Origin of the sequence: Klebsiella sp. A-Nf5 (assembly GCF_002810545.1) — a bacterium.
Lineage (GTDB): Bacteria > Pseudomonadota > Gammaproteobacteria > Enterobacterales > Enterobacteriaceae > Klebsiella > Klebsiella variicola.
Genome location: NZ_PIOG01000027.1, coordinates 56,930 through 169,868 on the forward strand (window position 1 = coordinate 56,930; position 112,939 = coordinate 169,868).

Consider the following 112,939-nt stretch of genomic DNA (forward strand, 5'->3'; position numbering starts at 1 on the left):
CCCGTACCCTGTTTAACGTGCTGGGGCCGCTGATTAACCCGGCGCATCCGCCGCTGGCGCTGATTGGCGTCTACAGCCCGGAACTGGTGCTGCCGATCGCCGAGACCCTGCGCGTGCTGGGCTATCAGCGCGCGGCGGTGGTGCACAGCGGTGGGATGGATGAAGTCTCGCTGCATGCGCCCACAGTGGTGGCCGAACTGCATAACGGGGAAATTAAAAGCTATCAGCTGACCGCTGACGACTTCGGCCTGACGCCTTACCATCAGGCGCAGCTGGCGGGCGGCACGCCGGAAGAAAATCGTGACATTCTGACGCGCTTGCTACAAGGTAAAGGTGAAGCCGCTCACGAAGCCGCCGTCGCCGCCAACGTCGCCATGTTGATGCGTTTACACGGGCATGAAGATCTGAAAGCTAACGCTCAGCAGGTACTGGATGTGCTGCACAGCGGCGCGGCCTATGACAGAGTGACCGCCTTAGCGGCAAGAGGGTAAAGAATGCAGACCGTTTTAGCAAAAATCGTTGCCGACAAAGCGATTTGGGTAGAAGCCCGCAAACAACAACAACCGTTAGCCAGTTTTCAGAGTGAAGTGGTCCCGACGCAGCGCAATTTCTATGACGCGCTGGCCGGCACCCGCACCGCGTTTATTCTCGAGTGCAAAAAGGCCTCGCCGTCGAAGGGGTTGATTCGCGAAGATTTCGATCCGGCGGCGATCGCCAGCATCTACAAACACTACGCCTCGGCGATCTCAGTGCTGTGTGATGAGAAATATTTCCAGGGCAGTTTCGATTTTCTGCCGATCGTCAGCAAGGTCGCGCCGCAGCCGATCCTGTGTAAGGACTTCACCATCGACCCTTACCAGATCTACCTGGCGCGCTACTATCAGGCCGATGCCTGCCTGCTGATGCTCTCGGTGCTCGACGATGAGCAGTACCGCCAGCTCTCCGCGGTGGCGCACAGCCTGAATATGGGCGTGCTGACCGAAGTCAGCAATGAAGAGGAGCTGGAGCGCGCCATCGCCCTGAAGGCGAAGGTGGTGGGCATTAACAACCGCAACCTGCGCGATATGTCGATTGACCTTAACCGCACCCGTCAGCTGGCGGCGCGTCTCGGCCCGGATGTCACGGTGATCAGCGAATCCGGCATCCATACCTATGCTGAAGTGCGCGAGCTGAGCCACTTCGCCAACGGCTTCCTGATCGGCTCCGCCCTGATGGAGCAGGCGGATCTGGAAGCGGCGGTTAAACGCGTGCTGCTCGGCGAGAACAAAGTGTGCGGCCTGACGCGCCCGCAGGATGCCCAGGTGGCCTGGGAGTCTGGCGCCATCTACGGTGGCCTGATTTTCGTCCCGACCTCGCCGCGGGCGGTGAATGACGCGCAGGCCAAAGCGGTGATCGCCGCTGCGCCGCTGCAGTACGTCGGCGTCTTCCGCAATGCGCCGCTGGACGAGGTGGTCGCCCGCGCGCAGGCTCTGGGGCTGGCCGCCGTGCAGCTGCACGGTGATGAGGACCAGGCCTATATCGACGCGCTGCGCGACGCCCTCGCGGACAACGTCCGCATCTGGAAAGCGCTGAGCGTTGGCGAAACCCTCCCGGCCCGTACGCTCCGCCATGTTGACAAGTACCTGTTCGACAACGGCCAGGGCGGCAGCGGCCAGCGCTTTGACTGGAGCCTGCTGCAGGGCCAGGATCTGCGCAACGTCATGCTGGCGGGTGGCCTGGGTGCCGATAACTGTGTGGAAGCGGCCAAAAGCGGCTGTGCCGGACTCGATTTCAATTCAGGCGTAGAGTCGCAACCCGGGATTAAAGACGCCAGCAAACTGGCCTCCGTATTCCAGACGCTGCGCGCATATTAAGGAGCAATAATGAGCACTTTACTGAACCCCTACTTCGGCGAATTCGGCGGCATGTATGTGCCGCAGATCCTGATGCCCGCCCTGCGCCAGCTGGAAGAAGCCTTTGTCAGCGCGCAGAAGGACCCGGCCTTTCAGGCGGAATTCACTGACCTGCTGAAAAACTACGCCGGACGTCCGACGGCCCTGACCAAATGCCGGAATCTGACCGAAGGTACTCGCACCACCCTGTACCTGAAACGCGAAGATCTGCTGCACGGCGGCGCGCACAAAACCAACCAGGTGCTGGGCCAGGCCCTGCTGGCCAAACGGATGGGCAAAACCGAAATTATCGCCGAGACCGGCGCCGGTCAGCACGGGGTCGCCTCAGCGCTGGCCAGCGCCCTGCTCGGTCTGAAATGCCGTATCTACATGGGCGCCAAGGACGTCGAGCGCCAGTCGCCGAACGTCTTCCGTATGCGCCTGATGGGCGCCGAGGTGATCCCGGTGCACAGCGGCTCCGCCACGCTGAAAGATGCCTGTAATGAGGCGCTGCGCGACTGGTCTGGTAGCTACGAGAATGCGCACTATATGCTGGGCACCGCCGCCGGTCCGCATCCATTCCCAACCATTGTACGTGAATTCCAGCGCATGATTGGTGAAGAGACCAAAGCGCAGATCCTCGAAAAAGAAGGACGCCTGCCAGACGCGGTGATCGCCTGCGTCGGCGGCGGATCAAACGCCATCGGAATGTTTGCCGACTTTATTGATGAAACCAACGTCGGCCTGATCGGCGTGGAACCGGCCGGGCACGGTATCGAAAGCGGCGAGCACGGCGCGCCGCTGAAGCATGGCCGCGTGGGGATCTACTTCGGTATGAAGTCGCCGATGATGCAGACCGCCGACGGCCAGATCGAAGAGTCTTACTCCATTTCCGCCGGGCTGGACTTCCCGTCCGTTGGGCCGCAGCACGCGTTTCTGAACAGCACCGGTCGCGCTGACTATGTGTCGATCACCGACGACGAAGCGCTGGACGCGTTTAAAGCGCTCTCGCGCCACGAAGGGATCATCCCGGCGCTGGAGTCCTCTCACGCTCTGGCCCACGCGCTGAAGATGATGCGCGAAAATCCGGAAAAAGAGCAGTTGCTGGTGGTTAACCTCTCCGGTCGCGGCGACAAAGACATTTTCACCGTACATGACATCCTGAAAGCGCGAGGGGAAATCTGATGGAACGCTATGAGACGCTGTTTGCCCAACTGAAAAATCGCCAGGAAGGCGCCTTCGTTCCCTTTGTCACCCTTGGCGATCCGGGACCGGAGCAGTCGCTCAAAATTATCGATGCGCTGATCGAAGGCGGCGCCGATGCCCTTGAGCTGGGGATCCCTTTCTCCGACCCGCTGGCGGACGGCCCGACCATCCAGGGCGCGGCCCTGCGCGCCTTCGCCGCCGGGGTGACCCCGGCGCAGTGCTTTGAGATGCTGGCGGCGATCCGCCAGAAGCATCCGACGATCCCAATCGGCCTGCTGATGTATGCCAACCTCGTCTTCAGCCCGGGCATCGATGCGTTCTATGCCCAGTGCGAACGCGTCGGCGTCGACTCGGTGCTGGTGGCCGACGTGCCGGTGGAAGAGTCCGCCCCGTTCCGCCAGGCGGCGATGCGCCATAACATCGCGCCGATTTTCATCTGCCCGCCCAATGCGGATGACGATTTACTGCGCCAGATTGCTTCTTATGGCCGCGGCTACACCTATCTGCTGTCGCGCGCCGGAGTGACGGGTGCGGAAAATCGCGCCGCACTGCCGCTGCACCACCTGGTGGAGAAGCTGGCGGAATATCACGCCGCGCCGCCGCTGCAGGGCTTTGGCATCTCCGCGCCGGAGCAGGTGAGCGCCGCCATTGACGCCGGGGCCGCCGGGGCTATCTCCGGTTCCGCCATCGTCAAAATCATCGAACGCCACCTCGTGGAGCCGCAGATCATGCTCGACGAACTGAAAGCCTTCGTCCAGAGCCTGAAGGCGGCGACCAAAACCGCCTGACCGTTAGCCGCCTGGTATTGCGCCAGGCGGCGATTTCCTCGCGTTACCTTCCCCTCCATGTCATCTTGCACGCCAACACATCAGACGGAATGATGATCGACACCTTGGCGCCAGGCGATGCGCTTTAACGTGGAAATGGATGGCGGGCGGATGCCGAAGATTTGAACTATGTTGAAAGGGAAAAATATCGCTCTCCCTGGCACAGGAGAGCGATACAGTCAGGCAATCAATATTGCCCGAATATCATTGACGTTGGTTAACGTCGGGCCGGTGATCAGCAAATCATTAAGCGCGTGAAAATAACAATAACTATCATGGCCATCCAGATATTGCACGGCGTTAAGACCGCTCAGCTTGCCGCGCGCAAGCGTATCCGGGAAGACGATCGCGCCTGCGGCATCTTCTGTGCCATCAATACCATCGCTGTCTCCCGCCATGGCCCAGATACCGTGTTCCCCCTGGAGCGCACAGGCCAGACTGAGTAAAAACTCGGTATTGCGGCCCCCTTTTCCAGGCTGAGTGTTGTTTACTGTCACCGTGGTTTCGCCACCTGACAACAGTACAGCAGGCCCTGAAATCGGGTGACCATACTGCTTCGCCGATTTCGCCATACCGGCCATGACCACCGCCACTTCCCTGCTTTCACCTTCTATCGCATCCCCCAAAATAAGGGGGGTGAGCCCATGTTGTCGTGCGGCCAGCCCCGCCGCCGCTAACGCCATCGCCGGCGTGGCGATAAGCCTGACCTCGCCTGTCGCGGCGTTTTCCATCGGGCCGGCCGGCTGGTTTAGCCGTTCGCTAACGGGCTTCGGGATCGCAATGCCATACCGCTGCAGTACCCGGAGCGCATCACGTGGTGCGCTGTTATCGGCAACGGTGGGGCCAGACGCTACGTCCGTCGGATTATCGCCAGGCACATCGCTGATAATCAGTGATACGATGCGCGCCGGTTGCGCCATGGTCGCCAGCTTTCCGCCTTTCACCGCTGAGAGATGACGACGTACCAGATTCATCTCTTTGATGCTGGCCCCGCTATGGAGCAGGGCCCGGGTGATGGTCTGCTTATCTGCCAGCGTTAACCCCGGGGCGGGCAGCGCCATCAGCGCCGACCCTCCCCCTGAAATCAATGCCAGCACCAGATCATCGGCAGTTAAACCGCGCAGCGTCTCCACAATCAGCATTGCGGCAACCTCGCTCATGGCATCCGATACGGGATGAGCCGCCTCAATAATGCGGATGCGGCCCGCAGGAACCGCGTAACCGTAACGCGTCACCACCACGCCCGACACCGCCACATCCGGCCAGGCCGCATCTACGGCAGCCGCCATTGCCGCGGACGCTTTACCCGCACCGATCACCACACAACGGCCGCGAGGTTTTTCCGGCAGGTTAGCCAGGGTCACCGGCCCGGCACGGGCACTGTTGACCGCATGTTGAAAGATATCCTGCAGGATCTCTGCAGCCTGTTCGTTATTCATGGTTATGCGGTCTCGGCAATGTCAGCTTTAGCGTCAATGTAGTGCACCACGGCGCGTGTCACCTCCGCGGTATTGGCTGAGCCACCGACATCTGGCGTCAGAATGCCTTTTTCACACACATACTCAATGCCTTCCATAATCAGCGCAGCGGCATGGCGTTCGCCCAGATGTTCAAGCATCTGTACCGCGGTCCAGAAAGTGGCAATGGGGTTCGCAATTCCTTTGCCGGTGATATCGAATGCGGAACCATGAATCGGTTCGAACATGGAAGGGAAGCGGCGTTCAGGATCAATATTCGCGGTCGGCGCTACGCCCAGGCTACCCGCCAGCGCGCCAGCCAGATCGGAAAGGATATCGGCGTGCAGATTGGTGGCAACGATGGTATCCAGGGTCTGGGGATGCAACGTCATACGGTGCGTCATGGCATCGACCAACATTTTGTCCCACTGCACATCCGGGAATTCCTGCGCCACTTCGGCGGCAATCTCATCCCACATCACCATACCATGGCGCTGGGCGTTGGATTTGGTCACCACGGTCAGCAGTTTACGTGGCCGGGACTGCGCCAGTCTGAAGGCATAGCGCATAATGCGCGTTACCCCAACACGGGTAAAGATTGCCACTTCGGTACCGACTTCTTCAGGTAAACCACGGTGCGCACGGCCGCCGTTACCAGAATATTCACCTTCGGAGTTTTCACGCACGATGACCCAGTCAAGATCGCCCGGCCCGCGGTTGCGCAGCGGTGAAGTGACGCCCGGCAGAATTTTGGTGGGTCGCACATTGGCGTACTGGTCAAAGCCCTGGCAAATAGGCAGGCGCAGGCCCCAGAGTGTGATGTGGTCAGGGACATCCGGCGCGCCCACCGCACCGAAGTAAATCGCATCGAATGCTTTCAGCATGTTCAGTCCTTCTTCCGGCATCATCACGCCATGTTTTTTGTAATAGTCTGACCCCCAGTCAAAGGTCTCTACATCAAATTTCAGTTGCGGATCGTGGCGCGTCAGCGCGTGCAAGACTTCAATACCTGCCGAAATGACTTCCGGTCCGATACCGTCCGCAGGGATAGCAGCAATTTTGTAGTGACGCATCGTTATTTCTCCAGTTAATGAGTATGAGGATGTGGAAGCTCTGCTGTCGGCGATTTGTTCGCTCTGGCAGAGAGAATCACGACCACGAGGGCCGAGAGCGCCAGCAATCCGGCGACAAAGTACAGGCCCCAGCTGTAGCTACCGGTTTGCTCGCGGATCACGCCAATCATCATCGGCCCGACGAAACCGCCGAGGTTGCCGATGGAGTTGATAGCGGCAATGCCAGCGGCCGCAGCCGGGCCGCTGAGGAACAGGGTTGGCATGCTCCACAGCGGGGGTTTTGATGCGCTAATCCCCACGGTGACCAGCGTTAAGGCGACCATTACGGTAAACAATGTGCTGACGTTACCGGCGTATATCAGCCCGCCAGCCGCCAGCAGGCAGGCGCCAATCACGTGCCAGCTCCGCTCTTTGGTTCGATCGGAATGACGCGCCCAGAGGATCATGGCGATGACGCCGATCACCGCCGGAAAAGCGTTCAGGAAACCAATCTCCAGCGAGGAAGCACCGAAACTGCGAATGATTTGCGGGGACCAGATGCCAAGCGTATACAGCCCGGCGGAGGTACCGAAATAGACCAGGGCCAGCGCCAGGACGCGTATATCCGCCAGTCCCCGCCATGCGCTGGAATGGCTCTGTTTTGCCGCCCGCGCCAGCTCCTCAGCGTGCAGGGTGTTTTCCAGCCAGGCACGCTCTTGTTCTGTCAGCCATTTGGCTTTGGCCGGGCGATCCGTCAAAAAGAACAAAACCACAACACCGAGCACCAGCGCCGGCAAAGCTTCCAGGACAAACATCCACTGCCAGCCGGCATAGCCGAGGAAGCCATGCATCTCCAGCAGTGCGGCCGAAACCGGCGATCCCAGTGCTGTAGACAGGGGAGCTGCGGCCATAAAGATGGCAGTGACCTGCGCACGCCTGGCGGCAGGAAACCAGTAGCTGAGATAGAGAATGATCCCCGGGAAGAAACCGGCTTCCGCCACACCGAGCAGAAAACGCAGAATGTAGAAGCTCGTCGTGCCCTGCACAAAAGCCATGCAGCCAGAGACGAATCCCCAGGTGATCATGACGCGGGCGATCCAGATACGGGCGCCCACTTTATGGAGAATTAAGTTTGACGGCACCTCAAACAGAAAGTAACCCAGGAAGAAAATGCCAGCGCCCAGCCCAAAAACGGTGGGTGAAAACCCCAGGTCCTGGTTCATGGTCAGAGCGGCAAAGCCAATATTGACGCGGTCAAGGAAGGCGATGAAGTACAGCAGCATGATGAAAGGAATAATGCGCAGGGTAACCTTGCGCATCACCTTCTTTTCGAGGTCGTTATTCATGACGGGATGCTCCATAGTGATGTAGGGTTGTTATCGTTTTGTAATAATCCCAGTATGAAGTTTTGAATCGCTTTATCATCGGCGCAGCTTTATATAAATAATTTGTATAATCAGGTTTTGGTGAAAAAATGGATATAAATCAGCTACGTTGCTTTGTGGTATTAGGTGATGAGCTTCACTTTGGCCGGGCTGCCCGTAAACTCGAAATGATGCCTGCGTCACTGAGTCGCTTCATCAAACTGCTGGAAGATGATTTGGGGATAAGGCTACTGAATCGATCGACCCGCAATGTGTCGCTAACGCCTGAAGGTGCCGCCTTTTTAAATGAGGCCAAAACGGTCATTGCTGATTTCGATGCGCTACGGCAGCGATTCCGTAAAAATAGCCTGTTACAGAAAAGAACTTTGCGGATCGGGGCTATCGACAGCGCAGCCAAAGGATTACTTCCTGAATTGCTGAATCTTTTTGTCAGACGTTTTCCTGAGGCAGATATTCATCTTACGGAAGATAAATCTCACAAGCTGATTCCCCGACTTATTTCAGGATGGCTGGATGTAGTCTTTGTACGCCCGCCTGAACATATTGATGCCACGCTGACAGCGCGTTTTATCGCTAATGAAACCTGCGTGCTCGCCGTGCCCGCTCATCACCGGCTGGTCAGTTATGACGAAGTCAGTATCGATGATTTCCGACACGAGCCGGTTATCTTGCCGGAAAGACGCACCCGGCGTCACAGCCATGACCTGACAATGAATATTTTCAAAGAGGGAGGCAGCATGCCTGTCATCGCGCAGTATGCTGAAGAGAAGCAGACTATCCTGAGTTTTGTTGCCGCTGGACTCGGCATTGCTCTGGTGCCAGCGTCCTATAAAGACATGAATGCGGACGGCGTGAAATACCTTGCGCTCACGCCCAAAAAACATATCGAAGGCCTTCCCCTCAGCGCGATGTGGCATCAGGGAAATAACAATATCTATGTACGATCCCTGCTGGAGATACTTTCCGACAACATCGACGAGCTGACCCGTGATTTGTGACGGAGAAAGAAGATTGTTGCGCCAGGCGGCAACACGCGAGAATTTAGCCTGGTTGCAGCAAACTGTCGGCGTATTTGCGCGTTAAGCGAAACAGCGCCTGCACTTCCTCTTCCGGCCACTGCGCCAGCACCTGATTCATTAACCGCCGCCGCGCTACCGCAATACTGTCGATCATCTGTTGTCCGCTGGCGCTAAGCGTCACTTCGCTGATCCGTCGGTCATGACGGTTAGGTTGCTTACAGGCGAGCCCCTGGGCTTCCAGTTTTTTCACCTGGCGGCTGACGGTGGTGTAATCGCGCCCTAAATGATCCGCCAGCTCAACAACCCCCACCGGGCCATGGCGCCCTACCGCCACCAGCAGCGGAAACAGCATCTGTTCCAGCTGGACGCCGGCCGTCTGGAGGATCTGCTCGTCGCGCAGCGGCTGGTTCATCACGCTGATGATATCCAGTAGCGCGCCGTGAAAGTCGGTAATGTCGTAGTCATTATGTGCATCTTGCATATATTAATTTTCCGCGTATAGTGCTGCAAAACAATATGTGTATTTTACACATAATTCCCGACAGGAGAGAATTTATGAAAGCAGCCGTGGTTTTTGACCTCGCAGAAGGCCCGGTTTGGGCCGATTTTATCGAGCCGCAGCCCGCTGCCGGCCAGACGCTCATTGACGTCCGCGCCGCCGCGATGAGCCATGTGGTTAAGGCCCGGGCATCCGGACGTCATTATAGCTTCGACGGCAATCTGCCTTTTGTACCCGGTATCGATGGCGTCGGCACCACACCTCAGGGCCAGCGCGTCTACTTCGCCTTCCCCACCGCTCCCTTCGGCAGTATGGCGCAGCGGGCGCCGGTTGCCCTGCAGAATTGCCTGCCGCTGCCGGATGCGCTCGATGATGTTAACGCGGCGGCGATGGCCAATCCCGGCATGTCCGCGTGGGCGTCTCTGGTGACTCGCGCCCAGCTCCAGGCCGGTGAAACGGTGCTGATTAACGGCGCCACCGGCAGCGCCGGTCAGCTGGCGGTGCAGATTGCCCGCTATCTGGGGGCAAAAAAAATCATTGCGACCGGGCGTAATGCGCAGGCGCTGGCGGCGCTGGACGCCGATGAGTGTATTCAGTTAACCGCTGATGATAAAACCTTGAGCGGGCAATTTTCAGCGGCCAGCGCCGCGCAGATTGACGTGGTCATCGATTACCTGTGGGGACGCAGAGCGGAATTGTTATTGCCGGCCCTGGCGAAATATACCCCAGCCGGCAGACCGGTACGCTATGTGCAGGTGGGGTCCCTGGCTGGCGCCGATATCGCGTTAAATGGCGCAGTTCTGCGATCCGCCCCGCTCCTGCTGATGGGCAGCGGTATCGGTAGCCTGTCGATGCCGCAGCTGCTGGCGGCGACGGGTGAAATGCTGCAGGCGGCGGTGCCGGGTAAATTGACCATCGCCACCACCCCGCGGCCGCTGCAGGAGATCGCGGCGGCCTGGCCGCGGGACGACAGTCAGAAGCGTACGGTTTTCACCCTCGGATAAAAAATCGCTTCCGCACAAAAGATGGGGTTGATATCTTAAATGAGAAATATTATCTTTCTCATTACTGAATAGTTGAGTAAATAACTCAGGTATTCAGTACGACATTGCTCACATTGCTTCCAGTATTTTTGCCCGCACTTGTGCGGGCTTTTTTTATCCGCGACACACTTCTCGCACCAGTTGCTGCCGCCAGCGGTGGCCCGGCACCTGCTCCAGATGACATACGGCCCGGCATCGTTCTCCGTCACGCGGCGGGAGAACGCTCGCTGGTCGTCCCCCCAATAACGCGGTCGCGGAACAGTGCCAGCAGAGGGATCGGTGGTCCCCTATTTTTCATTACACCAATTTCCAGAACGGCGTTCTGCTCGCGCAGAAGGAGGGCATCTTTTATGCCAAAAACCACGAAGCGCCAGGTTAGCCCTGGCGCCTGTCACCTCGCGGCGCGGCTGGCCAGCGGCCTCTTCCTGCCGCTCTTTTGCTTCAATACCGCCATTTTCGTTCAAAATTTATGAACTATGTAAATTGCGATGAAGAAATATGTTTAAACGTCAACATTTCTATGTAAATATTAAGGCGAATGATAACTATTCTTTTTATCATTTATAGAATCACACCGGGTCAGCGCAAGCCAGACGACGAATAACGTCGCTTTTGCGCGGTGTGGTATGTGCTCATAACAAAAAATAAGCCTGCATTTATCATGGAAAAAAACGCTTCTCTGCCGTTTGGCAGTTTCAACTCATTGGCATTGTTTACGGGTCTGTGTCTGGGGGCCTCACCGGCAACGGGCATCGCAGCGGAAAAATCAGTCAAAAATAGTGAAGAGACGCTGGTGGTGGAAGCCACTCCGCCTTCACTCTACTCTCCCGGCGCCTCCGCCGATCCCAAGTTCAATAAACCGCTGGTCGATACCACCCGCACCATCACCGTGATCCCGGAACAGGTGATTAAAGACCAGGGCGTCACCAACCTGACTGACGCCCTCAAAAACGTCCCCGGCGTCGGGGCGTTTTATGCCGGTGAGAATGGCAGCTCATCTACCGGGGATGCCATCTACATGCGCGGCGTGGATACCTCTAACAGCATCTATGTGGACGGCATTCGCGACATCGGCAGCGTGACGCGCGATACCTTCAATACCCAGCAGGTGGAAGTCATCAAAGGACCCGCCGGCACGGACTATGGCCGCAGCGCGCCCTCCGGCTCGATCAATATGATCAGCAAGCAGCCGCGCCTTGACTCCGGGATCGACGGTTCGGCCAGCATCGGCAGCGCCTGGTCGCGTCGGGGAACTCTCGACCTGAACCAGGCGTTTAGCGACAACGCCGCGTTCCGTCTGAACCTGATGGGGGAAAAAACCCATGACGCCGGTCGGGACAGCATTGAAAACGAACGCTATGGCATCGCGCCGTCGCTGGCCTTCGGCCTCGATACCCCAACTCGTCTGTATCTGAACTATCTGCACGTCCGGCAGAACAACACCCCGGATGGCGGGATCCCCACCGTCGGCCTGCCGGGCTATTCGGCGCCTTCGCCGAAGTATGCCGCGCTCAACTCCGCCGGTAAGGTCGATACCAGCAATTTTTATGGCACCGACTCCGATTATGATAAATCCACCACCGACAGCGGCACTCTGCGCTTCGAGCACGATCTGACGGACAATACCACCGTGCGCAATACCACCCGCTGGTCGCGGGTGAAACAGGAGTATCTCCTGACCGCGGTGATGGGCGGCGCGAGCAATATCACCGCCCCCGATATCAATGACGTCAACACCTGGAGCTGGTCGCGTCTGGTTAATACCAAAGATGTCAGCAACCGCATTCTGACCAACCAGACCAATATCACCTCGACCTTCAATACCGGCTCGATAGGCCATGACGTCAGCGCCGGCGTGGAGTTTACCCGGGAAAACCAGACCAACTATGGCGTGAACGCCATGACCGCGCCGGCGGTGAATCTCTACCATCCGGTGAGCAACCTGTCGATTGGCGGGCTGGACAGAAACGGCGCGAACGCCAACGGCCAGACCGATACCTTCGGGATTTATGCCTTCGATACGCTGGCGCTGACCGAGCGGATTGAGGTCAACGGCGGGCTGCGTCTCGACAATTACCATACCAAATATGACAGCGCCACCGCCTGCGGCGGCAGCGGACGCGGGGCTATCGCCTGCCCGCCCGGCCAGTCGACGGGCAGCCCGGTCACCACCGTGGATACCGCCAAATCCGGCAATCTGGTTAACTGGAAAGCCGGGGCGCTGTACCGCTTAACCGAGCAGGGAAATGTCTACGTCAACTACGCCATCTCACAGCAGCCGCCGGGGGGCAGCAGTTTCGCCCTGGCCGCCAGCGGCAGCGGCAACAGCGCCAACCGAACCGACTTTAAGCCGCAGAAGGCGAAATCCAGCGAGCTGGGCACCAAGTGGCAAATCTTCGACAAACGTCTGTTGCTCAGCGCGGCGTTATTCCGCACCGATATTGAAAACGAAGTGGCCGCCAACGATGACGGGACCTGGTCGCAGTACGGCAAAAAGCGCGTGGAGGGATATGAGCTTTCTGTAACCGGAAACCTGACCCCGGACTGGACGATCATCGCCGGCTACACTCAGCAGCATGCGACGGTGACGGAGGGGCAGAATGTGGCGCAGGATGGTTCTTCCGCGCTGGCCTACACCCCGAAACATGCCTTTACGCTGTGGACGCAGTATCAGGCCACCAGCGATCTGTCCGTCGGCGGCGGTGCGCGCTATGTCGGAAGCCTGCGCCGGGGCAGCGATGGTGCAGTCGGTACCCCGGATCACACCGAGGGCTATTGGGTTGCCGATGCCAAACTGGGCTATCGGGTCAACAGCAACCTCGATCTGCAGCTCAATATGTACAACCTGTTTGATACCGATTACGTGGCCTCCATCAACAAGAGCGGCTATCGCTATCATCCGGGCGAACCCCGGACCTTTATGCTGACGGCGAACGTCCACTTCTGAGTCTGTGCGTGGGGCCGTTGCGCCCCACCTTTTAGAGAGAACACCGCGATGATGTATCACATTCCTGACGTGCTTTCGGCAGACCAGGTGGCGGAATTTACCCGTCAGCTGGCGCAGGCCGACTGGGTCGACGGGCGGGTTACGGTGGGCAGCCAGGGGGCGGCCGTCAAACAGAACCAGCAGATCGATACCCGAACGCCGCTGTATGCCCGCCTGCAGGCCACTGTGCTCGACATGCTGCACGGCCATCCGCAGTTTTTTTCCGCCGCGCTGCCGCGGACGATTTCCGCACCGTTGTTTAACCGCTATGGGCCAGGAGAGACCTACGGTTTTCATGTCGATGGCGCCGTTCGCCAGAACGGCGAGGCGGGCTGGATGCGTACTGACCTGTCAGCGACGCTGTTTCTTTGCGATCCGGAGAGCTATGAGGGCGGTGAACTGGTGATTGAAGACACCTATGGCCAGCACCGGGTGAAGCTCCCGGCCGGGCATCTGGTGCTCTATCCCGCCAGCAGCCTGCACTGCGTCACCCCGGTGACCCGCGGCGTACGTCAGGCCTCTTTCCTGTGGATCCAGTCGATGGTCCGCGACGATAAGCAGCGCGCGATGCTTTACGACCTGGACCGCACCATCCAGTCTCTGAAGGCCCGCTTTGGCGACGGAGAAGAGGTCCTCTCCCTGCTCAACATGTATCACAACCTGCTGCGCCAGTGGACGGAAGTGTGATCCGCTATCGATGGCGAAGGCTTGCGGCAGACAGATGTGACGTGACAATGAACTGGCCATCCGTTGGCCAGTTTTCAGCAGGATTTAAAACCGATAACCCGCAGAGAACATAAACACCCACGGATCCAGACGGGTGCTGACTTTCTGGTCCACACCGCCGGCTTTGAATTTCACATCGGTGTCGATATCCATGTACCACACCGACATATTCAGCAGCCAGTCACGGTTAATCAGATAATCGAGGCCAACCTGCCCCGCCGCGCCCCAGGAGTCCTTCAGGCTCAGATCGGAAAGCCTGGCCGCCTTGCCGGTATCGTTAAAGTCTTCATTAAAGAAGGTGGTGTAGTTAATACCAGCCCCCACATACGGGCGCACCTTGCTTTGTGCATCGCCAAAGTACCACTGCGCCATCAGGGTGGGTGGCAACTGATGGACGGTGGCGATAGTCCCGGTTGGCCCGGTACCGACCTTATGGCGGAACGGCGTTGCCGCCAGCAGTTCCACGCCGATGTTATCGGTCGCCATATAGGTAAAGGTTAAACCCAGCTGGGTGTTGTTACTGACGTTGAAACTGCCAAGGCTGCCTAACACATTGTCAGAGCCCTCCGTCGGTCGGACGGTGGCGGTCCCGGCACGAATGAAAAATTCACCCGCCTCATGCGCCCAGACGCTGCCGGTGGAAAGCGTGCTTAGAATTAATGCCGCCGCTGCTAACTTCTTCATATCCACTTCCTCATTATGGTTTTTCAGCGCGGCCAAATATACCTATAACGAGTTACGTTTGATCTGTTTTAGATCACACTAAAACCTTAGATTTAACATTTATTGATCCAGATTAATTTTTGATACCGATCGCAATACCCTGAATCCTTCTCACATCAATTTTCACTTTTCGCGAAAAAAAATATTTCTGCCCCTCTTGCCGCCGCTGAAGCGGCTGGATAAGTTAACTGCCGACAATCTGTGTTGATGCGTTTTTTTCAGGTGTAATTATGAGTGAAATCAACCCGTGCATGACGTGCGGTGCCTGTTGTGCGTATTTTCGTGTCTCTTTCTACTGGGCGGAAGCCGACGATGCGGGTGGCCTGGTGCCTTCCGCGCTGACCGAGCCGCTGACCCCTTTCCTGCGCTGCATGAGCGGCACCAACCAGCGACAGAGCCGCTGCGCGGCGCTGTCAGGCGACATCGGTGACGCCGTCCACTGCACTATTTATGAAAACCGTCCCTCCCCGTGCCGTGAATTCACCATGTCCGGTGAGAATGGTGAGGAAAATGACGCCTGCAACCGGGCGCGGGCGCGCTATGGCCTACCGCCATTGATTCCTCTTTACAAAGATATACCTGCCCTGAATGGTGCAGAGAGTGCTACGACGGAACGATTTGCGGTACAATCGCCGGCTAGTTAACACCTGCAACACTCAAGGAGAATGCATGTCTATCACGGCGAAGTCCGTCTACCGTGACACCGGGAATTTTTTTCGTAATCAGTTCATTACCATTTTGCTGATTGCGCTGTTGTGCGCGTTTATTACGGTAGTACTTGGCCATGCCTTTTCACCCAGTGACGAGCAGCTGTCGATACTCAGCGAAGGCGACAACCTCGCCGGTAGCGCCGGCCTGTTCGAACTGGTGCAGAACATGACGCCGGAGCAACAGCAGATCCTGCTGCGCGCCTCGGCGGCATCTACCTTCTCGGGTCTGGTGGGCAATGCGATCCTCGCCGGCGGCATTCTGCTGCTGATCCAGCTGGTCTCTGCCGGTCATCGCGTTAGCGCCCTGCGCGCCATCGGCGCCTCAGCCCCGGTGCTGCCGAAGCTGCTGCTGTTGATCCTCTTCACGACCTTCCTGGTGCAGATGGGGATGATGCTGGTACTGGTACCCGGCGTGCTACTGGCCATCGTACTGGCCTTTGCGCCGATCATGCTGGTGCAGGACAAAATGGGTATCCTCAGCGCCATGCGCAGCAGCATGCGCCTGGCGTGGGCCAATCTGCGGCTGGTGGCGCCAGCTATCATTGGCTGGCTGGTGGCGAAAACTCTGCTGTTACTGTTCGCTTCCAGCTTTGCTGTCCTGACGCCAAACGTCGGCGCGGTGGTCATCAATACCATCAGCAACCTGATATCCGCCCTGTTGCTGATCTATTTATTCCGCGTGTATATGCTTATCCGCAACTAATCTTAACCAGGATCGGGGTCTTCCCCGATCCGTCCTGAAAGACGGGATCGATGTATGAAGCAGTTTCTGGATTTTTTACCGCTGGTGGTCTTCTTTGCCTTCTATAAGCTTTACGATATCTACGCCGCCACCACCGCGCTGATCGTCGCGACCGCTATCGTGCTGATCTACAGCTGGGTACGCTACCGTAAAGTCGAAAAAATGGCGCTGATCACCTTTGTGCTGGTGGCCGTCTTCGGCGGATTAACCCTCTTCTTCCACAATGATGAGTTTATTAAATGGAAGGTGACGGTGATTTATGCCCTGTTCGCCGGGGCACTGCTGTTCAGCCAGTGGGTGATGAAAAAGCCGTTGATCCAGCGCATGCTGGGCAAAGAGCTGGCCCTGCCTCAGCAGGTCTGGTCGCGGCTTAACCTGGCCTGGGCAGTGTTCTTTATCCTTTGCGGGCTGGCCAATATCTATATCGCCTTCTGGCTGCCGCAGAATATCTGGGTGAACTTCAAGGTCTTTGGCTTAACCGCCCTCACACTGGTCTTTACCCTGCTGAGCGGGATCTACATCTACCGCCATATGCCGCAGGACGACCACCACTAACCCCTCCGCCGGCGCGCCATCGCGCGCCGCGCTCGCCCCCTATAATCTCACTGCGCTGGCAAACATTCCCTGCAACCACACAACCTCAGCGCATACGCTGACAGCTTCCCGGCCACACTGTGCAGACTCTCTTCACGATTTCTCTCAACTGCATAAAAAGTTGCGGTAATTGTGAGGATTTTATGGAGATTCATCTCGTTACATTGTAATGATAATGGTTATCATTAATATTCTCGATCTCATTTTGCATTGCTTTGAAAAGGATATTTACATGAGATCGCCGCAATATTCTGTCCCCACGACCCTGGCGCTGGTCATATCCAGTCTCCTCGCCCCTAACGCCTTTGCTGAAGAATCAGAACAAGATACCGAAACGATGATTGTGCGCAGTACGGCGGAAGAGGTGCTTAAGCAACAGCCCGGGGTGTCGATTATCACGGCAGATGATATTGCTAAGCAGCCACCGGTCAACGATCTCTCAGACATCATCCGTAAAATGCCCGGGGTGAACTTGACCGGCAACAGCGCCAGCGGCAGTCGGGGCAACAACCGCCAGATTGATATCCGCGGCATGGGGCCGGAGAACACGCTGATCCTGATAGATGGGGTACCAGTCACGTCACGTAACGCGGTTCGCTATAGCTGGCGCGGTGAACGCGATACCCGGGGCGACAGCAACTGGGTACCTGCAGAGATGGTCGAACGGATTGAAGTTCTCCGCGGTCCGGCAGCCGCGCGCTATGGTTCCGGCGCGGCGGGCGGAGTGGTCAATATCATTACCAAACGCCCGACCAACAACTGGCACGGTTCGCTGTCTTTCTTTACCAACCAGCCGGAAAACAACAAGGAAGGCACGACCAATCGCGCTAACTTCAATCTCAGCGGCCCACTCGCCGGCGAGGCGCTGACGATGCGCCTGTATGGCAATATCAATAAAACGGAACCCGACGCCTGGGATATTAACCATGCGCAAAACGGCTCTTACGCTGCGGGGCGCGAAGGGGTACGCAATAAAGATATTAACGCCTTGCTGTCATGGAAAATGACCCCGCAACAGATCCTCGATTTCAGCTACGCCTATAGCCGTCAGGGGAATATCTATGCTGGTGATACCCAGTACAGCAACGGCAATCTTAGCCCGAACGGGCTGGTGGACTCCCTGTACGGCCACGAAACTAATCGCCTCTATCGCCAGTCCTGGGGACTGACCTACAACGGTCTATGGGATTGGGGCCAGTCCAAAGCCGGTGTTTACTACGAGAAAACCAACAATACCCGCCTGCAGGAAGGCTCCACCGGCCGCGTCGAGGGCATGATCAACAGTGAGGATTATGCCACCAGCCGTCTGGAATCCTGGCGTACTACCTCGGAATTCAATGTGCCTTTCTTCTGGCTGGCGGACCAGACGCTGACGCTGGGAATGGAATGGAACCATGACCAGCTCGACGACCCGGCATCAATGCAGGCCACTAACAGCAACGGCGAGACTATCCCTGGGACCTCGGGCGACCCTACGCAACGTAGTACCAAAAACAGCGCCACCCTCACCGGTATCTATCTGGAAGATAATATCGAAGCCGTGCCTGGCACCAACCTGATCCCCGGCATCCGCTTCGATTATCATAATCAGTTTGGCAGCAACTGGAGCCCAAGCCTCAATCTGTCTCAGGCGCTGAGCGATATGTTCACGCTGAAGGCCGGTATCGCGCGCGTGTTTAAAGCGCCTAACCTCTATCAATCCAGTGAAGGCTATTTGCTCTCCACCCGCGGCAACGGTTGTCCGAACACTATCGCTGAAGGCAGCTGCTATCTGCTGGGCAACCCTGACCTCGATCCGGAGATCAGTATTAACAAAGAGATCGGTATCGAATTCAACCTGAATGGTTACGCTGCCGGGGTCACCTGGTTCCGCAACGATTACAAAAACAAAATCGTCTCCGGAACCGAGGTGCTGGGCTATACCTCCAGCGGCAATAATATTCTGCAGTGGCAGAACGGCGGCAAAGCCGTGGTCGAGGGGCTGGAAGGAAATCTGCTGATCCCGGTGCTGAGAGATGTCCTAAGCTGGCGGACCAATGCCACCTGGATGCTCAAATCAGAAAGTAAAGAGACAGGCAATCCGCTGTCGGTTATCCCGAAATATACCGTTAACACGATGCTCGACTGGCAGGTAAACGATGCCCTGTCTGCGAATGTGAACTGGACGCTTTATGGCCGTCAGAAGCCGCGTCAGTATGCGGAAATTCGCAACGAAACCGGGACCCTTGCCACCACCGAGATAGGTGCCTATTCCATCGTGGGGATCGGTACCCAGTATCAGCTAAACCGGGATATTCGCCTGAACGCCGGAATAAGTAATCTGTTTGATAAGCAACTGTATCGCGAAAACGCCGGCGCCTCGACCTACAATGAGCCTGGCCGCGCGTATTACGCCGGCGTTACCCTCTCCTTCTGAAGTGCCGCGCCCGCCTCAGCGGGCGCTTTCCCCTATTCTCACCGCCCCGTTTTCATAGTAGCATCCCGCTGATCGTCTTTGACCACAACAGAGTAGAGCATGACAACTACAGATCTTGCCCCGAAGGGCGAAATGGTTTTACGCACCCTGGCAATGCCGGCGGATACCAATGCCAACGGGGATATTTTTGGCGGCTGGCTGATGTCGCAGATGGATATCGGGGGCGCCATCATGGCCAAAGAGATCGCTCAGGGTCGCGTGGTGACCGTGCGCGTGGATGGGATGACCTTTTTACGCCCGGTGGCCGTCGGCGACGTGGTGTGCTGCTACGCCCGCTGTGTGAAGCGCGGCAACACCTCGGTGACGATTAACATCGAAGTGTGGGTGAAAAAAGTCTCTTCTGAACCGATTGGCCAGCGCTATAAGGCGACGGAAGCGCTGTTTATCTACGTTGCCGTCGATAATCAGGGTAAACCGCGGGCTCTGCCGGCAGAATAAGATGGCGCCCGGCTAACCGGGCACCTGGCTTACAGAAAGCCCAGCAGCGAGAAGAAGAAGTAACCGATAATAATCACGATCACCGGCAGCACATACAGCGGGAAATATTGCACAAGGATGGTATGGCGCGGTACCACGATCCGCTCAGCGAGCTGCTCACGGGATAACCCTTCTGCGCCTTTGGCCTGCTCGAGGATCAGCTGATCCTCAATCCCCTCGCGAAGAAATTTCGCCTGCCTTGCCATCCGCGCGCCGGAGGCCTGCAGCGCCATGCCGACAAACACCAGAATGAAGATGATCCAGAAGCCGATGTTCAGGCTGTGGTGGAAATCCGGCAGCGGCGAGTTGTACCAGAAAAAGTTCAGGAACGGCGTGTTAAAGCGCATCATCTCAATCATGACATGCGCAAAATCCATCATTACCGCGTCAATGCCGGGTTTCTTTTCACTGTGCTCATACATAAATTTGAGCACAGAAATCAGCGTCGACAGCACGGCGGGAATAAAGATGATCCATCCCAAAATGCGTTTGATAACCGCTATGCGTCCAGCTTGTTGGTACGTCATGAGTTCCCCTTGTTAAAGACGCGTTGGTGATTCGCCTGCCGCCTGTTGCGTGGCGCAGGCGCTCCTCGCTTACCCGAATGTGTCGGGTATAAGTCTATCTTCCACGGCGAATTTCGCCCAATAACGCGCGGTATGATATACCATGAATGCCGATTCGTTTATCTGATTACGCAACAGGAGAAGGACATATGTCAGCGAAGCGCCGCATTGAGGCCGCGATTTTTGATATGGACGGGTTGCTGATTGACTCTGAGCCGCTCTGGGATCAGGCGGAGGTCGAGGTCATGGAAAGCCTGGGAGTGGATACCCGCCGCCGCGATGAACTGCCCGACCTGCTTGGTCTGCGAATCGACCTGGTGGTGGATCTGTGGTACGCGCAGCAGCCGTGGCACGGCGTCGATCGCGCAGAAGCCACCGCGCGCATTATCCGTCGCGCCATCGAGCTGGTGGAAGCCTCACGCCCGCTGCTACCGGGCGTACGCGAGGCAGTGGCCCTGAGTAAAGCTCAGGGCTTAAAGGTAGGGCTGGCCTCGGCCTCGCCGCTGGTGATGCTGGAGAAAGTGCTCAACATGTTCGAACTGCGCGACCAGTTTGATGCGCTCGCCTCCGCGGAACATCTGCCCTGGAGCAAACCGCACCCGCAGGTATACCTCAACTGCGCCGCTGCCCTGGGAGTCGACCCGCAGCGCTGCGTCGCGCTGGAGGATTCGGTCAACGGCATGATCGCCAGCAAAGCCGCGCGCATGCGCGCTATCGTGGTACCGGAAGCGGAGAACAGCCGCGACCCGCGCTTCGTGCTGGCGGACGTCAAGCTCCCGTCACTGCAGGCCCTGACCGCCGAAGCCCTGCTCGGGTAAGGCAGCTGGCGGGTGACGCGATCGCTGTCACGCCGCCGGCAATCAAATCAAAACATCGTTTCATTTTAATTGTAATTTTGTTTTCCTGCCTCTATGCTGGTCACAGGTGGCGTCATCGTACGCCTGAAGATCAGCTGACAGAGGTGAATATGGTACTGAACGCCTTCGACCTGACGGGTAAGGTCGCCATCGTGACCGGTTGCGATACCGGACTGGGACAGGGAATGACGCTGGGCCTGGCGCAGGCCGGGTGCGATATCGTCGGCATCAACCGTAAAATTCCCCATGACACGGCGGCACAGGTTCAGGCGCTGGGTCGCCGCTTTCATGCCATTCAGGCGGATCTCAGCCTTCAGGATGAGATGAGCGCGCTGGTCGACCAGGCGGTCGCGGCGATGGGTCGGGTCGATATTCTGGTCAATAACGCCGGGATTATCCGCCGCCATGATGCCCTGACCTTCACGGAAAGTGACTGGGATGCGGTGATCGATCTGAATCTCAAAGCGGTTTTCTTTCTCAGCCAGGCGGTCGCCAGGCAGTTCATTCGCCAGGGCGATGGCGGCAAAATCATTAACATCGCCTCGATGCTCTCGTTTCAGGGCGGGATCCGCGTCCCCTCCTACACCGCCTCGAAAAGCGGCGTGCTGGGTTTGACCCGCCTGCTGGCCAACGAATGGGCCGGCCAGCGCATCAACGTCAACGCCATTGCGCCAGGATATATGGCCACCAATAACACCCAGGCGCTGCGCGAAGATGAAGAACGTAACCAGGCGATCCTCGAGCGCATTCCCGCCGGCCGCTGGGGAGAACCCAAAGACCTGCAGGGGCCGGTGGTGTTTCTCGCCTCGGCCGCCGCCGACTATATTAACGGCTATACGCTGGCCGTCGATGGCGGATGGCTGGCACGCTGAGAATTTGTGACAAAGAGTTACACCGTCACCTCTTCCGTACACTGTATAAAAACCCTATACTGTATGAATCGACAGTTTAGGGTGTGTTATCATGACGGCGGAAGGCCATCTCTTCTTTTCAATCGCCTGCGCAGTATTTGCCAAAAACGCAGAGTTAACGCCAGTGCTGGCGCAGGGCGACTGGTGGCATATTGTGCCCTCTGCGGTATTGACCTGCCTGCTGCCGGATATCGATCACCCTAAGTCGTTTCTCGGCCAGCGGCTGAGCTGGATCTCAAAGCCCGTGGCGCGGGCCTTTGGCCACCGCGGCTTTACCCATAGCCTGCTGGCCGTCTTTGGCGCGCTGACGCTGTTCTATCTGAAAGTGCCTGACAGCTGGATTGTCCCGGCGGACGCCCTCCAGGGCCTGGTGCTGGGCTATCTCAGCCACATCCTCGCCGATATGCTCACCCCCGCCGGGGTGCCGCTGCTGTGGCCCTGCCGCTGGCGCTTCCGGTTGCCGATCCTCGCGCCGCGCAAAGGTAACCAGCTCGAACGCGCCTTGTGTATGGCGTTGTTCGTCTATGCCGTCTGGATGCCGCAGACGCTGGCGGACAACAGCGCGATACGCTGGTCTTCCGGGGTGATCAACTCCCTGCAAATCACCTTCAACCGCTTTATTAGTCACCAGAGTGGGCGATAAACCGCCGGAAAACGCCATTTGGTTATAACCCATTCCATTTGAATATAAGTCCTTGATAACGCCTTCTGCTAACCTTGCCGTCATAAGAGCTGGTTATCCACCAGCCCAGGTTATAAAAATATCAGGAGAACGGGGATGAACTTTCCATTAATAGCGAACGTAGTCGTGTTCGCCGTATTACTGTTTGCGCTGGGGCAAACTCGCCATAAACAGTGGAGCCTGGCCAGGAAAGTGCTGGTTGGTCTGGCCATTGGTGTGGTCTTTGGTCTCGCGCTGCAGCTGATCTACGGGTCTGACAGCCAAGTGCTGAAGGATTCCATCCAGTGGTTCAATATCGTCGGTAATGGCTATGTCCAGCTGCTGCAAATGATTGTGATGCCGTTGGTCTTCGCCTCGATCCTGAGCGCGGTGGCCCGGCTGCATAATGCCTCTCAGTTGGGTAAAATAAGCTTCCTGAGCATCGGCACCCTGCTGTTCACCACGCTTATCGCCGCGCTGGTTGGCGTGCTGGTGACCAATATGTTCGGCCTCACCGCCGAGGGGCTGGTCCAGGGCAGCGCAGAAACCGCCCGTCTGAACGCCATCCAGAGCAACTATGTGGGGAAAGTGGCCGATCTTAGCGTACCGCAGCTGATCCTTTCCTTTGTGCCGAAGAACCCGTTTGCTGACCTGACCGGGGCTAACCCGACCTCCATCATCAGCATCGTCATTTTCTCAGCGTTCCTCGGCGTCGCGGCGCTTAAGCTGCTGAAAGAGGATGTGGAAAAAGGCCAGCGCGTGCTGACGGCCATCGATACCCTGCAGGGCTGGGTGATGAAGCTGGTTCGTCTGGTGATGCAGCTGACTCCTTACGGCGTACTGGCCCTGATGACCAAAGTGGTTGCCGGGTCGAATCTGCAGGACATCATCAAACTTGGTGGCTTCGTGGTGGCTTCGTACGTTGCGCTGGGCATTATGTTTGTCGTCCACGGCCTGCTGCTGGCGATTAACGGCGTCAGCCCGCTGAAGTACTTCCGTAAAGTCTGGCCGGTGATCACCTTCGCCTTCACCAGCCGCTCCAGCGCCGCGTCGATTCCGCTGAACGTGGAAGCCCAGACCCGACGCCTGGGCGTGCCGGAGTCAATTGCCAGCTTCTCCGCCTCCTTTGGCGCCACCATCGGCCAGAACGGCTGCGCCGGTATCTACCCGGCCATGCTGGCGGTCATGGTCGCGCCGACCGTGGGCATCAACCCACTGGATCCGATGTGGATTGCCACCCTCGTGGGCATCGTCACCGTCAGCTCGGCGGGCGTCGCCGGGGTGGGCGGCGGCGCCACCTTCGCCGCGCTGATCGTCCTGCCGGCGATGGGCCTGCCGGTGACCCTGGTAGCGCTGCTGATCTCCGTCGAACCGCTGATCGATATGGGGCGTACCGCACTGAACGTTAACGGCTCAATGACCGCCGGGACCCTGACCAGCCAGTGGCTGCGCCAGACCGACAAGTCGATTTTCGATAGCGAAGAAGAGGCCGAACTGGCGCACCGCTAAACGGCAAGCACAAAAAAAACCGCTGATAGCTCAGCGGTTTTTTTATTTCTGCAGCAGATTCAGGCTTCAATCTCACCTTCCTGACGCACCTGGTTAGCCCAGCGCTGGGCCGACTCCGGCACGCTGAACGCCGGTGAGCGGCGAAAATGCTCCCCCATCAGCAGAAAGGCGACATACTTCCCGCGCAAAATCCAGACATCGCGAAAATGGTCCATTTTCACGGCATGTTCCGGGGGCGCAGGCTCCACGCGCGGCACGTAGCTAATGACAGGGCGATTTTGTTGGCGCAATGATTTCATAACAAATGGATTCACTAAACAGAGCGGGAAACAGAAACCTCTATCATAGCCGATTGTGGACCCGTTCGTCGCCCCCCTGCCGCCGATGCGCATTTTAGGATAACTCCATGCCCCTGCGCCGGGCGCTGGCAGCGTAATGTTCTATAGTTAGAAGGGTTTTGGTTTATCAACGACCACTTTTAGCAATGAAAGCAGGAGACGAGTAATGTCTGATAAGCACCCAAACCCTCACCACCAACAGGCACCGGTCCACGACAGCGAGGAAGCGAAACCGGGTCTCGACTCGCTGGCGCCGGATGACCAGGAGTGGCGACCCACGCCGAAACCCACCGCCCCAGGCGCCGAACCGACCGCCCCCGGCAGCCTGAAAGCACCGGAAACCCACAGCAGCAAACTTGACGCCCTTGAGCCGCAGCGTAAAGGCGGAGAAGACTTTCCGCTGACCACCAACCAGGGCGTACGTATTGCCGATGATCAGAATTCGCTACGCGCCGGCGCCCGCGGCCCAACGCTGCTGGAAGATTTCATTCTGCGGGAGAAAATCACCCACTTTGACCATGAGCGTATTCCGGAGCGTATCGTTCATGCCCGCGGCTCTGCCGCCCACGGTTACTTTCAGCCTTACAAAAGCCTGGCGGCGTTGACCAAAGCCGATTTTCTCTCGGCAGCCGATAAGATCACTCCGGTCTTTGTGCGCTTTTCCACCGTGCAGGGTGGCGCAGGATCGGCGGATACCGTCCGCGATATTCGTGGTTTCGCCACCAAGTTTTACACTGACGAAGGGATTTTCGACCTGGTCGGCAACAATACCCCGGTCTTTTTTATCCAGGACGCGCTGAAATTTCCCGATTTTGTCCACGCCGTGAAGCCTGAGCCCCACTGGGCCATCCCACAAGGACAAAGCGCTCACGACACCTTCTGGGATTATGTCTCCCTGCAACCGGAAACACTGCACAATGTGATGTGGGCGATGTCCGACCGAGGGATCCCGCGCAGCTATCGCACCATGGAAGGCTTTGGTATTCACACCTTCCGCCTGATCAACGCCGAAGGCAAAGCCACCTTCGTTCGCTTCCACTGGAAACCGGTGGCCGGCAAGGCGTCGCTGGTGTGGGATGAAGCGCAGAAGCTCACCGGCCGCGACCCTGATTTTCATCGCCGCGACCTGTGGGAGGCCATCGAAGCCGGGGACTACCCGGAATTTGAGCTTGGCCTGCAGCTCATCCCCGAGGAGAACGAGTTTGATTTTGACTTCGATCTGCTCGATCCCACCAAGCTGATCCCCGAGGCGCTGGTGCCGGTCTTACGGGTTGGCAAGATGGTCCTCAACCGCAATCCGGACAACTTCTTTGCCGAAAACGAACAGGCGGCCTTTCATCCCGGGCATATCGTACCGGGGATTGATTTCAGCAATGATCCGCTGCTGCAGGGGCGCCTCTTCTCTTACACCGATACGCAAATTAGCCGCCTGGGTGGGCCGAACTTCCATGAAATCCCCATCAACCGTCCAACCTGCCCGTATCACAATTTCCAGCGCGACGGGATGCACCGGATGGACATTGACACCAATCCGGCCAACTACGAGCCCAACTCCATTAACGACAACTGGCCGCGCGAGACGCCGCCAGCGGCCAAACGCGGCGGCTTTGAGTCCCTCGCCGAGCGCGTCGACGGCGAAAAAATCCGCCAGCGCAGCCCTTCGTTCGGCGAATATTACGCCCAGCCGCGTCTGTTCTGGCTGAGCCAGACGCCGATTGAGCAGCAGCATATTATCGATGGTTTCAGCTTCGAACTCAGCAAAGTGGTCCGCACCTGGATCCGCGAGCGGGTGGTCGATCACCTGGCCCATATTGATACTAAACTGGCGGAAGCGGTCGGGGCGAACTTAGGTATCGAACTGAGCGACGATCAGCGCAACATTACCCTGCCCTCCCCGGTCAATGGCGTGGAGAAAGACCCCAGCCTCAGCCTCTACGCCGACGCCGAAGGGGATGTGAAAGGCCGTGTAGTGGCCGTCCTGCTCAACGAATGCACCTCGGCGCAGGATCTGGTCCATCTCCTGCAGGCGCTGCAGGCCCAGGGCGTGCACAGCAAGCTGCTCTACTCGCGGATGGGCGAAGTCATCGCCGACGACGGATCTCCCGTGCCGATCGCCGGCACCTTCGCCGGTTCCCCATCGCTGACGGTGGATGCTGTGGTGGTGCCTGGCGGCGACCTCAGCGCCCTGAGCCAGAGCGGCGACGCGCGCTATTACCTGCTGGAAGCCTATAAGCATCTGAAGCCGATCCTGCTGGCAGGGGATGCGCGACAGCTGACGTCCGTTCTGCAGGTCCCAGCCCAGGGTGAAGAGGGGGTCATCGTCACCGATGCTCTCGACACGCCAGCGGCGGACACACTGCTCGCCCTGATGACGGCGCATCGCGTATGGTCGAGAAGTCCAAAAATCGCCTCTATTCCGGCGTAGTAAAAAGCCCGGCACACGGTGCCGGGCTTGATTCACTTTCCCTTTCCACCCTCGGGCTTAGACGTCGCGGTAGGTTCCCAGGCGATAACCCCGATCAACCACCGCCGCTTTCAACGAGGCTGACGTCAGCACATCAAGCTCACCCAGCCGCGGGTAGCAGTAGGCGCTGCCCATAATGGTCTGATCGACAAAAGCCGGATGACACATCACCTCCAGGGAGCGCTCCTCGCGGGCCATTGAGGCATCCAGCGTCTGCAGAAACAGTTCCTCAGAGACGGCTTCGCCGTAAAACTCGCTGCTGAAGCCTGCGCTGCTGCGCGCCGCCTGTTGATCGAGCCCACTCTGCGCCGCCACCTGGCGGTCAATACGTAACGCGATACCCTTCTCGCGGGCAAAGGCCGCCACGATGGGATAGATTTGGGCGATCATATGCACATGGTGGTGGCTGTCGAGATGCGTCGGCTCATGACCAAAGAGATCGACAAAACGACGGTACTGACACGCCAGCTCGTGGGCGATCTCCTCCAGCGGCAGACTACCTTCTTCTGCCTGCTGCCAGATCCATTTGCCCAGCCGGCCATCGCGGGTTAATCCCAGCATGGCCGACAGCGGCTCGCCCAACGTCAGCACAAAGTGCATGCCGACCGCCAGCTCCGGGGTACTGCGGCTCAGCTGGGCGGCGTGGTCAATGGCCGCGCCGTTGACCAGCGCCGTGGTCGATGTCACCACGCCGTTGCGGCAGGCCTCGATAATGCCGTAGTTCTGCCCTTTACTGAGGCCGAAGTCGTCGGCATTGACGATCAATACGCGTTCCATTGGCCGCTCCTGTTAAGATTTCAGTTTTTCGATAGTCGCCGCAAAGTTCGGCAGCCATTTTTCATGGGCCAGAATCATCTCCCGCGCCAGCTGCTCGGCGTCACGATCGGAATGGATCAGCGGGCTTAAGTTCAGCGCCAGCAGCACATCATTCAGCTCGCCGCTGATCGCCGCCTGGCTGGCCGCCACTTCGAACCCCTTGATGGTGTAGATAAGCCCCAGTACCTTCTCATCGAAATGGGTGATGCGCGGCGTCGGCTTCGCGCCGTCGCGACCTAAGGTGCAGCTCATCTCGACCGCCCAGTCCGCCGGGATATTATCGACATGGCCATGATGCGGGATATTCACATAGTGCTCAGTCTGCTTGTCGTTATAGATAGCGTTGATCACTTCGCAAGCGGCATCGGAGTAATAGGCGCCGCCGCGCTGCTCCAGCTCCTTCGGCTTGACCTTGAGATCCGGATTTTTATACAGCTCAAACAGCTGTTTCTCCACCTTCTGCACCACCTGAGCGCGCGCGCCGCCCTTATAGTACTCGCCCATCTCAATCGCCAGCATCTCTTTTGGCTTAAAGTAGTAGAGCAGATAGGAGCACGGGATCAGGCGCAGGGAGCGGATCAGCCCCTCGCTAAACGGCAGGTCGAAGATATTTTTCACCGAGTTCGCGGTCAGGCGGCCAGAGGCCACGCCGTCCAGCAGTTCATCGAAGCGCGAGACGCCGTTAACCAGCACGTCGCGGACGAACACCAGATGATTCAGACCGAACAAGTCGATATTCAGCTCATCGCTCGGGCTCAGCTGCAGCACGTCGGTGATGAACATCTTCATGCCGATAGGAATGTTGCACACGCCGATAAAGCGTTTGAAACTGGTGTGGCGATAGACTGCCTCGGTGACCATGCCCGCCGGGTTGGTGAAGTTGATGATCCACGCGTCCGGGCAAATCTCCTGCACATCTTTCACAATATCGAAAATCACCGGGATGGTGCGCAGCCCTTTAAACAGCCCGCCCGCCCCGTTGGTCTCCTGGCCCAGGTAGCCGTGGCTCAGCGGAATACGCTCATCTTTTTCACGTGCCTTCAGCTGGCCCACGCGCAGCTGGGTGGTGACAAAATCCGCGCCCTGCAGCGCCGCACGACGATCCAGCGTTTTATAGACCTTCATCGGCACGCCGGCTTTTTCCACCATCCGCTCGCACAGCGCATGGATAATATCAAGCTTCTCCTGGCCCTCTTCCACGTCCACCAGCCACAGTTCAGTGACCGGCAGTTCATGGTAACGTTTCAGAAAGCCTTCCAGTAATTCCGGGGTATAGCTGCTGCCGCCGCCAATAGTGACTACTTTTAATTTCTGGCTCATCTTTTTCTCCCTTGGGCGCTACGCCTGGACGCAGGCCGCTCTCCGCAACAATGCGGACAGTTAACTTGAATGATTTACGGTATAAACCGGGCGGCTAAAACCGCGCGGGTTTAATTAATACTGGTCAAATGTTTGCGATAACTGCTCGGCGTAAACGACGTCAGTTTTTTAAAGGTTTTAATAAACAGGCTCGGGCTACTGTAGCCTGATTCATACGCAATATCCGTCACCGAATAGTTGGTAATTTCCAGCTGCTTTTTAGCAAAGTTGATACGGATATCGTTAATTATCTGCATCGGCGTTTTACCATAATAGCGTTGGGTTGCCCGGGTTAAATATTCCTGCGTTTTCCCCGAAAGCTGAACCATATTCTCGAGCGCGCCCTCACCGAACTTCAGTTTATCGTGCATAGCCTCAACGGTATTTTTTAACCATTGCGGAATAACATCGGCAACCGGCTCTTCGCGATAGTGGCGTAAACGGTTAATGACATAAAAGGAAACCAGCTCGATAAATTCGTCAAATTCCGTTTCGCGAAAATTGAGTGAGGCGATGACCGACTCAACGTAGCCGAGAAAAGCGCTCTGCACGGCGTAAACCTGTGACGCCACCAGGCCAAACGGCAGCAGCGGCAGATAATGTTTCTCAAAGAAGCGTCTGCTGATGCCGACGTTAAGGATGCGCGTCGCCCCAAATTCGTAAAAGCTCTGGTGGTGCGAACCCATCGGGATAAAGACGAAATCCCCGCGCTCCAGCAGCACCCGTTTGCCATTGATCTCCTGGTAATAGCGCCCGGTTAATACCACGGTAAATTCGTAGTAATCATGCTGGTGAAGCCCGCTCACGCTTTCCGTTTTGTTATAGATGACCACATGAAAGTTCTTCCCGTTGAACAGCTGTTGTTCTCTGGCGGTACTGATCTCGGTGGTCATCATCCTGGGCTGCCTCATCGTCGCGATGGCCTATTGTACCTTCTCGTGCAGCTCAATCAATTCGGCGACCAGCTCGCGGGCCAGCATCGAGGTCATCAGATGGTCCTGAGCATGGACCAGCACCAGGCTGACCTTCATTTTGCCTTCGCCCTCGTCGCTTTCGATAAGCTGGGTCTGCACACGATGCGCCTCGCTCAGCGCCTGACGCGACTGCTCCATCATCGCTTTCGCCGCGGCAAAATCGCCCTGCTTCGCCTGCTTCAGGGCGGCATAGGCCAGGCTGCGGGCCTGTCCGGAGTTGATAATCAACCCCATCACCACCTCTTCGAGGTCATTTTCCGGGGTTTCTACCGCGTCGATGTTGTCCAGATCAAACATAATATTTCCCTCATTTATCAGGCGGTACGGGACATTGCCCGTACCGCGCGGTATCAGAATTTCAGTGCGTTAGCGATGTCTTCTTCGCTCTCTTCCTGCTCGATGACGGTCTGCGCTTTATTCGACAGCACCACAAACGGCAGGTAGACCAGAGTCGCGACGCCAAGGTTGAACAGAGCCACCAGCAGGGCGGCCACGCTGCCGTTACTGTTAAAGAACGCTCCCAGACCGGTCGGCATGGTCCACGGCGCCAGGTTGGTCACCGGAGGGATAATCCCCAGGCTATAAGCCGCCAGCGTAATGGCTGCCAGAATCGGCTGGACCAGCACGAAGGGGATAAACATCACCGGGTTCATGATGATCGGCAGACCAAACAGAATCGGTTCGTTAATCTGGAAGATGCCTGACGGCAACGCCAGCTTCGCAACCTGACGATGGTCAGCGCGGCGGGAAGCGATAAAGATGGCGATAATCAGACCCAACGTTGCCCCGGAGCCACCCAGCAGGATGTAGGAGTCGAGCATCGGCTTGGCCCAGAAGTGGAACTGTTTGCCTGCTTCGATAGCCGCATCAACAGAGCCGTACTGGTTATACAGCGCGATGTTTTCCAGCGCCCACGGGGTCATGATGCCGTTATCCAGCGCCGTCAGCGCCAGGGAACCGTGCACGCCGAAGAACCACAGCAGGGAGTTAAAGATTACGTATGCCCAGCCGACTACGCTGCCCATCGCCGCCAGCGGCGTGGAGATAGAGTCCATGATGATCTGGTGGAAGTTGCTGCCGTAGCTCGACAGGGCCCACGAGATAATGCCGAAGATGGAGAGGATTAAAAAGCCCGGGATCAGCGCGGAGAAAGAGCGCGATACTGACCCTGGCACGCTGTCCGGCAGTCTGATCACCCAGTTACGACGGATCACGAAGGTGAACAGTTCCGCGACGACCAGACCGATAATCATCCCGGAGATGATGTTCTGCCCGCCCAGCCAGTTGGCGCCCACCGCATAGGCTTCACCCACACTATACGGGGTCACGGTCATGAAGGCCGCCACCGCCAGCAGGCCCGCGGCCATCGGGTCGACTTTGCGTTCTTCTGCCAGCGCGGAGCCGATAAAGAACGGCGCCATCAGCGACATAATGCCGAGGGTACCGTTATAGACGTTCCCGCCGATAGCCTTAAAGCCGTTTAAGGTTTCAATGGTGGAGGCATCAAGCCGAATGCCCATAGAATAAAAGAAAGAGCCTTCGCCGAAGCTCAGAAATACGTTGTTAATTAATACAAACATGGCCCCGGCGAGGGTCAACGGCATTAACTTAATAAATCCGTTTTTAATCGCATTAATATGCGGCTGCTTTCCTATTTTCACTGCAAAAGGAAGGAGTACCTTTTCAAGCGAGTCGATCACTTTACTCATAGTCAATACCCTTAAAAGCCGCAATAAACTATTACGGCGATGATGTATGAAATTACTCTTTGACGGGAAAATAAACTCTTTATTTTTTGACGTCCGGCAACAGAGTGCCGCCAGGCGTCAAAATACATCGAGTTTTAAAAGTTAAAATTATTGTGCTGCAGCTTTCTTAATGGCCGCGACGGCGGCTTTCAATACACCTAAACCATCCACCTTGCCATACAGAAGAGAATCGATGACTTCTACCGGTTTATTCGGCAGCAGGCGCTGAATTTCCGGTAACATATACGCAATTTGTGGCCCTAATAATACCACGTCGGCTTCCGGTCCCTTTTCACCCGCGAGGGTTTCAGGATAAGCTTCAATAATGACCGGGACTTCGTATTTTTCCGCCTGCGCCCGCATTTTGGAGACCAGCAGTGATGTAGACATGCCTGCCGAGCAGAAGAGATAAATGTGTTTCTTTTCCATGAACGCTTCCTCAATGTGTGAGACCAGGGCCTTCAGTAACCGCTGAGAGCCGGTAAGACTGGTAACATCCGGTTAATTCTGTTTATGGGTTGAGTATACGGCAAGCTGAGCCGCCAGGATAATTCGCTGTTGAACAGAATTGTCTCTCATTGACCTCTGGTTTTGACTACCCTCACATTTTCACCCAAATAATTCGCGCAATTAAATAAGCATCAGTACTCGCAAAAAAGCCCGACCAGTGGTCGGGCTTACGTAGGGCTCAGTAAACAGTAGGAAGCTTACTTGGCGTTGCGCGGGTCAGTATCATACTCGGCGCAGGTCTGGTAGCCGGAGTTAATCACATGGCCGGTGTCGTCGAGGGCCACAAAGTAGGTCTCTACTTTACCATCCCGTTGACCGAGGATGTAGGTCTGGCAGGTGCCGCGGGCATGAACCATGGTCACTTCCGTTGAAGGTTTGCCAGCGATCTGCATCACCTGCTGACGCGACATCCCTTTCTTCACATCTTTCACCACCGGCTGGGTAAACTGGTCTTTGGTACGATCGTAAGCGGTACAGCCCGCCAGTAAGGTTAACGCGACGGTGACGCCCAGTATTCCTGCTAAGCTTTTGTTCATTTTGGTTCCTCTTTTCTACTGTGTAACGATAAGCCTGGAATAAATAGTGTTATTTTTCAAGCCGAACAGCGAAATCATGTCTGATTGTGTTATTGCGTAAACAGGATTGACGCGCCGCTGCCGACCGGCGGTTTCTCCCGCGCAGTGGCATCTATAATGAAATCCTATGTCATTGATTGCCTTCTTTTCCGGCAGTCAAAACCCCGGTCCTTGTCGTTTCAGCGGCAAAGAGGTAGCTTTAAGCCAACAGCTTGCCAAACAGATTCACTTTCGGAGGGCGCGATGACGCTACAACAAGAGATTATTCAGGCGCTGGGCGCAAAGCCGCAGATTGATGTCGCCGGCGAGATCCGCCGCAGTGTCGATTTCCTGAAGTCCTACCTGCAGACCTACCCGTTTATTAAATCGCTGGTGCTGGGTATCAGCGGCGGCCAGGACTCCACCCTGACGGGGAAACTGTGCCAGATGGCGATTAATGAACTGCGTGCCGAAACGGGCGACAGCAGCCTGCAGTTTATTGCCGTTCGGTTGCCCTATGGCGTGCAGGCGGATGAGCAGGACTGCCAGGACGCCATCGCCTTTATCCAGCCTGACCGGGTGCTGACGGTGAATATCAAAGCCTCGGTACTGGCCAGTGAACAGGCGCTCCGCGAAGCGGGGATCGAACTGAGCGACTTTGTTCGCGGTAACGAAAAAGCCCGTGAGCGGATGAAGGCCCAGTACAGCATCGCCGGAATGACCAAAGGGGTGGTGGTCGGCACCGACCATGCGGCGGAAGCGATTACCGGCTTCTTCACCAAATATGGCGACGGCGGCACCGACATCAACCCAATTTTCCGCCTGAACAAACGTCAGGGCAAACAGCTGCTGGCCCATCTCGGCTGCCCGGAACATCTGTATAAGAAGCTGCCGACCGCCGACCTGGAAGACGATCGCCCCTCCCTGCCAGATGAAGTGGCGCTGGGTGTCACCTACGAGAACATCGACGATTATCTGGAAGGCAAAACGCTGGACCCCAGTATCGCTAAAACGATCGAAGGCTGGTATCTGAAAACCGAACACAAGCGTCGGCCACCGATCACCGTCTTTGACGATTTCTGGAAAAAATAGTCCCTCCCCGCCCCGGCCCGCGCCGGGGTTATTTTTTGCGCTTTTCGCCGCAAAAACCGCCTGCTATACTGGATAGATAGACAGTATCAGGAGTTATTGTGGCCAGAAAGCAATCTGCCCCGCGTCTGGAGTTTGAAGCGGCGGCGATCTATGAATATCCCGAACATCTTCGCCCGTGGCTGGAGGCACTGCCAAAGCTGCCGGGTGTCTATCAGTTTCACGGCGACAGCGACACAATGCCGCTCTATATCGGTAAGAGCGTCAACCTCCGCAGCCGCGTGTTATCCCACCTGCGCACGCCCGAAGAGGCCGCGATGCTGCGTCAGTCGCGGCGTATCACCTGGCAGCGCACCGCAGGCGAGCTGGGAGCGCTGCTGCTGGAGGCGCGGCTGATTAAAGAGCAGCAGCCGCTGTTTAACAAGCGGCTACGGCGTAACAAGCAGCTCTGCGCCTGGCTACTTGCAGACGACCGGCCGCAGATTGTCTATGCCCGCGAGGTTGATTTCTCGCACCAGCAGCATCTCTATGGCCTGTTCGCCAACCGGCGGGCGGCGCTGCAGATGCTGCAGAGCCTTGCCGACGAACAGCGCCTCTGTTATGGCCTGCTTGGTCTGGAACCGCTCAGCCGCGGCCGCGCCTGCTTTCGCTCCGCGCTGGGCCGCTGCGCCGGCGCCTGCTGTGGAAAGGAGAGCGTGGAGGCGCACAGCGAGCGCCTGCTGGCGCAGATGAGTAAACTGCAGCTGGTGTGCTGGCCGTGGGCGGGGCCAGTGGCGCTGGAGGAGCGCGGCCCGGATATGACGCAGTATCACGTCATTCATAACTGGCTGTGGCTGGGGGCCGTCGACTCGCTCGACCAGGCCGCGGAGTTGACCCGTCTGCCCGCCGGATTCGACCAGGATGGTTACAAGATCCTCTGTAAGCCTTTGCTCAGCGGTCACTATCCGCTGCACCCGCTTGGCTGAGAAACCACCAATAAAAAAACCGCCGGCCCTGCCCAACGCCTGATGGCATTATTGGGCAAGACCGGCGGTCTTGATTCAGTTCGCTAAATTATTCAGCAGGTGCAGGCATTTTACCTGCCGGCGCGTTGCGTTCTGTCAGATGCTTCTCAAAATTAGCATTGAACTGTTTTTTCTGCTCTGGAGTCAGAATGTTGTAGATCTTGTTCTGCGTTTCCAGGCGAGACAGCGCCATCGCTTTATGCTGCGCTTCCATCTTATCGATCTGCGCTTCCGCTTTCGCCTTATCGAAGGTGTCGCTGGCGATCAGCTCGTGCATCGCGCGGCGTTCGTCGAGGGACGGACGCTTCATGTTCTCACGCTGGCTCTTCATGATGTCGCGGATCTGTTGTTTCTGCGCATCGGTCAGGTTCAGGCCTTTAAACATCATGTCATGCTGACCCGGGCCGCCTTTATGATGCATCATCATCGGCTTGCTATCGCTCGGCGCGGTGGTGGTGTCGGCGGCGTGTGCCAGGTTAGCCGCGCCCAGAGCCAGAGTAGAGGCAACAAACAGTGCAGTGAGTTTCTTCATCATTCAATCCTTACTTTACGTTATTCTTACGGCGCGTTGCCGTGTTGACGAGATTAACTTTACGACGTTAATCGTCAATTAGTCAGAGCAAGAGTAAAACAATGAAAGTGTAAAAAACAGTTTCTCGCCAATTATGGAGAAAATAAGGAATTCTGACGAAGAATTGCAATAAAAAATAAATAACTTACTGTTTTGCAGAGAAATTATGGAGAGTATAAAGGAGGGAAGATTAAAAACAAAGCATTTTACCAGGAATAATCTGCAAATTGACACTGGGGCACGAAAAAAATAAGATGGCGAAAAAAGACGCGCGAAATAAAGCAGGCCGCCCGGCGGACGGCTTGCCCTCAGGATAATTTCTCCAGCATCAGGCCAGCGCGCAGCCCCTTCGCCACCGTCGGATTGGGAAACAGGACATACTCCGGCTCAGGCCCCACCACATACCGCGTCTCGCCCTCCTCCGCCAGCAGCGTGCCGGGTTCGAAGGGGGTGAAGTTCAGCGTCTGATCCCCCATATGCAAGCGGAAATCATCGCTATGGCGAGTGATCTGCTGTACCACCCGGTAGCGCAGCGGCGCCGGAGCATCGGCAATGGCCAGATCCCCCACCAGCAGCCGGGAAAGCGCTCCTTCGGCGGCGGCAAACTGCGTCAGATCGTTTTCACCCAACGGCAGCGCTTTGCCCAGCTCAAGGGTGCAGGCCAGCGCCGCGAACCGCTCGCAGCTGAAGTGGGTGAAAGTCCCGCCTGGCTGGCGGTGAAACACCAGCGCCTCCAGCCCGGCGCCGCCCAGCCAGTGAAGAAAATCCTCCTCCCACGGCGTATCGCGGGCCGGGAGCACGCCGAAGCGCGGATGTAGCGACCCGCGGATCGCGGTATGCAGATCGAGGTGCCAGCGCGGACCATCGTGGTCGCGATAGAAGCGGGCCACCGCCTGCTCCAGCCGCTGCGCCCGCTGCGTCTCCTCACTGAGCGGAAACTGCCGCCAGCGCTCGCCAAACATCCGGTTCATATCGCTGTGCAGATAGCGCTTATTCGCCCGCAGCGCCGGTGGGTTGCCAACGATCACCAGCAACCGCCAGCGCAGCGGGAGTGCCTCCCGGACCAGTCGCTGCACCAGGTGGTCGACTATCTCCACCGGTGCCGTTTCGTTGCCATGAATGGCGCAGGAGAGTACCAGCCCGCGCTCGCAGCGCGCATGCGGCGTCAGCTCGAGGAGCCCCTCTCCCAACCAGTGCCAGCGAAAGTGCGCCGTCTCGCCGTGAAAATGGTGGGGCAAACGCCCCGCCAGGGTTAATGCCAGAAAGTGTTCCACCGCCCCCCCTTATTGCTGAAATGGATAAACCGAACCGAGGTGTAGGATCTGGGTCAACCGATCCAGCGCGTCACGCCCTTCCCGCAGCAGTTGCGGGTCGGCGAGGTCGGCCTGGGTGAGACGATCGCGATAGTAGCGATCCACCCAGTCATTGAGGGTGGCGAACAGCGTATCGTTCATCAGGACGTGCGGATTGACCGCCTGATACTCCTCGGCCGTCAACACCACCCGCAGGCGCAGGCACGCCGGACCGCCGCCGTTGGCCATACTCTCGCGCAGATCGAACACCTGTAGCGCGGTGATGGGGTTGTCCCCGGCCAGCAGCGCATTGAGGTATTCCCAGACGCCGGCATGCTCCTGCGCTTCGTGGGGCAGGATCAGCGCCATGCTGCCATCCGCCCGGCTCAGCAGCTGGCTGTTGAACAGATAGGTGGCAACCGCCTCTGCCACCGTGACCCGACTGGCGGGGACCACCAGCGGCGTAAAACCCGGCACCCGCTGCGCCAGCTGCTGGAGAAGCGCGGTCTGGTCGGCAAAGGCCTGCTCATGGCAGAACAGGACCTGACGATTGCTCACCGCGATGACATCATTATGAAAAACCCCCGTGTCGATCGCCGCCGGATGCTGGCGGGCAAACATCAGCTGACGGGGATTGACCTGATTGAGGCGCGCCACCGCCTGGCTGGCCTCGAGGGTTTGCCGTGCCGGATAGCGACACGGCGCCTCCTCGCTCCCCCGGCTGCGGCCATAGACAAAGAGCTGGACGCCGGGGGCGCCATACTCGCCACCGAGACGATTATGGTTCGCCGCCCCTTCGTCGCCAAACCAGGCCGAGGCGGGCAGCGCCGGGTGGATGGCAAATCGCGTGCGGTCCGGGAAAATCGCCTGCAACAGCGCCTCTGTGGTCGGTGCTTCGCTGGCGCGGTGGAATTTATCCTGCAGATTCGCCACCGTCAGGTGCACCAGGCCATCCAGCGAATCGGCGGAGGGACAGACCGTCGCCGCGTTCGCCACCCACATTGCCGAGGCCGAACTCACCGCCGACAGCAGATCCGGATCCTGCTGCGCCGCCCGGGCTACCACCTGCTCATCGCTGCCGCTAAAGCCCAGCTGGCGCAGGAGCGGCACGTTGGGTCGCTCCTGCGGCGGGATCACCGCCTGCGGGTAGCCGGCGTCGGCGAGGGCTTTCATTTTTTTCAGCCCTTGCTTTGCCGCCAGCTGCGGGTTCGACACCCGGTGGCGGTGCCGGGTGGAAGCCTCGTTGCCAAAGGAGAGCCCGGCGTAGTGATGGGTCAGCCCGGGCAGACCGTCAAAGTTAACTTCGCGGGCGGTCATGACGCCTCCCCGGCCAGAAAGTCGAGCCCCGGGTTCAGGCTGGTGGGCAGCGTCAGGGTCGGCGATTCAAGGCTGGCCATCGGCCAGGCACAATAATCGGCAGCGTACCAGGCCCCCGGACGATGGTTACCGGACGCCCCGGTGCCGCCGAACGGCGCGGTACTCGCCGCCCCGGTCAGCGGTTTGTTCCAGTTAACTATCCCCGCCCGCGCTTCGAGCAGCAGTCGATCAAACGTCTCCCGTTCCGGAGAGATTAACCCGCAGGAGAGCCCGAAGCGGGTGGCGTTGGCCAGGGCAATCGCCTCCTCGAACGTGTCGTAGCGCCAGACGCCAAGCAGCGGGCCAAACACCTCTTCATCTTCGACATTGGCCACGTCGCTCATGTCGACAATACCCGGCGTCAACAGCGACGTTCCTGCCTGCAGCAAACGTGGCTCCAGCAGTGTAGCCGCGCCAGCAGCGACCCGCTGCAGCCAGGCCTGATGCACTTTCTGCGCGGCCTGCGCCGAGATAAGCCCGCCGAGGAACGGCTGCGGCTCGGCGTCCCACGCCGCCGGGATCAGCCGCTGGCTCACCGTCACCAGCCGGGAGAGGAAGGCATCGCCCGCCTCGCCGCGCCGGACCAGCAGACGGCGGGCGCAGGTACAGCGCTGGCCCGCGGTAATAAAGGCGGACTGGATGGTCAGATGCACCGCGGCATCCACGTCCCGCGGATCGTCAACGATCAGCGGATTATTGCCGCCCATCTCCAGCGCGAGGATCTTCTGCGGCTGCCCGGCCAGCTGGCGATGCAGATGAAAGCCGGTGGTTGAGCTGCCGGTAAACAGCAGCCCGTCGATATCCGCCTGACCGCTGAGCGCCTCGCCGGTTTCCCGACCGCCCTGCACCAGGTTGAGCACCCCGGCGGGCAGGCCAGCCTGCTCCCATAGTTTCACCACCGCTTCGCCGCTGCGCGGGGTGAGTTCGCTGGGTTTAAAGACCACGGTATTGCCCGCCAGCAGCGCCGGCACGATGTGCCCGTTAGGCAGATGGCCGGGAAAGTTATAGGGGCCAAACACCGCCAGCACGCCGTGCGGCCGGTGACGCAGCGTGGCGGCGCCGTCGGGCAGATCGCTGTGCTGTTCGCCGGTGCGGACGTGGTAGGCCTTCACCGAGATCGCCACCTTGTTGATCATCGCCGTCACTTCCCCGGCCGCCTCCCAGCGCGGCTTTCCGGTCTCGGCGCCGATCATCGCCGTCAGCTCAGCCTTACTGGCCTCCAGCAGGGCGGCAAACTTTTCAACGATCGCCTGACGGTCGGCAAACGGCAGCCGCGCCCAGGCCGGGAACGCCTGGCGGGCAGCCGCCACCGCCTCAGCAACCTGCCCGGCATCCGCCGCTTCGCCCTGCCACACAACCTTCAGGTTAACCGGATCCTGTTTACTGAAACCTGGCCCACGACCGGGCCGCCACTCGCCATTAATCCACAGACTCATGCGGTTTTCTCCTCAGGGATCAGGCGCACCATGCGCACCTGGTCGCCGGCATGACACTTCAGCATATCCAGTTCGCGGGCGCTGAGGGTCAGGGTGTCGCCATCCGGGTCGGCATGCACCAGCAGAGCGCGGAACTGGTGATACTGTTCATTCGCCACCAGGCACAGCGGCCAGTCACCGGGTGGGGTTTCACCGGCCTCGGTGGTCACCAGACGGCTTTTGCGGATCGCCCGCACCCGGTCGATGTCGCACTCCAGAGTCGGGCCGCCGTCGAAAATATCGATGTAGTTCAGGTAGCGGAACCCCTCTTTCTCCAGCACCGTCCGGGCCGGGGCGGTCTGCGGATGAACCTTGCCGATCACCGCCTGCGCCTCAGGGGAAAGGAAATCGATATACAGCGGATGCTTGGGCATCAGGGCGGCAATGAAAGCCTTCTGTCCGGTGCCGCACAGGTAGTCGGCGCGGGAAAACTCCATGGCGAAAAAGCGTTTGCCCAGGCTCTCCCAGAACGGCGAGTAGCCCTGCTCGTCAATCACCCCGCGCATCTCGGCGACCACCTTCTCATTGAAGCGCTCGCGAAAGGCGGCCATAAATAAGAAGCGCGATTTCGACAGCAGATAGCCATTGCCCTCTTTGCGCCACTGCGGGTCGAGGAACAGGGTACACAGCTCACTGCTGCCGGTATGGTCGTTGCTGAGAAACAGCGTCGGCAACGCCTGATAGACGTTGAGCTCCTTCGAGGCATGGACCTGGGTGCCGACCCGGTAGTTATACCAGGGATCGTTGAGCCCCACCGCCACCTCGATCGCGCAGATGCCCACCACCGCGCCGCTTTCGCTCTCCTCCAGCACAAAGACATAGCCCTGCTCGCTTTTCGGTAGCTCGCCGCGCCAGGTCTGCTGCGAGCGGGCGATCCGCGCCGCGAGGGTCGCTTCATCCACCGGCAGCGAGGTCAGCCCGCCGCCGGTCTCCGCTGCCAGCTTCAGCAGCCCGGGCAAATCGCCCGGCTCCACCGGTCGAATAACCATCATGATGAGACTCCTGCCACGAAACGCGCGCAGGCCCGCTCGACGCGATCCAGCCCGCTATTCACCTCTTCTTCACTGACGTTCAGCGCCGGCGCAAAACGCACCACATTAGCGCCGGCGATCAGGATCATCACCCCCTCTTCCGCCGCCAGGTTGCTGAGCGTTTTCGCCTTCCCGGCCCAGGCGTCGTTCAGTACGCAGCCGAGCAGCAGTCCCAGGCCGCGGATCTCCTTGAACAGACCATAGCGGGCGTTGATCGCCTGCAGACGCTCGCAAAACCACTGGTGGCGCTGTCTGACGCCGGAGAGGACTTCCGGGGTGTTGACGATCGACAGCAGCTCGCCGGCCACCGCCCCGGCAAGCGGGTTGCCGCCGTAGGTGGTGCCGTGGGTACCGACGGTCATCACGCTGGCGCAGGCCTCTGTCGCCAGCAGCGCGCCGATAGGGAAACCGCCGCCCAGCGCTTTGGCGGTGGTCAGCACATCGGGCGTCACGCCGTAGTGCATATAGGCATACAGCTCGCCGGTGCGCCCGACCCCGGTCTGCACTTCATCGAAAATCAGCAGGGCGTTGTGCTGGTCGCAAAGCTGGCGCAGGCCGCGTAAAAACTCGCCGCTGGCCGGCACCACGCCCCCTTCGCCCTGCACCGGCTCGACGATCACCGCGCAGGTTTGGTCATTGATTAAGGCCTTTGCCGACTCGAGATCGTTAAACACCGCATGCTGGATCTGCGGCGGCAGCGGGGCAAAATCCCGGGAGTAGGCCGGCTGACCGCCCGCCGAGACGGTGAACAGTGTCCGCCCGTGGAAAGCGTTCTGAAAGGCGACGATGCCGCTTTTCTCACTGCCAAAGCGATCGTGGGCATATTTACGCGCCAGCTTGAGCGCCGCCTCATTGGCCTCAGCGCCGGAGTTACAGAAGAAGACCCGGTCGGCGAAGGTGGCATCGATAAGCATTTTGGCCAGACGCAGGATCGGCTCATTGGTGTAGCCGTTGCCGGTATGCCAGAATTTGCTGGCCTGGTCAGTCAGGGCTTGCACCAGACGCGGATGGGCGTGCCCCAGCGCGTTCACGGCGATGCCGCCGGCAAAATCGATATACTCTTTGCCCTGCTGATCCCACAGCCGCGACCCGGCGCCCCGCACCGGAATAAACGCCGCTGGCGCGTAGACCGGCATCATCCATTCATCAAAGTGGTTACGCGTAATTGACTGAGACATATCGACCTCTTCCGGTAAATTAAAAGTAGCAATAATGTTAATAAATATGAGTTATTACGCTGTAAATGTAGATTGCACGGTTCGTGCCAGCCAGCGATAAAAATGCATAAACCGGTTGAGATAACGCAGAATCAAGGAGTTACAGCCGAACGCTATTCACATAAAATGCATATTTAGTGAATAAGTATCCGATAAAGGGGGATAAACAGTGATTAAAGAAGATAAGTTATGCAACGGTAAGATATAATTCTGTAATTGTGATCCTCTGCGAAATTTATCGTAGCTATTTGCCCTTTTTTGGCGCGGCATGCCCGTAAAAGGGGCAACCACGGCACGCTCATGCGCAGCGATTGGCAGAATGACGCATCCGGTGGCAGCCAGCCTGGCGAATTTCTGCTACCATCCATGCACTATTCACCTTGCACAGTGGCAGCGACTATGAAATTCGTCTCTTTTAATATCAACGGCCTGCGCGCCCGCCCACACCAACTGGCCGCCATCGTCGAAAAACACCAGCCGGACGTGATTGGCCTGCAGGAAACCAAAGTTCACGACGATATGTTCCCTCTCGAAGAGGTCGCCAAACTCGGCTATAACGTCTTTTATCATGGACAAAAAGGCCATTATGGCGTCGCGCTACTGACCAAAGAGACGCCGATTGCCGTCCGCCGCGGCTTTCCCGGCGATGGCGAAGAGGCTCAGCGCCGCATCATCATGGCGGAGATCCCGTCGCCTTTCGGCAACGTCACGGTGATTAACGGTTATTTCCCGCAGGGTGAGAGCCGCGATCATGAAACCAAATTCCCGGCCAAAGCGGCGTTCTATCAGAATCTGCAGAACTATCTGGAGACCGAACTCAACAAAGAGAATCCAGTGCTGATCATGGGCGATATGAACATCAGTCCCACCGATCTCGATATCGGTATCGGTGAAGAGAACCGCAAACGCTGGCTGCGCACCGGCAAATGTTCCTTCCTGCCGGAAGAGCGGGAATGGATGGATCGCCTGCTGGGCTGGGGCCTGGTGGATACCTGGCGTCAGGCTAACCCGGACAATCAGGAGCACTTCTCGTGGTTTGATTATCGCTCCAAAGGCTTCGATGATAACCGCGGGCTGCGCATCGACCTGCTGCTGGCCAGCCAGCCTCTGGCGCAGCACTGCGTGGAGACCGGGATCGATTATGAGATCCGTGGGATGGAAAAACCGTCCGACCACGCGCCGGTGTGGGCCACCTTCCGGTCATAATTCACGCCTTTCTCTCGCCTCCCGCTGTGCGGGGGGCAGAATTTCCTGAGCAAAATCAACAAAGCGACGGTAAACCATTGTGACCGTCGTCTGAACAGGATACTGTCGCGCGCACTTTTTGATGTCCACCGCGTCCAGGCTGTACAGGAGAACCCCTCATGCAAAAGAAGCCATCATCCGGCCATTGGTAAAGGGCTGGGACTTCTCGCGCTGGTGGCCACGCTGGCCGTGATCAGCCATCGCGTCGGTCTCCACGATCTGCTGACTCACCTGCATCTGCTTCAGGACACCCTGCGCCATCATGGCGCCTGGGGATATCTGGTCTATGTTGCGCTATTTATCATTGCCACCCTGTGTCTCATCCCCGGCAGCCTGCTGGTGATCGCCGGCGGGATGCTCTTCGGCCCGCTGACAGGTTCCCTGCTCTCGCTTGCCGCCGCCACCCTCGCCTCTTCGCTGTCGTTTTTAATCGCCCGCTGGCTTGGGCGCGATCTGCTGCAGCGCTATGTGGGCCATACCGCCGTCTTTCAGGCGATTGAGCGCGGTATCGCCCGCAGCGGCTGCGATTTCCTGATCCTCACCCGCCTGGTGCCGCTCTTTCCCTACAACATTCAGAATTACGCCTACGGACTGACGGCGATCCCTTTCTGGCCCTTTACCCTGATCTCCGCCGTGACTACCCTGCCGGGCCTGGTCATCTATTCGGTAATGGCCAGCGAGCTGGCCCGCGAGGGCGTAACTCTCGCCTTCGCGCTCAAACTGAGCCTCGCCGGCGGGCTGCTGTTTGCCCTGGTGCAGATGGGCAAACGGTTTGCCCGCGCCCGCCGTGTGGCAACGCCCTGCGAGGAGGTTCGCCATGACCCAACCTGATCGCCGTCACCTGCGCCGCTCCCGGCTGGCCCTTGCGGTGGTGGCCGTCGCCGGGCTGGCCGCCTGGTGGTGGTTACCCGGCGGGCGTGCCTTTCTGCAGCAGAGTCTGACGGCGTTAGCGTCGCTGGATCCGCAGCATGTCAGAGGGTTTATCGCCTCCTGGGGGCCGCAGGCCGCGCTGGTCTCATTTGCGCTGATGATCCTCCAGGCGATCGTCGCTCCGCTGCCGGCTTTCCTGATTACCCTGGCGAACGCCGCCCTGTTCGGCGCCTTCTGGGGCGGTGCGCTGTCGTGGTTCAGCGCCATGGTCGGGGCCGGGCTCTGCTTCTGCATCGCCAGAGCGCTGGGGCGCGAAGTGGTGGAAAAACTCACCGGCCGCGCGGTGCTGCGCAGCGTCGACGGCTATTTCACTCGCTTTGGCCCGCAGACGATCCTGGTCTGCCGCCTGCTGCCGTTTGTCCCGTTTGACCCGGTCAGCTATGCCGCCGGACTAACCTCGCTGCGCTTCTGGCCCTTTATGCTGGCCACCGGCGTGGGCCAGCTGCCGGCGACTATCGTCTATTCCTGGGCCGGGAGTCTGCTCACCGGGGGCACCTTCTGGCTGGCCACCGGGCTTTCGCTGCTTTTTGCCCTGGCGGTGGTCATCTCTATCGCCAAAAATATTTACCGTGAACGTCATAAGAGATCGTCGCCATGAGCTTACCCCCGCTGGATTCTGTCCCCCTGATCCTTCGTCCGCAGGCCTGGCTGCACCGCCGGCATTACGGCCAGGTGCTGAGCCCCATTCGCTGGTGGGGACGGATCCCGTGGCTGTTTTACCTGGTTTCGCTGTTCGTGGGCTACATTGAACGCCGCCGCTCGCCGCTGGATCCAGTTCTGCGATCGCTGGTCAGCGCCCGCATCGCCCAGCTGTGCCACTGCGAATTCTGTATCGATATCACCAGCATGACACTCGCTGCGCGGAGCGGGAGCCAGGACAAGCTGCTGGCGGTCGCCGACTGGCACAGCAGTACGCTGTTCAACGACAAAGAGCGTCTGGCGCTGGCCTATGCCGAAGCCGCCACCCAGACGCCCCCGGCAGTGGATGATGCCCTGCGCAGCGCGATGGCGGCGCATTTTGACGCCCGGGCGCTCACCGAGCTGACCGCCCTGATTGGCCTGCAAAATTTATCGGCGCGGTTCAATGCCGCGATGGCGATCCCGGCCCAGGGGTTGTGTCAGATGCCCACCTCTTCCTCGCAGAATAAGGAGTAACGATGCGCCGTTTGCGTGATTACAGCCTCTGTCTGTGCCTGCTGCTACTCTGGCCGCTGGCGGTTAATGCCGACGACAGCTGGCGACAGATCCAGACGGATGCCCGCGGGCAGACCGTCTGGTTTAACGCCTGGGGCGGGGACCCGGCCGTCAACCGCTATCTGGCGTGGGTCAGCGAGGAGGTCAAACGCCACTACGCGATCGACCTGCGTATTGTCCCCATCGCCGACGCCGCCGACGCAGTGAAACGTATCCAGAGCGAGGCGCAGGCTGGCCGTCAGCGGGGCGGATCAATAGATTTGCTGTGGATCAACGGCGAAAACTTTCGCACGCTTAAGCAGGCCAACCTGCTGCTTACCGGCTGGGCAGGAATGCTGCCCAACTGGCGCTACGTCGATCTGCAAAAACCGGTCCGGGAAGATTTTTCTGTCGCCACCGACGGTGCCGAGTCGCCGTGGGGCAGCGCCCAGCTGACGTTTATCGCCCGCCGCGGGCAAACCCCGCAGCCGCCCACCAGCCCGCAGGCGCTGCTGGCCTTCGCCAGAGCCCATCCCGGCAGCGTGACCTACCCGCGGCCGCCGGACTTCACTGGCACCGCCCTGCTGGAGCAACTTCTGATCGCCCTCACCGACCAACCGGCCGCCCTGCGCCAGCCGCCGCAGGCGGCGACCTTCGCGACGGTCACGGCCCCGCTGTGGCGTTATCTCGATGAGCTACACCCGGCCCTGTGGCGGGCGGGCAAGGATTTCCCGGCGTCGCCGGCCCGGATGGATGCCATGCTCAACAATGGCACCCTCCGCTTATCGCTCACGTTTAACCCGCTGCACGCCCGGCAGAAAGCCGCCAGCGGCGAATTACCGACGGACAGCTACAGTTTCGGCTTTACCGCGGGGACCCTCGGCAACGTCCATTTCGTCACCATTCCGGCTAACGCCCGCGCCGTTGCTGACGCCAAAGTGGTGGCCAATTTCCTGCTCTCGCCTGAAGCACAGCTGCGCAAGGCCGATGCCGCCGTCTGGGGCGATCCGAGCGTACTGGACCCGCAGCGTCTGCCTGACGGCCAGCGCCAGGCGCTGGCAGCAGCCCTGCCGCAGGATCTGCCGCCGGTGCTCGCCGAGCCGCATGCGGCGTGGGTTGACGCGCTGGAGCAGGAATGGCTGCGTCGCTACGGTACCCACTGATCCTGCTGGCCTGGGGGGCGATGGCGGCGATCTATCTGCCGTTGCTCCCCGCCGCCGGGGAACTGGTGGGCGCTGCGCGCTCCCCGGCCCACTGGCGGGCGCTGTTCGCCGACCCGCAACTGAGCCAGGCGCTGGCCGCCACGCTCGTTTCGACGCTGCTTTCCGTCGGCGGCGCGCTGCTGATCGCCCTGACCGTCGTCGCGGCCCTCTGGCCCTCGGCCCGCTGGCGTCGACTGGCTTCCCGTCTGCCGCTGCTGCTGGCGGTGCCCCATCTTGCCCTGGCGACGGCGGCGCTGCTGCTGTTCGCCGAAGGGGGCTGGATCTGGCAGTGGCTGCCGCTTCTGACGCCGCCGGTTGACCGGTATGGCATCGGACTTGGCCTGACGATGGCCCTGAAAGAGAGTGGCTTTGTGCTGTGGGTGATCTATGGCCTGCTGGGGGAGAAACGCCTCGCCGACCAGGCGACCGCGATGAAGAGCCTCGGCTACGGCCGCTGGCAGTGTCTGCGCTGGCTGGTGCTGCCCGCGCTGCTGCCCGCCCTCGGCATGGTGCTGCTGGCCACCACCGCCTGGAGTCTGTCGGCGGTCGATGTCGCCCTGGTGCTGGGGCCCGGCAATCCGCCCACTCTCGCCGTGCTGGCGTGGCAGTGGTTAAGCCAGGGCGATGACCTGCAGCAGGCCAAAGGGGCGCTGGCCAGCCTGCTGCTGATGGCGATTCTTGGCGGACTGGCGCTGGTGGCATGGGGAGGGTGGCGGATACAGCGCCAGTACCAGCCCGATCTGCGCGGTGTGCGTCATCCTCATCCGCATGCGCTGCCCGGCCGCCTGCTGGCGGCGCTGCTGCCGCTGAGCGGTCTGCTGGGCGCGCTATTGCTGGCGGGGCTGGCGCGCTCAGCGCCACCGCAGATGGATGCCCTCGGCAACAGCCTTGGCCTGGCGCTGGCGGCCTGCGCCCTCGGCGCGGCTGTCTGCCTGCTGTGGCTGGCCTGTGGTCCGGCACGAGGGGATGGCTGGGTCTGGCTACCGCTGGTCCTCCCGGCCCTGCCGCTGGCCGCTGGCCAGTACCGGCTGGCGCTGTATGCCTGGCTAGACGGCGAATGGTGGACCGTCCTGTGGGGCCATCTGCTGTGGGTGGTGCCATGGATGCTGTTTATTTTGCGCCCGGCCTGGCGCCAGCGCGATCCGCGGATGGCGGTAATCGCCCGCACGCTCGGCTGGGGGCCCACGCGTATTTTCTGGCTGCTGACCCTGCCCTCGCTGACCCGCCCGCTGCTGACCGCGCTGGCGGTGGGCTTTTCCGTGAGCATCGCGCAGTATCTGCCGACGCTATGGCTGGGGGCAGGCCGTATCCCGACGCTCACCAGTCAGGCGGTGGCGCTCAGCAGCGGCGGCGAGGTGCAGACGCTCGCCGCCCAGGCGCTGTGGCAATTACTGCTGCCGGCGGTATGCTTTACCCTGACGGCCCTTCTCGCCTGGCTGGCGGGCCGCTATCGACGAGGACTTCGCTAGTGCTAACCGTAAACCATCTGACCCTGAGCGTGAAACGTCAGCCGCTGCTGCGGGAGGTCGCCTTTTCGGTGGCGCCTGGAGAAGTGCTGACGCTGATGGGCCCCTCCGGTAGCGGAAAATCGACGCTGTTTGCCTGGATGATTGGCGCCCTGGCCGGCGACTTCCGCGCCGAGGGCGAGCTGTGGCTCAATGGACGTCGCTGCGATACGCTGCCGACGGAGCATCGACGCATCGGCATCCTGTTTCAGGACCCGTTACTGTTCGACCATTTCAGCGTCGGGCAAAATTTACAGCTGGCGCTGCCGGAGAGTGTGCGCGGCGAGGCGCGAAAAGCCGCAGTGGAGCAAGCGCTCAGCCGCGCCGGGCTGCATGGCTTCGCCCCACGCGACCCGGCCACGCTCTCCGGCGGGCAGCGGGCGCGGGTGAGCCTGCTGCGCGCCCTGCTGGCGCGCCCCGAGGCGCTGCTGCTCGATGAACCCTTCAGCCGTCTGGATGCCACCCTGCGCGCCGCGTTCCGCCGCTGGGTTTTTGAGGAACTGGCCCGCCAGGCCATTCCGGCGATCCTGGTGACCCACGATCGCGAGGACGGTCCGCCGGCGGGACGCTGCCTGGCGATGGAGACCTGGCAATGAAGAGCAATAGCGTGCAAACCTGCGTTACCGCAAAGAAATCAGCGCCTGGCGAGCGGAGAATACGCCCTCCACTTTTTACCGTCGGGCATTTCGATGAAACGTGTTTCTCAATTGACCGCACTCGCCCTGCTTATGGGGCTTGCTGCTTCCACCACCTGCGCCGCTGAAACCATGCCAGCGCTCACTCTCTCCCACCTGCAACAGCAGCACGGCGTGGCCATCGATACCCGGCTGAGCGCTTATTACAACGGCTGGCCGCAGCGCGCCAACGGCCCCGAAGGTCATGAGCCGCAGGCCCTGAATCTTTCCGCCCGCTGGCTCGGCGCCATGAGCGACGATCAGCTCCGCGCCTGGGCTAAGCAGCACCAGATCCAGCCGGATACCCCCGTCGCGCTGTACGGCAACCCGGAAGATAATGCCAGCGTCGCGGCGCGGCTGAAACAAGCGGGCTTCACCCGGCTCAGCACCCTGAGCGATGCGCTGAGCCAGACCGACCGCCTGCAAAAGCTGCCGCACTTTGAACAGCTGGTCTACCCCCAGTGGCTGCACGACCTGCAGCAGGGAAAACGCGTAGCCGCCGCCCCGACCGGCGACTGGAAAGTGTTCGAAGCCGCGTGGGGAGCGCCGAAACTCTATCTGCTGAGCCATATCCCTGGCGCGGGCTATATCGATACCAATGAGGTGGAAAGCGAACCGCTGTGGAATAAAGTGTCCGACGCACAGCTGAAAGCGATGCTGGCGAAGCACGGCATCCGGCATGACACCACGGTGATCCTCTACGGTCGCGACGTCTACGCCGCAGCGCGGGTGGCGCAGATCATGCTGTACGCCGGGGTCAAAGACGTGCGCCTGCTTGACGGCGGCTGGCAGACCTGGTCCGACGCCGGGCTGCCGGTCGAGCGCGGCATGCCGCCGGCGCAGCAGCCGGCGCAGGACTTCGGCGCGCCGATCCCCGGCCAGCCGCAGCTGATGCTGGATACCGAACAAGCCCGCGGGCTGCTGCATCGTCAGGACGCCTCGCTGGTCAGCGTCCGCTCGTGGCCGGAGTTTATCGGCACCACCAGCGGCTACAGCTATATCAAGCCGAAGGGTGACATCGCTGGCGCCCGCTGGGGCCACGCCGGGAGCGACTCCACGCACATGGAGGATTTCCATAACCCGGACGGCACCATGCGCAGCGCCGACGATATCGCTGCCCTGTGGCGCCAGTGGAACATTCTGCCGAGCCAGCAAGTGGCATTCTATTGCGGGACCGGCTGGCGGGCCTCGGAAAGCTTTATGTATGCCCGCGCCATGGGCTGGCCGCACATCGCGGTGTACGACGGCGGCTGGTACGAATGGAGCAGCAACCCGCACAATCCGGTCGCCCACGGAGAACGTGGCCCGGAAAGCAGTCAGTAACTCGTCCCGCCTCAGCGCGTCGCCCTTTGTCGGCGACGCGCGATACCCCGTTTACGCTGTGGTCGTTACCCGCTTTAAGGTCTGGTAGCCACTGCAGATACGCGTCGCCGTCGTCAGCCAGCACAGCGCGCCAAACAGCCACGCCAGCCAGGCGAAATGCGCCGGAAACAGGCAGCCGAGGACAAACAACAGGATGGTCTCCGTCCCCTCCGTCAGGCCTCCAAGATAGTACAGCGATTTATGGGCGTAGCCGGGATTGGCGATCTGATGCCTGGCCGCCAGCGCGGCAAAGGCGAGAAAGCTGCTGCCGGTGCCGATAAAGGCAAACAGCAGCCAGGCCCCCGCCAGGGCATTGTTCAGCGGATCTGCCAGAATAAAGCCGAACGGCACCAGGGCGTAGAAGAGAAAATCCAGTGCGATATCGAGAAAGCCCCCCGCGTCCGTGAGCCCGCGCCGCCGCGCCAGAGCGCCGTCCAGACCATCCAGCAGGCGGTTGAGGAGAATAGCGACCAGCGCCGCGCTATACCACCCCAGCGCCAGAAAGGGCAGCGCCAGCACACCGATGGCAAAACCGAGCAGCGTCAGCCCGTCCGGTGAAATACCCGGGCGGTCAAGCGCGCCGGCGACAGCGTTAAGCAGGGGTTTGAGGCGCGGATGCAGGTGGCTATCAAGCACGGAGGTCTCCAGCAGGGTTGGCGGTTGTCAGTCAAGGTCTGTGGCGGTGATAATAGGCCAGATTCGTCCTATTAACGTTGATGCTTATGCTAAAAATGATTGATGTTGTCGCGGCCATTATTGAACAGGATGGCAAGATTTTGCTGGCGCAGCGTCCGCCCCACGCCGACCAGCCGGGAATGTGGGAGTTCGCTGGCGGCAAAGTGGAGCCTGGTGAAAGCCAGCCACAGGCGCTGGCCCGCGAGCTACAGGAGGAGATGGGCATCATCGCCCACCCGGCATGCTATATCGCCAGTCATCAGCGTGAAGTCTCCGGCCGCCAGATCCATCTGCACGCCTGGTGGGTACCGCACTTTCAGGGCATACCGCTGGCCCACTATCATAGTCAGCTGCGCTGGTGCCTTCCCACAGAAGCGCTGGCCCTCGATCTCGCCCCGGCCGATATCCCTCTACTGCACGCCTTTATTGCCCAGCGTCCCTCCCTTTCCGTCCGCTGATCCGCCCGCCGCCTCGTCATCGCTTTTAGTTATGACTGGCGGCCAATTATAAATTTTGTTGTCCGCTTAATTTTTCCTTGCTTGCCTAAGGATTAGCGGTGTTATAGTCGGAAAATCGGTTTTTTCAAGGACCGAATCATAATAAATACATGCAACCACAACCATAAGGGGACCTTATATCTATGGATCAGACGTGCACTCTGGAAGGCTTTCTCACCCGCGTTCAACAGCGCGATCCTCATCAAACCGAATTTGCTCAAGCCGTCCGGGAGGTGATGACCACCCTGTGGCCTTTCCTTGAGGAAAATCCGCGCTATCGTCAGCTTGCTTTGCTGGAACGTCTGGTGGAACCGGAGCGCGTGATCCAGTTCCGCGTAGTGTGGGTTGATGACCGCAATCAGGTCCAGGTCAACCGCGCGTGGCGCGTGCAGTTCAACTCGGCCATCGGCCCGTATAAAGGCGGGATGCGTTTCCACCCGTCGGTTAACCTGTCGATTCTCAAATTCCTTGGCTTCGAGCAGACCTTCAAAAACGCCCTGACCACCCTGCCGATGGGCGGCGGGAAAGGCGGTAGCGATTTCGATCCTAAAGGCAAGAGCGATGGCGAAGTGATGCGCTTCTGCCAGGCGCTGATGACCGAGCTCTATCGCCATCTTGGCCCGGATACCGACGTACCGGCGGGCGATATCGGCGTCGGCGGCCGCGAAGTCGGCTTTATGGCCGGGATGATGCGCAAGCTCTCCAACAACAGCGCCTGCGTCTTCACCGGTAAAGGCCTCTCCTTTGGCGGCAGCCTGATCCGTCCGGAAGCCACCGGTTACGGTCTGATCTACTTCACCGAAGCGATGCTCAAACGTCACGGCCTCGGCTTCGAAGGCGCTCGCGTGGCGGTTTCCGGCTCCGGCAACGTCGCGCAATACGCCATTGAGAAAGCGATGGAGCTTGGCGCGCGGGTGGTCACGGCCTCCGACTCCAACGGCACCGTCGTTGACGAAGCGGGCTTCACCAAAGAAAAACTGGCCCGCCTGATCGACATTAAAGAGCGTGCCCATGGCCGCGTGGCCGACTACGCCCGCGAATTTGGCCTCACCTATCTTGAAGGCCAGCAGCCGTGGTCAGTGCCGGTGGATATCGCCCTCCCTTGCGCGACCCAGAATGAACTGGACGTCGATGCCGCCCGCCAGCTGATTGCCAATGGCGTCAAGGCCGTGGCGGAAGGCGCCAACATGCCGACCACCATCGCCGCAACCGACCTGTTCCTGGAAGCTGGCGTGCTGTTTGCCCCGGGCAAAGCGGCCAACGCCGGCGGCGTGGCGACTTCCGGTCTGGAGATGGCGCAGAACGCCGCGCGCATGGGCTGGAAAGCGGAAAAAGTGGATGCCCGTCTGCATCACATCATGCTGGATATCCACCACGCTTGCGTGCAGTACGGCGGCGAAGCGAAGCAGACCAACTACGTGCGCGGCGCGAATATCGCCGGTTTCGTGAAAGTCGCGGATGCCATGCTGGCCCAGGGCTTGATTTAACCTCCCCTGACTCCATCCCGGCGGCTGCCCGCCGGGATGCGTCTCACGACGTCATCGTGATCACCACTTTCCCCAGATGCTGACCACTGTCCAGACAGGCATGGGCCTCGGCAACCTCCTGTTTCTCCGCCGCCGTCCGGCCGCGCATGGTTGAGCCGGTGACGCCGGCGGCTTTCACCGCAATGAGCACCTCATTCTCCCCAATAGCAGGGATTTCTCCTTCGCGGATCTGCAATACCTCCGGGCCGCCCGGTTGGCTAATAGCGATATATTTCACGGGTCCTCCTTATCGCCGGTGAGAGAAATGAGCAATGATATCGGGAAGCGCGAAGGCGCATTCAGGGGGGAAAGTCGTCAAGCCCTGCCCGGCTGTTTAGTGTAGACCATTGACCTGGCTGGCGGAGAAGCGGTGGCCGCGGGGATTCACATCCTCGCGACCACCGGCGGGTTACTGCGGCGGCGGCGCAGCATCGTCTGCTGCTTTTTTCCCTTTCGGCTTGCCTTTACCTTTAGTGAACGATTTTTTCGCCCCGGCTGGCGCGGCCAGGCCGCGGAACTGACGCACTGGCGTGCTCCGCGCCTGATCGATCAGCTGGAACAGCGTCCCCACCAGCGGCTGCATAAAGTCCTGATAGCGGCACTGCTTTTCGCTGATCTGCGTCAGGACCGATTCCCAGTGGGCGGTCATATCCGGGCGCGCGGCCATCTCCGGCAGGGAGTGAATCAGCGCCCGGCCAGCATCCGATGAGTGGATATAACGCCCCTTTTTGGTCAGGAAACCGCGCTTAAACAGTAGCTCGATAATCCCGGCGCGGGTCGCTTCTGTGCCGAGACCGTCGGTGGCGCGGAGGATCTTCTTCAGATCTTTATCCTGTACGAAACGGGCAATCCCGGTCATCGCCGACAGCAGCGTGGCATCGGTAAAGTGGCGCGGCGGCTGCGTCTGACGCTCCACCACTTCGCCCTTCTCGCACTGCAGTTCATCGTCTTTGGCCACCACCGGCAGCGGCGTGCCGTCGTTCTCTTCATCGCGCTCTTTGCTGCCCAGCAGCGTCCGCCAGCCAGCCTCTGCCAGAAAACGCGCCTTGGCGACAAACTTACCGTTGGCGATCTCGAGGTCAATCTGGCATTTGCGGAACACCGCGTCCGGGCAGAACTGCATCAGATACTGCCGGGCGATCAGGTGGTAAACCTTCGCTTCGTTATCGGTGAGCTTGACCTGGCTGCTGCGGGCGGTCGGGATAATCGCATGGTGCGCATCGACCTTTTTATCATCCCAGCAGCGGTTGCGGATCTCCGGATCCATCACTGGCTGCGGCAGCAGGTCCGCCGCATGGACAGCAATCGCATTCAGCACCGCATGGCGGCCGGCGAAGTGCTCTTCCGGCAGGTAGCGGCTGTCCGAACGCGGGTAGGTAATGAGCTTATGGGTTTCGTACAGCTTCTGGCAGATATCCAGCACGTTCTGCGCGCTGAAGCCGAAACGTTTGGCCGCCTCAATCTGCAGCGCCGACAGCGAGAACGGCAGCGGTGCGGGTTCGGAATCGCGCTTATCGTTATAGGCGGTCACCAGCGCCGGCTGGCCTTCGATACGTTTAACCACGTGCTCGGCCAGCGGACGATGCAGCAGACGCCCTTCTTCATCCTGGTAAGGTTCGCAGGCTTCGCTCGGCACCCAGGTGGCGACAAAGCGCTCTTCCTGCGGCGTGACGATATGCGCCTTCACGTCGAAGAAATCTTTGGCGACGAAGTTTTCAATCTCTTCATCGCGGCGTACCACCAGGCCAAGTACCGGGGTCTGCACCCGCCCTACGGAGAGCACCCCCTGATAGCCGGCGTTACGCCCCAGCAGGGTGTAGGCCCGGGTCATATTGATGCCGTACAGCCAGTCGGCGCGCGCCCGCGCCAGCGCCGACACGCAGAGCGGCACGAACTCGCTGTTGGCGCGCAGGCGGTTGATCGCCCGCTCCACCGCCTGCGGATTGAGATCGTTAATCAGACAGCGCTGCACCTGCTGACGCTTCTCCGGCGCCAGCTGCAGGTAATCGAGCACTTCGTCTACCAGCAACTGCCCTTCTCTGTCCGGGTCGCCGGCATGGATAACTTGCTCGGCGTCGCCGAGCAAGCGCTTGATCACATTGAGCTGTTTGGTGACCGAGGGTTTGGGCTGTAGCTGCCATTTCTCCGGCACAATCGGCAGGTCGGTGAGATTCCAGCGGGCATAGCGGCTGTCATAGACGTCCGGCTGCGCCTGTTCCAGCAGGTGGCCGATACACCAGGTGACCACCTGCCCGTTGCCGCACTCAATATAGCCATCGCCTTTGCGGTGCGGTTTAGGCAACACATCGGCGATCGCCCGACCGAGACTCGGTTTTTCTGCAATAAACAACCGCATCGAATCAACGGATCTCGATCATGGGTCGTCCGCCACGGGCGGTGACCAGCTCGCCGATGGCGGCCAGCTTAATGCCGAACTCCGCCGCGGCCGCCTGTACTTCCGCCTCCGCTTCCGGGGTTACCGCCAGCAGCAGGCCGCCAGAGGTCTGCGGATCGCACAGCAGGTCACGCCACTCCGCCGGCATCTCACCCATCAGATGGCCGTAGCTGGCAAAGTTGCGCCCGGTGCCGCCCGGCACTGCACCGGCGGCGATATAGGCTTCCACCCCCGGCAGTTTCGGGATATCGGCATAGCGCAGCTGCGCCTGCACGCCGGCCCCGCGGCACACCTCGCTGAGATGGCCAAGCAGACCAAAGCCGGTAACGTCGGTCATCGCCTTCACCCCGTCGATGGCGGCAAACGCAGCGCCGGCGAGGTTCATCTGGCACATGGTCTCCGTCGCCAGTCCCTGATGCTCTGGCTTGAGCAGCGATTTTTTCTCCGCAGTGGTCAGTACGCCAATGCCCAGCGGTTTAGTGAGATACAGTTTGCAGCCCGCCTGCGCGGTGCTGTTTTTCTTGATGCGCTCGGTGGGCACCACGCCGGTGACCGCCAGACCGAAGATCGGTTCCGGAGCGTCAATGGAGTGGCCACCCGCCAGTGCGATCCCGGCCTGCTGGCAGGCAAAGCGCCCGCCTTCCACCACTTCACGGGCAATTTCCGGCGCCAGGGTGTTGATCGGCCAGCCGAGAATAGCAATCGCCATAATCGGTTTCCCACCCATGGCGAAAATATCACTGATGGCGTTGGTGGCAGCGATGCGGCCAAAGTCGAACGGATTATCGACAATCGGCATAAAGAAATCGGTGGTGCTGACGATTGACGTGCCGTTACCAAGATCATAGACGGCAGCATCATCGCTGGTTTCGTTGCCGACAAGCAGGTTCGGGTCGACAAACTTCGCCTGCTCGCTATGCAGGATGGTTTCCAGCACCTTCGGGGAAATTTTACAACCACAACCGGCTCCGTGGCTGTATTGCGTTAAACGAATGGCTTGCTCGCTCATGGACATCTCCTGTCATTGCAATCCCGCTATGTTAGCGCCCAAACGTCAGGGTGGTAAGTACGACAGTCTGAAATCGCGTATGGTTGCTCATTAAGCAGACAAAAAGCCGTTTTTGCGAGATGCGACAATTTTTTCCCGACCATTTTCACTTTTACTTAAAGATGACAGAAATGTGACAACACAGCGCTGTCTTCTCTGGACTGATTATGACGTAAGGAAATTCTAATGAAAAAGCGTGTTCTTGCCCTTTGCCTGGCCAGTTTCTTCTCCGTTAGCGCCTTTGCTCTGGTTCCCCCCGGGAACGATGTCACCACCAAGCCCGATCTCTACTATCTGACCAACGCCCAGGCCATCGACAGCCTGGCGCTGTTGCCGCCGCCACCGGCGGTGGGCAGTATCGCGTTCTTAAACGATCAGGCGATGTATGAGCAGGGGCGTCTGCTGCGCAATACCGAGCGCGGGAAGCTGGCGGCAGAGGATGCCAACCTCAGCGCGGGCGGCGTGGCTAACGCCTTCTCCAGCGCCTTTGGCTCCCCAATCACCGAGAAAGACGCGCCTCAGCTCCACAAACTGCTGACCAATATGATTGAAGACGCCGGCGATCTGGCGACCCGCGGGGCGAAAGAGAAATACATGCGCATTCGTCCGTTTGCGTTCTATGGCGTCTCCACCTGCAACACCACCGAGCAGGACAAGCTGTCGAAAAACGGCTCTTACCCGTCCGGGCATACCTCTATCGGCTGGGCCACCGCCCTGGTGCTGGCGGAGATCAACCCGCAACGGCAAAACGAAATTTTGAAGCGCGGCTATGAGCTCGGCGAGAGCCGGGTGATCTGCGGCTATCACTGGCAGAGCGATGTCGATGCGGCGCGCATCGTCGGCTCCGCAGTGGTCGCTACGCTGCACACCAACCCGGCCTTCCAGCAGCAGTTGCAGAAAGCCAAAGACGAATTCGCCAAAACGCAGAAGTAACGTCATCGCCGTTGAACTCCCGGAGGCGGCGCCTGGCGCGCCTTGTCCGGGCTACAAAAACCGCGATTGATTCGAATGGTAGGGGTTGTAGGCCGGGTCAGGCGCAAGCCGCCACCCGGCATAGATGCGGCTCCAAGCCTGATGCCATCGCCCGGCGGCGCTGCGCTTGCGCGGGCCTACAGACAGTCAGAGCCGGATGCGTTGACCGGGTAAGGCGCCAGCCGCCACCCGGCATCACAAGCACCGACTCAGAAGCGCGTCACAAACGGCGCGGTATCCGGCAGGGCAATGGTGGTTGAGGCTTTTAGCTGCGGCGTCCCCAGATAGAGGAAGCCGACAATTTTATCCTGCTCGCGGCACGCGAAGCCGGCCCGCACCACCGGGCTCTCGGTCAATGCTCCGCTGCGCCAGATGCCATTGAATCCCTGGGCCAGGGCCGCCATCTGCATCGCCATCACCGCACAGCCAGCGGACATCTCCTGCTCCCAGCGCGGCACCTTCGGGTGGTCTTCACAGCGCGCGACTACGGTAATGATCAGCGGCGCGCGGAACGGCGCATTGCGGGCTTTCTCTATTCCCTTCTCATCCTGGCCGGCCTCTGTGGCCCCTTTTTCCAGCAGCTGGCTGAAGCGCTCGCGGCCGTCATCGGCGATAATAAAAAAGCGCCACGGCTGCAGGGTGCCATGATCCGGGGCGCGCAGCCCGGCGCGCAGAATGTTTTCCAGCTGTTCGCCAGCCGGGGCAGGTTCCGCCAGGCGAGAAGCGCTCCGGCGATTAAGCAGTAGATCGAGAGCATCCATCTGTATAACTCCTGTGATGTCATTTTTCATAAAATTAACATGCACAAGGATTTTGTTACAGCGTGGTCGGTGATTCCTGCTGACAACCGACGGCTCACTCTTTAGGATAGCCAGACGCGGCGGCCCCTGCGGCCTGCCCTTTTTAGATAACGTTAGGGAGAAGACATGCGAACCCTTTGGCGACTGATTGCCAGCTTTTTTAAATGGACGTGGCGGATACTCAACTTTATTCGCAAACTGGCTCTGAATGCGATCTTCCTGGTGCTGGTGCTGGTGTGTATCGGTATCTGGAGCCAGTTCAGCACCACTACCAGCGAACATGCCGCGCGCGGCGCGCTGTTGCTGGATATTACCGGCGTGGTGGTGGATAAACCTTCCGCCAGCAGCAAGCTCGGCGTAATTGGCCGCCAGCTGTTTGGCGCCAGCTCGGACCGTCTGCAGGAGAACTCTCTGTTCGATATCGTGCAGACCATTCGCCAGGCGAAAGATGACCGCAATATCACCGGTATTGTGCTGGATCTGAAAAACTTCGTTGGCGGCGATCAGCCGTCCATGCAGTACATCGGTAAAGCGCTGCGTGAGTTCCGCGACAGCGGCAAACCGGTCTATGCCGTCGGCAGCAGCTACAGCCAGGGCCAGTACTACCTGGCGAGCTTTGCCAACAAAATCTGGCTCTCACCGCAGGGCGAGGTTGACCTTCACGGCTTCGCCACCAATGGGCTGTACTACAAGTCGCTGCTGGATAAGCTGAAAGTCTCCACCCATGTCTTCCGCGTCGGCACCTATAAATCCGCCGTCGAGCCTTTCATTCGCGATGACATGTCCCCTGCCGCCCGCGAAGCGGACAGCCGCTGGATTGGCGAACTGTGGCAGAACTACCTCAACACCATTGCCGCGAACCGCCAGATCACCGCCCAGCAGCTCTTCCCGGGCGCCCAGGGCATTATCGATGGCCTGCGTAAAGTGGGTGGCGATACGGCGAAATATGCGCTGGACAATAAGCTGGTCGATGAGCTGGCGACCTCCACGGAAGTGGAAAAGGCGCTGACCAAACAGTTTGGCTGGAGCAAAACGGATAACAATTACCGGGCGATCAGCTATTACGACTACAACGTGAAGACACCGTCTGACGAAGGTTCCGCCATTGCGGTGATCTTTGCCAACGGCGCCATCATGGACGGCGAGGAGACCCCGGGAAACGTTGGTGGCGACACCACCGCTGCGCAAATTCGCGATGCGCGCCTCGACCCGAAAATTAAGGCCATCGTGCTGCGCGTTAACAGTCCGGGCGGCAGCGTGACCGCCTCAGAAATTATCCGTGAAGAGCTGGCGGCAGCCAAAGCCGCCGGTAAACCGGTAGTGGTCTCGATGGGCGGCATGGCGGCGTCTGGCGGCTACTGGATCTCCACCCCAGCGGATTACATCGTCGCGAACCCGAGCACCCTCACCGGCTCCATCGGCATCTTTGGCGTGATCAACACCGTGGAAAATACCCTCGGGTCGATTGGCGTCCACACCGACGGCGTCGCCACATCGCCGCTGGCGGATGTCTCCAGCACCAAAGCGCTGCCGCCGGAAGTGCAGCAGCTGATGCAGTTGAGCATTGAGAATGGCTATCAGCGCTTTATCACCCTGGTGGCTAACGCCCGTAAGAGCACGCCGGAGAAAATCGACCAGATTGCCCAGGGCCACGTCTGGACCGGGGAAGATGCCAAAGCCAACGGCCTGGTCGACAGCCTCGGCGACTTCGACGATGCGGTGGCTAAAGCCGCCGAGCTGGCGAAGCTGAAAACCTGGCACCTCAACTACTATCAGGAAGAGCCGACCTTCTTCTCGATGGTGCTGGATAGCCTGACCGGCTCGGTACGCGCCTCGCTGCCGGCGGCCATTCAGGCCTGGCTGCCTGCGCCGGTCGCCGCGGCGGCCGAGACGGTGAAAGCGGAGAGCGACAAGCTGGCGGCGTTTAACGACCCGCAGAACCGCTATGCCTTCTGCCTGACCTGCGCCAACATCCGTTAATACGCAGCGGCTGCCCCGTCTCCCGGGGCAGCCTTTTTCCCGCACCTGCCAGCGCCGCCACAAAGCGAGCGGCCAACACTGTATTTTTTCCTGCGTCTCTTTATACTGCGCCTGTCTACGACCAACCTAAGCGATGCTATGCAAAAAAAATCGATTTACGTTGCCTACACCGGTGGGACCATCGGTATGCAGCGCTCTGAACACGGCTATGTACCCGTTTCCGGCCATCTGCAGCGTCAGCTGGCGCTGATGCCTGAGTTCCATCGTCCGGAGATGCCGGACTTCACGATCCATGAATACCATCCGCTGATGGATTCATCCGATATGACCCCTGAGGACTGGCAGCACATCGCCGACGATATCCGCAGCCATTACGATGAGTATGATGGCTTTGTGATCCTCCATGGTACCGACACCATGGCGTTTACCGCTTCGGCGCTGTCGTTCATGCTGGAAAACCTTGGCAAGCCGGTCATTGTGACAGGGTCACAAATCCCGCTGGCCGAGCTGCGTTCTGATGGTCAGATTAACCTGCTCAACGCCCTCTACGTCGCCGCCAACTATCCGATTAACGAAGTGGCGCTGTTCTTCAACAATCGACTGTTTCGCGGCAACCGCACCACTAAAGCCCATGCCGACGGCTTCGACGCTTTCGCCTCGCCAAACCTCGCGCCGCTGCTGGAAGCCGGGATCCATATTCGCCGTCTCGGTACCCCGCCGGCGCCGCAGGGCAGCGGGGAGCTTATCGTGCACCCCATCACCCCGCAGCCGATTGGCGTGGTGACGATTTACCCCGGCATCTCCGCCGACGTGGTGCGCAATTTCCTGCGCCAGCCGGTGAAAGCGCTGATCCTCCGCTCCTATGGCGTCGGCAATGCCCCACAGAATGGCGAGTTTATTCAGGTGCTGGCGGAAGCCAGCCAGCGCGGTATTGTGGTGGTCAATCTGACGCAGTGCATGTCCGGGAAAGTGAACATGGGCGGCTATGCTACCGGCAACGCCCTCGCCCAGGCGGGGGTCATCAGTGGTTTCGATATGACGGTGGAAGCGACGCTGACCAAGCTACACTATCTGCTTAGCCAGCAGCTGGATGTTGACGCCATTCGCGCGGCGATGCAGCAAAATCTGCGTGGCGAACTCACCCCCGACGAGGCTTAAGGAGGACGTATGGCACATCGAGCGCTGTTACTGGTTGATTTGCAAAACGACTTTTGCGCCGGCGGCGCGCTGGCGGTTCCTGAAGGCGACAGTACCGTCGAGGTGGCTAATGCGCTTATCGACTGGAGCCTGGCGCGCGGCGAGCCCATCGTCGCCAGCCAGGACTGGCACCCGGCGGATCACGGCAGCTTCGCCAGCCAGCACCAGGTGGAACCCTACACCCAGGGCGAACTCGACGGCCTGGCGCAGACCTTCTGGCCGGATCACTGCGTACAGCACAGCGAAGGCACGGCGCTGCATCCGCTGCTCAAACAGCAGGCGATCAACGCCGTGTTCCATAAGGGGCAAAACCGGGCCATTGACAGCTACAGCGCTTTTTTTGACAACGGTCACCGGCAGAAAACTGAACTGGACGGCTGGCTGCGCGGCCAGGGCATCGTGGAACTGACCGTGCTCGGCCTCGCCACCGATTACTGCGTCAAATTCACCGTGCTGGATGCCCTCGCGCTGGGCTATACGGTCAATGTCATCATCGACGGCTGTCGCGGCGTTAATCTGCAGCCGCAGGACAGCAGCCAGGCGTTTATGGAGATGGCCGCCGCGGGCGCCACGCTGTATACCCTCGATGACTGGCGGGAATCTCAGGCCTGATCCTCTCTCCCGGCGCCCTCGCGCCGGGTCTTCTTCTGCCGCCTCGCTATCGTCCATAAATTGAACTCTCTCGCAGTTTCAACAGGTTATTGCTGGTAGTCTGGCAAGGCTGTTTTTTCGCCACGCCATTTCCGTGGCGTGGTTATTTTTTATGTCAAAGAGGAACCACTATGAAACGTTTGCCCTTGCTGGCAGCCTTGCCCTTGCTTTGCGCTTCTGCGCTCTCTGCCCAACCCCTGATGTCCGTCGGCTATTTTAACGGCGGCGGCGACGTCACTGCCGGGCCGGGCGGCGATATCGATAAGCTGGACGTCCGGCAGATCACCCATCTCAACTACTCGTTTGGTCTTATCTATAACGATGAAAAAGACGAGACCAATGCGGCCCTGAAGGATCCTGCTCATCTGCACGAGATCTGGCTGTCGCCGAAGGTGCAGGAGGATCTGCAAAAGCTCCCGGCCCTGCGTAAACAGAACCCGGACCTCAAGGTCCTGCTGTCGGTCGGCGGCTGGGGGGCGCGCGGATTCTCCGGCGCGGCGGCAAGCAAAGAAACCCGGAAGGTGTTTATTCAGTCTGCGCAGGAAATAGTTGAAAAATATGGTCTGGATGGGATTGACCTCGACTGGGAGTTTCCGGTCAACGGCGCCTGGGGGCTGGTTGCCAGTCAACCGGCCGATCGCGATAACTTTACCGCGCTGTTAAAAGAGCTGCGCGCAGCGTTTGGTACGAAGAAACTGGTGACTATTGCCGTGGGGGCTAACGCAGAAAGCCCGAAAAGCTGGGTGGACGTTAAAGCGATTGCGCCATCGCTCGACTACATCAACCTGATGACCTACGACATGGCCTACGGCACGCAGTACTTCAACTCGAACCTGTATGACTCCCGCCACTGGCCGACGGTCGCCGCGGCTGATAAATACAGCGCCGATTTTGTGGTCAACAATTACCTGGCCGCCGGGCTTAAACCCAGCCAGATGAACCTCGGGATTGGTTTTTATGGCCGGGTACCGAAACGGGCTGTCGAGCCGGGGATTGACTGGACGAAAGCGGATGCGCAAAACAATCCGGTCACCCAACCCTATTTTGGGCCACAACAGATCGCGCTGTTTGCCTCGCTGGGCTATGACCTGAGCAAAGACACCTACGTGAAATACAACGATATCGTGAGCAAACTGCTCAACGATCCGCAGAAGCGTTTTACCGAGCACTGGGACGATGAAGCGAAGGTTCCGTGGCTGTCAGTGCAGTCGGCGGAGGGCAAGCCGCTGTTCGCCCTGTCGTATGAGAACCCGCGCTCGGTGGCCATTAAGGCGGACTATATCAAGGCGAAGGGCCTGGCCGGGGCCATGTTCTGGGAATATGGCGCCGATGACCAGAATCAGCTGGCCCGTCAGCTGGCGGAATCGCTGGGGATCAAACACTAACCGCGACGGTTCCACCCCATCCCCCCCTCGGGCTGCGTGACGCAGGCAACATCGCCTGCAATGCAGGTATATCGCGCCGCCCGGGATAGGTTATGATGCCTGTTATCCGCTGCGCCACGCGCTGGCGCAGCTTAACCGTTTGACAGGAGGCAGGGGGCCATGGCCTATATCCCCAAAAATTACGCGCGTCTGGAAGTGGGTTACCGCGAAAAGGCGCTCAAGCTTTTTCCCTGGGTGTGCGGACGCTGCTCGCGGGAGTTTGTCTATTCAAATCTACGCGAACTGACGGTGCACCACATCGATCACGACCACTCCAATAACCCGGAAGATGGTAGCAACTGGGAGATGTTGTGCCTGTACTGTCACGATCACGAACATTCCAAGTACACCGAAGCCGATCAGTATGGCTCCACGGTGGTGGCGGGCGAAGATGCGCAAAAGAGCGTCGGCGAGGCTACCTACAATCCGTTTGCCGATCTGAAAGCGATGATGAACAAAAAGTAAGCAGACCGGTTCGGCCGCTGCGCGCGGTCGTTCACGCTGACGCCGTCCGGCGCGGGGTGACCCCGACGCCGGAACCACGCGCCGCCGGCTGGCGGTTTATTGCAGCTTAACGGTGGCGATCGGCTTCGGCACGATGCCGAAATCTTCCTTCAGCTGCTGTTTGCTCTTCATCACCATCTGCCCGCGGGTGTCGATGGTCATGTGCTGGGCGTCGGTGTTATACCGGGCCTGCCACAGCATCACCAGCTGCAGGCTATTTTCCTTTTGCTCCGGCGTCAGCGCCACGCCATCCGGCCATTTTCCCAGCTCCACCGCCGTCGCCAGACGCTGGTAAACTTCCGGCGTCATACTGTCGATAATTTGCTCAATATCCATCTTCCGCTCCACTCCGCTTGGAATAATTTGCTGAATCGTTTCTTCAACCCTTAATCTGCTCGCCATTCTGCTCATCAGTGAAGCTCAGCGACGCCGAATTCACACAATAGCGCTCGCCGGTCGGCTGCGGGCCATCCGGAAACACGTGGCCGAGATGGGCATCACAATTTCCGCAACGGATCTCAATGCGCTGCATGCCGTGCGAGTTGTCGGTCAGGTAGCGAATGGCCTCTTCGCTCACCGGTTCGTAGAAGCTCGGCCAGCCGCAACCGGAGTCGTACTTGGTTTGGGAGTTAAACAGCGGCGCATCGCACACCAGGCAGTGATACACGCCATTCTTCTTGTTGTGCAGCAACTGTCCGGTAAAAGGCGGTTCCGTGCCATGATGTTGCGTCACGTAAAACTGCATTTCGCTTAAGCCGTTTTTCAGCTCTTCCGGGGAGGGTTTATTCGCCATGGGCTTATATCTCGCTTTGCAATGGACAACTTTCGCTCCAATTCTAACAAAACATTAACAATGAAGCGTGCACTTTTGTTCTAAACTTATGCGGTGCCAACAGGCAGCCAGATAATTGTGACTTAAATCACGTTTTTATCTTAAATGCCCTTTAAAATTCCGCGCGCAGCCCCCATATGGAATTGGGCTCAAAGGGAGAGTGAGGCAAATCAATCGCGCAAGGTCTGCTCAGGATTGATTTGTCGCAATGATTGACACGATTCCGCTTGACGCTGCGTAAGGTTTTTGTAATTTTACAGGCAACCTTTTATTCACTAACAAATAGCTGGTGGAATATATGACTATCAAAGTAGGTATCAACGGTTTTGGCCGTATCGGTCGCATTGTTTTCCGTGCTGCTCAGAAACGTTCTGACATCGAGATCGTTGCAATCAACGACCTGTTAGACGCAGAGTACATGGCTTACATGCTGAAGTATGACTCCACTCACGGTCGTTTCGACGGTACCGTTGAAGTGAAAGACGGTCATCTGGTCGTTAACGGTAAAAAAATCCGTGTTACCGCTGAACGTGACCCGGCTAACCTGAAGTGGGACGAAGTTGGTGTTGACGTTGTTGCTGAAGCAACCGGTATCTTCCTGACCGACGAAACCGCTCGTAAACACATCACCGCTGGCGCGAAAAAAGTCGTTCTGACTGGCCCGTCCAAAGACAACACTCCGATGTTCGTTCGCGGCGCTAACTTCGAAACTTACGCTGGCCAGGACATCGTTTCCAACGCTTCCTGCACCACCAACTGCCTGGCACCGCTGGCTAAAGTTATCAACGACAACTTCGGTATCGTTGAAGGCCTGATGACCACCGTCCACGCTACCACCGCTACTCAGAAAACCGTTGATGGCCCGTCTCACAAAGACTGGCGCGGCGGCCGCGGCGCAGCTCAGAACATCATCCCGTCCTCTACCGGTGCTGCTAAAGCAGTAGGTAAAGTACTGCCAGAACTGAACGGCAAACTGACCGGTATGGCGTTCCGCGTTCCGACTCCGAACGTATCCGTTGTTGACCTGACCGTTCGTCTGGAAAAAGCAGCGTCCTACGAAGAAATCAAGAAAGCCATCAAAGCCGCTTCTGAAGGCGCAATGAAAGGCGTTCTGGGTTACACCGAAGACGACGTTGTTTCTACCGACTTCAACGGCGAAATTTGCACTTCCGTGTTCGATGCTAAAGCAGGTATCGCACTGAACGACAACTTCGTGAAACTGGTTTCCTGGTACGACAACGAAACTGGCTACTCCAACAAAGTTCTGGACCTGATTGCTCACATCTCCAAATAAGTTGAGATGAAAAAGTAATCTGTAAGAGCGACTTCGGTCGCTCTTTTTTTTGTCTGCAGAGATAGGATTGCACAATGATAAATAAAATTTTTGCTCTCCCGGTGAATGAAACCATTTCTCCCGTGATCTCCCGTCGCCAGCTGGACGACCTGGAGCTGATTGTCATCGACCATCCGCAGGTGAAAGCCTCTGTGGCGCTGCAGGGGGCGCACCTGCTCTCCTGGAAACCCGCCGGTGAAGAAGAAGTCCTGTGGCTGAGCAACAACACCCCGTTTAAACAGGGCGTCGCCCTGCGCGGCGGCGTGCCGATTTGCTGGCCCTGGTTTGGTCCTTCTTCGCAGCAGGGTCTGCCGTCGCACGGCTTTGCCCGCAATCTGCCATGGACCCTGGAAGGTCATGACGAAGACGACAGCGGCGTCATGTTGACCTTTGCGCTCCAGCACAGCGCCGAAACCATGAAGCTCTGGCCGCACGAATTCACCCTCTATGCCCGCTTTAAGCTGGGCAAGACCTGCGAAATCGAGCTGGAAGCCCACGGTGAATTCGAGACCACCTCTGCCCTGCATACCTACTTCAACGTCGGCGATATCGCGGCGGTGAAAGTGAGCGGTCTTGGCGAGCGCTATATCGATAAAGTGAAGAATGCCGAAGAAGGCGTCCTGAGCAATGGCGTGCAGACCTTCCCGGACCGCACCGACCGCGTCTATCTCAACGCCGACAGCTGCAGCGTGATCCATGACGATGCGCTTAATCGCACTATCGACGTCGTGCACCATCATCAGCACAACGTGGTGGCCTGGAACCCGGGCCCGGCGCTGTCCGTCAGCATGGGCGACATGCCGGACGATGGTTACAAAACCTTCGTTTGCGTCGAAACCTGCTGCGTGACCCAGCCGCAGAAAGCCAGCGAAGAGACCCCCTCTCGCCTGGCGCAGACCATCAGCCTGAAAAAACGCTAACAGCAAAAAGCCCCGTTTCAGACGGGGCTTTTTTCTTCGCTGGCTGAGGCGCTGATTAAACCATATCCAGCCGGGCTTTTCGCTGCGGTGGCGGATAGAGGCGATCCAGCTGCGCGAGCTCCTCCGCACTGAGGACGATATCGAGCGCGGCTGCATTCTGCACCACATGCTCAATACTGGCCGCTTTCGGGATCGCCAGCACTCCGGGATGACGAATCACCCAGGCGAGCAGCAGCTGCGCGACTGTCACCCCCCGCGCGTTAGCCATATTAATGATATCGCTATGCTGAAAAAGTCCATCGCGTAAGCGCCCCGCCTGCGCCAGCGGGCAGTAGGCCATCACCGGCAGAGTGTGCTGCTGGCACCAGGGCAAGAGATCGTATTCAATGCCCCGCGATGCGAGATGATAGAGTACCTGGTTAGTCGCGCAGCGTTCGCCACCCGCCGTCCGCCACAGCGCCTGCATATCATCGGTGTCCAGATTAGAGACGCCCCAGCGGCGGATCTTGCCCTCGGCCACCAGCCTCTCCATCGCCTCAACCGTCTCCTGCAGCGGGATATCCCCGCGCCAGTGCAGGAGATACATATCGAGATAGTCGGTCTGCAACCGGCGCAGGCTATCCTCACAGGCGCGACGCATCGCCGTTCCGCCGGCGTGCCAGGGATAGACTTTAGACACCAGCACCACGCGGTCGCGCAGGCCGCGGATCGCCTGCCCTACTACCTCTTCCGCCCCACCGTCGGCGTACATTTCCGCCGTGTCGATCACGGTCAGTCCATGATCGATGCCCGCACGCAGTGCAGCCACTTCCTGCGGACGCTGCGCCGCGTTTTCGCCCATATACCACGTGCCCAGCCCGATGGCCGGAACCGCCGCCTGCTCGCCAAAGCGTACTGTTTTTTTCACCGTCTCCTCCTCTTTAGCTTTCTGCACCACCATAAAGCAAAACAGGGCGTGAAGCCCTGTTTTGATGCATAAAGCGCACTGTAATGATGCACAATCAGAAGGTGTAGGTGATCCCGGTTGAGATCAGGCCGCTCCAGGATTTGTCCACCATCGGGCTGTCGGTAATTTCATCCGACAAGCGGGTGTAGCGCGCAATACCGTATACGCTCCAGTCGCCGAGGAACCGATAGTTAGCCGACAGCTCCAGATACGGGTTCCAGCTGCTGTCCGGATCGTAGCTGCGCATGCCGCTGCGACGGGACTCATGCTGCGAGACACCATAGTAGTATTCGTTCTGATTGTCGCTGTTCCACTCCACGCCAATGCCCGGCGTCAGCGTCAGGTTACCGTTGGTGTAGCGGTACAGCCAGGCGAGATCCCAGTTGATACCATTACTGTTATCCAGCGTATCGCCTGCAATCGTCGTGCGCAGGAAGCCATAGGGCGTGTTGTGGACATAAGACAGACCGGCCATCACGGTCGATTTACGTTTGTCCAGTTGACGCATTTGCGCGCTGTCGCTGTCGCCCGGCTTGAAGTACATCGGCGACCAGTAGGCCGTTATTGACAGCTTATCGTTGGTGTCATTCCACAGGTAGTAGCCCCCGCCCAGACCGTGGAACCAGAAGTTATCGCTCTCATAACTAATGACCGGCACCGGGTAGACATCCGCATCATACTGCTTATACGGATGCTCGACGATGCCCACGCCAGCCCCAAGAGTGAACTTCCCGTCGGCATGCGCCGCGCTGGCGGACGTCGCAATCAGCACGCCGAGTGCCAGAAGTTTGATTTTAGTCACAATCCATATTCCCGTTGTCAAATTATCAGCTCGTGCAGTTTACCGTCGTAGGCCTCATGCCTCAAATTCTTTACCCGACATGACACAAATCGTTCACTTTCCCACCCTTCTCTTACCATGAGGTGACAGCCCGGTGACAGCTTCGCGTCCTGGCGTGTCAAAAAGCGTCATTTTCAGGATGAGTTATTGATATGTCATTGAAATTGATTTTCTGCGGCATGCAAGATTTCTAAATGCATCTACGCTTAAATTTAGAAGGTGTAATTGCAGGGCACATTCACGCTACTCCACCCGCAACCTGGCATAAGGGTTGCTGGATATCTGGAGAGCGACGTTCAGCTTATGTCTTCCGGGGGCCCCCACTACTCATATGAACGGCTCTCAACCTGTGCTAAAAAACGAAAGGACGGCATGCCATGAATATATTCGATCACTATCGCCAGCGCTATGAAGCTGCCAAGGACGAAGAGTTCACACTGCAGGAGTTTCTTACCATCTGCCGGCAAGATCGCAGTGCCTATGCCAATGCGGCAGAACGTCTGTTGATGGCCATTGGTGAACCCGTCATGGTTGATACGGCTCTCGAGCCGCGGCTATCCCGTCTCTTTTCAAACCGGGTCATCGCACGCTATCCGGCCTTTGAAGAGTTTTACGGTATGGAAGACGCCATTGAGCAGATCGTTTCCTATCTCAAGCATGCCGCCCAGGGGCTGGAAGAGAAGAAACAGATCCTCTATCTGCTGGGGCCGGTGGGCGGTGGTAAATCGTCGCTGGCTGAACGGCTGAAAGCGTTGATGCAGCGCGTGCCCATCTATGTGCTGAGCGCCAACGGCGAGCGTAGCCCGGTCAACGATCACCCGCTGTGCCTGTTTAATCCGCAGGAGGATGCCCAGATCCTTCAGAAAGAGTATGGCGTGCCCACCCGCTACCTCGGCACCATCATGTCGCCGTGGGCGGCCAAGCGCCTGCACGAGTTTGGCGGCGATATTACTAAATTCCGCGTGGTCAAAGTCTGGCCATCGATTCTCGAGCAGGTCGCCATCGCCAAAACCGAACCCGGTGATGAAAACAACCAGGATATTTCGGCGCTGGTGGGTAAAGTGGATATCCGTAAACTGGAACACTATGCGCAAAACGACCCGGACGCTTATGGCTACTCCGGTGCGTTGTGCCGTGCCAACCAGGGGATTATGGAATTCGTCGAGATGTTTAAAGCGCCGATTAAGGTGCTACATCCGCTGCTGACCGCCACCCAGGAAGGGAACTACAACGGGACCGAAGGGATCTCTGCCCTGCCGTTTAACGGGATAATCCTCGCCCACTCCAACGAATCGGAATGGGTGACCTTCCGTAATAACAAGAACAATGAGGCCTTCCTCGACCGCGTCTATATCGTCAAGGTGCCTTATTGCCTGCGTATCTCCGAAGAGATCCGCATCTATGAAAAATTGCTCAACAGCAGCGAGCTGACCCACGCGCCGTGCGCCCCGGGCACCCTGGAAACGTTGGCGCGCTTCTCGATTCTGTCGCGCCTGAAAGAGCCGGAAAACTCAAGCATCTACTCGAAAATGCGGGTCTATGATGGCGAAAGCCTGAAAGATACCGACCCGAAAGCGAAATCCTATCAGGAGTATCGCGATTACGCCGGGGTGGATGAAGGGATGAACGGGCTCTCCACCCGTTTTGCCTTTAAGATCCTGTCACGGGTGTTTAACTTCGACCATGTCGAGGTGGCCGCCAACCCGGTGCATCTGTTCTATGTCCTGGAGCAGCAGATTGAGCGCGAACAGTTCCCACAGGAGAACGCCGAGCGCTACCTGGAGTTCCTCAAAGGCTATCTGATCCCGAAATACGCCGAGTTTATCGGCAAAGAGATCCAGACCGCTTACCTGGAATCCTACTCCGAGTACGGGCAGAACATTTTCGATCGCTATGTCACCTACGCCGACTTCTGGATCCAGGATCAGGAGTATCGCGATCCGGACACCGGGCAGCTGTTTGACCGTGAGTCGTTGAATGCGGAGCTGGAGAAAATTGAGAAGCCGGCCGGGATCAGCAACCCGAAAGACTTCCGTAACGAAATCGTCAACTTTGTGCTGCGCGCCAGAGCCAACAACAGCGGACGTAATCCGAACTGGACCAGCTACGAGAAACTGCGCACGGTTATCGAGAAGAAAATGTTCTCTAATACCGAGGAGCTGTTGCCGGTCATTTCGTTTAATGCCAAAACATCAACCGATGAGCAGAAAAAACACGACGACTTTGTCGACCGCATGATGGAAAAAGGCTACACCCGCAAACAGGTTCGCCTGCTCTGCGAGTGGTACCTGCGGGTTCGTAAATCGTCCTGATGCGTCAAGCCCGGCGGCACGCCGCCGGGTCAACTGCAGCTGAATGATGATAAGCAAAGTTGGCTAATGCAGTACAGGAGGGCATATGACCTGGTTCATAGACCGACGCCTGAACGGGAAAAACAAAAGCGCCGTCAATCGCCAGCGCTTTTTGCGCCGTTATAAGGCGCAGATTAAACAGTCGATTTCCGAGGCTATCAACAAGCGCTCGGTCACCGATATTGAGAGCGGAGAATCCGTCTCGATCCCGACGGACGATATCAACGAGCCGATGTTTCATCAGGGTCGCGGCGGCCTGCGCAACCGCGTCCACCCGGGCAACGATCATTTTGTGCAAAACGACCGGATTGAGCGCCCGCAGGGCGGTGGCGGCGGCGGTGGTGGCGGTCAGGGGCAAGCCAGCGCCGACGGCGAAGGGAAGGATGAGTTTGTCTTCCAGATTTCAAAAGATGAGTACCTGGATCTGTTATTTGAAGATCTCGCCCTGCCGAACCTGAAGAAGAATCAGCACCGGCAGTTGAACGAGTTTAAAACCCATCGCGCGGGCTTTACCTCGAATGGGGTGCCAGCCAACATCAGCGTGGTGCGTTCGCTGCAGAACTCGCTGGCCCGCCGTACGGCGATGACCGCCGGCAAGCGCCGTGAACTGCGCGCCCTGGAGGAGGATCTGGAGACCATCAGCCGCAGCGAACCGGTGCAGCTGCTGGAGGAGGAGCGCCTGCGCAAAGAGATTGCCGAGCTGCGCGCCAAAATTGAACGGGTGCCGTTTATCGACACCTTTGACTTACGCTACAAAAATTACGAAAAACGGCCGGAGCCCTCCAGCCAGGCAGTGATGTTCTGCCTGATGGACGTCTCAGGCTCGATGGACCAGGCCACCAAAGACATGGCCAAGCGCTTTTATATCCTGCTGTATCTGTTCCTCAGCCGGACCTATAAAAACGTCGATGTGGTCTATATCCGCCACCATACCCAGGCAAAAGAGGTGGATGAACACGAATTCTTCTATTCTCAGGAAACCGGCGGCACCATCGTCTCCAGCGCCCTGAAACTGATGGATGAAGTGGTGCAGGCCCGTTATGACCCGGCGCAGTGGAACATCTACGCCGCCCAGGCGTCGGATGGCGACAACTGGGCCGATGACTCCCCGCTGTGCCACGAACTGCTGGCGAAGAAAATTCTGCCGGTGGTGCGTTATTACAGCTACATCGAAATTACCCGCCGGGCGCATCAAACCCTGTGGCGCGAGTATGAACATCTGCAGGCGACCTTTGATAATTTCGCCATGCAGCATATTCGTGACCAGGAAGATATCTACCCGGTATTCCGCGAACTGTTTCACAAGCAGTCATCTAAAAGTGAAGCTTAATTAAATACTCAGCCAGTGAGTCGAGTGACTTGCTGGCTGTTTTCCTCAGACACAAGGCCCGATGGCACATCCATACATCATGTAAAACGGAAACAACGGAGCCAGGGCGACGGCGCCAAGCGAGCTAATCGTTTTGGTCTTATCATTGATTGATACCACAACGGGGTGCGCTAGCTGGTAGGCGGCGGCCAGATCTGACGCATCCGATGCAGTCCAAAATCCTGTCGCTTTAAACAACACCCCGAGGCGATCGTTATCAATCTGCACCGCATGATACTGATTCACCAGCTCGCTATGCTGCCCGGCATCCAGTTTGCGCTGATCCATCACCACCAGATATTCCGCCGTCACCTCATGTTGTTCCACGACAAAGTTAACCCGCACGCCGGAAGCCTGTTGGTGAAAGCGTTCATAAAAGGTCTGATAACGCTGATATTCCTGAGGCACACCGTCACGGACAAAGCGGTAACTGTATTTCGCTGAGCTGGCGACAATACCGGACGCTGAGGGTTTCACCGCCACAATAGTATCCGTAGGCGGTAAGTTTGGCGTGCTGGTACATCCTGCGAGCATTGCCACCACCACCAGCGATAAGACATATTTCATCATTTTCAGCCGTTCCTGTTCGCGATTTTCTCTATGACATCTGGCGTTTTTTTAACACTCCAGGTACAAATCCCTAACCCTGTGTATCATAACTGCCTAATCTGCTTCAAACATTCGCGCGATCGTCAGCGTTGAACTGTTTCTACTCTCAGGAGCCTGCTATGCCCCCTTTTTACCAATTGACGGCTACCCGCCTGCGCGGCCAGCCCCTCTCCATGTCTGACTATGCTGGCAAGGTGGTTCTGGTGGTGAATACGGCCAGCCATTGTGGCTTCACACCGCAATACGCTGGCCTGGAAGCGCTCTACAAAAAGTACGCGGCTCAGGGGCTGGTAGTGCTTGGTTTCCCCTGCAACCAGTTTGGTAAGCAGGAACCCGGCGGCGCGGATGAAATTGAGCAGACCTGTCACGTTAACTACGGCGTGAGCTTCCCGATGTTTGCGAAAGTGGACGTCAACGGCCCCGCCGCACACCCGCTGTTTCGTTATCTGAAACACGCGTTGCCCGGCGTGCTCGGCGGACGGATCAAGTGGAATTTCACCAAGTTCCTCATCGCTCGCGACGGCACACCCCTCACGCGTTTTGCGCCGTTCACGACGCCGGAGAAAATGGAGGACGCCATTGTCGCGGCCCTCACGCGCTGAGTGTTCCCGTCTTGCCACGTTCACCCACCGGTGACTGGCTGCCCATGCAAGGTAGAAGTCGATCGCACGCAGCCAGCAACCGTCTGTTGCTGGCCAATCTTCCTCCTGCCCGGTCATCAGCCTACAGCGGCGACACGGCCTCAACTTCATGCTGAAACACGTAGGGGTCGGAGAGGAGTTCGAATGCGTCGTCGTCCGGATAGGTGACCGCGACGTGATAGTCTTCGCCTGCGAAGGCTTTGACCGCCGCAAGATCCTGCCAGTAGGTGGCGAGAAAGAAATGCGCCCATTCGCCCTGGTTTTCCTGGCGCACCAGCGCGCCTCTGTTGCCGGGGATACCCCGGGCGTGTTCCACGCCGGTCAGCTCAAGGTGGCGGGCAAACCCCTCGGCATGTTGCAATGGCACACAGCCGTGCCAGGTCCTGACAATCATTTGCATTCTCCTGTGGTAATAAACGTCTCACCTTAACATCAGAAACCACCTGTAGGGGAGCGTCGAGATACCGCGCACGGCTCTGAATCCGGTGGCACCTCGCCCTCTGCCCCCGCGGTTATCTCCGGCAGTCGCGCCTCAATCAAAGCGATCACGCTTCTGACCCGTGGCGGAATAAAACGCGCATCGGGATAGACGGCATACAGGAAGCGGTCCGGTAATCGCCAGTCAGCCAGGATCGGCACCAGCCTTCCAGCCCTGAGGGCCCTGGCCGCCAGCGGTCGCTGCATCCCTCCGATGCCGATACCGGATTCCAGCGCCTGCAACAGCGCATCGCTGGTGTTGGCCCGAAAAACGGTCTTAACCTGCACGTCTCTCGTCTCGTCTGCGGAAATTATCCGCAGCGGAGCATCAAGCGGGATGCCGCTAAACCGAACGTGTGGATACTCCGCCAGGTCGTCCACGGACTGGACGGCGTAATGACCTGGTGCCGCAAAGAGCGCCGTTTCAATCCGCGCCAGAACCCGCGCAGCATGGGATGGCGGCGGCTCATGGCCGAGACGCAGCGCCACATCCACCCCTTCGGTAACCAGATCGGCGATCCGATCGTCGAGCGACAGCATCAGGTGCAGTTCAGGATACTGTTTTTGCAGCGCCAGCAGATGCGGCAGCAGAAGACTGCCAAGACCGCTTGGCAACTGGACATGCACCCGCCCCTGAAACTGAGGCTCCGCCGGGTTGAGCCGCCTTTCCGCCTCCTGCATGGCGTTCAGCACCCGCTGCATATCACGCCGGTAATGTTCACCCTGTTCAGTGAGCATCATGGCCCGCGTCGTACGATGGAGTAATACCACGCCAAGCTCCTGTTCGAGCGCGGCGATTTGCTGACTGACGGCAGATTGCTTCATCCCGAGCTGCCGGGCGGCTGCGGAAAATGAGCCGGCTTCGGCAACGCGCAGAAAGGTGGCGATGGCGGTGAGCTTATTATTCATTTCATGATTCTGCTGATAAGTGTCATCCGTTTCATGGGATAGGTGGCAAAAAAATAATCTAGCACACTGTGTCGGTCACCTTCCCAGGAGAAACACCATGAACAAGACATCCTCTCAGGTCGCACTGGTCGCTGGCAGCAGCGGCATCGTTGGTCGCCAGCTGGTCAACACCCTGTTACATCGTGGATGGGAGGTTATCGGCCTCAGCCACCGCGCCCTGTCGCAACCGGAGGCGATCCCGATGATTCACGTCGATTTACGCGATGCCCGGCACAGTGCGCAAGCGCTCCAGCCGCTGTCCACCGTGACCCACATTTTTTACAGTGCCTGGATGAATGCCGGAAACTGGAGCGAAATGGTGGAACCGAACGTTACCATGCTGCGTCATCTGGTCAGCCACGTCGAACAAAACGCCCCGCTGCAGGCGGTCAGCCTGATGCAGGGGTATAAAGTGTATGGCGCCCATCTTGGCCCCTTTAAAACCCCGGCGCGGGAAAGCGACCCCGGCGTACCCGGGGCTGAATTTAACGCCGCTCAACTTGCGTGGCTCCGCCACTTTCAACAAGGCAAAACCTGGCACTGGAGCGCTATCAGGCCCGGCGTGGTGGGCAGCCCGGTGCCGGGTAACGCCATGAATCTTGCGTTAAGCATCGCGCTGTACGCGTCACTGTGCAAAGCCCTGGGTTTACCGCTGCGCTTTCCCGGCACGTTAACCACCTGGCACAGCATTGTCGATCATACTGACGCCGACCTGCTGGCGGAGGCCACGCTGTGGGCCGCCACCTCACCGGCGGGGGAGAACGAGGCCTTCAACGTCAATAATGGTGATATCTGGCGCTGGTGCGAGCTGTGGCCGCGCATCGCGCAGTGGTTTGAACTGGAATGCGCCCCGCCGGTCCGGCTCTCATTTCATCAGTTATTCAGTGACTACCGTGCCGTCTGGCGCGAGCTGGCCGCAGAGCGGTTGGTGGAAACGGACATTCTGCGCCTGAGCGACGGTCAGTTTGCCGATTTCGTGTTCGGCTGGCAGTACGACATGTTTGGCGATGGCAGTAAACTGCGCCGGGCTGGCTTCCAGCGGATGCAGGCCACAGACGAGATGTTTTTCAGCCTGTTTTCGCAGCTGAGAACGGCGCGGGTGATCCCCTGAGCGTCAGCGTCAGGGCAACGCCAGCCGATCTTGATGGTCCGCAAAGAGGGTGATGAGATGGTCGGCGATAACCCGCACGCGTCTGGACCCGGCCAGGTCGGAATGCATCACCAGCCAAAGTGTCTGATCCGCACCGATCTCCGGCTGCAGGCACTGCAGCCCGTTGGCCCGCGCCATAAAGTGCGGCAGGACGCCCAGTCCAAGTCCCGCTGATACCGCGGAAACCTGGGCCACGAGCGTATTGGCTTCGACTTTACACGGTCGCCCTCGCAGGGTGCGCGTGATCCATTGGGCGGCCGGCAGGTGCTGGTGAGTCTCCGGCCACCCTACAAAGTCCGCCTCGCTCAGCGACTGGCCGTCCGCACCGGCCAGGTAGCCGGCGGCGCCATAGACGCCAAACCCCACCGTCCCCAGCCGCTTTAAGGTCAAATGCCCGGCGTCAGGCTTAACCATGCGGATCGCCAGATCGGCATCCCGACGGTGCAGGTTCACCGGCTGCACACCGCTCAGCACCTCCACCCGCAGGTCAGGATAGTGGTCCAGGAGCCCTTTCAGGGACGGCAAAATAAAATGCGTGGCCAGGTTATCCGAGGTGGCCAGGCGGACAACCCCGGCGACATGCCCCTGCAGTTGCGCCGCCTCGCCGAACGCCAGGCCTGCGTATTCCAGCGCCTCCGCCCGCGCGAGCAGGGCTTCGCCATCGTCGGTCAGGCGATAGCCGCTCTGATGGCGGCTAAAAAGCGGGACTTTCAGCGACTGTTCCAGCCTATCCAGCCTGCGGGACACCGTGGCAATCCCCATGTTCATCTTGTCGGCGGCGCCGCTTAGCGTTCCCGCCCGGGCGATGGCGAGGAATATGCGCGCATCGTCCCAGTTAAACTCTGCCGTCATCTCTTTTCCATTTATGGAAAACGGATCTCCGTTTTCTGCTCTTTTTTATCATTTTCGCAGGGATGATACTGCACGCCACTCGCGGAGACAAACTGGCCATCCGATCGCCGGTTCTCTCCTCACCTGAACGTCCGTGCACCATGCGCGGCCTCCCCCTCTTAGGATACGCCTGACATGAAAGAGATTGCTTTACCCCTTAACCCAACCCCGACGCGCGTCTGGATAGCCGTCATTGCGCTCGGGATCTGCGCCTTTTCGATCGTCACCAGCGAACTGGCGCCGGTGGGCATGCTCAGCGCCCTGGCGGCGGATTTTCACCAGACGGAATCCAGCATGGGCCTTGCCGTCACCGCCTACGGCTGGGTGGGCGCCCTGGCGGCCCTCCTTTCCGGCGCGATGCCGGCGCGTATTTCACGCAAGGCGCTGCTGGTCGGGCTCATGCTGACCCTGGCGCTTTCCTGCCTCGCCGCGACCCGGTCTTATTCCATGTTCGCCCTGATGAGCGCTCGCATGATTGGCGCCCTGGCGCATGGCGCCTTCTGGGCCTTAATTGGCATCGTCGCCGCGCAGCTGGTCCCGCCGCACCGGCTGGGGCTGGCTACGGCGATCGTTTTTGGCGGTGTGTCAGCGGCCAGCGTGGTGGGGGTACCGCTGGCGAGCTTTATCGCCATCCACATGGGCTGGCGACACGCGTTTTTGGCGGTGGCCTTGTTATCACTGGCAGCAGCGGCAGTGCTATGCTCGACGCTGCCCGCGCTGGCCGCGCCCACCCCGGTCAGGCTGGGTGTTTATCGCGATATCTTCCGTAATCCGCTGCTGTGGGGTCTGTATGGCGCCACAGCCTGCATCATTACCGCTCACTTTGCCGCCTTCACCTATGTTGAACCGCTGCTGATAACACTGCAGGGAGTACCCGCGACCGCCCTCTCCGGCCTGCTGCTGTTATCAGGGGTTTCCGGGCTGGTGGGTAACGTTATCGCCGGTAAGCTTATCGATCGTCATCTGAAGGGGCTTATTTTTGCTTCACTGCTGCTGAGCGGGGGCGCGCTGGCGATCCTCGGCACCGGACGACTTGCGCCCCTGCCTTTCTGTTTTAGCGGGCTGCTGTTAGCCCTGTGGGGCGCCGGTATCGCGATTGTGTTCGTCGGCTTACAGACCTGGCTGCTGCGCAGCGCAGGCGCGGTCGCCCAGCCGGCGTCAGCCATTTACGTGGCTATTTTTAATGCCGCCATCGGCACCGGGGCGCTTGTCGGCGGCCAGCTGATCGCCACCGCGGGCTTGTCAGGCATGGCGTGGCTGGCGGCGGGGATCATGGCGTGCAGTACGCTGCTGATCGCCCTGCTGAAAGCGCCCTCAGACCGCTAAAGGCTGCCCTGTAAAACCGCGTTTTCACGATCCAGGGTGAAGACCTGCCACGCGACCTGGGTCGTGCTCAGGGTAAAAATGGCCGTCGCCAGCGTATTTTCGTCATCCGGATCTTCCGCAGACAGCCGGTAAATCGGTAACAGCGGATCATGCTGGTCGGAGAGCATCGCTTTCGCTGTTACCCCATCCAGCGACGGGTTCGTCGCCAGCCACGCGTCCAGGCGCTGCTGGCGTGAGCCGGAGCTCCCGGTCACGATCTGTTCAATGGTCTCAAGCTGGGGATGGATCAGATGGTTGGCATGCCCAAAGGTGGCGGTCAGCTGACGCACTGAGCTGCCGGAGCCGGTAGCTTCAACGCTAAACAGACGGCTATCGCCCATTTGACCCAGCGTGTGGTGAAACGCGCCCGCGCGCGATGTCGCGGTCAGCAGGGTAATGGCGTCATCTAACGTGGTGGCATTCAGCGATGCGCGGGCCAGTATCTGGCGCGGCATCCCCTCCGGACGATGCACGGCACGAATATTGTTGACCGTATTGACTATCCCCTTCTCATTCACCGCGAAGGTGTGCCCGCACAGGGAGCCGGGGTAGGCGAAGCTGGTGAAGGCGAGGCCCACATCCGGTGTCACGTGGACGATGGCGCAGTCACCGCGCAGCTGCGGGAAGCCATCTTCATTATGCGCAATAATTAACTCGCCCTCAGCGCTTATCCCCGCCAGGGTAGTGCAGCCATCCGACGTCGAACGCACCAGATCGCCGCGACAGTTCCAGGCAAACACCTCATCCACCGGCGCCTGCAGCCCCTCCGCCATACCCTCCAGTTCCTGCCAGATCAGCGGGAACTGAGCCAGCACGGCTGCGCGCATGCGCTGGGTTTGTTCCGCCGTTTTCATGGCGGTGACGGTTTGCCAAAGCGCCGTTTGCCTGATTTTAGTATGCCAGGCCTCACGGCCAAACGCGCCAAGCTGCTGACCGACCGCATAGGCGGAACCACGGATTGCGATTGTTTTCATATTGTCATCATTCACTTATGTTCAGGATACGTGTTGCAAAAACTCTTGCAGACGCGGATTGCTGCTGGCAGTGAGCAGCACCTCAGGTGAACCATCTTCGGCAATGGTGCCGCCATCAATAAAGATCAACCGGGAAGCCACCTCTCTGGCAAAGCCAATCTCATGGGTCACAATCACCATCGTCATGCCCTCTTCGGCCAGCGAGCGCATGACCTTTAACACCTCATGCCGCAGTTCGGGATCGAGGGCGGATGTTGGTTCATCAAATAACATCATTTTGGGTTTTACCGCCAGGGCACGAGCTATCGCCACGCGTTGCTGCTGCCCCCCAGAGAGCTCTGCCGGATAGTGGTTGGCGCGTTCACGCAGACCCACGCGGTCCAGCAACGCCAGCGCCTGCTCCCGCGCCGCGGCCTTACTCTGCTTACGCACGCGAACCGGACCGAACATGACATTCTCAAGGGCGGTCAGATGCGGGAACAAATGAAACTGTTGAAACACCATACCGGCTTCGCGGCGAATATCACACTCATTCGCGTGCGGATCCGTAATATGCATGCCCGCCACCAGCAGCGTTCCCGAGGAGATCTCCTCCAGTTTGTTAATGCAGCGTAACAGGGTCGATTTGCCCGAGCCGGAGGGGCCAATGATCACCACCACCTCGCCCGCTTCAATCTTTAAATTGATATCGTGCAGCACCTGAGTGGCGCCGAAGTTTTTCGCCACCGCGCTAAATTCAACCATGCTCATAAAATATGGATCCTTTTCTCAAGTTGTTTCAGCAGGAAGCTCAGGCACAATGTCAAAAACAGATAAATCATCGCCACCGCCGTCCACACCTCCAGCGCCCGAAAGTTACCGGCAATAATCTCTTGTCCCTGGCGGGTTAATTCTGCCACGCCAATCACAATAAATAGCGATGTATCTTTTATACTGATAATCCATTGATTGCCTAACGCCGGGATCATTCGCCGAAAAGCCAGCGGCATAATGACATGTAATAGGGTGCTGCGTGGCGATAACCCCATCGCCAGGCTGGCTTCTTTAAAACCTTTATTGATCGACAGAATCGCGCCTCGGGTGATCTCGGCTATATAAGCGCCGGAGTTAATCACAATGGTAATAATTGCGGCAGGAACCGGGTCAATACGCACCGGCAACACCATCGGCAGGGCGAAGTAGATAAACATCACCTGCACCATGATCGGCGTTCCACGAATTAATTCCACAAACACCAGCGATACCGTTTTTGATATTTTACCCCCTAATGCGCGGCAGGTACCCGCCAGCAAGCCAATGACTAACCCACCTAACAAACCGGACAAAGATATAATCAGCGTCAGCTGCAAGCCCTGCATCAGCAGCGGTAAAGCATCCCAAATATAGCGACTGTCAAAATTCATCATTCTACCCGTCAAGAAGAAATGAGGCCGGATCGCTCCGACCTGGCAGGGTTATTTCGGCTGCTTAGCAAACCATTTAACGTAAATCTTGTCGTAGGTACCATCGGCACGCAGCGCCTGCAGAGCCTGGTTCACTTTTGGCGTCAGGCTGCTGTTTTTCTGCATCGCAAAGCCATATTGCTGTGGCAGAATGCTGTCCGTCTCACCGGTGGATTTGACCTTGCCATTACCCGCCGTCTTCACGTAGTAAAGGACATTCGGCGAATCGTGAACGACGGCATCGAGATTGCCGGCCTGCAGATCAAGGTAGGCGTTATCGATGTTCGGGAACTCGATATAATTCGCTTTATATTTGCTTTTCATAAAGCTGGCCGCCGCCGTCCCCTGCTTAAGGCCAACTTTTTTCCCGGTCAAATCACTGAATTTGGCAATGGAATTATCAGTACTTTTCACGGCTATTAACAGGTCGGCATTATAATACCCATCACTGAAATCCACGACCTGTTTACGCGCATCGGTAATGGTTATGCCGGCCATCGCCACGTCCAGATTACGCGACTGCAGTCCGGGGATGAGGCCGCCGAAATCCATCGGCCTTAATTCGTAGCTGATATGCATTTTCTTTGCGATAGCGTCCCACAAATCGATATCAAAGCCGACATATTTATCACCTTGTTTAAATTCAAAAGGGACAAAAGCGGTATCCACGCCCACCGTTATTTTGTCCTGGGCTGCTGTCACAAAACTGGCAGAACAAATAACCAAAGCCAGCGTCAGTTTTAATTTATTAAATAGTCCAGTCATAATTACCCTCAGCGTCAATGAAATGGCATGCAACGAATATCAGCCTGCGATATATATCGCCGGAAGAACCAATAACAACACTTGATATGCAGGGCGCATTATTATGCGCCCGAATGAAAAGGCTAACTTATTCAGAAAATAGAGAGTCGGTGGTATCCGGTACGGGCGTCTGGGCGCTGTTCATCACCATGGAGAGAAAACTGTAATAACCGTTTATCCCAATCAGATCCACCACGCCCTTCTCACCCCATAAATCAACGGCTTGTTGCCAGGTGCTATCACTCACCTTTTGCTGTTGATGCAGTTGCTGACAGAAGTCATAGATCACCTGCTCATCGGGCCGGAGATCGTCTGGCAGACGCTGTTGCTTAATCGCCTGCACCGCCGCGGCAGAGATGCCCTTCTCACGTGCTATAGGCGCATGGATCGCCCACTCTACCGGCTGTGACCAGTGCCGTGCGGTCAGCAAAATCGCCAGTTCAGAAAGACGCTGACCCAGCGCGCTGCGATAACGTAAATACTCCCCCATACGCTGGGCATGCGCCATCAGCTCGGGACTACGCAGCAGCGGCTCAAAAGGCGGCAGTAAGGCGCCGCGCGGCCCATTGATGATCTCTTCCGCTAACTGACGTTGCTGCTCGTCCCATTCCTGTTCCGCCAGGGGCGGTAAACGATTGATCATAATTTCCCCGTCTCTTCGCGGATCACGCTGTTCAGCGTATCGACCACAAAGTCGATCTGCGCCGGGGTGATGATAAACGGCGGCGCGATCAGGATGTGATCGCCATACTGACCATCGATCGTGCCGCCCATGGGATAGACCATCAACCCACGCGCCATACAATTTGCTTTGATCGCAGCATGCAGCTTCAGGGCAGGGTCGAACGGGGTTTTGTTGTCTTTATCGCGCACCAGCTCGACGCCGGCAAACAGGCCGCGTCCGCGCGTATCGCCGACATGCGGTAACTCACCCAGCACCTCGCGCAGGGCCTGTTGCAGATAGGCACCCTGCTGTTTGACGGCAGCCAGTAAATTATCGCGCGCAATCACCTGCTGCACCGCCAGAGCTGCCGACGCGGCAGTAGCATGACAAATGTAAGTGTGACCATGCTGGAACAACCCGCTGCCCGCCTTCAGCGCGGAAACAATGGTCTCACTCGCCAGTACCGCCCCGATCGGCTGATAACCCCCGCCGAGTCCCTTGGCGATGGTCACTAAATCAGGCACCACGTCGTCTTGCTCAAACGCGTGCAGCGTCCCGGTCCGCCCCATACCGCACATGACCTCATCGGCGATATACAGGATGCCGTATTTATCGCACAGGCGGCGCACCCCCTTCAGATAGCCCGGCGTCGGCGGCGTGGCCCCCGTCGTCGCCCCCACTACGGTTTCCGCACAGAAACCGATAATCGTTTCCGGGCCGGCCTCAAGGATGGCTTGCTCCAGCTCATTAAGCAGACGTTCGGTATACTGTTGCTGGGTCTCGTCAGCCCGGCGATCGCGGTACTCATTGCAGGCTGAGACGCGGATAACATCCATTAATAAGGGGGCAAACTGGCGACGGCGCCATTCGTTACCACCCACCGCCAGCGCGCCCAACGTATTGCCGTGATAGCTCTGTTTACGGGCGATAAATCGGGTGCGCGATGGCTGGCCGATCTCCACAAAGTACTGCCGCGCCATCTTCAGCGCCGTCTCTATTGCCTCGGATCCGCCCGAGACAAAGTAGGCATAGTTAAGCTCGCCGGGTGCCGTGCGGGTGAGATGGTCGGCCAGCTGCTCTACAACATCACTGGTAAAGAAACTGGTATGCGCATAGGCCAGCTGATCGATCTGGCGGTGCATCGCCGCCAGCACATCAGGGTGTGCGTGTCCGAGGCAGGAAACCGCCGCCCCGCCGCAGGCATCAAGATACGGTTTTCCCTGGGCATCAAAGATATAGGCCCCCTGGGCACGGGAGGCCACGATCGGCGTGCTACGCAGGCTGCGGTGAATGACATGACTCATACTGGGTTCTGCTCCTGAATCCGCTACATTAATTGAGCGTATCTTGCAGGATCCATTTGGATCACGTCAACGAAATAAAGATATGAATGCATCCGTTATTCTTATACCAGATACATTTGAATCATTTATCAGGATTTACCGGGGATCACATAGGCGCCAGAATCGATAAGATAGCGTTCGGCACTTTCAATTTTACTCACCGCCTCACGGCCGTGGCGCACCACCAGCATCGCCAGTAAACACTCTGCCAGCCCCATGCCGGAGACCACGGAAGGGAAAAATGATGGACTGTCGATGGAAAACAGCAGCGTGCAGTCTGCCGCCTGCGCTAAAGGGGAAACCGGCGAGTCGGTGATGGCGAGGATCTTCGCCCCTGCCTGCCGGGCTGCCTGTAAAACATCCAGTGATTCGCGTGAATAGGGCGCAAAGCTGGTGAGTAAGACGCAATCCCGGCTGGTCAGTTCGCGGGTGAAAACTTCGATATTGCTGGCCAGGCCGTCGATTAACGATACCTGCCGGTTGAACAGTCGATAGACATAAAACAGCGACCACGCGATCGGAAAGCTGGCGCGGAATCCGCAGATATAGACATTCTCCGCGCTATCGAGCAAGGTCACCGCCTGCTCCATCTCCTGCGCATTTTCGTTTTGCGTAAAGGTCAGATTCGCCTGATGCGCCTGAAAAACCTCTTTATACAGCTGCGTTTGCGTCCCGCGGGCCATCATTTTTTCCGCTTTTGATACGTATGTATCATTGCGCAGCCCCAGGTCGTCAATGAAATCGCTTTTCAGCTCGCTCCAGCCGCGGTAGCCCAGCCGCTGCGCCAGACGCAGCAGCGTCGCCGGTTTTACCCCAGCTTCCGCCGCGAAGGCACGCATCGATAACACCACCAGTTGGCTGGCATTTTGCAGTGAGAACTCGGCGGCGCGTTGCAGCTCGGGTGACAACCCGCCGAATTCATTAATGATTTTTTCCCTGAGATTCATGGCAGCTACTTACTGGTTTTAAGTGAAAGCTATCTAATCATATTTGAGATCAAGACTCTATAGGTGGCTAACGACCTCGCGGGTCACATCCGTCCCCCCTTCTCGTTGCTGGCGTGCTTTACTTCAAATATGGCGTAAGAGGAATGTCACTGGCCGGTGGGAAAAGGTATGCTCTTATCAGGGGGCGTTGCACATCAAAGCCCTGTTCACTGCTGGAAATCTCACCATGGCACGCAACCGCACTTTTTCTCTCAATCTCCGTTGGCGAGCGCTGCTCAAAGACGCAGGGATGGAGCCTGAACATCTCCTCCGCCAGGCCAATTTGCCGGACGACACCTTTTCAGACATCAATCGCGGTCTGACTACCGATGAGTATCTGCGTTTCTGGCGCGTGCTAGAAAAAGAAAGCGACGACCAGGCCTTTCCTTTGCCTTTTGTAGAAAGGGTCTCTGCGGAAGTGTTTGATCCCCCGCTGTTCGCCGCCTTGTGTAGTACCCACATGATGCAGGCGGTCCAGCGGCTGGCCAAGTATAAACTGCTTATTGCCCCCATGGTGCTGGAGACGACGGTCGTGCAGAACGGCACGCTGACAGTGTCTCCGCGCTGGCTGGGAGCAACAGAAATCCCTGCCTCTCTGGAAGTGGCGGAACTGGCATTTTTACTTCGCCTGAACCGACTGGCCACCCGCGAACCGGTTCAGGCCGTGAAAGTGACGCTCTCACAGCCCCTCACCCGCCAGCAGACCCACCACTTTTCAGCCTTCTTCGGCACGACCATACAGCGTGGAAAGCGGGCGACCATCAGCTTTGCCGCCGCTGATGCCCTGCGGCCCTTTTTGACGGTGAACGAGGGTATGTGGCAGGTCTTTGAGCCGGAGCTGCAGCGTCGTCTCAGCCAGCTTAGCGATCAGGCCTCAACGGCTGAACGTGTTCATGCAGTTCTGCTGGAGCTTCTGCCGGGCAACGACGCCTCTATCGACAATACGGCGCAACGTCTGGGAATGAGTAAACGCACCCTGCAGCGCAGGCTGGAGCAGGAGGGAGAGAATTATCGCGCCCTTGTTCACGCTTGTCGCGAAGCGCTGGCTCGCCACTATCTTCTCAATACCACGCTTTCCGGTTATGAGATCGCCTTTCTGCTCGGTTTTGAAGATCCGAATTCCTTCTACCGGGCTTTTATGGCGTGGACCGGCCAGACGCCAGAAACCCTCAGAGACATGATGCGCCTCAACTAAGCGCGCGTCATGGCGCGCTTTGCCAGTATTGTGGCGCACCGTGCCAGCGACACCGCGCCTGACAGCAGGCACACTCGGCGCAGTCTACTTGCCGAGGTGCTTATGTTTATTCAGGAAAATAAAACCGCGCTGGTCACCGGCGCATCGTCAGGGATGGGGAAAGCCATTGCCCGTCGTCTTATCCAGGAGGGTTACCAGGTTTACGTTGCTGCCCGGCAACTCGGGAAAATGGACGATCTGGCTTCGCTAGGGGCCCAATGCCTGCAGATGGATCTCTCACGGCAGGACGATCGGCTGGCGGTCGTGAACACCATTCTGTCTCAGACCGGAGGGGTCGATGTACTGGTCAATAATGCCGGTTTTGGCCTGTATGGCCCGGTCGAAGAGATCGGTATCGATGAGGCTCGCTACCAGTTTGAGGTCAATCTCTTCGGCGCGGCGCATCTCACGCAACTACTGCTTCCCGCGATGCGCGCCCGCCGTCGCGGATATATTGTCAATATCTCTTCCATGGGTGGCAAGATGTATAGCGTCCTCGGCGCATGGTACCACGCCACCAAACATGCACTTGAGGGATGGTCAGACTGCCTGCGGCTGGAAGTTGCCGACTTCGGCATCAAGGTGGTTATCATCGAACCTGGAGTGATTGAAACCGGCTTCGGCGATGCGGCCAGTGAAAGTATTGTCAAACGTTCGGCCACAGGACCGTATGGTCAGTTGGTAAAAGGGGTCGCCCTGTCGATCCAAAAAACGTACGGCCATGGCACCGGCAGCGACCCGCAGACGATCGCCGAGGTGGTCCTGGTCGCGGTGAATGCCTCAAATCCACGCCCCCGTTATGCCGTCGGTAAGTATGCCAAATTGCTTATCCGGATGCGTGTCTGGCTGGGCGACCGTCTTTTCGATCGTATTATCCTCAGCCAGATGCGCTGAGGTCATGTTCTGCTCACTTTCGCCTCGCGCTGGAGGGGGATGACTCTCCCAGCCAGTCGATAAAAAACGCCATAAACGCCGATACCTGCGGCGGCTGCAGCTTTCGCTGGGGAAAGACAAACTGCAGCCCGACCTCCTTACGGTCTAAGGGGCTGAATCCGGTGAAGCGCTCGGCAAACAGCACCTGAAGCCGTCCCTCCTCGACATCCCTCTTCACATCCCACCATGATTTACCGGCGATCCCCGCCCCGCTGAGCGCCCACTGCCGCAGCAGTGCCCCATCGTCGCAGACCATCGCCGGTGTCACCCGCACGACGCGCTCCTTTCCCGCCTCCTCAAAGCGCCATTCATTCATCACCACACCGTGCCGCTCCAGCGCCAGGCAGCGGTGATGGTGCAACTCGTCGAGGGCGGCAGGCGTTCCGTGAGTGGCAAGATAAGCCTCCGAAGCCACCAGCACCCGGTGGTTGGGGCGGATATGGCGGATCGCCAAACTACTGTCTGGCAGGTTACCGACGCGAATACTCATATCCAGCCGGTTGGCGACCAGATCCTCCACGCGCTCCCCTAAGAACACGGAAAACGTGACCTCGGGGTGACGGCGGGAAAAGTCGACGATGGCCGGGCTAAGATACTGTCGGCCAAAGTCGGAGGGGGCGGAAAGACGAATATTGCCGCTCAGCACGCCTTCCTTTTGCGTCAGCAACGATTCGGCGTGGCGGGCCTCCTCCAGTACGCGCCGCGCGGCATGATAAAAATCTTCCCCCGCCCTGGTCAGGGTGATAGCGCGCGTGGAACGATGGAACAGGCGGGTCTGGTAACGCTCTTCCATCGCCTTCAGGCGGGCCGTCATGGTGGCCGGTGAGAGCGATAACCGTCTGCCGGCGGCGGAGAGTCCCCCCGCCTCGGCGACAGCCACCAGCAGCGCCATATCTTCCAGCTTGCCCATTTTTCGTATTTCCTGAAAAGTGAATCTGTTTTTAGCCTAATTATCAAAATCAGATCCCGACTGTAAAGTGATTTTCATTCCACTCGCAAGGGACACCCGTATGAACAGCCTCTCACTTTTCGATCGTTACCGCATCGGCACGCTGCCATTGAAAAACCGCATCGTCATGGCTCCCATGACCCGGGCGCGCGCCCTGCAGCCCGGAAATATCCCCTCCGCGCTGATGGCAGAATATTACCGCCAGCGCGCCAGCGCCGGATTGACCGTCACGGAGGCGACGCAAATCTCTCCTGAGGGACAGGGATACTCCTGGACGCCTGGCCTGCATTCCGCTGAGCAGATTGCCGGCTGGCAGTTGACGACCGGGGCCGTTCACCAGGCTGGCGGCGTTATTTTTTCTCAGCTCTGGCACGTGGGGCGGATGTCGCACGCTCGTTTTCATGCGGATGGGCAACCCGTGGCCCCGTCGGCGCTGGCGCCGGACGCCCAGGTATGGGTGGTGGATGAGCAAGGCCGGGGCCAGATGGTGGACTGCCCTCCACCGCGGGCGCTCTCCCGGTCGGATATCCAGCGTATTGTCGCCGATTACCGTCAGGCGGCGCGCAATGCGATAGCGGCGGGGTTTGACGGCGTGGAAGTGCACGGCGGCAATGGCTATCTGATCGACCAGTTCCTGCGGCGTACCGCCAACCAGCGTACTGATGAGTACGGCGGTAGCCTGAGCAACCGGATCCGTTTTGCCCAGGAGGTGCTGACCGCCATCGGCGACGTTATTGGCCGCGAGCGGACGGGCATCCGCCTTTCCCCCTACATTACCCAGCGCGGGATGAACGACCCGCAAGTGATCGACGCCATCCTTGCCCTGGCGGCCTGGTGCGAACAGCAGGGTATCGCCTTTATCCACCTGGCGGAGGCGGACTGGGACGATGCGCCAGCCGTTCCCCAGCACTTTCGTGACACGCTGCGCGCGACCTTCAGCGGCACCCTGATCGTGGCCGGCAATTACGATCAGCAAAAGGCGGAACGTATCCTCACCGCCGGTTTCGCCGACCTGGTGGCTTTCGGCCGCCCGTTTATTGCTAATCCTGACCTGCCGCAGCGGCTTCAGCACCGCTGGCCGCTGGCGACCGTCAGCGATCCCGCCACGCTGTTTGGCGGGACAGAGGTGGGCTATACCGACTATCCCTTCTATACGGAGCATAAAGAGTGAAAATGACCCGCAAAATGTTACCTGCCAGCCTTGGTGTCGCTGTTGTCTGCGCGCAGGCCAGACACGGCATCACGCTGCGGCGCTGCGCCACAGCGCTGCTGCTTGCCGGGATATCCGGCTCCGCGTTTTCAGCCCCGCAGGGTTTGCTGAAGCCAGCCCAGCTCATCGTTGACAGCGGCCTTCCCCCTGCCACACGCGCCGCCAATGAATATGTCGCCAGACAATACGCCACGTTCTGGAATACCGGTGATGAAGCGCTGGCCCGGGCGGCGCTGGCGGGGAATTTTATCGATAAAACGCCCCCGGAAGGGCGCCGACAAGGGCCGGAAGGCGCGATCCTCGCCTCCAGAGCATTTCGTCAGGCGGTGCCGGATTTACGCTGTGATGTCGAACAAATGATTGTGGCCGGTGACCGGGTGGTCTCACACTTACATTTTCATGGCCACTTTACCGGGACCTTCGGCACCCGGAAGGGTAAGGGACAAAATATCGATTTTATTGCCACCGATATCTATCAGATCAGCGGCGGTAAAATTGCCGCCAACTGGCATATTGAAGATAACCTGACGCTGATGAAACAGCTGGGCGCGCAATAAGCTGCCCACCCGGACGGTGAGTAAGCGATCGCCATAACCACGAGCCGCCCCGGTATCCGCCGGGGTAGCTCTCCTGGCGACAGACTGTGCTTAGATTTGCGCCATTCCGCCGTCGACATAGATCTCTGCGGCGTTAATAAAGCTCGACTCGTCAGACGCTAAAAATACCACCGTCCTGCCAATCTCCTCCGGCTCGCCCAGCCGCCCGAGCGGTACGCTGGCGGCCAGGGCGTCGAACAAGCCCTGGCGGTCCGCCTCCGCAACCAGTCCTCCCAGACCCGGGGTACGCACCGGCCCCGGGCTGACGACATTGATGCGGATCCCGCGATCGTTCACCTCCAGCGCCCAGGAGCGCGCCAGGCTGCGTACCGCCGCTTTACTGGCGCTATAGATGCTGAAGTTCGCCGTCCCTTTGACTGCCGCCGTAGAGCCGGTCAAAATCACCGAGGCGCCGTCGGTGAGCAGCGGCAGCGCTTTCTGGACCGTGAACACCACCCCGCGCACGTTGGTGGCGAATATCCGCTCGACGTGCGCTTCGGTGATGGCGCTGAGCGGCAGCATATCCCCGCCGCCAGCATTGGCGAACAGCACATCCAGCCGGCCGGACTCGTCGGCAATGGTCGCAAATACCGCGTCAAGGTCGCTTAACACGGCGGCGTCGGCGCGGATCCCTCGGGCGGCGGGCCCGATGAATCTTACCGCCGCATCCAGCTCCTCCTGTCGGCGGCCGGTGATATACACCTTCGCGCCCTGCTCCGCCAGCGCTTTCGCCGACGCCAGGCCAATCCCGGTGCTGCCGCCGGTCACTAACGCCACTTTATCCGCAAGTTTTTTGCTCATGGTGCATTTCCTTGGTTAGAGTATAAACAGGCCAGGCTCGCGAAAGCGCCCCGCCGGGTATGGAAAGCACTGTAATCGCCTCAAAGAGGCGGAAAAATGGCCTAATCTGAAAAACACTTTTCCCCTCCGTGGATAATGGACGCCCGCTAACCAGGATACTGCGAATAATGGACCGATTTTCAGCCCTCAAAGCCTTCACCCGCGTTGTCGAAGCCGGCAGCTTTACCCGCGCCGCGGACTCGCTGGATATGCCCAACGCCACGCTCAGCAAAACCATCAAGCAACTGGAAGCGCATCTGGGGGTTTCCCTCCTGCAGCGCACCACCCGGCGTATTACCGTGACGCCGGAAGGACGGGAGTACTATGAAAAAGCTCGCTGCCTGCTGGAAGACCTGGAAGAGATCGACGCCTCCTTCAATACCGCCCACAATAAGCCGAAGGGCCATCTACGGATCGCCATCGGTGGGTCGACCGCGTGCGATGTGCTGATCCCGCTGCTGGCGGACTTTATGACCGCCTGGCCGGATATCCGTATCGATTTACAGGTGGCCGATAAACCCGCGGACCTCATCAGCGGCAATATTGACTGCGCCATCCGCGGCGGGCCGATGGATGACTCGACGCTGATCGCCCGTAAAATCGGCGAGGCGACGCTGGTCACCTGCGCCACCCCTGGCTATCTTCAGCGCTGCGGCACGCCCGCCTCGCCGGATGAACTCCATCATGGCCACCAGCTCATCAGCTATCTGTCGCCGGCCAGCGGCAGAGCGTTTCCGTTTCGCTTTACGCGTCACGGCGTCAGTACCGAGCTCAAGACAGAGCCCCATCTCGGCATCAATGAGAGCAACGCGCATATTGCCGCCGGCGAGGCGGGCTTAGGCATTGTGCAGACCTTTACCTATTCGCTAAAACCCGCGCTGGCAAGCGGCAAGCTGGTGGAGATCCTCAGCGCCTGGCGCCCGGCCCCCTATCCCTTTCACGTCGTCTACGCCCGGCACCGGCACGTGCCGCCCCGGCTCCGCGTCTTTATTGAATGGCTGGCGGCGGTTTTTCCGGCTGCGGTGCAGGGATAAAGCGCGTTATCTGACGCCGCGCCGAGGGGGGTCCGTAAATGAACGCACTGACCGCTATTATCCTTTTTACGACCGTCCGAAAAACACCGCTGATTAAATCGACGATTTGATGTTTCTACACAAAATATAAACGAAGATTTAAATTGATATGAATGGGTTGACAATAACATTGGCTATGGGTAGATTTCATGGGCCTAAGTTGTGGCCTTTCCTAATCTGACATAAGAGACTAATGGATACTGAATTTAGTAGCGGTCCGAATATTGCCTTAACGGTTATTCGGACAAGTAAACATAAAATCGATTGTGATCACTTCTTCGTTTTGGTGTGTCTCGCCGGAGCTTGATGCTCTCGTGTTGTCCCACCTCGACCAGAGTTTTCACGGTCCCGAGGTGTGTTATGAACTTCAAATCTACCCTTTTTCCTGGTGTCAAAACCATGACATCAACGCTACGTGTCCGGCCGCCCCGCGATCGGGTGTCGTCTGCGCGTAAAAAACAGCAAAGCTCTATATTCTCCTCGAAAATCAGTGAGTTGAATCAACGCATTACTAACTGGCGCGTCAGTCCTGTCACCGGCCAGCTGGAGCGTCGTTGCCGCTTCTCTGATGGCGAAGACCCACAAAGTCGCCCCTTCGTCGCCTGATTCAGCCGTTACGCCGTAGGCCGTGTCTGCGCGCTATGCCGCAGCCCGTTTTCGTGCGTCACGCTGAGTTAAGTCACTGCTGGTACCTGTTTATTCACTGATGTATTCATACTTGTACATCGGCAGGAATAATCACGTCCAAATAAAACAAAATATAAACTTCACGCCTGTTTATTTTAATAATAAACAGCGGGAAGCCCTGTGCGAAATTAATTAAAACCGATCGCTGATGCGACATCGGGCTATTTTCGGCCGCCCTTAATCCGGGTCTTACCGTAAAAAGCCTGCTGCCGCCCGGCGACAGGAGCAGCACCATGACTGTACAAATCAAGAACCGAAATAAAAAAAGCACGCTGTCTATGCGTGCCGCCCAGGAAGCCCAAAACGGTATCGCAGAAACCCTGGTCAACCTCAACACCACCCGGGAAGGGCTGCAGGAAGCCCAGGCAAATGCCCGGCTGGAGCGGGATGGCCTGAACGAAGTGACTCATGACAAGCCGACTCACGCGCTGATCCAGCTGCTGATGGCGTTTAACAACCCGTTTATTTATGTGCTCGCCATTCTCGCCGGGATCAGCTTCTTCACCGACTACTGGCTGCCCACCAGCCATGGCGAAGACGGCGACCTGACGACGGTGATAATCATCGGCACCATGGTTGCCCTCAGCGGACTGGTGCGCTTCTGGCAGGAACACCGCTCGGCCAAATCGGCCGAAGCGCTGAAAGCGATGGTTCGCACCACCGCGACGGTCGTTCGTCGCGAACACGCCGGGCAAAAAGGAAAGCCACGTGAAATCCCGATGCGCGAGCTGGTGGTGGGCGATATCGTGCAGCTCTATGCGGGCGACATGATCCCGGCGGACGTCCGTTTGATCGAATCACGCGACCTGTTTATCAGTCAGGCCGTCCTGACCGGCGAAGCGCTGCCGATTGAGAAGTACGACACCCTCGGCGACGTGGCGCAGAAATCCGCACACGACAAGGCGGTTGACAACGAGAACCTGTTGGATATGCCTAACATCTGCTTCATGGGGACCAACGTTGTCAGCGGCACCGCTCAGGCGGTCGTGGTGGCGACCGGGCCGAGGACCTACTTTGGCTCACTGGCAAAAGCGATTGTCGGCACCCGGGCGCAAACGGCGTTTGACCGCGGGGTGAACAGCGTCAGCTGGCTGTTGATCCGCTTTATGCTAGTGATGGTGCCGGTGGTGTTCCTGATTAACGGCCTGATGAAGGGCGAATGGTGGGATGCCCTGCTGTTTGCTCTGGCCGTCGCCGTAGGTCTGACGCCAGAAATGCTGCCAATGATCGTCAGCGCCAACCTCGCCAAGGGCGCGGTGGCTATGGCGAAGCGTAAAGTCGTGGTTAAGCGCCTTAACGCGATTCAGAACCTGGGCGCGATGGACGTGCTGTGCACCGACAAAACCGGCACCCTGACGCAGGATAAAATCATCCTTGAGCACCACGTCGACACGCACGGTCAGAAAAATCAGTCCGTGCTGGCGCTGGCCTGGCTCAACAGCCACTATCAAAGCGGCATCAAAAACCTGATGGATCAGGCGGTCATTTACTTCTCTGAAAATGAGTCGGGCTTTGTGCAACCTCAGGGGTACAGCAAAGTCGATGAGATGCCGTTCGACTTCGTGCGCCGTCGCCTGTCGATTGTGGTGAAAGACAGCCAGAGCAATCATCTGCTGGTGTGCAAAGGCGCCGTGGAGGAGATGCTGAGCATCGCCTCCCACATGGAAGAGAATGGCAAGGTTATCCCCCTCGACGATCAGCGCCGTGACGCCATGCTGGCGATGGCGAACGACTACAACAAAGACGGCTTCCGCGTTCTGGTGGTCGCTACGCGCGACATTCCGAAAGCCGAAGCGAAAAGACTGTACAGCACCGCTGATGAGCACGATCTGATTATCCGCGGCTTCCTCACCTTCCTCGATCCACCTAAGGAGAGCGCGGGTCCGGCGATTGCTGCCCTGATGGATATTGGCGTCGCAGTCAAAGTGCTGACCGGCGATAACGCGATTGTCACTACGCGGATTTGCCGCCAGGTGGGACTGGAACCAGGCGAACCGGTACTCGGCCCGCAGATTGAGTCGTTGAGCGACACGGCCCTGCAGCAGTTGGTGGAAGAGCGCACGGTGTTCGCCAAGTTAACGCCGCTGCAGAAATCACGCGTGCTGAAGGCGCTGCAGGCCAACGGTCATACGGTGGGCTTTCTCGGTGACGGCATTAACGATGCCCCTGCTCTGCGCGATGCCGACGTGGGTATCTCGGTCGACAGTGGCACCGATATCGCCAAGGAATCGGCCGACATCATCTTGCTGGAAAAGAGCCTGATGGTGCTGGAAGAAGGCGTTATCAAAGGCCGCGAGACCTTTGGCAACATTATGAAATACCTGAACATGACCGCCAGCTCCAACTTCGGCAACGTGTTCTCGGTACTGGTGGCCAGCGCGTTCATTCCGTTCCTGCCGATGCTCGCGATCCAGTTGCTGCTGCAAAACCTGATGTACGACATCTCCCAGCTCGCGCTGCCGTGGGACAAAACGGACAAAGAGTTCCTGAGCAAACCGCGCAAGTGGGATGCAAGAAACATCGGCCGCTTTATGGTCTGGATTGGCCCGACCTCGTCCATTTTTGACATGACGACCTTTGCGCTGATGTGGTTTGTGTTCAGCGCCAACAGCGAACACATGCAGACCCTGTTCCAGTCCGGCTGGTTCGTTGAAGGCCTGCTGTCGCAGACGCTGGTGGTGCACATGCTGCGTACCCAGAAAATTCCGTTCATTCAGAGCACCGCCGCCTGGCCGGTACTGATGATGACCGGTCTGATTATGGCTATTGGAATTTACGTGCCGTTCTCTCCGCTTGGGCCGTTGGTTGGGCTGCAGGCGCTGCCGTGGCAGTACTTCCCGTGGCTGGTCGGCACCCTGCTCGCCTACTGCTGCGTGGCCCAGGGCATGAAAACGTTCTACATCCGTCGCTTCAGGCAGTGGCACTAATTCTGCGTTAAAGACGGTGATTCACGTGCCGCTTCGGCGGCACCTTTCAGGCAGGCCACACAGGCTGGAAGCATTATGGAAAAGCAACATTCCATCATTTTCCTGATTAAAAATAAGACCATCGCGTTGATTGTCTTATTTTTAATGAAAATAACCCGCACCCTTCGCGTCCGTGCCCTGGCATGGTACGCCGGAGGGAAGATTAACTATCAACACACTAAAGCATTACTGAACCTCGCCAGCGCCATACATCGTTTTTCGATCAGGTTACTGCGTTTTATTTCACTACCCGCCCTGTAGAGGGGGAATTCATGATGTCCGGAACCACTCTGTTAATTAACCTGGCTGGCGCCATCGCATTGCTGCTCTGGGGCAGCCATATGATTTCAACGGCGCTGCAGCGCGGCTTCGGCACGCCGCTGCGCAACTGGATGGGACGCCACCTCACTAACCGCTGGACCGCCCTGCTCTCCGGCATTGGCATTACCGGCATTCTGCAAAGCAGCACGGCGGTCAGTATGATGGCGACGTCATTTACCGCCGCAGGTACGCTAAGCCTTGCCCCCGCGCTTGCGGTGATGCTCGGCGCCAACATCGGCTCCACGCTGGTGGTCCAGCTGATGAGCTTTAACATGGAAATCGCCATTCCGCTGCTTCTGCTGGCCGGGTTTGTGGTTTTCAAGCTACGCGACCATTCCAGCTTTGAAAGTGTGGGCTGCGCCCTGATTGGCCTCGGCCTGATGCTGCTGGCGCTGCATTTACTGGGCGGCACGCTGCAGGACATTGAGGTCACGCCGGTGTTTCATGCCGTGATGCAGGGGCTACAGGGCGATATTTTCATTGCCCTGCTGGTGGCGGCGCTCCTGACGCTCCTGTGCCACTCCAGCGTGGCGATGATTTTGCTAATCGCCTCCCTCGCCGGTACCGGCACGCTGACCCCGGCTACGGCCCTGGTGCTGGTGCTTGGCGCCAACATCGGCGGCGCGTTACCGCCGGTGTTAAACGCCGGGTCCGCGGTGGCCCGCCGCCTGCCGGTTGGCAACCTGATGGTCCGCCTGTCCGGCTGCGCGCTGGCATTACTGCTTCTGCCGTTGCTGATGGCGATCGCCCGTAAATCCGGGCTGAACACGCCGCAGCTGGTGGTGTGGTTTCATACCGCCTTTAGCGTGGCGCTCGCGCTGCTGTTTATCGGCCTGAACATGCCAATGGCTCGCTTCCTGGAGCGACTGTTTCCGGAAGAAGAGCGCGTAGGCGACCCGGGTATGCCAATGTATCTCGACGATGCGGGTCTGGAAGTGGCTTATATCGGCCTGTCCAATTCGGTTCGCGAATCGCTGCGCGCCGCCGACATGCTAACCATCATGCTGGACCGACTGCTGGTGCTGTTTGTGACCCAGGAAAAACAGGCTGCCGATGACATCCGCCAGCTGGAGCAGTCGGTCGATCTGCTGAGCGCGGCGGTTCGCGCCTACCTCGCCGACATTGGTCAGGACGGGCTGAATGATGCAGATGCCGATCGTGCCCAGGAGATCCTGATGTTCATCATCAATGTTGAGCACGCGGGCGACATTCTCTCCAGCAATCTGACCCAGCTGGCCACGCGCCGCGCACGCCGGGGAGAGCAGTTTAACGACTTTGAATTACACCATATTCGCCTGCTGCATGCGGAGCTCCTCACCAGCCTGAACTTAGGCATAGCGGCATTCCTGCGTGAAGACTTGTCTGCTGCCCACCAGCTGGTGCAGCGCAAAGAAACCATCCGCCAGCTGGAGGCCTCCGCCAGCCGCGAGCACTTCAAAAAACTGCGGGAGGACAAGAATGCCTGGGCGGAATCCGGCGACATTTTCCAGCGGGTGCTACGGGACTACCGCCGCGTGCATCACCATATCGCCGCCGTCGCCTACCCGGTCATTGACCGCCTGGGCGATACCTCGCTGCGGTTTATTGAAACGCCGCCGGATGTTTAAAAAACAATAACCGCCAGCGCGCGGACGAGATCCTTTTCAAGGCAAGCAACGTTAAGGTACAAAAAATGCGAGTGTTAATCTGCTCGGGTCGGTTTTATGCCGACACCCATACCATCACCCATGTGCTGGAACTCTATGCCCGTACACAGACGATTAACGTGTTGATTCACGGAGGGCACCAGGCGCTGGGCGGCGCGATAGAAAACTGGGCGCGCGGGATCGACGTTCACGTGATCCGCTACCCGGCAAACTGGGCGCTGCACGGAAAATATGCAGAGACAAGGCGCAATTTGTTTATGCTGGAAGATAGCCGCCCTGACGTACTGCTGGCTTTTCCTGGCGGAGAAGATACGGCGGAGTGCATAAAGATGGCGAAAAACAGAGGGATCCGCGTCATCGACGTCGTTTAACCTGAGTGGGTGAAGTTCGGTGACCATGGCCACAGGCAGGCGTCCGCTGGAGGGGTATTGAATGACGGCCTTGACGATTAACCAGCAATGGTCAATATAGAGAACCTTACTCGTCTAAGTGTAAGCTGAGCGCAGAGAGGACAGTCAGGCGGGGGGCCCGGCCCCCCAATTGTCCGGGAACATTATGGGCAATACCGCTCAGCATACCCTCAGGCTTCCGTCGGTCCCCGGGATGAGATTTCACGTCCACTCCCCTTATTCGCGCGGTATCGAAACCAGGAACAGCCGGACAACGACACCCGCCATACCTTACCTGGAGCGAAAAAATGACCTCATCCATTGCCATCGTCGGAGCAGGACTCGGCGGCCTCATGCTCGCACGTATTTTACATGTCCACGGCATTTCCTCTGTGGTCTACGAAGCTGAAGCCTCTCCCGAGGCCCGCCCACAAGGTGGCTTGCTGGATATCCACGATCATAATGGCCAGCGGGCGCTGATAGCGGCAGGCCTGTACGATGCCTTCCGGGCCCTTATTCTTCCTGGTGGTCAATCCACGCGCGTACTCGATAAAGCGGGCAACGTATTGTTCGAGCAGTTCGATGATGGTTTGGGCGGCCGACCAGAAGTCTCTCGCGGCGCGCTTCGCACGCTGCTGCTGGAGTCGCTTCCTGCGGACACCGTGCAATGGGGCCGTAAAGTGGCAGATATCGTCCCCCATGATGACGGCACGCATAGTTTGTACTTTACGGATGGCTCCACCACCAGGGTCTCCCTGGTGGTGGGCGCAGATGGTGCCTGGTCGCGTGTCCGTGCTCTGGTCACCGATGCTGTGCCTGCCTATGCGGGATTTTCGTATGTCGAGCGCTGGCTTAGTCACGTCGACACCGATCATCTGGCTTGCGCGCAAGCAGTAGGCCGCGGCTCATTTTTTGCGCTCTCGCCAGGCAAGGGTATCATGGCGCACCGGGAGCCTGGCGGCGTGATCCACGTTTACATTGCTCTGTGCCAACCCCAGGCCTGGTTCGCTGACGTGACGTCCGCTAATGCACAGGTTGACGTGCAACGCATAGTCGATGAATTCGATGGCTGGGCGCATCCACTGCAAACATTGATTACGGAGGGTGATGGTGAGCCCGTATTGCGCCCTATTCACTTTTTACCTCCCGGACTTCGATGGCCGCGAACAGCAGGCGTAACGCTGTTGGGCGACGCCGCGCATCTTATGCTGCCGTTCGGCGAAGGCGCTAATCTCGCGTTAGAGGATGGCGCTGAGCTGGGACTCGCGATTGCGGCCAATGCAGATAATCCTGAAGCCGCGCTGTCCGCTTATGAAGAACAGATGTTTATCCGCGTCGAAAGTGCGGCCAACGACGCGCAGGCAATGGCAGGCATTCTCTTTGGGGACGAGACACCCGGCGCGTTGTTGCATTTTTTTAACCAGTATAAAACAGGATCCTGATCCCCGACGCTGCGGTGATTCTTGCGCCATGAACAAATAACCCTCCCGCCATCGGGAGGTCAATGTTCAGTAATGTCCGGAGAATAACGCTCCGGATATAAAATCATTAAAACGCTGTCGCAATAGCTGAAATCTGGAACGAGTTATTTTAATAACCCCTTCATGATCAAAGACAGACCGAACTCAAAACAGGTATCCGGATGTTGGTGGGTAAGCGCATCGATACGACTGATTTCTGTTGAGGGTGTAGACAATCTTTCATCATCATGTCTGTCTGTACGAGACTGCTCCTCCAATACGCATCCCAGGGTATATTCGCTAATAGTGAGTAATATCATTGCGGCTTCGGCCTCAGAAAAGCCGGCCCGCATAAGGTAAGCCACCTTTGGGTAGAACGTTTCCCCTCCTACCCGCGCCGGTGTTGTCCCCGCATGGAGCAGTGCGCCATCCCGATGAGCGAGAAGCGCGCGGCGGAAACTGCGCGCGTTATTTGCCAGCCAGTCTGCCCACTCGGCCGTGTCTTCAGCCAGCGGAAGCGAATGGTGCCTGGCCAAAACAGTTGCGGCCATCTCTTCCAGTAAGCTGGCCTTGTTCCTGAAATGCCAGTACAGCGTTGCGGATTCTACCCCCAGCTTTTGCGCCAGCTTTCGCGTCGTTATCGCTTCCAGCCCGACTTCATCTAAGAGTGCTAATGCAGCATTAATGACCTGATCCCGCTGAATTTTAGCCATGGTGTTCATCCTGTTGTTAATGCATCCAACCGAGCCCGTGGTAGATGAAAAGAGATCTTCTCCTGACCAGGAGCCTACCGGCGCCATTGATGAAAATAAATCTATCATTGATAGAAAAATTGATCAATGATAGATTTTTAACGCATCGCACCTAAAGGTCATCCCATGAATATCAATCGAGATACGCAGGTAAAGAAAACCAACCATGCTGATCCCATCAATGCCATCCCGCCGGTTTTGTGGCTGCAAGCCGCCATCATCACCCTTGGAGCATTCGCTACCATGCTCTCATCCACCATGCTCAGTGCTGCGCTTCCGGCCATGGCAAAGGGCCTTGGGGTGACGGACGCCTCCATCCAGTGGATAGCCACCGCATACCTCATGGCGCTGGCCGCAGGCGTTCCGGTTAGCGCATGGGCGGTAAAACGGTTTGGCGCCACCCAACTTTGGCTCTATGCACTTATTTTATTTGGTGTTTTCTCGGCAGTTTGCGCGTTATCCCCGAATATCGAGGTGCTGCTCACCGCCAGAATAATGCAAGGTCTGGCAGGCGGGTTACTCGTGCCAGCCGGGCAGACGATCCTGGGTCTGGTGGTCGGTCGTGAGCGCCTCGGGCGGATCATTGGTACGATAGGCGTGGCTATCGTCATTGCGCCCTTACTGGGAACGTCTCTGGGTGCCGTTCTGCTTCAGGTCTGCGGATGGCGAGTCTTGTTTTTTATTAATGTCCCCTTATCTCTCTGTGCATGGCTTGCGGGATGGAAATTACTCCCTCGCCCGACAATAAAAAATGATAAGCCGCTCTCCCTGGACTGGATGGGGTTAATACTGATTCTTTGTAGCCTTCCCCTGCTCATGGAGGGTATTAAAGGTGTCAGCCTGAATAGTGGTGAAAATAGCGGGAACATTATCTTACTCAGCGTGGGCGCACTGTTTATCGGCTTGTTTATCTTTCGCTCTTTTCGCATTGACTCGCCTTTACTTCATCTCAGCCTTTTCAAACATCGTGGCTTCACATTATCGGCGTTGCTGATGGCTATCGGAGGTGCGGTGAATTTTGGTGGGCAGTTCCTGCTCCCGTTGTATTTCCGCGACGTTTGCCATGAAGCACTGGCTGACGTGGGTTTGCTCCTTACTCCGCAGTTAATCGGTTCTGCCATAGGATTCCCGGTCGCCGGTTATTTCTCAGACCGGCTGGGTCCTCGCGTGGTGCTGATCGTTGGCGGCTTGCTCTCGGTGTTGGCGACATGGCCGCTGGCCATGATTGATGGAGGCAGTAGCTACACCCTGGTCGGTAGCGCACTCGCTATCAGGGGATTCGGTTTAGCCCTTGCGACAGTGCCGGCGATGGCGGCAGGCCTGGCGATGGCGGGTACCCGTCATGTTTCTGATGCAGCACCGATTCTCAACATCCTGCAGCGTGTTGGCGCGATGGCTGGCGCGGCCCTGGTGACGGCGTGCTACGTCAGACTGGCGCATACGCAGGGTAGCTTAGCCGCCTTTCAGCACGCCGGGTGGATACTGATCAGCGGCGCCATACTGCTCACGCTTTCAGCACTTTTCATGGTGAACCATCAGGGATCATCAACGCGGGAAGAAACAAGATAACCGGTCTGGCGTCCTGTCCCGCACCCGGTACGCAATAGTTAACACCTCATTCTGAATGAGCGCGAGAGAGGCGTGAATGCCAGTCAGCGACACCAGCGACTGGCATTGCACGCGACGCCCCACTAAATCGAACCAATCAATCCGCCATCGACCCGGATCACCGCCCCGGTAATGTAGCTGGCAAGCTGGCTTGCCAAAAAGGCAGCGGTGGCGCCGTACTCCTGGGGGTGGCCATAACGTCCCGCCGGAATGCTCAGACGACTCTTCTCCGCGACCGCTTCCGCAGTGGAATGTTCCCGTTTCGCCTTGATAGCATCCAGCTGACCCACCCGGTCGGTAGCGATGCGTCCAGGCACCATCACATTCACTGTGACGCCGTCGGCCGCCACTTCAGCGGCAAGGGTTTTCGACCAGCCAAGCAAGCTCATGCGCAGCGCATTCGACAGGGCGAGACCCGGAATCGGGGCAATCACACCGGACGAGGTGGTGGTAATAATGCGTCCCCAGCCACGGCTGCGCATGGCGGGCAGTAGTTTATCGGTGAGCTGGATCAACGAGGCGACCATCACTGAAAATTGCTGTTGCCAGACGGCGCCGTCCGTCCCCTGTGCCAGCGTGGGCGGTGGGCCACCGGAATTATTGACCAGAATATCGATGTCGCCCCAGTGCTCGCGGATATCGGCGATGACCGTATCAAACTGTTCCGGGACGGCAAGATCCAGCGGCCAGGCGCGGGCGGTACCGCCCAGCTGAGTGATGCGTTCCACCGTTTGCGCCAGCTTCTCTCTGTTGCGGCCTGTCACGGCGACCTTCACGCCTTCCTGCGCCAGCGAGCAGGCGATAGCCTGTCCAAGGCCACTTCCCGCACCGCAAACCAGTGCCACACGCTGTTGTATCTGCAAATTCATAAATGCTCCTGATTGTATTTTCAGGAGCATTATGTGCAATAGTGATGCCAGTTATACGCGTGGGCTTTTTACATTGACCTGGTCAAACGCGTATTGCAGGTGTTTTCTCATCAACTCTGCCGCCTGTTCCTGTTTGTTCTCTCGCAGGGCATCAATGATGGCAACGTGCTCTTCGCACCACTCTTTTACGCGACGCTTATTGTGATAGCTACCAAATTCCAGCAGGCGGCGCAGCCGGTTTTGCTGCTGAATGGCCTGTAATACAAACAGGTTGCCGCTGGCCTCTGCCAGCAACTCATGAAACGCCGCATCGGTTTCGAAAATCTCTTTGGCCGGGACCTGCGTAATGTCCGGGTGGGTGATGAGTCTCAGATGCCGGGCGCGCAGACGTTTAAGCATCTGCCGGTCAACATGCAGGTTGGGCGTCAGCAACGCCATCGGTTCAATCATCAGGCGAAAACCGTAGCTATTGCGCAGAGCGATATCGGAGTTCAGGGTTTGCAGAAAGCGCCAGCCATGCCCTGCATTGCGGGCAATCAGGCCATCCTCCGATAGCTTCACCAGCGTACGGGTCAGCACGCCGCGATCAACATCATAGCGCTGGCTGATTTCGGTCTGGGTAAAGGATTCCGGCAGGATACCTGCAATGCGGTCATGGACCAGTTGCTCGTACAACTTCTGGTCATTGCTCTTGGACTGCTCAATCTCCAGCTGATCCAGCTCATTACTGCGTTTAAGCAGGAAAAAACCCTGGTTTGGCCGCGCTTCAACCGCCCCCATTCGGGTCAGTTCCTTGAGCCCGGCACGTACCGGCGTACGCGAAACACCCAACGCATCGGCAAGATGTTGCTCACGTAAATGATGACCTGGATCGAATCTTGCTTCAGATATCAGGTCGAGTATTTGCCGGGCTATCCGGCGACTGCTCGCAGTGGAGTCAGGCTGCATGAATTCACGATTCCCTGAAATGCATTGTTGTGGTCGATATATACAATATCACGAGCAACAAAACGCAGCAAAGTAAAGCAAGGAGTGCACGCTTAACGTGCAACACGCACCAGAATGAGACATTTTTTTCATACGCATAATTGTATTTATTGACTCACTAAATTCAATTTAAACCTTAGCCAGGAGACGACTATGTCCAGCAATTCTTTTCTGTTTCGCCGCGTGCGTACCTTGATGTTCGCGCTGACCGCCCTGCCACTGGTCAGCCATGCGGCGGTGGAAACCATCGCCAAGGGCCAGTTGACCTATGGAACGGCAGCGACGTTCATGCCTTTTGAATACGTGAAAGCAGGCAAGCTTACCGGCTTCGATATCGACCTGATTAACGCGCTAAGCAAAGAGATCCAACTGACGCCAGCGCCAATGCCGATGGAATTCAAAGGGCTTATTCCGGCGCTGCAGGGTAAACGTCTGGATATCATCAACTCCGCCATGTACGTCAATCCGACCCGTGCCGAGCAGGTTGACTTCGTACCCTATCTGAAAATCGGCAGTCGCGTGGTGGTCCGCAAAGGTAACCCGGCCAACATCACCGGGCGTGACCTGAGCCTCTGCGGCAAAAACATCGCCGTGACGCTCGGCGGGATCGAAGAGAGCCAGGCCCGGGCAGACAATCAGCGCTGCCTGGAGGCCAAAAAACCGGCCATCAACGTCATGACGTTCCCCGCGGCCACCGATTCCGCCGTGGCCGTCGCCCAGGGACGTGCCGATGCCGAGTTCCTCTCCACGCCGGGCACCGTCGCCCTGTTTACCGAAAAAGCTGGCATGTTCGAAGCGGTTGGCGCCGAGTTCGAAGCGAATACTCACATCGCCTTTGCCGTGCGTAAAGGCGATACCGCAACCCAGGCCCTGCTGGAGCAAGGTCTGCAGAGACTCGTCAAAAATGGCACCTACACGCAACTGATTAAGAAGTGGAACTTCCCAGACTCCGTTGCCCTTTTCTAACCCGTTTGCCATTAACCGGAGAACGCTATGTCGATCGATTTAATGTGGCAGTACTTCCTCTCCCCCGAATTTATTCGGGGTGCGTGGATGACGCTACTGATTACCCTCTGCTCACTGTTGTGTGGCGTGGTGCTGGGCCTGGTGTTGGCGCTGTTGCAGGAAGCGCCGTTTCGCGCCGGGAAAGGGCTGGCCTTTTTCTACCTGTGGCTGTTTCGCGGGACGCCGGTGCTGTTCCAGATAATCTTTGTCTACAACGTGCTGCCAGGCTTCGGCTTACGCTTCTCCGCGTTTACCTGTGCAGTGCTGGCGCTTTCGCTCAATGAAGGCGCCTACATGGCGGAAATTCTGCGCTCTGGACTGCAGGCGGTGAAAAGCGGCCAGCGCACCGCCGGCATGGCGCTGGGTATGACTCATGGCCAGATCATGCGAAAAATCGTTCTGCCTCAGGCCGCGCGCATCGTTCTGCCGCCGATGGGTAACCAGATGATCAGCATGCTGAAATCGAGCGCGCTGGTCTCGGTTATCGCCGTTCAGGAACTGCTGCTGGTCGCTAACCAGGCCGCCAGCGCCAGCTTCCGTTACTTCGAAGCGCTTTGCGCTGCGGGCATCTATTACCTGCTGCTCACCAGCCTGTTCATGATCTTCCAGTCGTGGCTGGAAGGCGTGCTGGATCCCAGGCAGCGCCGCAGCAAAAGCCAGAAGCGGCTGACTCGCCTGTTTAAGTTACCGAAAACCGTCCGGGAGGAACCATGAGTGAGAAACCGCTGCTGGAGATGATCGGCATTGATAAGACTTTTGGTCGCCAGACCGTACTCAAAAACTGCTCTCTGACCGTGCAACGCGGAGAAACCGTGGTGCTGATTGGCCCGTCCGGCTCGGGAAAATCCACCCTGCTACGCTGCGTCAACATGCTCTCGCCCGCCGACAGCGGCGATGTGTTCTTCGCCAGCCGGCACATCAGCCGGGGCGATGTGCCGGCGCACAAACTGCGTCAGCGCATTGGCATGGTGTTCCAGAACTACGAGCTGTTCTCGCACCTGACCGCAGCGGAAAACATCATGCTGGCCCCGATGACGGTGTTGGGAATGAACCGTATTGATGCCCGCAAACTGGCGGACAACCTGCTGGCAAAAGTGCGCATCAACGAACGTGCAGACCATTTTCCGGACGAGCTCTCCGGCGGACAGCAGCAGCGCGTGGCGATTGCCCGGGCGCTGGCGATGAAGCCGGAGCTGATGCTCTACGACGAACCCACCTCCGCCCTCGACCCGGAGATGATCCGTGAAGTGCTGGAAGTGATGGCGGAGCTCAGCGCGGAAGGCATGACCAGCATGGTGGTGACTCACGAAATGGGCTTCGCCCGTCGGGCCGCTAACAAGATTCTGTTTATGGAAGACGGCGAAATTATCGATCGCGCCAACACCAGTGATTTCTTCGCCGGCCATGTCAGCGACCGCGCACAGCGCTTCCTGACGCAAATATTACATTAATCACGGAGTTCCTATGTCCAGTTATCAGGTTGACAGCGCACGTATGAAAAAGGACTTAGCGACGCTGGTTGCCATCAACACGGAGAATCCACCGGGCCATGAGCGCGAAGCCGCCGAATGTCTGGAAGGCTGGCTGCTGACCGCCGGGTTCGATCTCTCCTTTAGCGAATACGCACCGGGGCGGACCAACGTTATCGCCGTCCTGAACAATGGACCGGGGCCGTGTTTCGCCTTTAACACCCACCTCGACACCGTTCCGGCGGGCAGCGGCTGGGCCAGCGATCCCTTCACGCTCACCGAGCGTGACGGACGCCTGTACGGACGCGGCGCCTGCGATGCCAAAGGCCCGCTGGTGGCGATGGTTGAAGCCCTGCGTCTGCTGGCTGCCAACCGTCAGCAGTGGTCCGGCACATTGATGGGGGTGTTCACCGCCGATGAAGAGGTCGCCAGCGAAGGGGCGAAATTCTACGTCCGCGATAATCCACCGGCGATTGATTTCGCGGTGATTGGCGAGCCGACCTCGAATGCCACCTTCTCCGCCCACAAAGGCAGCTTACGTCCTCGCGTGCGGGTTAAAGGCGTCACCGCGCATTCCGGTACGCCGGAGCTGGGGATTAACGCGATTTACCAGTCGGCGCGCCTTTTAGGGTTGATTGAAGAAGCCCACCACCAGCAGGTGCGTTGCCGCTGCCACGATCTGGTCGGCAACGCCAGCCTGACGGTAACCCGCATCCACGGCGGCCATGCGGACAATGTGGTGCCAGACAGCTGTGAGCTGCTGCTTGACCGTCGCATGGTTCCGGGCGAAGACGAAGAGGTCGTCAAAGCCGAACTGCAGCAACTGCTCGACCACGCGTACGCACATGCAGGTGTGGAAGCCGAAATTATCGCCTGGCAGCCCACCACCGGCGGCGCGACGCAAACCGACAGCCGCGAAGCGATTGTCGAGCAAAGCCTTGCTGCCTGTCGCCGTCATGGGCAGAGCGAACCCGGCCCGTTTGGTTTTCAGGGGGGATGTGACCTGGTGCATTTCCGTTCGCTGGGCGCAAAAGGCGTCGTGATTGGCCCCGGTTCGCTGGCCGTGGCTCACAAACCCGATGAATTTGTCCCTGTCGATGAATTTATCGCCGCGGCCTACCTCTATCTCGATATTGCGCTCGCCATGCTGCCGCCGGAGCCCGGTTTATGAAAGCACAGCTCTTTCGGGGAGATCTGCATTACGCCGATGTGACGCTGCATACCGCTGCCTCTGGTCCGGTAACGGCGCTCGATACGCTCTGGCTGCGTCTGGAAGACCAGGGAGTGATCGGGATTGGCGAAGTGCGGCTCAACATTCGCTACCTGCATGGCTACCGCGAAGAGCAGGTGCTGAACAACCTGCTTCAGATACTTCGCCGCTGGGACTGGCGCCAGGCGCCCGCCGCGCGACTCGCCGCGTTAGATGATGGAGACTGCACGCTCCTGCCGCCATCGCGCATGGTGCTGGATATGGCCTTGCACGACCTGCTGGCGCGTCAGCAAGGGATAAGCGTTGCCGCCTGGCTGGGGGCGCGGGATGGCCTGCCTGCGTGGCACACCAACCAGACCCTGTTCTGGGGCAGCGAGAGACAGATGCTGGAGCAGGCGCAACGCTATGTCGATCGCGGTTTCACCCAGCTGAAGTTGCGCACAGGCGTGGCAGATTTCGCTACCGACCTGGCCCGTCTGCAACGGCTGCGCCAGCGGTTCGGCCAGCAGATTTCGCTGGCGATTGACGTGAACGGCCAGTGGTCTCTGGCGCAGGCTCACGCGGCATTCCCGTCTCTGCGCGAGCTGAAGCTCAGCTACATCGAACAGCCGTTAAGCCCGGCAAACGACAGCCAGCTTGCGGAGCTGTACGCCTACGGCATCCCGATCATGCTCGACGAAAGCCTCAACAGTGACGCCGCCATCACCCGGCTGATCGCCGCCAAAGGTGCGCTGTGGGGGCATCTCAAACTGGTGAAACTGGGTGGCCTTGCGCCGACGCTGGCCGCCGCCAACCGGCTGCGACTCGCCGACGTGCCATTCATGATTGGCCAGATGAATGAAGGCCATGCTGCCACCGCCGCCGCGCTCCAGCTGTGTCGTGTCGTGCAACCGGCATTTGCCGAGCTGTATGGCGCCGATGGCTTAACGGATGATCCCGTCAGCGGGCTGGAATACCGCAATGGCCTGGTCACCGTCAATGACTCACCCGGTCTGGGCGTGCAGTTTGATGCCGCGCAGGCCAACTTACTCCAGGAGTTTACTCATGCAAGATGTTAACAATGTGATTCAGGGCAGTGAGTCCGCCTTTAGCGCTGATGAATATGCGCAACGCATTCGACGCACCCGCGAACGCTTAAGCCGCGCGGGCGTGGACGTCATGATCGTTACCGGCCCGGAAAACATTTTCTGGCTCACCGGTCAGCAAACACCGGGCTATTACACCTTCCAGGCGCTGTTGCTGCCGGTAGAAGGGGATCCGGTGTTTGTGATTCGCCAGCTCGAATACTTTAACTTTATCGCCAACACCTTTATTTCTGACGCCGCCATCTACCAGGATGGCGATAACCCGGTGGATTTTCTGGTGGGCATGCTGCAACAGCGCGGCTGGCTCCACAAACGGATTGGGCTGGACAAACGCGGTTGGTTCCTGCCGGTTGCCGTGTATGAAGCCCTGCAGGCCAGGCTCGGCACCATTGCCGATACCGCGGGCGTCATCGAGCCGCTGCGCGCCGTGAAATCGGCGGCGGAGGTGGAAAAAATCGCCATCGCAGCGCGCTATGTGGACGCGGGCATGCGCGCGGGCATGGCGGCGATTCGCAGCGGCGCAGACGAAAACGCGCTGGTCTCGGCGATGATGGGGGCCGCCATTGCCGCCGGTTCCGAGTATGTCGGCATGGAACCGCTGGTCTCGACCGGCCCACGCAGCGGCGTGCCGCATGGCACATGGCGTCGTCGGGTGATGCAGGATAACGACCCGGTATTTCTCGAAATGTCAGCGGCTCACGACCGCTACCACGCCGCGATGATGCGCTCCGCCTGGCTGGGGCGGCCGCCCGCTATCGCCATCGAAATGGAAAAAGTGTGTCAGGAAGCCCTGCAGGCCTCCCTTGATGCCATTCGTCCGGGCGCCACCTGCGAAGCGCCGCACCTGGCCTGCCAGAAGGTGATTGATCGCGCCGGGTTCACCGAAAACTTCAAAAAACGCACCGGTTACTCCATCGGTATCGCCTTTGCGCCGGACTGGGGCGAAGGCGGCATTCTCAGTCTGTATCGTGGCGTCACCACTGAGCTGCAGCCAGGAATGACCTTCCACATTCCACCGGCTCTGCGGATCTACGGTCAATTTACCGTCGGCGTCAGTGAAACCGTGGTGGTGACCGAAACCGGATATCGTCAGCTGGGTTCCCTGGCTCGCCCTCTCACACTGCTGTAAGGAAAGAAAAATGAAAGATATCAATGAATGCCGTGAACGCCTGCGCGGTATTTTCAACATCACCGTCACCCCGTTCACCGCCAGCGGTGCGATCGACTTTCCGGCGTTACGTGAAAATATTGAACGCGTGATTGGTCTGGGTTATGACGGTCTGCTGATTGGCGGCACCTACGGTGAATTCCCGGTGATGACCGTCGAAGAACGCCGTGAGCTGTTTCATCAAGTCATGGCCTGTGTGGATGACCGCGTGGCGGTCATGCTGTGCAGCGCCAGCGCCGACCCGCGCGATGCCCGTGAGCTGACGCTGCTGGCAAGCGAGCTGGGCGGCCTGCCGATGGTGACCGCGCCCTTTGTTAGCGAAATCACTGACCAACAGATCGTCAGCTACTTCAAAGAGATGGCTCCCTTATCCAAGACCGGCATCCTGGTGTACAACGCGCCGGGCATCGGCATCACCCTCTCCCCGGCGCTGCTGGAACAACTGGCAGAGATCCCCAACGTGGTCGGCATCAAACAGGGCGACCTCAACCCCACCGCCATCGACCAGATTGCCAACCGCCTGCGTGGACGTCTGCGCCTGTTCTGTGCATCCGATCTGGCCTTCCTCGGGCCAATGATGGCCGGGTTTGACGGCATCAGCACCACCAACAGCGGCGCGCTGCCGGAGCTGATTATCAATACCTTCCGTGCCGTGGAACAGGGCGATGCCGCCACGGCCCGCGATCTGCATCAGCTGTGGTACGCGTATCGCGCGCTGGCGCGCAAACATGGTCAGCCGCAGCTGGTGAAAGCGGCGATGGCGCTGCGCGGTTTTAACGGCGGCACCGTACGCGCACCGTTAAAACCGATCGACGACGCGGCGCTGGTGGAGCTGACTCACGTCATGTCGGCGCTTGCCAGCGACAGCCGTAGCGGCGTTACGCTTGTGCGTTAAGCGCCGCCCGTAAAAAGGCGACGAACAGCGGATGGGGGGCATCCGGGCGGGACATCAGTTCCGGGTGCCCCTGCACACCATGCCAGAACGGCAGTTCCGGCTGGGAGATGGCCTCCACGATATCGTCCGTTTGCGCACTGACGCTGACCCCGCTGCGATCCAGCGCCGGCAATAAGTCGGTGTTAAAGCAGTAGCGATGGTTGTAGTGCATTTCGCGGATATCACCGGAGATCAACCCGAAGGAAAAAGGGAAGACGCCGCAGCGATGACGGCCATCGACAAAGGGAACAAAGCTGTGTAGAGCCTCATCCGGAGCCACTTCCGCGGGAATGGCCGATTCGCAACCCGGACGCCGGCGCACGACTGCGGTCATCATGCTCTGCATTCCCAGGCATAACCCCAGCGTGGGCTGTCCGCGGGCAAGCGTATCTTCCGCCACGCGGATTTGTCCCTTGACGGCCGCCATCGAGGAACCGCCTGGCAACACGACGCCCTGGACGTCGTGAAGGACGTGTAATCCAGGGGACAGGCTGACTGGCGCGAAGAAATGGACATCCAGGTTCAGCCCCAGCGACGCCGCGGCATCACCCAGTGAGCCAAGCGTGGCGGGGTAGACCAGACGGTGGTCTGACTCACGGCCAATCAGTGCGATGCGCAAGGACGTCCCGGCAGACGATGGCTCCCCGGCATCCCAGCGACCATAGCGATCGGCGGTGAGGTCTAACAACGTATGTTGTCCGTCGCTGAGCGTCAGGCGGTGGTTGCGGTCATCGCTGAACAGCCGTTGGCCCGGCAGGTCGGCGATAAGCGCTGCCTGCGAGGACGCCAGCACAATGACAGCATCAGACTCAGGCAGGCAGGCGATATCGCGTACCTCTTCACGCAGCGTATCGCTGCGCCAGAGGCCGCTGGTCACGCAGTACCCGGCCCGAATGACGTGCTGATGGCTGTCGGGAACATCCCCGGCGAAGTCGGGGCGAAGGCTCCAGAGAGGCAGTCCAAGACGATTAGCCCACAGGCTGGCGGTAATACCGTAGCGAGCGGGCACAGAGGTGTTATCGAGAATAAAGATCGGTGACACGGCGAGTTTCCTGCTGAGGTTGGGGACCTAATTGTATTAATTGAATCATTAGATACAAAAGAGGATTTATGAATAACAGTCAAATCGCCCGTCGTATGCAATCTGTACGCCCTTCACCGACAGCGGCCATTTCTGACCAGGTACGGGCACTGGAAGCCGCAGGCAAGCCGGTTATCAACCTGGGCGAAGGAGAACTGGATTTTGCTACCCCGGCCCATATTAGCTATGCGGGCATTGAAGCGATCGTGCATCATCAGACTAAGTATACCGCCGTTTCCGGCACCGCCGCGTTAAAGGAGGCCATTGCCGCCAAATTCGCTCGCGACAATCAGTTGCATTACCGTCCGCAAGAGATCATCGCTGGCAGTGGCGCCAAGCAGCTTATTTTCAATGCTTTTCTGGCCACCCTCGACGCCGGGCAGCAGGTCATCATTCCCGCCCCCTACTGGGTCTCGTATCCGGATATGGTCTCTCTGGCCGATGGCGAACCGGTGATTGTGCCCTGTGATGAACAAAACGGCTGGAAGCTGACGCCGGAACAACTGGCCGCCGCCCTCACCCCGTCAACGCGCTGGCTGATCCTCAACTCGCCGGGCAACCCGACGGGGGCGATTTACAGCGAGCAGGAGCTGTGTGCCCTGGCTGCGGTGCTGGCGGATTACCCACAGGTGCTGGTGATGGCCGACGACATTTATGAGCCGCTGCGTTACGACAATACCCCGTTCACCACGTTTGCTCAGGCCGCCCCGCAGATGGTTTCGCGTACCCTGACGGTAAACGGTGTGTCCAAAAGCCACGCCATGACCGGCTGGCGTCTGGGCTATGCGGGAGGGCCGCAATGGCTGATTGCCGCCATGCAGATCCTGCAATCACAAAGTACCTCCAACCCCAGCAGTATTTCGCAGGCTGCGGCGGTCGCAGCGCTTACCCATTCAGCCAATTTCTTCGACGGCTGGCTCAACGTGTTAGATAAACGCCGCCAACAGGTGCTGGGAATGATTGCCGCCACCGATGGCCTGAGCGCCACCACTCCCCAGGGGGCATTCTATGTGTTTGCCAACTGCCAGGCGCTTATGGGCCGGGTAACCCCTGGCGGCGAAATCCTTCGCGACGACAGCGCGCTGGCGAACTGGCTATTAGAACAAACCCAGGTGGCCGTTTTACACGGCTCCGCGTTTGGAATGCCGGGGTATTTGCGTATTGCGTATGCGGTAGAAGATGGCCTGCTGACTCAAGCCTGCCAGCGGATAGCGGGCGCCTGCGCGCAATTGCGTTAAAGGCGTGTGCTGGCGCAGCGGCTACCCACGCGGCGGCAAACCACGCTCGGTCTGAAAAATGCCGTGCTTATCGCCTACCTTGCCGATAAGCACGTTGTCATCACGATAGCTCGCCGGGTCATCGCGACATTCTCTTTCCCGGTTTTCCACTCCACCGTTGCGGCCACCACCGCACGCGGCAGGAATAGCATCCTGCGCATAGCTAATAATAAAGCAACCTCCTTGCAGCTGAATTTATACCAGCCCCACAAAATAGATTTTCGTTATTTTGTTTATGCTATAAAAAACACAATGCTAACAGCTATCCCCGAATGTTGAACACGTGCAAGGTTTCAGAAATTATGATATAGTTCGCGTTTTAATGGATAGTGATTAAGGTTGAAATATTGAAAACGGCCAATTTTTCTGAGTTGATAAAAATAGCAGCGCTACAACTGTTCAGAGAAAAAGGGTTTAGCAATGTCTCAACCCGTGATTTGACGCAGAAA

At 58.6% G+C, this 112,939-nt stretch carries 109 protein-coding genes and 2 pseudogenes (2 of these 111 cut by a window edge); 64 read left to right on the forward strand and 47 right to left on the reverse strand.

Annotated elements, in window-relative coordinates; all coding sequences use genetic code 11:
- The 4 genes in view from trpD to trpA are tightly spaced (at most 9 nt apart) and all read left to right on the forward strand, a layout consistent with a single transcriptional unit that may run on beyond the window.
- A protein-coding gene (gene trpD, locus CWM53_RS02625; protein WP_021312925.1) for a bifunctional anthranilate synthase glutamate amidotransferase component TrpG/anthranilate phosphoribosyltransferase TrpD crosses the window boundary here: on the forward strand, window positions 1–491 show its final stretch. Its footprint begins 1,105 nt before the window's first position; the window shows 491 of its 1,596 coding nt (coding positions 1,106–1,596); the start codon falls outside the window, past its left edge; the stop codon is at window positions 489–491.
- A 3-nt stretch (window positions 492–494) separates the two neighbouring features.
- The gene (trpCF, locus tag CWM53_RS02630; protein WP_100729920.1) at window positions 495–1,853 is read left to right on the forward strand and encodes a bifunctional indole-3-glycerol-phosphate synthase TrpC/phosphoribosylanthranilate isomerase TrpF; all 1,359 of its coding nucleotides are present in this window, start codon (window positions 495–497) and stop codon (window positions 1,851–1,853) included.
- Between the two features lie 9 nt (window positions 1,854–1,862).
- Entirely contained in the window at window positions 1,863–3,056 is a 1,194-nt protein-coding gene (trpB, locus tag CWM53_RS02635; RefSeq protein ID WP_061154913.1) for a tryptophan synthase subunit beta, read from the forward strand.
- A complete protein-coding gene (gene trpA, locus CWM53_RS02640) occupies window positions 3,056–3,865 on the forward strand; it encodes a tryptophan synthase subunit alpha (protein ID WP_100729921.1) in 810 nt (269 codons plus the stop codon). Before trpB ends, trpA begins: the two co-directional genes overlap by 1 nt.
- A 218-nt stretch (window positions 3,866–4,083) precedes the next feature.
- Here trpA and CWM53_RS02645 read toward each other — a convergent pair whose 3' ends face one another.
- Genes CWM53_RS02645 through CWM53_RS02655 form a run of 3 tightly spaced genes read right to left on the reverse strand, consistent with a single transcriptional unit; the run spans window position 4,084 to window position 7,759 of the window.
- Window positions 4,084–5,343, reverse strand: coding sequence for a glycerate kinase (locus CWM53_RS02645; protein WP_100630924.1), 1,260 nt, complete (start codon window positions 5,341–5,343; stop codon window positions 4,084–4,086).
- 2 nt (window positions 5,344–5,345) lie between these two features.
- The gene (locus tag CWM53_RS02650) at window positions 5,346–6,434 is read right to left on the reverse strand and encodes a tartrate dehydrogenase (protein WP_100729922.1); all 1,089 of its coding nucleotides are present in this window, start codon (window positions 6,432–6,434) and stop codon (window positions 5,346–5,348) included.
- A gap of 14 nt (window positions 6,435–6,448) precedes the next feature.
- Complete coding sequence (locus CWM53_RS02655) at window positions 6,449–7,759, reverse strand: MFS transporter (protein ID WP_100729923.1); 1,311 nt, start codon at window positions 7,757–7,759, stop codon at window positions 6,449–6,451.
- Window positions 7,760–7,887: 128 nt separating this feature from the next.
- Here CWM53_RS02655 and CWM53_RS02660 point away from each other — a divergent pair, with 128 nt between their 5' ends.
- Complete coding sequence (locus CWM53_RS02660) at window positions 7,888–8,796, forward strand: LysR family transcriptional regulator (RefSeq protein ID WP_100630927.1); 909 nt, start codon at window positions 7,888–7,890, stop codon at window positions 8,794–8,796.
- 43 nt (window positions 8,797–8,839) lie between these two features.
- On the opposite strand, the gene CWM53_RS02665 is transcribed toward CWM53_RS02660, so the two are convergent.
- On the reverse strand, window positions 8,840–9,298 hold the full coding sequence (locus CWM53_RS02665) for a MarR family winged helix-turn-helix transcriptional regulator (RefSeq protein WP_100630928.1): 459 nt from the start codon (window positions 9,296–9,298) through the stop codon (window positions 8,840–8,842).
- A gap of 74 nt (window positions 9,299–9,372) precedes the next feature.
- Between CWM53_RS02665 and CWM53_RS02670 the strand changes: the two genes are divergently transcribed.
- From CWM53_RS02670 to ybiX, 3 genes are all read left to right on the forward strand, one after another.
- Window positions 9,373–10,320 (forward strand): quinone oxidoreductase family protein, encoded by a 948-nt coding sequence (locus CWM53_RS02670; protein ID WP_100630929.1) that lies wholly within the window; start codon window positions 9,373–9,375, stop codon window positions 10,318–10,320.
- 700 nt (window positions 10,321–11,020) lie between these two features.
- Window positions 11,021–13,306, forward strand: coding sequence for a catecholate siderophore receptor Fiu (locus CWM53_RS02680; RefSeq protein ID WP_100630931.1), 2,286 nt, complete (start codon window positions 11,021–11,023; stop codon window positions 13,304–13,306).
- A 48-nt stretch (window positions 13,307–13,354) separates the two neighbouring features.
- Window positions 13,355–14,032, forward strand: a complete 678-nt coding sequence (gene ybiX / locus CWM53_RS02685) for a PKHD-type hydroxylase YbiX (RefSeq protein WP_074386121.1) — start codon at window positions 13,355–13,357, stop codon at window positions 14,030–14,032.
- A gap of 84 nt (window positions 14,033–14,116) precedes the next feature.
- On the opposite strand, the gene ompW is transcribed toward ybiX, so the two are convergent.
- Complete coding sequence (gene ompW, locus CWM53_RS02690) at window positions 14,117–14,755, reverse strand: outer membrane protein OmpW (RefSeq protein ID WP_100729925.1); 639 nt, start codon at window positions 14,753–14,755, stop codon at window positions 14,117–14,119.
- Between the two features lie 269 nt (window positions 14,756–15,024).
- On the opposite strand from ompW, the gene CWM53_RS02695 reads away from it, so the two are divergent.
- The 5 genes from CWM53_RS02695 to yciA all read left to right on the forward strand — a co-directional run bounded on the left by CWM53_RS02695 (window position 15,025) and on the right by yciA (window position 19,754).
- Complete coding sequence (locus tag CWM53_RS02695; RefSeq protein ID WP_061154919.1) at window positions 15,025–15,438, forward strand: YkgJ family cysteine cluster protein; 414 nt, start codon at window positions 15,025–15,027, stop codon at window positions 15,436–15,438.
- A 25-nt stretch (window positions 15,439–15,463) separates the two neighbouring features.
- Window positions 15,464–16,207, forward strand: coding sequence for a YciC family protein (locus CWM53_RS02700; protein WP_074386139.1), 744 nt, complete (start codon window positions 15,464–15,466; stop codon window positions 16,205–16,207).
- A 54-nt stretch (window positions 16,208–16,261) separates the two neighbouring features.
- The gene (locus CWM53_RS02705) at window positions 16,262–16,801 is read left to right on the forward strand and encodes a septation protein A (RefSeq protein WP_008807761.1); all 540 of its coding nucleotides are present in this window, start codon (window positions 16,262–16,264) and stop codon (window positions 16,799–16,801) included.
- Between the two features lie 271 nt (window positions 16,802–17,072).
- Window positions 17,073–19,256, forward strand: coding sequence for a TonB-dependent siderophore receptor (locus CWM53_RS02710; RefSeq protein ID WP_074386222.1), 2,184 nt, complete (start codon window positions 17,073–17,075; stop codon window positions 19,254–19,256).
- Between the two features lie 99 nt (window positions 19,257–19,355).
- Complete coding sequence (yciA, locus tag CWM53_RS02715) at window positions 19,356–19,754, forward strand: acyl-CoA thioester hydrolase YciA (RefSeq protein ID WP_008807759.1); 399 nt, start codon at window positions 19,356–19,358, stop codon at window positions 19,752–19,754.
- A gap of 29 nt (window positions 19,755–19,783) precedes the next feature.
- On the opposite strand, the gene CWM53_RS02720 is transcribed toward yciA, so the two are convergent.
- The gene (locus tag CWM53_RS02720; RefSeq protein ID WP_074386140.1) at window positions 19,784–20,320 is read right to left on the reverse strand and encodes a YniB family protein; all 537 of its coding nucleotides are present in this window, start codon (window positions 20,318–20,320) and stop codon (window positions 19,784–19,786) included.
- A gap of 188 nt (window positions 20,321–20,508) precedes the next feature.
- On the opposite strand from CWM53_RS02720, the gene hxpB reads away from it, so the two are divergent.
- The 4 genes from hxpB (at window position 20,509) to CWM53_RS02740 (ending at window position 24,297) form a co-directional block, all read left to right on the forward strand.
- Entirely contained in the window at window positions 20,509–21,177 is a 669-nt protein-coding gene (gene hxpB / locus CWM53_RS02725; protein WP_100729926.1) for a hexitol phosphatase HxpB, read from the forward strand.
- Window positions 21,178–21,326: 149 nt separating this feature from the next.
- Entirely contained in the window at window positions 21,327–22,088 is a 762-nt protein-coding gene (gene kduD, locus CWM53_RS02730; RefSeq protein WP_100729927.1) for a 2-dehydro-3-deoxy-D-gluconate 5-dehydrogenase KduD, read from the forward strand.
- A 91-nt stretch (window positions 22,089–22,179) separates the two neighbouring features.
- Window positions 22,180–22,770 (forward strand): metal-dependent hydrolase, encoded by a 591-nt coding sequence (locus tag CWM53_RS02735; RefSeq protein ID WP_002901611.1) that lies wholly within the window; start codon window positions 22,180–22,182, stop codon window positions 22,768–22,770.
- A gap of 135 nt (window positions 22,771–22,905) precedes the next feature.
- Window positions 22,906–24,297 (forward strand): L-cystine transporter, encoded by a 1,392-nt coding sequence (locus CWM53_RS02740; RefSeq protein WP_100729928.1) that lies wholly within the window; start codon window positions 22,906–22,908, stop codon window positions 24,295–24,297.
- A gap of 59 nt (window positions 24,298–24,356) precedes the next feature.
- On the opposite strand, the gene cedA is transcribed toward CWM53_RS02740, so the two are convergent.
- Complete coding sequence (gene cedA / locus CWM53_RS02745; protein WP_071839162.1) at window positions 24,357–24,611, reverse strand: cell division activator CedA; 255 nt, start codon at window positions 24,609–24,611, stop codon at window positions 24,357–24,359.
- A 190-nt stretch (window positions 24,612–24,801) separates the two neighbouring features.
- Between cedA and katE the strand changes: the two genes are divergently transcribed.
- The gene (gene katE / locus CWM53_RS02750; protein ID WP_100729929.1) at window positions 24,802–27,060 is read left to right on the forward strand and encodes a catalase HPII; all 2,259 of its coding nucleotides are present in this window, start codon (window positions 24,802–24,804) and stop codon (window positions 27,058–27,060) included.
- A gap of 57 nt (window positions 27,061–27,117) precedes the next feature.
- On the opposite strand, the gene chbG is transcribed toward katE, so the two are convergent.
- The 8 genes from chbG to osmE form a co-directional block, all read right to left on the reverse strand.
- Window positions 27,118–27,876: a chitin disaccharide deacetylase gene (gene chbG, locus CWM53_RS02755; RefSeq protein ID WP_074386142.1), complete on the reverse strand. Its 759-nt coding sequence runs from the start codon at window positions 27,874–27,876 to the stop codon at window positions 27,118–27,120.
- A gap of 12 nt (window positions 27,877–27,888) precedes the next feature.
- On the reverse strand, window positions 27,889–29,235 hold the full coding sequence (locus CWM53_RS02760; protein ID WP_008807751.1) for a 6-phospho-beta-glucosidase: 1,347 nt from the start codon (window positions 29,233–29,235) through the stop codon (window positions 27,889–27,891).
- 110 nt (window positions 29,236–29,345) lie between these two features.
- Entirely contained in the window at window positions 29,346–30,170 is an 825-nt protein-coding gene (gene chbR, locus CWM53_RS02765) for a transcriptional regulator ChbR (protein ID WP_061154926.1), read from the reverse strand.
- A gap of 27 nt (window positions 30,171–30,197) precedes the next feature.
- Window positions 30,198–30,545 (reverse strand): PTS N,N'-diacetylchitobiose transporter subunit IIA, encoded by a 348-nt coding sequence (gene chbA / locus CWM53_RS02770; protein WP_004179419.1) that lies wholly within the window; start codon window positions 30,543–30,545, stop codon window positions 30,198–30,200.
- A gap of 53 nt (window positions 30,546–30,598) precedes the next feature.
- Window positions 30,599–31,957 (reverse strand): PTS N,N'-diacetylchitobiose transporter subunit IIC, encoded by a 1,359-nt coding sequence (gene chbC / locus CWM53_RS02775; protein ID WP_008807749.1) that lies wholly within the window; start codon window positions 31,955–31,957, stop codon window positions 30,599–30,601.
- A gap of 11 nt (window positions 31,958–31,968) precedes the next feature.
- Window positions 31,969–32,085, reverse strand: coding sequence for a hypothetical protein (locus CWM53_RS30755; RefSeq protein ID WP_032425961.1), 117 nt, complete (start codon window positions 32,083–32,085; stop codon window positions 31,969–31,971).
- Window positions 32,086–32,104: 19 nt separating this feature from the next.
- Window positions 32,105–32,425 (reverse strand): PTS N,N'-diacetylchitobiose transporter subunit IIB, encoded by a 321-nt coding sequence (chbB, locus tag CWM53_RS02780; protein ID WP_002901547.1) that lies wholly within the window; start codon window positions 32,423–32,425, stop codon window positions 32,105–32,107.
- A gap of 278 nt (window positions 32,426–32,703) precedes the next feature.
- Window positions 32,704–33,042, reverse strand: a complete 339-nt coding sequence (gene osmE, locus CWM53_RS02785; RefSeq protein ID WP_008807747.1) for an osmotically-inducible lipoprotein OsmE — start codon at window positions 33,040–33,042, stop codon at window positions 32,704–32,706.
- Between the two features lie 282 nt (window positions 33,043–33,324).
- On the opposite strand from osmE, the gene nadE reads away from it, so the two are divergent.
- A complete protein-coding gene (nadE, locus tag CWM53_RS02790; RefSeq protein WP_008807746.1) occupies window positions 33,325–34,152 on the forward strand; it encodes an ammonia-dependent NAD(+) synthetase in 828 nt (275 codons plus the stop codon).
- 98 nt (window positions 34,153–34,250) lie between these two features.
- Window positions 34,251–35,114 (forward strand): excinuclease Cho, encoded by an 864-nt coding sequence (gene cho, locus CWM53_RS02795; RefSeq protein ID WP_074386143.1) that lies wholly within the window; start codon window positions 34,251–34,253, stop codon window positions 35,112–35,114.
- Window positions 35,115–35,202: 88 nt separating this feature from the next.
- Here the strand turns inward: cho and spy are convergent, their stop codons facing one another.
- The 6 genes from spy to CWM53_RS02825 all read right to left on the reverse strand — a co-directional run bounded on the left by spy (window position 35,203) and on the right by CWM53_RS02825 (window position 42,056).
- On the reverse strand, window positions 35,203–35,688 hold the full coding sequence (gene spy / locus CWM53_RS02800) for an ATP-independent periplasmic protein-refolding chaperone Spy (protein ID WP_072096650.1): 486 nt from the start codon (window positions 35,686–35,688) through the stop codon (window positions 35,203–35,205).
- 344 nt (window positions 35,689–36,032) lie between these two features.
- A complete protein-coding gene (astE, locus tag CWM53_RS02805; RefSeq protein ID WP_074386144.1) occupies window positions 36,033–36,998 on the reverse strand; it encodes a succinylglutamate desuccinylase in 966 nt (321 codons plus the stop codon).
- 9 nt (window positions 36,999–37,007) lie between these two features.
- Window positions 37,008–38,333 carry an N-succinylarginine dihydrolase gene (gene astB / locus CWM53_RS02810; RefSeq protein ID WP_074386145.1) on the reverse strand — a complete coding sequence of 442 codons (1,326 nt, stop codon included), beginning with the start codon at window positions 38,331–38,333 and terminating at the stop codon, window positions 37,008–37,010.
- Window positions 38,330–39,808 (reverse strand): succinylglutamate-semialdehyde dehydrogenase, encoded by a 1,479-nt coding sequence (gene astD, locus CWM53_RS02815; RefSeq protein WP_100729930.1) that lies wholly within the window; start codon window positions 39,806–39,808, stop codon window positions 38,330–38,332. The genes astB and astD overlap by 4 nt, the downstream gene beginning before the upstream one ends.
- Entirely contained in the window at window positions 39,805–40,839 is a 1,035-nt protein-coding gene (astA, locus tag CWM53_RS02820; RefSeq protein WP_002901491.1) for an arginine N-succinyltransferase, read from the reverse strand. The genes astD and astA overlap by 4 nt, the downstream gene beginning before the upstream one ends.
- A complete protein-coding gene (locus tag CWM53_RS02825; protein ID WP_008807740.1) occupies window positions 40,836–42,056 on the reverse strand; it encodes an aspartate aminotransferase family protein in 1,221 nt (406 codons plus the stop codon). Before CWM53_RS02825 ends, astA begins: the two co-directional genes overlap by 4 nt.
- A 438-nt stretch (window positions 42,057–42,494) precedes the next feature.
- On the opposite strand from CWM53_RS02825, the gene xthA reads away from it, so the two are divergent.
- The 8 genes from xthA (at window position 42,495) to CWM53_RS02865 (ending at window position 50,147) form a co-directional block, all read left to right on the forward strand.
- Window positions 42,495–43,301: an exodeoxyribonuclease III gene (xthA, locus tag CWM53_RS02830; RefSeq protein ID WP_100729931.1), complete on the forward strand. Its 807-nt coding sequence runs from the start codon at window positions 42,495–42,497 to the stop codon at window positions 43,299–43,301.
- 213 nt (window positions 43,302–43,514) lie between these two features.
- Window positions 43,515–44,171, forward strand: coding sequence for a TVP38/TMEM64 family protein (locus CWM53_RS02835; protein ID WP_100729932.1), 657 nt, complete (start codon window positions 43,515–43,517; stop codon window positions 44,169–44,171).
- Window positions 44,158–44,868 carry a TVP38/TMEM64 family protein gene (locus CWM53_RS02840; protein ID WP_074386150.1) on the forward strand — a complete coding sequence of 237 codons (711 nt, stop codon included), beginning with the start codon at window positions 44,158–44,160 and terminating at the stop codon, window positions 44,866–44,868. The genes CWM53_RS02835 and CWM53_RS02840 overlap by 14 nt, the downstream gene beginning before the upstream one ends.
- Window positions 44,865–45,425, forward strand: coding sequence for a carboxymuconolactone decarboxylase family protein (locus tag CWM53_RS02845; protein ID WP_074386151.1), 561 nt, complete (start codon window positions 44,865–44,867; stop codon window positions 45,423–45,425). The genes CWM53_RS02840 and CWM53_RS02845 overlap by 4 nt, the downstream gene beginning before the upstream one ends.
- Before the next feature lie 2 nt (window positions 45,426–45,427).
- Entirely contained in the window at window positions 45,428–46,606 is a 1,179-nt protein-coding gene (locus tag CWM53_RS02850) for an ABC transporter substrate-binding protein (protein WP_100750716.1), read from the forward strand.
- Complete coding sequence (locus CWM53_RS02855; RefSeq protein ID WP_100750717.1) at window positions 46,579–48,114, forward strand: ABC transporter permease subunit; 1,536 nt, start codon at window positions 46,579–46,581, stop codon at window positions 48,112–48,114. The genes CWM53_RS02850 and CWM53_RS02855 overlap by 28 nt, the downstream gene beginning before the upstream one ends.
- A complete protein-coding gene (locus CWM53_RS02860; protein WP_023297432.1) occupies window positions 48,114–48,746 on the forward strand; it encodes an ATP-binding cassette domain-containing protein in 633 nt (210 codons plus the stop codon). Before CWM53_RS02855 ends, CWM53_RS02860 begins: the two co-directional genes overlap by 1 nt.
- A gap of 93 nt (window positions 48,747–48,839) precedes the next feature.
- Window positions 48,840–50,147, forward strand: a complete 1,308-nt coding sequence (locus CWM53_RS02865; RefSeq protein ID WP_100729935.1) for a sulfurtransferase — start codon at window positions 48,840–48,842, stop codon at window positions 50,145–50,147.
- A 51-nt stretch (window positions 50,148–50,198) separates the two neighbouring features.
- On the opposite strand, the gene CWM53_RS02870 is transcribed toward CWM53_RS02865, so the two are convergent.
- Window positions 50,199–50,822, reverse strand: coding sequence for a CDP-alcohol phosphatidyltransferase family protein (locus CWM53_RS02870; protein ID WP_040975813.1), 624 nt, complete (start codon window positions 50,820–50,822; stop codon window positions 50,199–50,201).
- Window positions 50,823–50,908: 86 nt separating this feature from the next.
- On the opposite strand from CWM53_RS02870, the gene CWM53_RS02875 reads away from it, so the two are divergent.
- The gene (locus CWM53_RS02875; RefSeq protein WP_074386224.1) at window positions 50,909–51,319 is read left to right on the forward strand and encodes a pyrimidine (deoxy)nucleoside triphosphate diphosphatase; all 411 of its coding nucleotides are present in this window, start codon (window positions 50,909–50,911) and stop codon (window positions 51,317–51,319) included.
- Window positions 51,320–51,501: 182 nt separating this feature from the next.
- Window positions 51,502–52,845 (forward strand): NADP-specific glutamate dehydrogenase, encoded by a 1,344-nt coding sequence (gdhA, locus tag CWM53_RS02880; protein ID WP_100729936.1) that lies wholly within the window; start codon window positions 51,502–51,504, stop codon window positions 52,843–52,845.
- 160 nt (window positions 52,846–53,005) lie between these two features.
- Here gdhA and CWM53_RS31590 read toward each other — a convergent pair.
- From CWM53_RS31590 to selD, 3 genes and pseudogenes are all read right to left on the reverse strand, one after another.
- Window positions 53,006–53,122: pseudogene (locus tag CWM53_RS31590) on the reverse strand (NAD(P)H-quinone oxidoreductase); the annotation flags it as partial.
- 171 nt (window positions 53,123–53,293) lie between these two features.
- A complete protein-coding gene (locus CWM53_RS31595; RefSeq protein ID WP_100729937.1) occupies window positions 53,294–55,240 on the reverse strand; it encodes a DNA topoisomerase III in 1,947 nt (648 codons plus the stop codon).
- Between the two features lie 4 nt (window positions 55,241–55,244).
- The gene (selD, locus tag CWM53_RS02895; protein WP_074386159.1) at window positions 55,245–56,288 is read right to left on the reverse strand and encodes a selenide, water dikinase SelD; all 1,044 of its coding nucleotides are present in this window, start codon (window positions 56,286–56,288) and stop codon (window positions 55,245–55,247) included.
- A 225-nt stretch (window positions 56,289–56,513) separates the two neighbouring features.
- Between selD and phoC the strand changes: the two genes are divergently transcribed.
- Window positions 56,514–57,260: an acid phosphatase PhoC gene (gene phoC / locus CWM53_RS02900; protein WP_074386160.1), complete on the forward strand. Its 747-nt coding sequence runs from the start codon at window positions 56,514–56,516 to the stop codon at window positions 57,258–57,260.
- A 248-nt stretch (window positions 57,261–57,508) separates the two neighbouring features.
- On the opposite strand, the gene CWM53_RS02905 is transcribed toward phoC, so the two are convergent.
- Window positions 57,509–58,060 carry an NAD(P)H nitroreductase gene (locus tag CWM53_RS02905; RefSeq protein ID WP_008807622.1) on the reverse strand — a complete coding sequence of 184 codons (552 nt, stop codon included), beginning with the start codon at window positions 58,058–58,060 and terminating at the stop codon, window positions 57,509–57,511.
- Between the two features lie 165 nt (window positions 58,061–58,225).
- Between CWM53_RS02905 and sppA the strand changes: the two genes are divergently transcribed.
- The 5 genes from sppA (at window position 58,226) to yajD (ending at window position 63,816) form a co-directional block, all read left to right on the forward strand.
- Window positions 58,226–60,079 (forward strand): signal peptide peptidase SppA, encoded by a 1,854-nt coding sequence (sppA, locus tag CWM53_RS02910; RefSeq protein WP_008807623.1) that lies wholly within the window; start codon window positions 58,226–58,228, stop codon window positions 60,077–60,079.
- A 138-nt stretch (window positions 60,080–60,217) separates the two neighbouring features.
- Window positions 60,218–61,237 (forward strand): asparaginase, encoded by a 1,020-nt coding sequence (ansA, locus tag CWM53_RS02915; protein WP_061154945.1) that lies wholly within the window; start codon window positions 60,218–60,220, stop codon window positions 61,235–61,237.
- Between the two features lie 9 nt (window positions 61,238–61,246).
- Window positions 61,247–61,888, forward strand: coding sequence for a bifunctional nicotinamidase/pyrazinamidase (gene pncA / locus CWM53_RS02920; protein WP_100729938.1), 642 nt, complete (start codon window positions 61,247–61,249; stop codon window positions 61,886–61,888).
- A 170-nt stretch (window positions 61,889–62,058) separates the two neighbouring features.
- On the forward strand, window positions 62,059–63,312 hold the full coding sequence (locus CWM53_RS02925) for a glycoside hydrolase family 18 protein (RefSeq protein ID WP_100675734.1): 1,254 nt from the start codon (window positions 62,059–62,061) through the stop codon (window positions 63,310–63,312).
- Between the two features lie 159 nt (window positions 63,313–63,471).
- Window positions 63,472–63,816: an HNH nuclease YajD gene (gene yajD, locus CWM53_RS02930; protein WP_002901254.1), complete on the forward strand. Its 345-nt coding sequence runs from the start codon at window positions 63,472–63,474 to the stop codon at window positions 63,814–63,816.
- Window positions 63,817–63,912: 96 nt separating this feature from the next.
- Here yajD and CWM53_RS02935 read toward each other — a convergent pair whose 3' ends face one another.
- The gene (locus CWM53_RS02935) at window positions 63,913–64,191 is read right to left on the reverse strand and encodes a YeaC family protein (protein WP_004203787.1); all 279 of its coding nucleotides are present in this window, start codon (window positions 64,189–64,191) and stop codon (window positions 63,913–63,915) included.
- Between the two features lie 43 nt (window positions 64,192–64,234).
- Window positions 64,235–64,648 carry a peptide-methionine (R)-S-oxide reductase MsrB gene (gene msrB / locus CWM53_RS02940; RefSeq protein WP_061154948.1) on the reverse strand — a complete coding sequence of 138 codons (414 nt, stop codon included), beginning with the start codon at window positions 64,646–64,648 and terminating at the stop codon, window positions 64,235–64,237.
- A 337-nt stretch (window positions 64,649–64,985) separates the two neighbouring features.
- Between msrB and gapA the strand changes: the two genes are divergently transcribed.
- Together gapA and CWM53_RS02950 are read left to right on the forward strand one after the other, a co-directional pair.
- A complete protein-coding gene (gene gapA / locus CWM53_RS02945; RefSeq protein ID WP_061154949.1) occupies window positions 64,986–65,981 on the forward strand; it encodes a glyceraldehyde-3-phosphate dehydrogenase in 996 nt (331 codons plus the stop codon).
- Window positions 65,982–66,055: 74 nt separating this feature from the next.
- Window positions 66,056–66,940 carry a D-hexose-6-phosphate mutarotase gene (locus tag CWM53_RS02950; protein ID WP_074386233.1) on the forward strand — a complete coding sequence of 295 codons (885 nt, stop codon included), beginning with the start codon at window positions 66,056–66,058 and terminating at the stop codon, window positions 66,938–66,940.
- Window positions 66,941–66,995: 55 nt separating this feature from the next.
- Here CWM53_RS02950 and CWM53_RS02955 read toward each other — a convergent pair whose 3' ends face one another.
- Both CWM53_RS02955 and CWM53_RS02960 read right to left on the reverse strand, forming a co-directional pair.
- Window positions 66,996–67,847, reverse strand: coding sequence for an aldo/keto reductase (locus CWM53_RS02955; protein ID WP_168432542.1), 852 nt, complete (start codon window positions 67,845–67,847; stop codon window positions 66,996–66,998).
- A gap of 94 nt (window positions 67,848–67,941) precedes the next feature.
- A complete protein-coding gene (locus CWM53_RS02960; protein WP_008807631.1) occupies window positions 67,942–68,688 on the reverse strand; it encodes a MipA/OmpV family protein in 747 nt (248 codons plus the stop codon).
- Window positions 68,689–69,104: 416 nt separating this feature from the next.
- Between CWM53_RS02960 and yeaG the strand changes: the two genes are divergently transcribed.
- Window positions 69,105–71,039, forward strand: coding sequence for a protein kinase YeaG (gene yeaG, locus CWM53_RS02965; RefSeq protein ID WP_008807632.1), 1,935 nt, complete (start codon window positions 69,105–69,107; stop codon window positions 71,037–71,039).
- Window positions 71,040–71,124: 85 nt separating this feature from the next.
- Window positions 71,125–72,408, forward strand: coding sequence for a YeaH/YhbH family protein (locus tag CWM53_RS02970; RefSeq protein WP_012968476.1), 1,284 nt, complete (start codon window positions 71,125–71,127; stop codon window positions 72,406–72,408).
- Window positions 72,409–72,453: 45 nt separating this feature from the next.
- Here the strand turns inward: CWM53_RS02970 and CWM53_RS02975 are convergent, their stop codons facing one another.
- Window positions 72,454–73,017, reverse strand: a complete 564-nt coding sequence (locus tag CWM53_RS02975) for a hypothetical protein (protein ID WP_074386235.1) — start codon at window positions 73,015–73,017, stop codon at window positions 72,454–72,456.
- 158 nt (window positions 73,018–73,175) lie between these two features.
- Between CWM53_RS02975 and CWM53_RS02980 the strand changes: the two genes are divergently transcribed.
- Entirely contained in the window at window positions 73,176–73,658 is a 483-nt protein-coding gene (locus CWM53_RS02980; protein ID WP_074386236.1) for a glutathione peroxidase, read from the forward strand.
- A gap of 121 nt (window positions 73,659–73,779) precedes the next feature.
- Here the strand turns inward: CWM53_RS02980 and CWM53_RS02985 are convergent, their stop codons facing one another.
- Both CWM53_RS02985 and CWM53_RS02990 read right to left on the reverse strand, forming a co-directional pair.
- Window positions 73,780–74,091: a hypothetical protein gene (locus tag CWM53_RS02985; RefSeq protein ID WP_029884489.1), complete on the reverse strand. Its 312-nt coding sequence runs from the start codon at window positions 74,089–74,091 to the stop codon at window positions 73,780–73,782.
- 116 nt (window positions 74,092–74,207) lie between these two features.
- A pseudogene (locus tag CWM53_RS02990) lies at window positions 74,208–75,083 on the reverse strand (LysR family transcriptional regulator); the annotation flags it as partial.
- Between the two features lie 97 nt (window positions 75,084–75,180).
- On the opposite strand from CWM53_RS02990, the gene CWM53_RS02995 reads away from it, so the two are divergent.
- Window positions 75,181–76,233: an SDR family oxidoreductase gene (locus CWM53_RS02995; protein WP_100631722.1), complete on the forward strand. Its 1,053-nt coding sequence runs from the start codon at window positions 75,181–75,183 to the stop codon at window positions 76,231–76,233.
- Between the two features lie 9 nt (window positions 76,234–76,242).
- Here CWM53_RS02995 and CWM53_RS03000 read toward each other — a convergent pair whose 3' ends face one another.
- On the reverse strand, window positions 76,243–77,124 hold the full coding sequence (locus CWM53_RS03000; RefSeq protein WP_074386238.1) for a LysR family transcriptional regulator: 882 nt from the start codon (window positions 77,122–77,124) through the stop codon (window positions 76,243–76,245).
- A gap of 174 nt (window positions 77,125–77,298) precedes the next feature.
- Between CWM53_RS03000 and CWM53_RS03005 the strand changes: the two genes are divergently transcribed.
- The gene (locus CWM53_RS03005) at window positions 77,299–78,489 is read left to right on the forward strand and encodes an MFS transporter (RefSeq protein ID WP_100631723.1); all 1,191 of its coding nucleotides are present in this window, start codon (window positions 77,299–77,301) and stop codon (window positions 78,487–78,489) included.
- Here the strand turns inward: CWM53_RS03005 and CWM53_RS03010 are convergent.
- The 7 genes from CWM53_RS03010 to CWM53_RS03040 form a co-directional block, all read right to left on the reverse strand.
- Complete coding sequence (locus tag CWM53_RS03010) at window positions 78,486–79,502, reverse strand: C45 family autoproteolytic acyltransferase/hydolase (protein WP_100750718.1); 1,017 nt, start codon at window positions 79,500–79,502, stop codon at window positions 78,486–78,488. The genes CWM53_RS03005 and CWM53_RS03010 overlap by 4 nt on opposite strands.
- A 21-nt stretch (window positions 79,503–79,523) precedes the next feature.
- Window positions 79,524–80,246 carry a glutamine ABC transporter ATP-binding protein GlnQ gene (gene glnQ, locus CWM53_RS03015; protein WP_012542105.1) on the reverse strand — a complete coding sequence of 241 codons (723 nt, stop codon included), beginning with the start codon at window positions 80,244–80,246 and terminating at the stop codon, window positions 79,524–79,526.
- Between the two features lie 2 nt (window positions 80,247–80,248).
- Complete coding sequence (gene glnP, locus CWM53_RS03020; protein ID WP_100631724.1) at window positions 80,249–80,905, reverse strand: glutamine ABC transporter permease GlnP; 657 nt, start codon at window positions 80,903–80,905, stop codon at window positions 80,249–80,251.
- A gap of 51 nt (window positions 80,906–80,956) precedes the next feature.
- On the reverse strand, window positions 80,957–81,709 hold the full coding sequence (glnH, locus tag CWM53_RS03025; RefSeq protein WP_008807644.1) for a glutamine ABC transporter substrate-binding protein GlnH: 753 nt from the start codon (window positions 81,707–81,709) through the stop codon (window positions 80,957–80,959).
- 127 nt (window positions 81,710–81,836) lie between these two features.
- On the reverse strand, window positions 81,837–82,391 hold the full coding sequence (locus CWM53_RS03030; protein ID WP_176713421.1) for a carboxymuconolactone decarboxylase family protein: 555 nt from the start codon (window positions 82,389–82,391) through the stop codon (window positions 81,837–81,839).
- Window positions 82,388–83,716 (reverse strand): aspartate aminotransferase family protein, encoded by a 1,329-nt coding sequence (locus CWM53_RS03035; RefSeq protein ID WP_022065498.1) that lies wholly within the window; start codon window positions 83,714–83,716, stop codon window positions 82,388–82,390. Before CWM53_RS03035 ends, CWM53_RS03030 begins: the two co-directional genes overlap by 4 nt.
- Window positions 83,717–83,844: 128 nt before the next feature.
- On the reverse strand, window positions 83,845–84,702 hold the full coding sequence (locus CWM53_RS03040; protein WP_074386242.1) for a MurR/RpiR family transcriptional regulator: 858 nt from the start codon (window positions 84,700–84,702) through the stop codon (window positions 83,845–83,847).
- A 226-nt stretch (window positions 84,703–84,928) separates the two neighbouring features.
- Here CWM53_RS03040 and CWM53_RS03045 point away from each other — a divergent pair, with 226 nt between their 5' ends.
- A complete protein-coding gene (locus CWM53_RS03045; protein WP_074386243.1) occupies window positions 84,929–85,936 on the forward strand; it encodes an AraC family transcriptional regulator in 1,008 nt (335 codons plus the stop codon).
- Between the two features lie 102 nt (window positions 85,937–86,038).
- A complete protein-coding gene (locus tag CWM53_RS03050) occupies window positions 86,039–86,869 on the forward strand; it encodes an oxidoreductase (protein WP_061156380.1) in 831 nt (276 codons plus the stop codon).
- Window positions 86,870–86,882: 13 nt separating this feature from the next.
- On the opposite strand, the gene CWM53_RS03055 is transcribed toward CWM53_RS03050, so the two are convergent.
- The gene (locus CWM53_RS03055; protein ID WP_074386244.1) at window positions 86,883–87,818 is read right to left on the reverse strand and encodes a LysR family transcriptional regulator; all 936 of its coding nucleotides are present in this window, start codon (window positions 87,816–87,818) and stop codon (window positions 86,883–86,885) included.
- 100 nt (window positions 87,819–87,918) lie between these two features.
- Here CWM53_RS03055 and CWM53_RS03060 point away from each other — a divergent pair, with 100 nt between their 5' ends.
- Window positions 87,919–89,028 carry an alkene reductase gene (locus CWM53_RS03060; RefSeq protein ID WP_074386245.1) on the forward strand — a complete coding sequence of 370 codons (1,110 nt, stop codon included), beginning with the start codon at window positions 87,919–87,921 and terminating at the stop codon, window positions 89,026–89,028.
- A gap of 2 nt (window positions 89,029–89,030) precedes the next feature.
- Window positions 89,031–89,624 (forward strand): ester cyclase, encoded by a 594-nt coding sequence (locus tag CWM53_RS03065; protein ID WP_074386289.1) that lies wholly within the window; start codon window positions 89,031–89,033, stop codon window positions 89,622–89,624.
- Window positions 89,625–89,714: 90 nt separating this feature from the next.
- Here the strand turns inward: CWM53_RS03065 and CWM53_RS03070 are convergent, their stop codons facing one another.
- On the reverse strand, window positions 89,715–90,464 hold the full coding sequence (locus CWM53_RS03070; RefSeq protein WP_012542112.1) for an SDR family oxidoreductase: 750 nt from the start codon (window positions 90,462–90,464) through the stop codon (window positions 89,715–89,717).
- Window positions 90,465–90,631: 167 nt separating this feature from the next.
- On the opposite strand from CWM53_RS03070, the gene CWM53_RS03075 reads away from it, so the two are divergent.
- The 7 genes from CWM53_RS03075 (at window position 90,632) to CWM53_RS03105 (ending at window position 99,027) form a co-directional block, all read left to right on the forward strand.
- Window positions 90,632–91,537, forward strand: a complete 906-nt coding sequence (locus CWM53_RS03075; protein WP_023322401.1) for a LysR family transcriptional regulator — start codon at window positions 90,632–90,634, stop codon at window positions 91,535–91,537.
- A gap of 438 nt (window positions 91,538–91,975) precedes the next feature.
- Window positions 91,976–92,182 carry a hypothetical protein gene (locus CWM53_RS03080; RefSeq protein ID WP_224224395.1) on the forward strand — a complete coding sequence of 69 codons (207 nt, stop codon included), beginning with the start codon at window positions 91,976–91,978 and terminating at the stop codon, window positions 92,180–92,182.
- A 314-nt stretch (window positions 92,183–92,496) separates the two neighbouring features.
- Window positions 92,497–95,190 carry a magnesium-translocating P-type ATPase gene (gene mgtA / locus CWM53_RS03085; RefSeq protein WP_074386246.1) on the forward strand — a complete coding sequence of 898 codons (2,694 nt, stop codon included), beginning with the start codon at window positions 92,497–92,499 and terminating at the stop codon, window positions 95,188–95,190.
- A gap of 75 nt (window positions 95,191–95,265) precedes the next feature.
- Entirely contained in the window at window positions 95,266–95,490 is a 225-nt protein-coding gene (locus CWM53_RS03090; protein ID WP_016160720.1) for a hypothetical protein, read from the forward strand.
- A gap of 14 nt (window positions 95,491–95,504) precedes the next feature.
- Window positions 95,505–97,157 carry a Na/Pi cotransporter family protein gene (locus CWM53_RS03095; RefSeq protein ID WP_074386290.1) on the forward strand — a complete coding sequence of 551 codons (1,653 nt, stop codon included), beginning with the start codon at window positions 95,505–95,507 and terminating at the stop codon, window positions 97,155–97,157.
- A gap of 65 nt (window positions 97,158–97,222) precedes the next feature.
- Complete coding sequence (locus tag CWM53_RS03100; protein ID WP_074386247.1) at window positions 97,223–97,567, forward strand: SLOG family protein; 345 nt, start codon at window positions 97,223–97,225, stop codon at window positions 97,565–97,567.
- Window positions 97,568–97,893: 326 nt separating this feature from the next.
- Window positions 97,894–99,027: an FAD-dependent oxidoreductase gene (locus tag CWM53_RS03105; RefSeq protein WP_100631725.1), complete on the forward strand. Its 1,134-nt coding sequence runs from the start codon at window positions 97,894–97,896 to the stop codon at window positions 99,025–99,027.
- Between the two features lie 143 nt (window positions 99,028–99,170).
- Here the strand turns inward: CWM53_RS03105 and CWM53_RS03110 are convergent, their stop codons facing one another.
- Entirely contained in the window at window positions 99,171–99,758 is a 588-nt protein-coding gene (locus CWM53_RS03110) for a TetR/AcrR family transcriptional regulator C-terminal domain-containing protein (protein ID WP_012542120.1), read from the reverse strand.
- Window positions 99,759–99,923: 165 nt separating this feature from the next.
- Between CWM53_RS03110 and CWM53_RS03115 the strand changes: the two genes are divergently transcribed.
- On the forward strand, window positions 99,924–101,366 hold the full coding sequence (locus CWM53_RS03115) for a DHA2 family efflux MFS transporter permease subunit (RefSeq protein ID WP_100631726.1): 1,443 nt from the start codon (window positions 99,924–99,926) through the stop codon (window positions 101,364–101,366).
- A 122-nt stretch (window positions 101,367–101,488) separates the two neighbouring features.
- Here the strand turns inward: CWM53_RS03115 and CWM53_RS03120 are convergent, their stop codons facing one another.
- Together CWM53_RS03120 and CWM53_RS03125 are read right to left on the reverse strand one after the other, a co-directional pair.
- A complete protein-coding gene (locus CWM53_RS03120) occupies window positions 101,489–102,274 on the reverse strand; it encodes an SDR family oxidoreductase (protein ID WP_074386250.1) in 786 nt (261 codons plus the stop codon).
- Between the two features lie 51 nt (window positions 102,275–102,325).
- Window positions 102,326–103,222, reverse strand: a complete 897-nt coding sequence (locus CWM53_RS03125) for a GntR family transcriptional regulator (protein ID WP_012542124.1) — start codon at window positions 103,220–103,222, stop codon at window positions 102,326–102,328.
- A gap of 192 nt (window positions 103,223–103,414) precedes the next feature.
- Between CWM53_RS03125 and CWM53_RS03130 the strand changes: the two genes are divergently transcribed.
- Genes CWM53_RS03130 through CWM53_RS03160 form a run of 7 tightly spaced genes read left to right on the forward strand, consistent with a single transcriptional unit; the run spans window position 103,415 to window position 110,093 of the window.
- Window positions 103,415–104,227 (forward strand): ABC transporter substrate-binding protein, encoded by an 813-nt coding sequence (locus CWM53_RS03130; RefSeq protein WP_100631727.1) that lies wholly within the window; start codon window positions 103,415–103,417, stop codon window positions 104,225–104,227.
- A 27-nt stretch (window positions 104,228–104,254) separates the two neighbouring features.
- A complete protein-coding gene (locus CWM53_RS03135; RefSeq protein WP_023322396.1) occupies window positions 104,255–104,980 on the forward strand; it encodes an amino acid ABC transporter permease in 726 nt (241 codons plus the stop codon).
- Window positions 104,977–105,717, forward strand: coding sequence for an amino acid ABC transporter ATP-binding protein (locus CWM53_RS03140; protein ID WP_100729939.1), 741 nt, complete (start codon window positions 104,977–104,979; stop codon window positions 105,715–105,717). Before CWM53_RS03135 ends, CWM53_RS03140 begins: the two co-directional genes overlap by 4 nt.
- Before the next feature lie 13 nt (window positions 105,718–105,730).
- The gene (locus CWM53_RS03145; RefSeq protein WP_061154975.1) at window positions 105,731–106,906 is read left to right on the forward strand and encodes a M20 family metallopeptidase; all 1,176 of its coding nucleotides are present in this window, start codon (window positions 105,731–105,733) and stop codon (window positions 106,904–106,906) included.
- A complete protein-coding gene (locus CWM53_RS03150) occupies window positions 106,903–108,003 on the forward strand; it encodes a mandelate racemase/muconate lactonizing enzyme family protein (protein WP_100631728.1) in 1,101 nt (366 codons plus the stop codon). The genes CWM53_RS03145 and CWM53_RS03150 overlap by 4 nt, the downstream gene beginning before the upstream one ends.
- Window positions 107,990–109,159 carry a M24 family metallopeptidase gene (locus CWM53_RS03155; RefSeq protein ID WP_016160709.1) on the forward strand — a complete coding sequence of 390 codons (1,170 nt, stop codon included), beginning with the start codon at window positions 107,990–107,992 and terminating at the stop codon, window positions 109,157–109,159. Before CWM53_RS03150 ends, CWM53_RS03155 begins: the two co-directional genes overlap by 14 nt.
- 10 nt (window positions 109,160–109,169) lie before the next feature.
- Window positions 109,170–110,093, forward strand: coding sequence for a dihydrodipicolinate synthase family protein (locus CWM53_RS03160; protein WP_074386254.1), 924 nt, complete (start codon window positions 109,170–109,172; stop codon window positions 110,091–110,093).
- On the opposite strand, the gene CWM53_RS03165 is transcribed toward CWM53_RS03160, so the two are convergent.
- Complete coding sequence (locus CWM53_RS03165) at window positions 110,077–111,174, reverse strand: glutamine amidotransferase-related protein (RefSeq protein WP_100631729.1); 1,098 nt, start codon at window positions 111,172–111,174, stop codon at window positions 110,077–110,079. The two genes, CWM53_RS03160 and CWM53_RS03165, sit on opposite strands and share 17 nt — an antisense overlap.
- A gap of 68 nt (window positions 111,175–111,242) precedes the next feature.
- On the opposite strand from CWM53_RS03165, the gene CWM53_RS03170 reads away from it, so the two are divergent.
- A complete protein-coding gene (locus CWM53_RS03170; RefSeq protein WP_061154980.1) occupies window positions 111,243–112,451 on the forward strand; it encodes a pyridoxal phosphate-dependent aminotransferase in 1,209 nt (402 codons plus the stop codon).
- Window positions 112,452–112,837: 386 nt separating this feature from the next.
- Window positions 112,838–112,939, forward strand: partial view of a TetR/AcrR family transcriptional regulator gene (locus tag CWM53_RS03180; RefSeq protein WP_100729963.1) — the 5' portion only. Its footprint extends 486 nt past the window's final position; only the first 102 of its 588 coding nucleotides appear in the window; the start codon lies at window positions 112,838–112,840; the stop codon falls past the right edge of the window.

What these genes read in the sequence shown, in the direction of transcription:
- trpCF (WP_100729920.1), top strand. Translation starts at nt 495, where the DNA reads ATGCAGACCGTTTTAGCAAAAATCGTTGCCGACAAAGCGATTTGGGTA.
- trpB (WP_061154913.1), top strand. Translation starts at nt 1,863, where the DNA reads ATGAGCACTTTACTGAACCCCTACTTCGGCGAATTCGGCGGCATGTAT.
- trpA (WP_100729921.1), top strand. Translation starts at nt 3,056, where the DNA reads ATGGAACGCTATGAGACGCTGTTTGCCCAACTGAAAAATCGCCAGGAA.
- CWM53_RS02645 (WP_100630924.1), bottom strand. Translation starts at nt 5,343, where the DNA reads ATGAATAACGAACAGGCTGCAGAGATCCTGCAGGATATCTTTCAACAT.
- CWM53_RS02650 (WP_100729922.1), bottom strand. Translation starts at nt 6,434, where the DNA reads ATGCGTCACTACAAAATTGCTGCTATCCCTGCGGACGGTATCGGACCG.
- CWM53_RS02655 (WP_100729923.1), bottom strand. Translation starts at nt 7,759, where the DNA reads ATGAATAACGACCTCGAAAAGAAGGTGATGCGCAAGGTTACCCTGCGC.
- CWM53_RS02660 (WP_100630927.1), top strand. Translation starts at nt 7,888, where the DNA reads ATGGATATAAATCAGCTACGTTGCTTTGTGGTATTAGGTGATGAGCTT.
- CWM53_RS02665 (WP_100630928.1), bottom strand. Translation starts at nt 9,298, where the DNA reads ATGCAAGATGCACATAATGACTACGACATTACCGACTTTCACGGCGCG.
- CWM53_RS02670 (WP_100630929.1), top strand. Translation starts at nt 9,373, where the DNA reads ATGAAAGCAGCCGTGGTTTTTGACCTCGCAGAAGGCCCGGTTTGGGCC.
- CWM53_RS02680 (WP_100630931.1), top strand. Translation starts at nt 11,021, where the DNA reads ATGGAAAAAAACGCTTCTCTGCCGTTTGGCAGTTTCAACTCATTGGCA.
- ybiX (WP_074386121.1), top strand. Translation starts at nt 13,355, where the DNA reads ATGATGTATCACATTCCTGACGTGCTTTCGGCAGACCAGGTGGCGGAA.
- ompW (WP_100729925.1), bottom strand. Translation starts at nt 14,755, where the DNA reads ATGAAGAAGTTAGCAGCGGCGGCATTAATTCTAAGCACGCTTTCCACC.
- CWM53_RS02695 (WP_061154919.1), top strand. Translation starts at nt 15,025, where the DNA reads ATGAGTGAAATCAACCCGTGCATGACGTGCGGTGCCTGTTGTGCGTAT.
- CWM53_RS02700 (WP_074386139.1), top strand. Translation starts at nt 15,464, where the DNA reads ATGTCTATCACGGCGAAGTCCGTCTACCGTGACACCGGGAATTTTTTT.
- CWM53_RS02705 (WP_008807761.1), top strand. Translation starts at nt 16,262, where the DNA reads ATGAAGCAGTTTCTGGATTTTTTACCGCTGGTGGTCTTCTTTGCCTTC.
- CWM53_RS02710 (WP_074386222.1), top strand. Translation starts at nt 17,073, where the DNA reads ATGAGATCGCCGCAATATTCTGTCCCCACGACCCTGGCGCTGGTCATA.
- yciA (WP_008807759.1), top strand. Translation starts at nt 19,356, where the DNA reads ATGACAACTACAGATCTTGCCCCGAAGGGCGAAATGGTTTTACGCACC.
- CWM53_RS02720 (WP_074386140.1), bottom strand. Translation starts at nt 20,320, where the DNA reads ATGACGTACCAACAAGCTGGACGCATAGCGGTTATCAAACGCATTTTG.
- hxpB (WP_100729926.1), top strand. Translation starts at nt 20,509, where the DNA reads ATGTCAGCGAAGCGCCGCATTGAGGCCGCGATTTTTGATATGGACGGG.
- kduD (WP_100729927.1), top strand. Translation starts at nt 21,327, where the DNA reads ATGGTACTGAACGCCTTCGACCTGACGGGTAAGGTCGCCATCGTGACC.
- CWM53_RS02735 (WP_002901611.1), top strand. Translation starts at nt 22,180, where the DNA reads ATGACGGCGGAAGGCCATCTCTTCTTTTCAATCGCCTGCGCAGTATTT.
- CWM53_RS02740 (WP_100729928.1), top strand. Translation starts at nt 22,906, where the DNA reads ATGAACTTTCCATTAATAGCGAACGTAGTCGTGTTCGCCGTATTACTG.
- katE (WP_100729929.1), top strand. Translation starts at nt 24,802, where the DNA reads ATGTCTGATAAGCACCCAAACCCTCACCACCAACAGGCACCGGTCCAC.
- chbG (WP_074386142.1), bottom strand. Translation starts at nt 27,876, where the DNA reads ATGGAACGCGTATTGATCGTCAATGCCGACGACTTCGGCCTCAGTAAA.
- CWM53_RS02760 (WP_008807751.1), bottom strand. Translation starts at nt 29,235, where the DNA reads ATGAGCCAGAAATTAAAAGTAGTCACTATTGGCGGCGGCAGCAGCTAT.
- chbR (WP_061154926.1), bottom strand. Translation starts at nt 30,170, where the DNA reads ATGATGACCACCGAGATCAGTACCGCCAGAGAACAACAGCTGTTCAAC.
- chbA (WP_004179419.1), bottom strand. Translation starts at nt 30,545, where the DNA reads ATGTTTGATCTGGACAACATCGACGCGGTAGAAACCCCGGAAAATGAC.
- chbC (WP_008807749.1), bottom strand. Translation starts at nt 31,957, where the DNA reads ATGAGTAAAGTGATCGACTCGCTTGAAAAGGTACTCCTTCCTTTTGCA.
- CWM53_RS30755 (WP_032425961.1), bottom strand. Translation starts at nt 32,085, where the DNA reads ATGTATTTTGACGCCTGGCGGCACTCTGTTGCCGGACGTCAAAAAATA.
- chbB (WP_002901547.1), bottom strand. Translation starts at nt 32,425, where the DNA reads ATGGAAAAGAAACACATTTATCTCTTCTGCTCGGCAGGCATGTCTACA.
- osmE (WP_008807747.1), bottom strand. Translation starts at nt 33,042, where the DNA reads ATGAACAAAAGCTTAGCAGGAATACTGGGCGTCACCGTCGCGTTAACC.
- nadE (WP_008807746.1), top strand. Translation starts at nt 33,325, where the DNA reads ATGACGCTACAACAAGAGATTATTCAGGCGCTGGGCGCAAAGCCGCAG.
- spy (WP_072096650.1), bottom strand. Translation starts at nt 35,688, where the DNA reads ATGATGAAGAAACTCACTGCACTGTTTGTTGCCTCTACTCTGGCTCTG.
- astB (WP_074386145.1), bottom strand. Translation starts at nt 38,333, where the DNA reads ATGACCGCCCGCGAAGTTAACTTTGACGGTCTGCCCGGGCTGACCCAT.
- astD (WP_100729930.1), bottom strand. Translation starts at nt 39,808, where the DNA reads ATGAGTCTGTGGATTAATGGCGAGTGGCGGCCCGGTCGTGGGCCAGGT.
- astA (WP_002901491.1), bottom strand. Translation starts at nt 40,839, where the DNA reads ATGATGGTTATTCGACCGGTGGAGCCGGGCGATTTGCCCGGGCTGCTG.
- CWM53_RS02825 (WP_008807740.1), bottom strand. Translation starts at nt 42,056, where the DNA reads ATGTCTCAGTCAATTACGCGTAACCACTTTGATGAATGGATGATGCCG.
- xthA (WP_100729931.1), top strand. Translation starts at nt 42,495, where the DNA reads ATGAAATTCGTCTCTTTTAATATCAACGGCCTGCGCGCCCGCCCACAC.
- CWM53_RS02840 (WP_074386150.1), top strand. Translation starts at nt 44,158, where the DNA reads ATGACCCAACCTGATCGCCGTCACCTGCGCCGCTCCCGGCTGGCCCTT.
- CWM53_RS02845 (WP_074386151.1), top strand. Translation starts at nt 44,865, where the DNA reads ATGAGCTTACCCCCGCTGGATTCTGTCCCCCTGATCCTTCGTCCGCAG.
- CWM53_RS02850 (WP_100750716.1), top strand. Translation starts at nt 45,428, where the DNA reads ATGCGCCGTTTGCGTGATTACAGCCTCTGTCTGTGCCTGCTGCTACTC.
- CWM53_RS02855 (WP_100750717.1), top strand. Translation starts at nt 46,579, where the DNA reads ATGGCTGCGTCGCTACGGTACCCACTGATCCTGCTGGCCTGGGGGGCG.
- CWM53_RS02865 (WP_100729935.1), top strand. Translation starts at nt 48,840, where the DNA reads ATGAAACGTGTTTCTCAATTGACCGCACTCGCCCTGCTTATGGGGCTT.
- CWM53_RS02875 (WP_074386224.1), top strand. Translation starts at nt 50,909, where the DNA reads ATGCTAAAAATGATTGATGTTGTCGCGGCCATTATTGAACAGGATGGC.
- gdhA (WP_100729936.1), top strand. Translation starts at nt 51,502, where the DNA reads ATGGATCAGACGTGCACTCTGGAAGGCTTTCTCACCCGCGTTCAACAG.
- CWM53_RS31595 (WP_100729937.1), bottom strand. Translation starts at nt 55,240, where the DNA reads ATGCGGTTGTTTATTGCAGAAAAACCGAGTCTCGGTCGGGCGATCGCC.
- selD (WP_074386159.1), bottom strand. Translation starts at nt 56,288, where the DNA reads ATGAGCGAGCAAGCCATTCGTTTAACGCAATACAGCCACGGAGCCGGT.
- phoC (WP_074386160.1), top strand. Translation starts at nt 56,514, where the DNA reads ATGAAAAAGCGTGTTCTTGCCCTTTGCCTGGCCAGTTTCTTCTCCGTT.
- CWM53_RS02905 (WP_008807622.1), bottom strand. Translation starts at nt 58,060, where the DNA reads ATGGATGCTCTCGATCTACTGCTTAATCGCCGGAGCGCTTCTCGCCTG.
- sppA (WP_008807623.1), top strand. Translation starts at nt 58,226, where the DNA reads ATGCGAACCCTTTGGCGACTGATTGCCAGCTTTTTTAAATGGACGTGG.
- ansA (WP_061154945.1), top strand. Translation starts at nt 60,218, where the DNA reads ATGCAAAAAAAATCGATTTACGTTGCCTACACCGGTGGGACCATCGGT.
- pncA (WP_100729938.1), top strand. Translation starts at nt 61,247, where the DNA reads ATGGCACATCGAGCGCTGTTACTGGTTGATTTGCAAAACGACTTTTGC.
- CWM53_RS02925 (WP_100675734.1), top strand. Translation starts at nt 62,059, where the DNA reads ATGAAACGTTTGCCCTTGCTGGCAGCCTTGCCCTTGCTTTGCGCTTCT.
- yajD (WP_002901254.1), top strand. Translation starts at nt 63,472, where the DNA reads ATGGCCTATATCCCCAAAAATTACGCGCGTCTGGAAGTGGGTTACCGC.
- CWM53_RS02935 (WP_004203787.1), bottom strand. Translation starts at nt 64,191, where the DNA reads ATGGATATTGAGCAAATTATCGACAGTATGACGCCGGAAGTTTACCAG.
- msrB (WP_061154948.1), bottom strand. Translation starts at nt 64,648, where the DNA reads ATGGCGAATAAACCCTCCCCGGAAGAGCTGAAAAACGGCTTAAGCGAA.
- gapA (WP_061154949.1), top strand. Translation starts at nt 64,986, where the DNA reads ATGACTATCAAAGTAGGTATCAACGGTTTTGGCCGTATCGGTCGCATT.
- CWM53_RS02950 (WP_074386233.1), top strand. Translation starts at nt 66,056, where the DNA reads ATGATAAATAAAATTTTTGCTCTCCCGGTGAATGAAACCATTTCTCCC.
- yeaG (WP_008807632.1), top strand. Translation starts at nt 69,105, where the DNA reads ATGAATATATTCGATCACTATCGCCAGCGCTATGAAGCTGCCAAGGAC.
- CWM53_RS02970 (WP_012968476.1), top strand. Translation starts at nt 71,125, where the DNA reads ATGACCTGGTTCATAGACCGACGCCTGAACGGGAAAAACAAAAGCGCC.
- CWM53_RS02975 (WP_074386235.1), bottom strand. Translation starts at nt 73,017, where the DNA reads ATGATGAAATATGTCTTATCGCTGGTGGTGGTGGCAATGCTCGCAGGA.
- CWM53_RS02980 (WP_074386236.1), top strand. Translation starts at nt 73,176, where the DNA reads ATGCCCCCTTTTTACCAATTGACGGCTACCCGCCTGCGCGGCCAGCCC.
- CWM53_RS02985 (WP_029884489.1), bottom strand. Translation starts at nt 74,091, where the DNA reads ATGATTGTCAGGACCTGGCACGGCTGTGTGCCATTGCAACATGCCGAG.
- CWM53_RS02995 (WP_100631722.1), top strand. Translation starts at nt 75,181, where the DNA reads ATGAACAAGACATCCTCTCAGGTCGCACTGGTCGCTGGCAGCAGCGGC.
- CWM53_RS03000 (WP_074386238.1), bottom strand. Translation starts at nt 77,124, where the DNA reads ATGACGGCAGAGTTTAACTGGGACGATGCGCGCATATTCCTCGCCATC.
- CWM53_RS03005 (WP_100631723.1), top strand. Translation starts at nt 77,299, where the DNA reads ATGAAAGAGATTGCTTTACCCCTTAACCCAACCCCGACGCGCGTCTGG.
- CWM53_RS03010 (WP_100750718.1), bottom strand. Translation starts at nt 79,502, where the DNA reads ATGAAAACAATCGCAATCCGTGGTTCCGCCTATGCGGTCGGTCAGCAG.
- glnQ (WP_012542105.1), bottom strand. Translation starts at nt 80,246, where the DNA reads ATGGTTGAATTTAGCGCGGTGGCGAAAAACTTCGGCGCCACTCAGGTG.
- glnP (WP_100631724.1), bottom strand. Translation starts at nt 80,905, where the DNA reads ATGAATTTTGACAGTCGCTATATTTGGGATGCTTTACCGCTGCTGATG.
- glnH (WP_008807644.1), bottom strand. Translation starts at nt 81,709, where the DNA reads ATGACTGGACTATTTAATAAATTAAAACTGACGCTGGCTTTGGTTATT.
- CWM53_RS03030 (WP_176713421.1), bottom strand. Translation starts at nt 82,391, where the DNA reads ATGATCAATCGTTTACCGCCCCTGGCGGAACAGGAATGGGACGAGCAG.
- CWM53_RS03035 (WP_022065498.1), bottom strand. Translation starts at nt 83,716, where the DNA reads ATGAGTCATGTCATTCACCGCAGCCTGCGTAGCACGCCGATCGTGGCC.
- CWM53_RS03040 (WP_074386242.1), bottom strand. Translation starts at nt 84,702, where the DNA reads ATGAATCTCAGGGAAAAAATCATTAATGAATTCGGCGGGTTGTCACCC.
- CWM53_RS03045 (WP_074386243.1), top strand. Translation starts at nt 84,929, where the DNA reads ATGGCACGCAACCGCACTTTTTCTCTCAATCTCCGTTGGCGAGCGCTG.
- CWM53_RS03050 (WP_061156380.1), top strand. Translation starts at nt 86,039, where the DNA reads ATGTTTATTCAGGAAAATAAAACCGCGCTGGTCACCGGCGCATCGTCA.
- CWM53_RS03055 (WP_074386244.1), bottom strand. Translation starts at nt 87,818, where the DNA reads ATGGGCAAGCTGGAAGATATGGCGCTGCTGGTGGCTGTCGCCGAGGCG.
- CWM53_RS03060 (WP_074386245.1), top strand. Translation starts at nt 87,919, where the DNA reads ATGAACAGCCTCTCACTTTTCGATCGTTACCGCATCGGCACGCTGCCA.
- CWM53_RS03065 (WP_074386289.1), top strand. Translation starts at nt 89,031, where the DNA reads ATGACCCGCAAAATGTTACCTGCCAGCCTTGGTGTCGCTGTTGTCTGC.
- CWM53_RS03070 (WP_012542112.1), bottom strand. Translation starts at nt 90,464, where the DNA reads ATGAGCAAAAAACTTGCGGATAAAGTGGCGTTAGTGACCGGCGGCAGC.
- CWM53_RS03075 (WP_023322401.1), top strand. Translation starts at nt 90,632, where the DNA reads ATGGACCGATTTTCAGCCCTCAAAGCCTTCACCCGCGTTGTCGAAGCC.
- CWM53_RS03080 (WP_224224395.1), top strand. Translation starts at nt 91,976, where the DNA reads ATGACATCAACGCTACGTGTCCGGCCGCCCCGCGATCGGGTGTCGTCT.
- mgtA (WP_074386246.1), top strand. Translation starts at nt 92,497, where the DNA reads ATGACTGTACAAATCAAGAACCGAAATAAAAAAAGCACGCTGTCTATG.
- CWM53_RS03090 (WP_016160720.1), top strand. Translation starts at nt 95,266, where the DNA reads ATGGAAAAGCAACATTCCATCATTTTCCTGATTAAAAATAAGACCATC.
- CWM53_RS03095 (WP_074386290.1), top strand. Translation starts at nt 95,505, where the DNA reads ATGTCCGGAACCACTCTGTTAATTAACCTGGCTGGCGCCATCGCATTG.
- CWM53_RS03100 (WP_074386247.1), top strand. Translation starts at nt 97,223, where the DNA reads ATGCGAGTGTTAATCTGCTCGGGTCGGTTTTATGCCGACACCCATACC.
- CWM53_RS03105 (WP_100631725.1), top strand. Translation starts at nt 97,894, where the DNA reads ATGACCTCATCCATTGCCATCGTCGGAGCAGGACTCGGCGGCCTCATG.
- CWM53_RS03110 (WP_012542120.1), bottom strand. Translation starts at nt 99,758, where the DNA reads ATGGCTAAAATTCAGCGGGATCAGGTCATTAATGCTGCATTAGCACTC.
- CWM53_RS03115 (WP_100631726.1), top strand. Translation starts at nt 99,924, where the DNA reads ATGAATATCAATCGAGATACGCAGGTAAAGAAAACCAACCATGCTGAT.
- CWM53_RS03120 (WP_074386250.1), bottom strand. Translation starts at nt 102,274, where the DNA reads ATGAATTTGCAGATACAACAGCGTGTGGCACTGGTTTGCGGTGCGGGA.
- CWM53_RS03125 (WP_012542124.1), bottom strand. Translation starts at nt 103,222, where the DNA reads ATGCAGCCTGACTCCACTGCGAGCAGTCGCCGGATAGCCCGGCAAATA.
- CWM53_RS03130 (WP_100631727.1), top strand. Translation starts at nt 103,415, where the DNA reads ATGTCCAGCAATTCTTTTCTGTTTCGCCGCGTGCGTACCTTGATGTTC.
- CWM53_RS03135 (WP_023322396.1), top strand. Translation starts at nt 104,255, where the DNA reads ATGTCGATCGATTTAATGTGGCAGTACTTCCTCTCCCCCGAATTTATT.
- CWM53_RS03140 (WP_100729939.1), top strand. Translation starts at nt 104,977, where the DNA reads ATGAGTGAGAAACCGCTGCTGGAGATGATCGGCATTGATAAGACTTTT.
- CWM53_RS03145 (WP_061154975.1), top strand. Translation starts at nt 105,731, where the DNA reads ATGTCCAGTTATCAGGTTGACAGCGCACGTATGAAAAAGGACTTAGCG.
- CWM53_RS03150 (WP_100631728.1), top strand. Translation starts at nt 106,903, where the DNA reads ATGAAAGCACAGCTCTTTCGGGGAGATCTGCATTACGCCGATGTGACG.
- CWM53_RS03155 (WP_016160709.1), top strand. Translation starts at nt 107,990, where the DNA reads ATGCAAGATGTTAACAATGTGATTCAGGGCAGTGAGTCCGCCTTTAGC.
- CWM53_RS03160 (WP_074386254.1), top strand. Translation starts at nt 109,170, where the DNA reads ATGAAAGATATCAATGAATGCCGTGAACGCCTGCGCGGTATTTTCAAC.
- CWM53_RS03170 (WP_061154980.1), top strand. Translation starts at nt 111,243, where the DNA reads ATGAATAACAGTCAAATCGCCCGTCGTATGCAATCTGTACGCCCTTCA.